The sequence below is a fragment of the Streptomyces sp. NPDC006435 genome (genome assembly GCF_040612315.1).
Classification (GTDB): Bacteria; Actinomycetota; Actinomycetes; order Streptomycetales; family Streptomycetaceae; genus Streptomyces.
The window spans coordinates 57,672-158,590 of the sequence record NZ_JBEXPY010000015.1; the positions used below are offsets into that span (position 1 = coordinate 57,672).

84 protein-coding genes and 1 riboswitch (1 of these 85 only partly in view) are annotated in these 100,919 nt (G+C 71.4%); of the genes, 22 read left to right on the top strand and 62 right to left on the bottom strand.

Annotated elements, in window-relative coordinates; translation table 11 throughout:
* Positions 1–171, bottom strand: partial view of a sensor histidine kinase KdpD gene (locus ABZZ04_RS17120; protein WP_356933018.1) — the start only. It extends 2,373 nt beyond the left edge of the window; only the first 171 of its 2,544 coding nucleotides appear in the window; its start codon is at positions 169–171; its stop codon lies beyond the left edge, outside the window.
* A gap of 241 nt (positions 172–412) precedes the next feature.
* On the bottom strand, positions 413–1,159 hold the full coding sequence (locus tag ABZZ04_RS17125) for an ABC transporter ATP-binding protein (RefSeq protein WP_356933019.1): 747 nt from the start codon (positions 1,157–1,159) through the stop codon (positions 413–415).
* A gap of 333 nt (positions 1,160–1,492) precedes the next feature.
* Here ABZZ04_RS17125 and ABZZ04_RS17130 point away from each other — a divergent pair, with 333 nt between their 5' ends.
* Both ABZZ04_RS17130 and ABZZ04_RS17135 read left to right on the top strand, forming a co-directional pair.
* Complete coding sequence (locus ABZZ04_RS17130) at positions 1,493–2,410, top strand: M20/M25/M40 family metallo-hydrolase (RefSeq protein WP_356933020.1); 918 nt, start codon at positions 1,493–1,495, stop codon at positions 2,408–2,410.
* A 31-nt stretch (positions 2,411–2,441) separates the two neighbouring features.
* On the top strand, positions 2,442–3,872 hold the full coding sequence (locus ABZZ04_RS17135) for a M1 family metallopeptidase (protein ID WP_356933021.1): 1,431 nt from the start codon (positions 2,442–2,444) through the stop codon (positions 3,870–3,872).
* Positions 3,873–3,925: 53 nt separating this feature from the next.
* Here ABZZ04_RS17135 and ABZZ04_RS17140 read toward each other — a convergent pair whose 3' ends face one another.
* From ABZZ04_RS17140 to ABZZ04_RS17170, 7 genes are all read right to left on the bottom strand, one after another.
* A complete protein-coding gene (locus ABZZ04_RS17140; RefSeq protein ID WP_356933022.1) occupies positions 3,926–4,594 on the bottom strand; it encodes a potassium-transporting ATPase subunit C in 669 nt (222 codons plus the stop codon).
* A 23-nt stretch (positions 4,595–4,617) separates the two neighbouring features.
* Complete coding sequence (gene kdpB / locus ABZZ04_RS17145; RefSeq protein ID WP_356933023.1) at positions 4,618–6,744, bottom strand: potassium-transporting ATPase subunit KdpB; 2,127 nt, start codon at positions 6,742–6,744, stop codon at positions 4,618–4,620.
* Positions 6,741–8,405: a potassium-transporting ATPase subunit KdpA gene (gene kdpA, locus ABZZ04_RS17150; RefSeq protein WP_356933024.1), complete on the bottom strand. Its 1,665-nt coding sequence runs from the start codon at positions 8,403–8,405 to the stop codon at positions 6,741–6,743. The genes kdpB and kdpA overlap by 4 nt, the downstream gene beginning before the upstream one ends.
* A 7-nt stretch (positions 8,406–8,412) precedes the next feature.
* The gene (gene kdpF / locus ABZZ04_RS17155) at positions 8,413–8,502 is read right to left on the bottom strand and encodes a K(+)-transporting ATPase subunit F (RefSeq protein ID WP_356933025.1); all 90 of its coding nucleotides are present in this window, start codon (positions 8,500–8,502) and stop codon (positions 8,413–8,415) included.
* A 347-nt stretch (positions 8,503–8,849) separates the two neighbouring features.
* A complete protein-coding gene (locus tag ABZZ04_RS17160) occupies positions 8,850–9,623 on the bottom strand; it encodes a DUF3710 domain-containing protein (protein WP_356933026.1) in 774 nt (257 codons plus the stop codon).
* Between the two features lies 1 nt (position 9,624).
* On the bottom strand, positions 9,625–10,158 hold the full coding sequence (dut, locus tag ABZZ04_RS17165) for a dUTP diphosphatase (protein WP_356933027.1): 534 nt from the start codon (positions 10,156–10,158) through the stop codon (positions 9,625–9,627).
* The gene (locus ABZZ04_RS17170; protein ID WP_356933028.1) at positions 10,158–10,742 is read right to left on the bottom strand and encodes a PaaI family thioesterase; all 585 of its coding nucleotides are present in this window, start codon (positions 10,740–10,742) and stop codon (positions 10,158–10,160) included. Before ABZZ04_RS17170 ends, dut begins: the two co-directional genes overlap by 1 nt.
* A gap of 58 nt (positions 10,743–10,800) precedes the next feature.
* On the opposite strand from ABZZ04_RS17170, the gene ABZZ04_RS17175 reads away from it, so the two are divergent.
* Positions 10,801–11,256: a DUF3093 domain-containing protein gene (locus tag ABZZ04_RS17175; RefSeq protein WP_356933029.1), complete on the top strand. Its 456-nt coding sequence runs from the start codon at positions 10,801–10,803 to the stop codon at positions 11,254–11,256.
* Positions 11,257–11,347: 91 nt separating this feature from the next.
* Here the strand turns inward: ABZZ04_RS17175 and ABZZ04_RS17180 are convergent, their stop codons facing one another.
* The 4 genes from ABZZ04_RS17180 to ABZZ04_RS17195 form a co-directional block, all read right to left on the bottom strand.
* Positions 11,348–12,310: a hypothetical protein gene (locus ABZZ04_RS17180; RefSeq protein WP_356933030.1), complete on the bottom strand. Its 963-nt coding sequence runs from the start codon at positions 12,308–12,310 to the stop codon at positions 11,348–11,350.
* 12 nt (positions 12,311–12,322) lie between these two features.
* Positions 12,323–12,619, bottom strand: a complete 297-nt coding sequence (locus tag ABZZ04_RS17185; protein ID WP_003965732.1) for a DUF4193 domain-containing protein — start codon at positions 12,617–12,619, stop codon at positions 12,323–12,325.
* Positions 12,620–13,023: 404 nt separating this feature from the next.
* Complete coding sequence (locus tag ABZZ04_RS17190) at positions 13,024–14,253, bottom strand: ATP-binding protein (RefSeq protein WP_356933031.1); 1,230 nt, start codon at positions 14,251–14,253, stop codon at positions 13,024–13,026.
* A 6-nt stretch (positions 14,254–14,259) separates the two neighbouring features.
* Positions 14,260–14,913, bottom strand: a complete 654-nt coding sequence (locus tag ABZZ04_RS17195) for a response regulator transcription factor (RefSeq protein ID WP_356933032.1) — start codon at positions 14,911–14,913, stop codon at positions 14,260–14,262.
* Between the two features lie 359 nt (positions 14,914–15,272).
* Here ABZZ04_RS17195 and ABZZ04_RS17200 point away from each other — a divergent pair, with 359 nt between their 5' ends.
* Positions 15,273–15,446, top strand: a complete 174-nt coding sequence (locus ABZZ04_RS17200; RefSeq protein ID WP_187438873.1) for a hypothetical protein — start codon at positions 15,273–15,275, stop codon at positions 15,444–15,446.
* Between the two features lie 60 nt (positions 15,447–15,506).
* Here ABZZ04_RS17200 and ABZZ04_RS17205 read toward each other — a convergent pair whose 3' ends face one another.
* Positions 15,507–16,325, bottom strand: a complete 819-nt coding sequence (locus tag ABZZ04_RS17205) for an inositol monophosphatase family protein (RefSeq protein ID WP_356933033.1) — start codon at positions 16,323–16,325, stop codon at positions 15,507–15,509.
* A gap of 85 nt (positions 16,326–16,410) precedes the next feature.
* Entirely contained in the window at positions 16,411–17,541 is a 1,131-nt protein-coding gene (locus ABZZ04_RS17210) for a ferrochelatase (protein WP_356933034.1), read from the bottom strand.
* Positions 17,542–17,732: 191 nt separating this feature from the next.
* On the opposite strand from ABZZ04_RS17210, the gene ABZZ04_RS17215 reads away from it, so the two are divergent.
* Entirely contained in the window at positions 17,733–18,980 is a 1,248-nt protein-coding gene (locus ABZZ04_RS17215) for an MFS transporter (RefSeq protein ID WP_356933035.1), read from the top strand.
* Entirely contained in the window at positions 18,934–20,259 is a 1,326-nt protein-coding gene (locus ABZZ04_RS17220; RefSeq protein WP_356933036.1) for a D-arabinono-1,4-lactone oxidase, read from the top strand. Before ABZZ04_RS17215 ends, ABZZ04_RS17220 begins: the two co-directional genes overlap by 47 nt.
* A 28-nt stretch (positions 20,260–20,287) precedes the next feature.
* Here the strand turns inward: ABZZ04_RS17220 and ABZZ04_RS17225 are convergent, their stop codons facing one another.
* Positions 20,288–21,379, bottom strand: a complete 1,092-nt coding sequence (locus tag ABZZ04_RS17225; protein ID WP_356933037.1) for a hypothetical protein — start codon at positions 21,377–21,379, stop codon at positions 20,288–20,290.
* 497 nt (positions 21,380–21,876) lie between these two features.
* Here ABZZ04_RS17225 and sepH point away from each other — a divergent pair, with 497 nt between their 5' ends.
* Complete coding sequence (gene sepH, locus ABZZ04_RS17230) at positions 21,877–22,944, top strand: septation protein SepH (RefSeq protein WP_356933038.1); 1,068 nt, start codon at positions 21,877–21,879, stop codon at positions 22,942–22,944.
* Between the two features lie 134 nt (positions 22,945–23,078).
* Here sepH and ABZZ04_RS17235 read toward each other — a convergent pair whose 3' ends face one another.
* The gene (locus ABZZ04_RS17235; protein WP_356933039.1) at positions 23,079–23,906 is read right to left on the bottom strand and encodes a sulfurtransferase; all 828 of its coding nucleotides are present in this window, start codon (positions 23,904–23,906) and stop codon (positions 23,079–23,081) included.
* Positions 23,907–24,145: 239 nt separating this feature from the next.
* Here ABZZ04_RS17235 and ABZZ04_RS17240 point away from each other — a divergent pair, with 239 nt between their 5' ends.
* Positions 24,146–24,922, top strand: a complete 777-nt coding sequence (locus tag ABZZ04_RS17240; RefSeq protein ID WP_356933040.1) for a VOC family protein — start codon at positions 24,146–24,148, stop codon at positions 24,920–24,922.
* Between the two features lie 41 nt (positions 24,923–24,963).
* Here ABZZ04_RS17240 and ABZZ04_RS17245 read toward each other — a convergent pair whose 3' ends face one another.
* The 5 genes from ABZZ04_RS17245 to ABZZ04_RS17265 form a co-directional block, all read right to left on the bottom strand.
* Positions 24,964–25,830 carry a PaaX family transcriptional regulator C-terminal domain-containing protein gene (locus ABZZ04_RS17245; protein ID WP_356933041.1) on the bottom strand — a complete coding sequence of 289 codons (867 nt, stop codon included), beginning with the start codon at positions 25,828–25,830 and terminating at the stop codon, positions 24,964–24,966.
* 43 nt (positions 25,831–25,873) lie between these two features.
* Positions 25,874–26,524: a thymidine kinase gene (locus tag ABZZ04_RS17250; protein WP_356933042.1), complete on the bottom strand. Its 651-nt coding sequence runs from the start codon at positions 26,522–26,524 to the stop codon at positions 25,874–25,876.
* A 77-nt stretch (positions 26,525–26,601) separates the two neighbouring features.
* Positions 26,602–27,789: a nucleotide pyrophosphatase/phosphodiesterase family protein gene (locus ABZZ04_RS17255; RefSeq protein ID WP_356933043.1), complete on the bottom strand. Its 1,188-nt coding sequence runs from the start codon at positions 27,787–27,789 to the stop codon at positions 26,602–26,604.
* Positions 27,789–28,385, bottom strand: a complete 597-nt coding sequence (locus ABZZ04_RS17260; protein WP_148839862.1) for a DUF5998 family protein — start codon at positions 28,383–28,385, stop codon at positions 27,789–27,791. Before ABZZ04_RS17260 ends, ABZZ04_RS17255 begins: the two co-directional genes overlap by 1 nt.
* A 139-nt stretch (positions 28,386–28,524) precedes the next feature.
* On the bottom strand, positions 28,525–31,410 hold the full coding sequence (locus tag ABZZ04_RS17265) for a GNAT family N-acetyltransferase (RefSeq protein ID WP_356933044.1): 2,886 nt from the start codon (positions 31,408–31,410) through the stop codon (positions 28,525–28,527).
* 172 nt (positions 31,411–31,582) lie between these two features.
* Between ABZZ04_RS17265 and ABZZ04_RS17270 the strand changes: the two genes are divergently transcribed.
* Positions 31,583–31,864 carry an HPr family phosphocarrier protein gene (locus ABZZ04_RS17270; RefSeq protein WP_356933045.1) on the top strand — a complete coding sequence of 94 codons (282 nt, stop codon included), beginning with the start codon at positions 31,583–31,585 and terminating at the stop codon, positions 31,862–31,864.
* Between the two features lie 221 nt (positions 31,865–32,085).
* Here the strand turns inward: ABZZ04_RS17270 and ABZZ04_RS17275 are convergent, their stop codons facing one another.
* The 4 genes from ABZZ04_RS17275 to ABZZ04_RS17290 all read right to left on the bottom strand — a co-directional run bounded on the left by ABZZ04_RS17275 (position 32,086) and on the right by ABZZ04_RS17290 (position 37,046).
* On the bottom strand, positions 32,086–32,811 hold the full coding sequence (locus tag ABZZ04_RS17275; protein WP_356933046.1) for a GntR family transcriptional regulator: 726 nt from the start codon (positions 32,809–32,811) through the stop codon (positions 32,086–32,088).
* A gap of 226 nt (positions 32,812–33,037) precedes the next feature.
* Entirely contained in the window at positions 33,038–33,859 is an 822-nt protein-coding gene (locus tag ABZZ04_RS17280; protein ID WP_356933047.1) for a M23 family metallopeptidase, read from the bottom strand.
* Positions 33,860–33,872: 13 nt separating this feature from the next.
* Positions 33,873–34,037: riboswitch (cyclic di-AMP (ydaO/yuaA leader) on the bottom strand.
* A gap of 235 nt (positions 34,038–34,272) precedes the next feature.
* Positions 34,273–35,655 (bottom strand): pitrilysin family protein, encoded by a 1,383-nt coding sequence (locus tag ABZZ04_RS17285; RefSeq protein WP_356933097.1) that lies wholly within the window; start codon positions 35,653–35,655, stop codon positions 34,273–34,275.
* Positions 35,656–35,678: 23 nt separating this feature from the next.
* Positions 35,679–37,046, bottom strand: coding sequence for a pitrilysin family protein (locus ABZZ04_RS17290; protein ID WP_356933048.1), 1,368 nt, complete (start codon positions 37,044–37,046; stop codon positions 35,679–35,681).
* Positions 37,047–37,316: 270 nt separating this feature from the next.
* Between ABZZ04_RS17290 and ABZZ04_RS17295 the strand changes: the two genes are divergently transcribed.
* The gene (locus tag ABZZ04_RS17295) at positions 37,317–39,767 is read left to right on the top strand and encodes a DNA topoisomerase IV subunit A (RefSeq protein ID WP_356933049.1); all 2,451 of its coding nucleotides are present in this window, start codon (positions 37,317–37,319) and stop codon (positions 39,765–39,767) included.
* 34 nt (positions 39,768–39,801) lie between these two features.
* Here the strand turns inward: ABZZ04_RS17295 and ABZZ04_RS17300 are convergent, their stop codons facing one another.
* Both ABZZ04_RS17300 and ABZZ04_RS17305 read right to left on the bottom strand, forming a co-directional pair.
* A complete protein-coding gene (locus ABZZ04_RS17300) occupies positions 39,802–40,935 on the bottom strand; it encodes a GTP-binding protein (RefSeq protein WP_356933050.1) in 1,134 nt (377 codons plus the stop codon).
* Positions 40,936–40,956: 21 nt separating this feature from the next.
* Entirely contained in the window at positions 40,957–42,117 is a 1,161-nt protein-coding gene (locus tag ABZZ04_RS17305; RefSeq protein ID WP_356933051.1) for a citrate synthase/methylcitrate synthase, read from the bottom strand.
* Positions 42,118–42,221: 104 nt separating this feature from the next.
* Between ABZZ04_RS17305 and ABZZ04_RS17310 the strand changes: the two genes are divergently transcribed.
* The 3 genes from ABZZ04_RS17310 to ABZZ04_RS17320 all read left to right on the top strand — a co-directional run bounded on the left by ABZZ04_RS17310 (position 42,222) and on the right by ABZZ04_RS17320 (position 46,070).
* Complete coding sequence (locus ABZZ04_RS17310; RefSeq protein WP_356933052.1) at positions 42,222–43,538, top strand: citrate synthase; 1,317 nt, start codon at positions 42,222–42,224, stop codon at positions 43,536–43,538.
* Between the two features lie 82 nt (positions 43,539–43,620).
* Positions 43,621–45,390: a sensor histidine kinase gene (locus ABZZ04_RS17315; RefSeq protein ID WP_356933053.1), complete on the top strand. Its 1,770-nt coding sequence runs from the start codon at positions 43,621–43,623 to the stop codon at positions 45,388–45,390.
* Positions 45,387–46,070, top strand: coding sequence for a response regulator (locus ABZZ04_RS17320; protein ID WP_356933054.1), 684 nt, complete (start codon positions 45,387–45,389; stop codon positions 46,068–46,070). Before ABZZ04_RS17315 ends, ABZZ04_RS17320 begins: the two co-directional genes overlap by 4 nt.
* A gap of 46 nt (positions 46,071–46,116) precedes the next feature.
* Here ABZZ04_RS17320 and ABZZ04_RS17325 read toward each other — a convergent pair whose 3' ends face one another.
* From ABZZ04_RS17325 to ABZZ04_RS17350, 6 genes are all read right to left on the bottom strand, one after another.
* The gene (locus ABZZ04_RS17325; RefSeq protein WP_356933055.1) at positions 46,117–47,709 is read right to left on the bottom strand and encodes a cation acetate symporter; all 1,593 of its coding nucleotides are present in this window, start codon (positions 47,707–47,709) and stop codon (positions 46,117–46,119) included.
* Positions 47,706–48,182, bottom strand: a complete 477-nt coding sequence (locus ABZZ04_RS17330) for a DUF485 domain-containing protein (protein WP_356933056.1) — start codon at positions 48,180–48,182, stop codon at positions 47,706–47,708. The genes ABZZ04_RS17325 and ABZZ04_RS17330 overlap by 4 nt, the downstream gene beginning before the upstream one ends.
* 98 nt (positions 48,183–48,280) lie before the next feature.
* Positions 48,281–48,958, bottom strand: a complete 678-nt coding sequence (locus tag ABZZ04_RS17335) for a response regulator transcription factor (RefSeq protein WP_356933057.1) — start codon at positions 48,956–48,958, stop codon at positions 48,281–48,283.
* Positions 48,955–50,115, bottom strand: a complete 1,161-nt coding sequence (locus ABZZ04_RS17340; RefSeq protein WP_356933058.1) for a histidine kinase — start codon at positions 50,113–50,115, stop codon at positions 48,955–48,957. The genes ABZZ04_RS17335 and ABZZ04_RS17340 overlap by 4 nt, the downstream gene beginning before the upstream one ends.
* Positions 50,115–50,357, bottom strand: coding sequence for a hypothetical protein (locus tag ABZZ04_RS17345; protein ID WP_356933059.1), 243 nt, complete (start codon positions 50,355–50,357; stop codon positions 50,115–50,117). Before ABZZ04_RS17345 ends, ABZZ04_RS17340 begins: the two co-directional genes overlap by 1 nt.
* A gap of 151 nt (positions 50,358–50,508) precedes the next feature.
* Positions 50,509–52,629 (bottom strand): DNA topoisomerase IV subunit B, encoded by a 2,121-nt coding sequence (locus tag ABZZ04_RS17350; protein ID WP_356933060.1) that lies wholly within the window; start codon positions 52,627–52,629, stop codon positions 50,509–50,511.
* Positions 52,630–53,063: 434 nt separating this feature from the next.
* Between ABZZ04_RS17350 and ABZZ04_RS17355 the strand changes: the two genes are divergently transcribed.
* Entirely contained in the window at positions 53,064–53,294 is a 231-nt protein-coding gene (locus tag ABZZ04_RS17355) for a hypothetical protein (RefSeq protein ID WP_018105354.1), read from the top strand.
* Between the two features lie 102 nt (positions 53,295–53,396).
* Here ABZZ04_RS17355 and ABZZ04_RS17360 read toward each other — a convergent pair whose 3' ends face one another.
* The 6 genes from ABZZ04_RS17360 to ABZZ04_RS17385 all read right to left on the bottom strand — a co-directional run bounded on the left by ABZZ04_RS17360 (position 53,397) and on the right by ABZZ04_RS17385 (position 61,682).
* Entirely contained in the window at positions 53,397–54,227 is an 831-nt protein-coding gene (locus ABZZ04_RS17360; RefSeq protein ID WP_356933061.1) for a serine protease, read from the bottom strand.
* A gap of 126 nt (positions 54,228–54,353) precedes the next feature.
* Positions 54,354–55,901 (bottom strand): RNA polymerase sigma factor, encoded by a 1,548-nt coding sequence (locus tag ABZZ04_RS17365; protein WP_356933062.1) that lies wholly within the window; start codon positions 55,899–55,901, stop codon positions 54,354–54,356.
* 324 nt (positions 55,902–56,225) lie between these two features.
* Positions 56,226–57,113 carry a FadR/GntR family transcriptional regulator gene (locus tag ABZZ04_RS17370; protein WP_356933063.1) on the bottom strand — a complete coding sequence of 296 codons (888 nt, stop codon included), beginning with the start codon at positions 57,111–57,113 and terminating at the stop codon, positions 56,226–56,228.
* A gap of 133 nt (positions 57,114–57,246) precedes the next feature.
* The gene (locus ABZZ04_RS17375; RefSeq protein ID WP_356933064.1) at positions 57,247–59,244 is read right to left on the bottom strand and encodes an ATP-binding cassette domain-containing protein; all 1,998 of its coding nucleotides are present in this window, start codon (positions 59,242–59,244) and stop codon (positions 57,247–57,249) included.
* A gap of 112 nt (positions 59,245–59,356) precedes the next feature.
* Positions 59,357–60,121 carry an NUDIX domain-containing protein gene (locus ABZZ04_RS17380; RefSeq protein ID WP_356933065.1) on the bottom strand — a complete coding sequence of 255 codons (765 nt, stop codon included), beginning with the start codon at positions 60,119–60,121 and terminating at the stop codon, positions 59,357–59,359.
* Between the two features lie 265 nt (positions 60,122–60,386).
* Positions 60,387–61,682: a DUF4192 domain-containing protein gene (locus ABZZ04_RS17385; RefSeq protein WP_356933066.1), complete on the bottom strand. Its 1,296-nt coding sequence runs from the start codon at positions 61,680–61,682 to the stop codon at positions 60,387–60,389.
* 110 nt (positions 61,683–61,792) lie between these two features.
* Here ABZZ04_RS17385 and ABZZ04_RS17390 point away from each other — a divergent pair, with 110 nt between their 5' ends.
* A complete protein-coding gene (locus tag ABZZ04_RS17390; RefSeq protein ID WP_356933067.1) occupies positions 61,793–63,964 on the top strand; it encodes a RecQ family ATP-dependent DNA helicase in 2,172 nt (723 codons plus the stop codon).
* 218 nt (positions 63,965–64,182) lie between these two features.
* Positions 64,183–64,812 (top strand): hypothetical protein, encoded by a 630-nt coding sequence (locus ABZZ04_RS17395; RefSeq protein ID WP_356933068.1) that lies wholly within the window; start codon positions 64,183–64,185, stop codon positions 64,810–64,812.
* Between the two features lie 66 nt (positions 64,813–64,878).
* Here ABZZ04_RS17395 and ABZZ04_RS17400 read toward each other — a convergent pair whose 3' ends face one another.
* The 6 genes from ABZZ04_RS17400 to ABZZ04_RS17425 all read right to left on the bottom strand — a co-directional run bounded on the left by ABZZ04_RS17400 (position 64,879) and on the right by ABZZ04_RS17425 (position 71,641).
* Positions 64,879–65,493: a hypothetical protein gene (locus ABZZ04_RS17400; RefSeq protein ID WP_356933069.1), complete on the bottom strand. Its 615-nt coding sequence runs from the start codon at positions 65,491–65,493 to the stop codon at positions 64,879–64,881.
* A gap of 60 nt (positions 65,494–65,553) precedes the next feature.
* Positions 65,554–66,264, bottom strand: a complete 711-nt coding sequence (locus ABZZ04_RS17405) for a ribonuclease HII (RefSeq protein ID WP_356933070.1) — start codon at positions 66,262–66,264, stop codon at positions 65,554–65,556.
* Between the two features lie 202 nt (positions 66,265–66,466).
* Positions 66,467–68,194 (bottom strand): DUF4153 domain-containing protein, encoded by a 1,728-nt coding sequence (locus ABZZ04_RS17410; protein ID WP_356933071.1) that lies wholly within the window; start codon positions 68,192–68,194, stop codon positions 66,467–66,469.
* Between the two features lie 218 nt (positions 68,195–68,412).
* A complete protein-coding gene (locus ABZZ04_RS17415; RefSeq protein ID WP_356933072.1) occupies positions 68,413–69,333 on the bottom strand; it encodes an ADP-ribosylglycohydrolase family protein in 921 nt (306 codons plus the stop codon).
* Positions 69,334–69,345: 12 nt separating this feature from the next.
* Positions 69,346–70,005, bottom strand: a complete 660-nt coding sequence (locus ABZZ04_RS17420) for a histidine phosphatase family protein (RefSeq protein ID WP_356933073.1) — start codon at positions 70,003–70,005, stop codon at positions 69,346–69,348.
* 25 nt (positions 70,006–70,030) lie between these two features.
* Entirely contained in the window at positions 70,031–71,641 is a 1,611-nt protein-coding gene (locus tag ABZZ04_RS17425) for an ABC-F family ATP-binding cassette domain-containing protein (protein ID WP_356933074.1), read from the bottom strand.
* 173 nt (positions 71,642–71,814) lie between these two features.
* Between ABZZ04_RS17425 and ABZZ04_RS17430 the strand changes: the two genes are divergently transcribed.
* Positions 71,815–72,501 carry a TetR/AcrR family transcriptional regulator gene (locus ABZZ04_RS17430; RefSeq protein ID WP_356933075.1) on the top strand — a complete coding sequence of 229 codons (687 nt, stop codon included), beginning with the start codon at positions 71,815–71,817 and terminating at the stop codon, positions 72,499–72,501.
* 70 nt (positions 72,502–72,571) lie between these two features.
* On the opposite strand, the gene ABZZ04_RS17435 is transcribed toward ABZZ04_RS17430, so the two are convergent.
* Positions 72,572–73,177 carry a YdbC family protein gene (locus ABZZ04_RS17435; RefSeq protein WP_356933076.1) on the bottom strand — a complete coding sequence of 202 codons (606 nt, stop codon included), beginning with the start codon at positions 73,175–73,177 and terminating at the stop codon, positions 72,572–72,574.
* Between the two features lie 169 nt (positions 73,178–73,346).
* Between ABZZ04_RS17435 and ABZZ04_RS17440 the strand changes: the two genes are divergently transcribed.
* Positions 73,347–73,883 (top strand): TerD family protein, encoded by a 537-nt coding sequence (locus ABZZ04_RS17440; RefSeq protein WP_356933077.1) that lies wholly within the window; start codon positions 73,347–73,349, stop codon positions 73,881–73,883.
* A 132-nt stretch (positions 73,884–74,015) separates the two neighbouring features.
* Here the strand turns inward: ABZZ04_RS17440 and ABZZ04_RS17445 are convergent, their stop codons facing one another.
* From ABZZ04_RS17445 to nrdR, 3 genes are all read right to left on the bottom strand, one after another.
* Positions 74,016–74,777 (bottom strand): GNAT family N-acetyltransferase, encoded by a 762-nt coding sequence (locus ABZZ04_RS17445; RefSeq protein WP_356933078.1) that lies wholly within the window; start codon positions 74,775–74,777, stop codon positions 74,016–74,018.
* A gap of 271 nt (positions 74,778–75,048) precedes the next feature.
* Positions 75,049–77,943: a vitamin B12-dependent ribonucleotide reductase gene (locus tag ABZZ04_RS17450; RefSeq protein ID WP_356933079.1), complete on the bottom strand. Its 2,895-nt coding sequence runs from the start codon at positions 77,941–77,943 to the stop codon at positions 75,049–75,051.
* 159 nt (positions 77,944–78,102) lie between these two features.
* Positions 78,103–78,615, bottom strand: coding sequence for a transcriptional regulator NrdR (nrdR, locus tag ABZZ04_RS17455; protein ID WP_148839803.1), 513 nt, complete (start codon positions 78,613–78,615; stop codon positions 78,103–78,105).
* Positions 78,616–79,162: 547 nt separating this feature from the next.
* Between nrdR and lexA the strand changes: the two genes are divergently transcribed.
* On the top strand, positions 79,163–79,957 hold the full coding sequence (gene lexA, locus ABZZ04_RS17460) for a transcriptional repressor LexA (protein WP_356933080.1): 795 nt from the start codon (positions 79,163–79,165) through the stop codon (positions 79,955–79,957).
* Between the two features lie 140 nt (positions 79,958–80,097).
* On the opposite strand, the gene ABZZ04_RS17465 is transcribed toward lexA, so the two are convergent.
* The 5 genes from ABZZ04_RS17465 to ABZZ04_RS17485 all read right to left on the bottom strand — a co-directional run bounded on the left by ABZZ04_RS17465 (position 80,098) and on the right by ABZZ04_RS17485 (position 88,247).
* Complete coding sequence (locus ABZZ04_RS17465; RefSeq protein WP_356933081.1) at positions 80,098–82,068, bottom strand: ATP-dependent DNA helicase; 1,971 nt, start codon at positions 82,066–82,068, stop codon at positions 80,098–80,100.
* 50 nt (positions 82,069–82,118) lie between these two features.
* On the bottom strand, positions 82,119–84,020 hold the full coding sequence (locus ABZZ04_RS17470; RefSeq protein ID WP_356933082.1) for an IucA/IucC family siderophore biosynthesis protein: 1,902 nt from the start codon (positions 84,018–84,020) through the stop codon (positions 82,119–82,121).
* 80 nt (positions 84,021–84,100) lie between these two features.
* The gene (locus tag ABZZ04_RS17475) at positions 84,101–84,892 is read right to left on the bottom strand and encodes a GNAT family N-acetyltransferase (RefSeq protein ID WP_356933083.1); all 792 of its coding nucleotides are present in this window, start codon (positions 84,890–84,892) and stop codon (positions 84,101–84,103) included.
* A 44-nt stretch (positions 84,893–84,936) separates the two neighbouring features.
* Entirely contained in the window at positions 84,937–86,838 is a 1,902-nt protein-coding gene (locus ABZZ04_RS17480; RefSeq protein WP_356933084.1) for an IucA/IucC family protein, read from the bottom strand.
* Between the two features lie 29 nt (positions 86,839–86,867).
* Positions 86,868–88,247 (bottom strand): diaminobutyrate--2-oxoglutarate transaminase family protein, encoded by a 1,380-nt coding sequence (locus tag ABZZ04_RS17485; protein WP_356933085.1) that lies wholly within the window; start codon positions 88,245–88,247, stop codon positions 86,868–86,870.
* Positions 88,248–88,578: 331 nt separating this feature from the next.
* Here ABZZ04_RS17485 and ABZZ04_RS17490 point away from each other — a divergent pair, with 331 nt between their 5' ends.
* On the top strand, positions 88,579–89,799 hold the full coding sequence (locus ABZZ04_RS17490) for a hypothetical protein (protein WP_356933086.1): 1,221 nt from the start codon (positions 88,579–88,581) through the stop codon (positions 89,797–89,799).
* Between the two features lie 239 nt (positions 89,800–90,038).
* Positions 90,039–91,211: a hypothetical protein gene (locus ABZZ04_RS17495; protein ID WP_356933087.1), complete on the top strand. Its 1,173-nt coding sequence runs from the start codon at positions 90,039–90,041 to the stop codon at positions 91,209–91,211.
* An 83-nt stretch (positions 91,212–91,294) separates the two neighbouring features.
* On the opposite strand, the gene hflX is transcribed toward ABZZ04_RS17495, so the two are convergent.
* From hflX to miaA, 6 genes are all read right to left on the bottom strand, one after another.
* Entirely contained in the window at positions 91,295–92,815 is a 1,521-nt protein-coding gene (hflX, locus tag ABZZ04_RS17500) for a GTPase HflX (protein WP_356933088.1), read from the bottom strand.
* A 152-nt stretch (positions 92,816–92,967) separates the two neighbouring features.
* Complete coding sequence (locus ABZZ04_RS17505; RefSeq protein WP_356933089.1) at positions 92,968–94,422, bottom strand: M1 family metallopeptidase; 1,455 nt, start codon at positions 94,420–94,422, stop codon at positions 92,968–92,970.
* Between the two features lie 171 nt (positions 94,423–94,593).
* A complete protein-coding gene (locus ABZZ04_RS17510) occupies positions 94,594–96,777 on the bottom strand; it encodes an HD domain-containing protein (RefSeq protein WP_356933090.1) in 2,184 nt (727 codons plus the stop codon).
* Between the two features lie 264 nt (positions 96,778–97,041).
* Positions 97,042–97,914 carry a diaminopimelate epimerase gene (gene dapF / locus ABZZ04_RS17515; protein WP_356933091.1) on the bottom strand — a complete coding sequence of 291 codons (873 nt, stop codon included), beginning with the start codon at positions 97,912–97,914 and terminating at the stop codon, positions 97,042–97,044.
* A 115-nt stretch (positions 97,915–98,029) separates the two neighbouring features.
* Entirely contained in the window at positions 98,030–98,470 is a 441-nt protein-coding gene (locus ABZZ04_RS17520; protein WP_356933098.1) for a hypothetical protein, read from the bottom strand.
* Between the two features lie 106 nt (positions 98,471–98,576).
* Complete coding sequence (miaA, locus tag ABZZ04_RS17525; RefSeq protein ID WP_356933092.1) at positions 98,577–99,515, bottom strand: tRNA (adenosine(37)-N6)-dimethylallyltransferase MiaA; 939 nt, start codon at positions 99,513–99,515, stop codon at positions 98,577–98,579.
* Between the two features lie 187 nt (positions 99,516–99,702).
* Here miaA and ABZZ04_RS17530 point away from each other — a divergent pair, with 187 nt between their 5' ends.
* Positions 99,703–99,939, top strand: a complete 237-nt coding sequence (locus ABZZ04_RS17530) for an antitoxin (protein WP_356933093.1) — start codon at positions 99,703–99,705, stop codon at positions 99,937–99,939.
* Between the two features lie 77 nt (positions 99,940–100,016).
* Here ABZZ04_RS17530 and ABZZ04_RS17535 read toward each other — a convergent pair whose 3' ends face one another.
* Positions 100,017–100,730, bottom strand: a complete 714-nt coding sequence (locus tag ABZZ04_RS17535) for a class III extradiol dioxygenase subunit B-like domain-containing protein (RefSeq protein WP_356933094.1) — start codon at positions 100,728–100,730, stop codon at positions 100,017–100,019.
* Between the last annotated feature and the right edge of the window lie 189 nt (positions 100,731–100,919).

Here is a 100,919-nt window from a genome sequence, read left to right on the forward strand (position 1 = left end):
CTCCAGGCCGTGCAGCATGACCTCGGTGCGCGGCCGGTCGTGGTGCTCCACGAAGGCGACGACGCAGTCGGTGCCCCGTTCCACCCGTCGATGGGCCTCGGAGAGCATCGCGTACGTCTTGCCGACGCCGGGTGCCGCACCCAGGTAGATCCGAAGCTTGCCGCGTCCCATGGCCCCATTGTCTTCTGCGCGAGCGACTGCGTCCGATCGGGCAGTCGCTTCGAAGCTACCCCGAGGATTCCCGGCGAATGGGACACGGGGGTGGGGCCGGGGACCGAATTGACAGGATTCTGACGCCCCGGCCCGGCGCGGCGGGGCCGCGCCGGAGGCGCCCCGCCCCCGCTCCCCGTCTCTCCGTCCCGCTCGCCGGGCCGTCCTCGCTCGTCAGGCGCGCTCGGCGACGGACCGTCGCTCAGCTCTCGACGATGTGCCCGTCGCTCAGCTCCAGCACCCGGTCCGCCAGCCCCAGCAGCTGGGCGTCGTGGGTCGCCACCAGGGCGCTGACGCCCTCGCTCCGCACCACCGCCCGCAGCAGCTCCATCACCGCGAGTCCGGTCTCCGCGTCGAGCTGGCCGGTCGGCTCGTCCGCGATCAGCAGCGCGGGCCGGTTGGCGAGTGCCCGCGCGATCGCGACGCGCTGGCGCTGGCCGCCGGAGAGCTCGCCGGGGCGCTGGGCCGCGTGGTCGGCGAGGCCGACCAGGGAGAGCAGCAGCGCCACCCGCTCCTCGCGCTCGCGCGGGTCCTCCTTGCGCAGCCGCATGGGCACGCCGACGTTCTCCGCCGCGGTCAGGATCGGGATCAGGCCGAACGACTGGAAGACGAAGCCGATCCGGTCCCGGCGCAGTTCCAGCAGTCCGTCCTCGCCGAGCTCGGCGAGGTCCGTGCCGTCGATGGTGATCCGGCCGCTGTCGGGCCGGTCGAGCCCGCCGAGCAGGTTGAGCAGGGTGGTCTTCCCGGAACCCGAGCGTCCCTTGAGCGCGACGAGTTCCCCGCGCGGCACCTCGAAGGACACCCCGCGCAGCGCGTGGACGGCCCCGGCGCCGGAGCCGTACGAGCGGTGCAGGTCCTCGACCCGGACCATGGGCCCGCCGGTCGGTTCCCCGACGACGGCGATGCCGCCCTGTCCGTCCGTACCCGTCCGGCCGTTGGTCTCGGTCATGTCTCTCCCCGTACGTGCGAGATCCCGTCGGCCGCCAGTATGTGCAATGGATGCGGGACCGACAATCGCCGGGGCGGCGACCCGGCACGGTCCGCCGCCGGTTTCCCGGCCCGCCGGGCCGGTACGGGCGGGGACCGCGCGGGACGCGGGGACCCGGACGGAGCGGCGACGAGACCTCGGCCCATTGCTGATGATCCGTCAATTCGCTTGTCCGGCAAGCCGGTACGTCTCCCTCATCGGAGCACTACCGCTTCCCGACAACTTCCTGACACCGGACGGCCAGCCTTGCCCGGGTCCACCGGGGCGCCCGCCCCGTACCCGAAAGGCTGCGTGATGCCACGAAGAATCCTGTCCCGGCCGGCCGTCGGAGCCCTCGGACTGGCTCTGGTCCTGTCGGCGGTCCCCGCCGCCGTCGCGGACACCCGGGCCCCGGCCGCCCCGACCGTCACGGCCGCCCCGACCGTCACGGAGCAGCGGGTGATGTCCCACCTCCGCGCCCTCCAGCGCATCGCCGACCGCAACGGCGGCAACCGCGCGCACGGCACGAAGGGGTACGCGGCCTCGGTGGCGTACGTGAAGAGGGCCCTGGACCGGGCCGGTTTCCGTACGGCACTGGTGCCCTTCGTCCACGACGGCGTCCCCGGTCACAACCTGGTCGCCGACTGGCCGGGCGGGGACCCGGAGCACGTACTGCTGACCGGCGCCCATCTCGACAGCGTCCCGGAGGGCCCGGGGATCAACGACAACGGCTCGGGTTCGGCCGCGGTCCTGGCCGCCGCCCTCCAGGTGGCCGAATCGGGGCTGAGGCCCCGGCGGCACCTCCGGTTCGCCTGGTGGGGCGCCGAGGAGCCGGGGCTGATCGGCTCGGCGGACTACGTGAAGAAGCTCTCCGCCACCGAGCGCCGCAGGATCGACGTCTACCTCAACTTCGACCAGACGGGCAGCAGGAACACCGACAAGTGGCTCGTGGTCCACGACGACGAGCACGGCGAGACCGAGGCCCGGCAGGCATTCGAGGAATGGTTCGCCGCGCGGGGCGTCCCCACCTTCGAGATCGGGGTCGGCGGCTCGGACCACGAGTCGTTCGGCAACGCGGGCATCCCGTCCTCCGGCTTCAGCACCGGGATCTCCGACTGCATCCACGAGGCGTGCGACGACCTCGCCAACGTGGATCCGGGGACGGAGAGGACCAGCACCGACGCCCTCGTGGGCGTGCTGTGGAAGCTCGCCGCCACCACTCCCCGGAACTGACCCCTCTCCCCCTCTCCCCCAGGAACGAGACATGCGCAGACTGCTGAACCGGCACCCCCGGGCCGCCGCCCTCGTGGCCGCGGTCATGAGCGGCGTCGTACTGACCGCACTCCCCGCCTCGGCCGCCCCCGGCGGGCCGGGCGTCGGCGACCCGTACTTCCCCGACGACGGCAACCCCGGCTACGACGTGTCCCACTACGACGTCCGGATCGCCTACGACCCGGCGCGCCCGGACCGTCTGGACGGCGTCACCACCGTCACCGCCCGCGCCCTGGACGGCCTGGACCGCTTCGGCCTGGACCTCAAGGGGTTCACCGTGGCGTCGGTCGAGGTGAACGGCACCCCGGCGAAGTCCTTCTCCCGGTCCGGTGCCCATGAACTGGTCGTCACCCCGGCCCGCCCGGTCGCGAAGGGCTCGACGTTCGCGGTACGGGTGACGTACGCGGGCAGGCCCGACCCGGAGGGCTGGCACACCCTGCGGAACGGCGGCGCGTACGTCGCCGGCGAACCGCACTCGGCGACCTCCTGGTACCCCGCCAACGACCACCCGTCCGACAAGGCCACCTTCTCCCTGACCGCGACCGTGCCCGAGGGCTGGACGGCCGTCGGCAACGGCCTGCCGGGGCCGGTCACCGCCGGCGACGGCCGAAGGACCTTCCGCTGGTCCGAGGACCGGCCGATGGCCACGTACCTGAGCACGGTCGCCGTCGACAGGTTCACCGTCCACCGCGGACGGACGGCCGCCGGGACACCGGTGATCACCGCATACAGTCCGGACGCCGTCATCGACCCGGCGGCGGAGGCCGAACAGACGGACATCCTGGACTTCCTGGCCACGAAGTTCGGCCCGTACCCCTTCTCCTCGGCGGGCGCCCTCGTCGTCGGCGCCACGAAGGAACCCACCGACGCCCCCCTCGCCCTGGAGACGCAGACCCGCCCCACGTACGGCGGCGGCATGCTCTTCGACGCCTCGGTGGTCCACGAGAACGCCCATCAGTGGTTCGGCGACAGCGTCTCGTTCAAGGACTGGCGGGACGGCTGCGTCGCGGAGTGCTTCGCCCAGTACGCCGGGCAGTTGTGGGAGGAGCACAAGGGCGCCGACCTCGACGAGGACTACTACCGGTCCGAGGTCGGGGCGAGCGCCGGCGACCCGTCGTTCTGGTCCGTCCGGCTCTACGACCCGGGCCCGGGAAGGGAGTTGGACCCCGCGCTGTACTCCAAGGGTTCGCTGATGCTGCACGCCCTGCGGCGCACGGTGGGTGACAGGGCGTTCTTCGGGACGCTCAGGACCTGGACCCGTGTCCACGCCCACGGCAACGCCTCGTTCCGGCAGTTCGAGGCGCTGGCCGCGAAGGTCTCGGGCAAGGACCTCAAGGGCTTCTTCGCGGCCTGGGTGGACGGCACGGTCGTCCCGCCGCGGAAGTACCTCTACCCCGGCTCCCTGGGCACTCCGGGGCGGTGAACGGGCGAGCGGGGCGCGGGGGTGTCCCCCCGCGCCCCGCTGCTCGCGCGTCCTCAGCCCCCGTTCACCAGCTGTTCGAGGGCGATGTTGAGCCGGAGGACGTTGACCCTCGGCTCCCCCACGAAGCCGAGGATCCGGCCGTCGGTGTGCTGCTCGACGAGCTTCTCCACCCGTTCGACGGGCAGGTGGTTGCGCTCTGCCACCCGGCGCACCTGGAGCCGTGCGTACTGCGGGGAGATGTCCGGGTCGAGGCCCGAGCCCGAGGAGGTGACGGCGTCGGCCGGCACGTCGGCGGGGCTGACCGGGTGGCCGGGTACGGAGTTGTCCTTGACGACGGCGGCCTTGGCGGCGGTGACCTGGTCGACGAGTTCCTCGCTGTCGCCGGAGCGGTTGGTCGCGCCGGAGAGGATCAGTTCGTACCGGGTGTTGACGCTGTTGGTGCCCAGGCCGTTGGAGGGGCGCGGCTGGAACCACTTGAGGTCGGGGGCCGCGGTCTCCTGTCCCTTCTTCAGCGGCAGGTCGTAACGCTGGCCGATGAGTTCGGAGCCGACGACCTCGCCGTTCGCGGTGATCTCGGAGCCGTTGGCCCTGTCGGGGAAGACGCCCTGGGCGACGCCCGTCACGGCGAGCGGGTAGAGCACGCCGCAGACGACGGTGAGGACGAGCAGGGCGCGCAGCCCGGCCCACAGCAACCGGGCGGTGTTCGCTACGGAGTTGTTCATGGCAGGTCAGCCGATTCCTCAGTTCAGTTCAGCCCGGGTACGAGCGAGATGATCATGTCGATGATCTTGATCCCGATGAACGGGGCGACCAGGCCGCCGAGTCCGTAGATCCCCAGGTTGCGCCGGAGCATCGAGTCGGCGCCGCTGGGCCGGTAGCGCACGCCCTTCAGGGCGAGCGGCACCAGGGCGACGATGATCAGCGCGTTGAAGATCACCGCCGAGAGGATCGCGGACTGGGGCGAGGACAGCTGCATGATGTTGAGCTTGTCCAGGCCCGGGTACACCACGGCGAACATCGCGGGGATGATCGCGAAGTACTTCGCGACGTCGTTGGCGATGGAGAAGGTCGTCAGCGCGCCCCGGGTGATGAGCAGTTGCTTGCCGATCTCGACGATCTCGATCAGTTTGGTGGGGTTGGAGTCCAGGTCCACCATGTTCCCGGCCTCCTTGGCGGCCGAGGTACCGGTGTTCATGGCCACCCCGACGTCCGCCTGGGCGAGCGCGGGGGCGTCGTTGGTGCCGTCGCCGGTCATGGCGACGAGCTTGCCGCCCGCCTGTTCGCGCTTGATGAGCGCCATCTTGTCCTCGGGCGTGGCCTCGGCGAGGAAGTCGTCGACACCGGCCTCCTCGGCGATGGCCTTGGCGGTCAGCGGGTTGTCACCCGTGATCATGACCGTCCTGATGCCCATCCGGCGCAGCTCGGCGAATCGTTCCCGCATGCCCTCCTTGACGACGTCCTTGAGGTGGATGACGCCGAGGACCCGGGCGCCGTGCCCGTCCTCCACGGCCACCAGCAGCGGTGTGCCGCCCGCTGCGGAGATCGTGTCGGTGAGCGCCTGTGCCTCCCGCGTGACGGTGCCGCCGCGTTCCCCGACCCAGGCGACGACCGAGCCGGTCGCCCCCTTGCGGACCCGGCGTCCCTCCACGTCGACGCCGGACATCCGGGTCTGGGCGGTGAAGGCCACCCACTCGGCGCCGGACAGTTCGCCCCGGTGGCGTTCGCGCAGCCCGTACTTCTCCTTGGCGAGCACGACGATCGAGCGCCCCTCCGGCGTCTCGTCGGCGAGCGACGACAGCTGGGCGGCGTCGGCCAGTTCGGCCGCGGTCGTGCCCTTGACGGGTACGAACTCGGCGGCCTGCCGGTTGCCGAGCGTGATGGTGCCGGTCTTGTCGAGCAGCAGCGTCGACACGTCCCCGGCGGCCTCGACGGCACGCCCCGACATGGCGAGGACGTTGCGCTGGACGAGGCGGTCCATGCCGGCGATGCCGATGGCGGAGAGCAGTGCGCCGATGGTGGTCGGGATCAGGCAGACCAGCAGCGCGGTCAGCACGATCATCGACTGTTCCTGCCCGGCGTACACCGCGAAGGGCTGGAGGGTGACGACGGCGAGCAGGAAGACGACGGTGAGGGACGCGAGAAGGATGTTCAGCGCGATCTCGTTGGGCGTCTTCTGCCGGGCGGCGCCCTCGACCAGGGCGATCATCCGGTCGATGAAGGTCTCGCCGGGCTTGGTGGTGATCTTGACGACGATGCGGTCGGAGAGCACCTTCGTGCCCCCGGTGACGGCGCTGCGGTCGCCGCCGGACTCCCGGATGACGGGGGCGGACTCGCCGGTGATCGCGGACTCGTCCACGCTCGCGACGCCCTCGACGACGTCTCCGTCGCCGGGGATGATGTCACCGGCCTCGCAGACCACCTGGTCACCGACGCGCAGCTCGGTGCCGGGCACCCGCTCCTCGTTCCCGCCGGTCAGCCGCCGTGCGACGGTGTCGGTCTTGGCCCTGCGCAGCGTGTCGGCCTGCGCCTTGCCGCGTCCCTCGGCGACCGCCTCCGCCAGGTTGGCGAAGATCGTGGTCAGCCACAGCCAGGCCGCGATCGCCCAGCCGAACCACTCCCCCGGCTCCAGGCACGCCAGCACGGTCGTGAACACCGAACCGACCAGCACCACGAACATCACCGGGGACTTGGCCATCACCCGGGGGTCGAGCTTGCGCACGGCGTCGGGCAGGGACCGGACCAGCTGCGCGGGGTCGAACAGGCCCCCGCCGACGCGTCCTTCGCCCCGCTGCTCCGCGGGCGCGTCCCGGTGCGGTGCCCGGGTGGGGGTGACGGTGGACACCGGGTCCTCCTGTTCCGTACGAGTGGTCATGACGCCAGCCCTTCGGCGAGCGGTCCCAGCGCGAGCGCCGGGAAGTAGGTGAGACCGGTGATGATCAGGATCGTGCCGGCCAGCAGACCGCTGAACAGCGGCCGGTGCGTGCCCAGGGTTCCCGTGGTGACCGGTACCGGCTTCTGCTCGGCGAGCGAGCCGGCCAGCGCGAGGACGAACACCATCGGCAGGAACCGGCCGAGCAGCATCGCGAGGCCGATCGTGGTGTTGAACCACTGCGTGTCCGCGTTCAGTCCGGCGAACGCGGAACCGTTGTTGTTCGCGCCCGAGGTGTAGGCGTAGAGCACCTCGGAGAACCCGTGCGCGCCGGAGTTCAGCATCGAGTGGGGCGGGGTGGGCAGCGCCATCGCCGCGGCTGTGAAGCAGAGCACCAGCGCCGGGGTGATCAGGATGTAGCAGGCGGCGAGCTTGATCTCGCGGGTGCCGATCTTCTTGCCGAGGTACTCGGGCGTGCGACCGACCATCAGTCCGGCGATGAACACGGCGATGACCGCCATGACGAGCATGCCGTAGAGGCCGGAGCCGACCCCGCCGGGCGCGATCTCGCCCAGCTGCATCCCGAGCATGGTGATGCCGCCGCCGAGGCCGGTGTACGAGGAGTGGAAGGAGTTCACCGCGCCGGTGGAGGTGAGCGTGGTGGCCACGGCGAAGATGGACGAGCCGGCGATTCCGAACCGGGTCTCCTTGCCCTCCATCGCCCCGCCCGCGATGTCGAACGCGGGGCCGTGGTGGGCGTATTCGGTCCACATCATCAGGGCGGTGAAGCCCAGCCAGATGGTGGCCATGGTGCCGAGGATCGCGTAGCCCTGCTTGAGCGAGCCGACCATCCGGCCGAAAGTGCGGGTCAGCGCGAAGGGGATGACCAGGATCAGGAAGATCTCGAAGAGGTTGGACAGGCCGTTGGGGTTCTCGAACGGGTGGGACGAGTTGGCGTTGAAGTAGCCGCCGCCGTTCGTGCCCAGTTCCTTGATGACCTCCTGGGAGGCCACCGCGCCGCCGTTCCACTGCTGCGGACCGCCGGTGAACTGACCGACCTCGTGGATGCCGGAGAAGTTCTGGATCACGCCGCAGGCGACGAGCACCAGGGCGCCGACCACGGCGATCGGCAGCAGGATCCGCACGGTGCCGCGCACCAGGTCGGCCCAGAAGTTGCCGAGTTCACCGGTGCGGGATCCGGCGAAGCCCCGTACCAGGGCCACCGCGACGGCTATGCCGACGGCGGCCGAGACGAAGTTCTGCACGGCCAGGCCACCGGTCTGCACGACGTGGCCCATGGCCTGTTCGCCGTAGTACGACTGCCAGTTGGTGTTCGCGACGAACGACGCCGCCGTGTTGAACGCCTGGTCCGGGTCGATCGAGACGAAGCCGAGCGAGCCGGGCAGACTGCCCTGGAGCCGCTGGAGCAGGTACAGGAAGAGGACGCTCACCACGGAGAAGGCGAGCACACCCCGCAGATACGCGGGCCAGCGCATCCGGGTGTTCGGATCGACGCCGACGACCCGGTAGATCCACTTCTCGACGCGGAGGTGCTTCTCCGAGGAGTAGACGCGGGCCATGTGGTCGCCGAGCGGGCGGTACGCCAGTCCCAGCGCCACGACGAGCGCGAGGACCTGGAGCACACCGGCGAGGACGGGGCTCATATCGTGCTCAGAACCTCTCCGGGTACAGAAGGGCGAGGACGAGGTAGCCCAGCAGGGCGACGGCCACGACGAGGCCGACGACGTTTTCGACGGTCACAGCCTGGCCACCCCCTTGGCGACCAGAGCCACCAGCGCGAACACCGCGATCGTGGTGACGACGAAGGCCACATCGGCCATCGTGTGCTCCTAGATGAGGTACGGATTTCTCGGACCTCTTGAGCAAACCTCCCGCCACAGCCGTCCTGGCCTGCGTTGATGGCTTCCTTACGGGGAACGGCGGGCCTTTGACGGCGCGCATACGTGGCCGATACGCGCCCCATACGCGCGCCTCCCGCGCGCCGCCGGACCCCGCTCCCGGACGCGAAACGGCCGGTGGGCCGCACCCCCTCGGAAGGGGATGCGGCCCACCGGCCGAAGCCGTGCCGGGCGGTTGCCCGGCCCTGCTCAGCGCACCTCGGTGATCTCGGGGCCGCGCTGGAGCCGGCCCATGTCACCGGAGAACCTGGAGTTCTCCTGGTCCTCCTGCTGGACGCCCTCGGGCACCATCTGGGCGTCGTTGGGCAGCTTGAGGACGATCGGGTCGCGCGGCGCCATCGGGCCCTCGCCACGGACGACCACGGTGTCCCGGAAGATCGTCTCCAGCAGCCCGGCGGCCTCCGGCTGGACGGCGCCCTGGCCGGAGATCACTCCGCGCAGGAACCAACGGGGTCCGTCGACGCCGACGAACCGCACCAGCTGCACGCCGTTCGTGCCGTCCGGGAGCTGCACGGGCACCTGGGCACGCAGCTCCCAGCCCAGCGGACCCTCGACCTCGTCGATGATCCCGCCCTGCTGGGTGATGCCGGTGGCGATCTCCTCACGGACCTCGCCCCAGATGCCCTCCTTCTTGGGGGCGGCGAAGGCCTGCAGCTGAATGGCGCTGTCGCGCAGCACCACGGTCGCGGCGACGATCGCGTCACCGGCCACCTCGACGCGCAGCTCCATGCCCTCGACGCCGGGCACGAAGACGCCGCCCAGGTCGACCCGGCCCTCGCCGGGCTGGGAGACCTCGGAGATGTCCCACGGCCCGTCCGGCCGCGGTGCCGGCGGGAGATTCACCCGCCGCGGGCCGCTGTCGGCCCCGTCCGCTTCATCGAGCTCGTCGACGACCTGCTCGGCCCCGCGCGCTTCGTCCGCCACGTCCTCGGCGGAACCACTCTTCTTGCGACGTCCGAACACGTCACTGTCCTTCCCGGTCGGGTACGACCGAAGCGTAGCTGTTCCCGCCCTGGGTGATCCCGTCCCCGACACCATCGACATCACCGGAAGCATGTCCTCCGGTCGATCCGAAGCCTCCGGCGCCGCGAGCCGAGCCGGGAAGCTCCGTCACCTCGTGGAAGCGCACCTTCTCGACCTGCTGGACAACCAGTTGGGCAATCCGGTCGAACCGGTCGAACCGCACGGGCTCGCGCGGGTCGAGATTGATGACGATCACCCTGATCTCTCCACGGTACCCGGCATCAACCGTCCCCGGGGCATTCACCAGGGCGACTCCGCAGCGGGCCGCGAGGCCGGAGCGCGGGTGCACGAACGCGGCGTACCCGTCGGGCAGCGCGATCGCCACGCCGGTGGGCAGCACCGCCCGCTCGCCGGGAGCGAGTTCGACGGCCTCGGTGGTCACCAGATCGACCCCGGCGTCGCCCGGATGCCCGTAGGCCGGAATCGGCACCTCCGGGTCGATCCGGCGGATCAGTACGTCCACGGGGCGGCGCATCAGGGGTTCACCTCGAACGCACGGGCGCGCTTGACCTGGTCGGGGTCGGCCATCGCGGCCCGGATCTCCGCCGGGCGGCCGTTCTCGATGAAGTGGTCGACCTTGACCTCGATGAAGAGGGCCTCGGCCCGGACCGCCACGGGCCCGTCCGGGCCGCCGATCCGGCCGGTCGCCCGCGAGTAGATCTTCCGGCCGTGCACCGCGACGACCTCGGCGTCGAGGTGCAGCACGGTGTCCACCGGGACCGGGCTCACGAAGTCGGTCTCCAGCCGTCCGGTCACGGCGATCACCCTGAGCAGCCAGTTCAGCGAGCCGAGCGTCTCGTCCAGCGCGGTGGCCAGGATGCCGCCGTGCGCCAGGCCCGGGGCGCCCTGGTGGGCGGCCTGCACGGTGAACTCGGCGGTGACGCGGACGCCGTCACCGGCCCGGGTCTGGAGGTGCAGCCCGTGCGGCTGCCCCTCCCCACAACCGAAACAGTGTTCGTAGTGCGCGCCGAGGAGTTCGCCCGGGGCCGGGGCTTCGGGGTGCCGGACCGGTTTCACCGCGTCGGCCGGGGGCTTCAGGGCCTCAGATGTTCCACTCACAGGCGCTGACCTTACCCGCGCGGCTACTCGCGGGTCGCACCGTGCCAAGCTTGGGCCCATGCAGCCTTCCACGCCGCCCTTCGACGAACGACTGACCGCGCCCCGCTCCTGGTGGCTCATCGCCTTCCTGGTCGGCATCGCCTGCGCCCTGATGCTGCTGCCGCTGGGCACCGTGCCGCTGCTGGCCGGTCTGGTGGGCGGCACGGCCCTGGCTGCGGTCGCGGTCAGCTCCTACGGCTCGGCCAGGGTCCGGGTGGTGGGGGGCGTCCTGGTGGCGGGCGACGCGCGGATCCCGGTGACGGCGCTCGGCGAGGCCGAGGTGCTGGAGGGGGAGGAGGCGCGCGCGTGGCGCTCGTACAAGGCGGACACCCGCGCGTTCATGCTGCTGCGCAGCTACATCCCGACGGCGGTCCGGATCGAGGTCACCGATCCGCAGGACCCGACTCCGTACGTCTATCTGTCCACCCGTGAGCCGCAGGCCCTGGTGGCGGCGCTCACGGCCGTACGGGCGTAGCCGCCGGGCCGGAACCCGCCGGGTCCCTCCGGGGCCCGGTCGCGGCCGCCGCACGCCCTTCCCGGCGCGCCAGGGCCGGCCCCGCGGGCCCTCAGCCCTCCAGCTCGCCCCGGATCACCTCGTGCGGGTCCTCCGGCTGCTCCAGTGGGGGCAGTGCCGGCAGCCGGTCCCAGGGGACCTGGCGCTCGCGCAGGTCCTTCCTGACCCGCTCGGCGAGCTTTCTGGTGTCGCGCCGGTTCATCATCGCGCCGACGGCGGCGCCGATCATGAAGGGCATCAGGTTGGGCAGGTCGCGCACCATGCGTTTCATGATCTGCTGGCGCAGCTCGCGCTTCATCTGACCGCCCAGCGCCGCGTTCACCGTCGTGGGGCGGCTGACGTCGATGCCGCGCTCCTCCGTCCAGGAGGTGAGGTAGGCGCCGGAACGCTGGACGAGCCCGCCCGGCGGACGCAGCCCGTAGACCTCGTGCAGCTCGGCGACGAGCTTCATCTCTATCGCGGCCACCCCGGTGATCTCCGCCGTCAGCTCGGCGAGCATGACGGGCGGTACGGGCATCATGGCCGCCGCGCCGATACCGGCGCCGACGGCAGCGGTGCCCTTGCTCGCGCCCGCGATGAGCCGGTCCGCGAGCTCCTCCGGCCCCAGGCCGGGGAACTGCCTGCGCAGGGTGGCGAGATCGCGCACGGGGACGCGGGGAGCGGTCTCGATGATCAGGTCGGCGATACGGCCGATCGCCGCCTTGGCGCTCTCCCCGCTCCTGCGCACACCCCGTTTCACCGAATTCAGACGGCCTGCCCCGGTCACGGGCTCCGTCCTGCCGATCCGTTCGACCCCTTCGGCCGGGCCGGCTCCTTCGATCGCCGGGACCGCCGGGGCCGCTTCGAGCGAGGCCGGCCGGCCTCGCCCGTCGTCCCACCCGTCCGGGGAGTGCGGCAGGGCGGACCGCTCGGCGGGCGCTGTCGCGCCCTGTGCCGGGCCTGTGCCGCCCTGATGCGTCTCCGACGACCTCTTGCGCCGCAAGCGTCGTTTCCGGAAGGGTGTGTCGCCTGCCACGGTCGGCGCGACCTAGTCGCAGTCGCGGCAGATCGGCTGGCCGTTCTTCTCGCGCGCGAGCTGGCTCCTGTGGTGCACGAGGAAGCAGCTCATGCAGGTGAACTCGTCGGCCTGCTTGGGCAGGACCCTGACGGCGAGCTCCTCGTTGGACAGGTCCGCGCCGGGCAGCTCCAGTCCTTCGGCCGCGTCGAACTCGTCTACGTCGACGGCGGAGGCGGTCTTGTCGCTCCGGCGAGCCTTGAGTTCCTCCAGGCTGTCCTGATCGACGTCGTCGTCGGTCTTGCGTGGGGTGTCGTAATCCGTTGCCATGTCGCTCTCCCCCTCTGGGTGTCTGCGGTGTCTCAGCGCTCGTAACGCGTGAGAGGCCGGACTTGTGCCCGACCCGAGGCGGAGATTTTGCCTCACATCAAGGTCTGTTACTCAATCGACACCCAAAAGGACCGCTCGGGAGCGATCGGCTTGGGTGGCGATGGGGACCGTACACGGTCCCCGTGTCGTGCTCCACGGGCGCCACCCCGTGTACTTCCCGTGACATCAAGCCCCGGAAACCCCGACTTTTACGGGTTTTCAGGCATGGTTCCTGATCACGCAGCGTTGACGGGCAGAAATTCGTTTCTGTGATCGATCACACACGGCACTCCCGGGAGCGGGTCCCGGAAATTCCGCTCAAAGCGAACAAACTGCTTCGTCCACGGATCGGTCCGACCTGCCGGTCAGACCGGCAGTGAGACACGCATCACAAGCCCGCCGCCCTCACGGGGCTCCGCGATGATACGGCCGCCGTGGGCGCGCGCCACGGACCTCGCGATCGACAGGCCGAGCCCCACCCCCTTGTCGCTGCCCGTCCGCTCCGTACGCAGCCGTCTGAAGGGCTCGAAGAGGTTGTCGATCTCGTACGCGGGCACCACGGGACCTGTGTTCGAGACCGTCAGCAGGGCCTGCCCGCTCCACAGCTCGGTGGTGACCTCCACCCAGCCGCCCTCGGGGACGTTGTAGCGCACGGCGTTCTGCACGAGGTTCAGCGCGATCCGCTCCAGCAGGACGCCGTTGCCCTGGACGACGGCCGGGGCCCGCTCGCCGCGGATCTCCACCCCCCGGTCCTCGGCCTCGCCCCGCGCCTGGTCGATCGCGCGCGAGGCCACCTCGGCGAGGTCGACCGGCTTGCGCTCGACGATCTGGTTGTCGCTGCGGGCCAGCAGCAGCAGCCCCTCCACGAGCTGCTCGCTGCGTTCGTTGGTGGCCAGCAGCGTCTTGCCCAGCTGTTTCAGCTCCGGTGGGGCCTGGGGGTCGGAGAGGTGGACCTCCAGCAGCGTGCGGTTGATCGCGAGCGGGGTGCGCAGCTCGTGCGAGGCGTTCCCGACGAACCGCTGCTGGGCCGTGAAGGCCCGCTCCAGCCGGTCGAGCATCTCGTCGAAGGTGTCGGCGAGCTCCTTCAGCTCGTCGTCCGGGCCGTCGAGCTCGATCCGGCGGGACAGATCGGTTCCGGCCACCTGGCGGGCGGTCCGGGTGATCCGACCCAGCGGGGAGAGCACCCGGCCGGCCATGGCGTAGCCGAAGGCGAAGGCGATGACGCTGAGGCCGACCAGGGCCAGCAGCGAGCGGTTCAGGAGGGTGTCCAGCGCCTGCTGGCGCTGGTGGTTGACGCACGAGTTCATCGCCGCGTTGAAGGCATCCGGGGACGCCTTCTCGGGCAGGTTGCAGATCTTGCTGGTCACCTGGCCGTTGACGATCTCGAACGGCAGCTCGCTGCCCACGTGCAGGGCCTGCGCGGCCAGCATGTAGATGATCGAGAGCAGCAGGATGCCCGCGATCAGGAACATGCCGCCGTAGAGCAGCGTGAGCCGTATCCGGATGGTCGGGCGCAGCCAGTAGGGCGGCTCCTGCGGTTTGGGCTCCCAGGTGGGCTTCGGAGGCGCCGTCGGCGGCGCGGGGACGGGGGGCACGGGCGATCAGATCCGGTAACCGGAACCGGGCACGGTGACGATCACCGGTGGCTCGCCGAGCTTGCGTCGCAGCGTCATGACCGTGACCCGGACGACGTTGGTGAACGGGTCGGTGTTCTCGTCCCAGGCCTTCTCCAGCAGCTGCTCGGCCGAGACGACGGCGCCCTCGCTGCGCATCAGGACCTCCAGCACGGCGAACTCCTTCGGCGCGAGCTGGATCTCCGCGTCGTTGCGGAAGACCTCGCGCCGGTTGGGGTCGAGCTTGATGCCGGCGCGCTCCAGGACGGGCGGCAGCGCCACCGTCGTACGCCTGCCCAGGGCCCTGACCCGGGCCGTGAGCTCGGTGAAGGCGAACGGCTTGGGCAGGTAGTCGTCGGCCCCCAGCTCCAGGCCCTCGACCCGGTCGCTGACGTCCCCGGAGGCCGTGAGCATCAGTACCCGGGTGGGGATGCCGAGCTCGACGACCCGACGGCAGACGTCGTCGCCGTGCACCAGGGGGAGGTCCCGGTCCAGCACCACGACGTCGTAGTCGTTGACCTCGATGCGCTCCAGGGCCGCGGCACCGTCGTACACGACATCGACGGCCATGGCCTCCCGGCGCAGTCCGGTGGCCACCGCATCGGCGAGCAGCTGCTCGTCCTCCACGACGAGTACGCGCACGGCGCTGTCCTTCCTAGGAAAACTCAGTGAGTGTCGAAGCGAACACGGTCCGCGACACGGACTGCGATCGGCACGGTTCCGTGCGGCTCCATCCTGCCCGCAACGCGCATAAACCGGCGGTAAGGCGACTCCGACCGGTCCGGGCCCCAGGGGAATTCACCGGATTTTCGGGCCAGTTGAGGTTTCCCTGAGCTTTGGCCCGGGGAGGACGCATTCACACCCGCGATCGCGCCTTGAATGTGGCGTGCCACAGGCCACTCCGTCCCCGGAGAGCGCGTGATCACCCGCCCTACCGCCTGCGCGCGGAGGGAAACCCGGGCACACCCCCGTGCCACCGACCCACGATGAGGGGGCGCATTATGGACGCTTTCACCGCAGGTCTGCTGCAACGCATCAGGACCACCGAGTCCGACCTCACCCGAGCCCGCGAGACGGGCGACGACTTCCTCGCGGACGTCGAGCAGAGCGAGCTGGACGACCTGCACCGCCTCGCCGCCGAACACGGCGTGGAGATCGGCGCCACGAGCGCCTGAGCAGCGCGTGAGGAGGGCCCCCGACGCCGTCGGGGGCCCTCCTCACGCGTCCGGAGCCCTTCAGTCGTGCCAGGCCCCGTACTCCTCCAGGAGGGCCTGCAGCGGCTCGAAGACGCCGGGGGACGCGGCGATCGCCAGGTCGCCGTCGGCGGGCAGCCCGGGGCGGCCCCCGGTGAGTGCCCCCGCCTCCCTGGCGATGAGGTCGCCCGCGGCCAGGTCCCAGGGGTGCAGACCGCGCTCGTAGTAGCCGTCGAGCCGGCCCGCCGCCACGTCGCAGAGGTCCACGGCGGCCGAGCCGCCGCGCCGGATGTCGCGCAGCTGCGGGATCAGCCTCCCGGCCACGTCCGCCTGGTGGGCGCGGACGTGGCCGACGTAGTTGAACCCGGTCGAGACGAGCGCCTGGTCGAGCGGCGGCGCGGGGCGGTGGCGCAGCGCGGTGTCCCCGCCGTGCGCGTCGCCGCGTACGTACGCCCCGCCGCCGAGGACCGCGTGGTAGGTCTCGCGGCGCATCGGGACCTCCACCACGCCCACGATCCGCTCGCCGTCGCGTTCGGCGGCGATGGAGACGGCCCAGGTCGGCAGCCCGTACAGGTAGTTCACGGTGCCGTCGAGCGGGTCGACGACCCAGCGGATCCCGCTGCTGCCCTCCGTGCCGCCCCCCTCCTCGCCGAGGAGGCCGTCCTGCGGGCGGTGCCCGGTGAGGAAGTCGACGATCAGCTTCTCGGCGGCGATGTCCATCTCGGTGACGACATCGATCGGGCTGGACTTGGTCGCGGCCACGCCCAGGTCGGCCGGGCGGCCGTCGCGGAGCAGCGCGCCCGCGCGGCGGGCGGCCTCCAGGGCGAGGTCGAGCAGTTCGGTCGGGTTCCGGTCGGTCACGGCGCTCCCAAGGTCGTGGGCGTACGGCGGTCTCTCGGTGCGGCGGGCGGTGGGGCGGCGTCCCGGGCCCCACCGCCGGCCGGACTCACGCGTAGGGGCTGTCCACGCCCGCCGCGGCGGGCCTGGGCGCCCTGGCCGGGCAGCAGCCGACCGGGCACAGGTCGTGTCCGGGGCCGAGCGCGCCCAGGGCGCAGCGCTCCGGTGCCTGTCCCCGCTCGGTGGCGGCCCGTTCCAGCACCAGGTCGCGCACCGCCGCGGCGAACCGGGGGTCGGCGCCCACGGTCGCGGACCGGCGCACCGGCAGGCCCAGCTCGGCGGCCTTCGCGGCGGCCTCCGTGTCGAGGTCGTAGAGCACTTCCATGTGGTCGGAGACGAAGCCGATGGGGGCCATCACCGCGGCGGGCACCCCGTCCGCGTGCAGCGTCTCCAGGTGGTCGCAGATGTCGGGTTCCAGCCACGGGATGTGCGGGGCGCCGCTGCGCGACTGGTAGACGAGCTTCCAGGGGTGATCGACGCCGGTCTCCTCGCGTACCGCGTCGACGATCAGCCGGGCGACGTCGAGATGCTCGGCCACGTAGGCGCCGCCACCCTCGCCGTGCGCGTCCGCGGGGCCGGAGGTGTCGGCCGCGGAGGTGGGGATGGAGTGCGTGGTGAAGGCGAGGTGCGCACCGGCCCGCACGTCCTCGGGGAGGTCTGCCAGGGCGGCGAGGACGCCGTCCACCATGGGGGCCACGAACCCGGGGTGGTTGAAGTAGTGCCGGAGCTTGTCGACCCGCGGCACGGGCAGTCCCTCGGTCTCCAGGGCGGCCAGTGACTCGGCGAGGTTCTCCCGGTACTGCCGGCAACCGGAGTAGGAGGCGTAGGCGCTGGTGGCGAGGACGGCGACGCGGCGGTGCCCGTCCCGGACCATCTCGCGCAGGGTGTCGGTGAGGTACGGCGCCCAGTTGCGGTTGCCCCAGTACACCGGCAGGTCCAGGCCGTGCTCGGCGAAGTCCTCGCGCAGGGCGTCCAGCAGGGCCCGGTTCTGGGCGTTGATCGGGCTGACGCCGCCGAACAGGAAGTAGTGCTTGCCGACTTCCTTCAGCCGCTCCTCGGGGATACCCCGGCCACGGGTCACGTTCGCCAGGAACGGGACCACGTCGTCCGGGCCTTCGGGGCCGCCGAAGGAGAGCAGCAGCAGGGCGTCGTAGGGAGCGGGATCGCGCAGATCGGACATGGCATCGATCCTGCCACCCGCCCCGGACCGCGCTCCCACCGACATCGTTCCCGGGCACCCGCCCACACCCCGGACCTGAAGGTTCCGGTTACCCCCCTCGCCCCGCTGCCCGCCCCGGGCGAGGCCGTAGGCTGTATCGGCCACATACCTGCATGACGGGCGCGGACGGCCGCGCTGTTCCGGAGTCCCCCTTGCCCAGTCCCTATCGCGCGATATTCGCCGCCCCCGGCACCAAGGCGTTCTCGGCGGCCGGATTCCTCGGCCGGATGCCGCTGTCCATGATGGGCATCGGGGTGGTCACCATGATCTCCCAGCTCACCGGCCGTTACGGGCTCGCGGGCGCGCTCTCCGCGACGCTGGCGATGTCCGCGGCGGTGATCGGGCCGCAGATCTCCCGGCTCGTCGACCGGCACGGCCAGCGGCGCGTCCTGCGCCCCGCCACCCTCGTCGCGCTGGCGGCGGTGGCCGGGCTCCTGGTCTGCGCGCAGCAGCGGCTGCCGGACTGGACGCTCTTCGTCTTCGCGGCGGGCGCGGGCTGCGTGCCCAGCGTGGGCTCGATGGTCCGGGCCCGCTGGGCGGAGATCCACCGGGGGTCGGCACAGTTGCACACCGCGTACGCGTGGGAGTCGATCGTCGACGAGGTGTGCTTCATCTTCGGGCCGATCATCTCGATCGGTCTGTCCACCGCCTGGTTCCCGGAGGCGGGACCGCTCCTGGCGGCCGGGTTCCTGCTGGTCGGCGTCTTCTGGCTGACCGCCCAGCAGGCCACCGAACCGGCCCCGCACCCGCGTGCCGCGCACACCGGCGGCTCCGCGATGCGTTCCCGGGGCCTCCAGGTCCTCGTGGTGACGTTCGTGGCCACCGGCGCGATCTTCGGGGCGGTCGACGTGGTCACGGTGGCCTTCGCCGAGGAGCGGGGCCACAAGGCCGCGGCGAGCCTCGTGCTGGCCGTGTACGCCCTGGGTTCATGCCTGGCCGGGGCGGTCTTCGGGCTGCTCCGGCTGAAGGGGAGCGCGTCCACCAGGTGGCTGGTGGGCGTGTGCGCGATGGCCGTGAGTATGATCCCCCTCCAACTGGCCGGGAACCTGCCGTTCCTGGCCGTGGCGCTCTTTGTCGCGGGCCTCGCCATCGCACCGACGATGGTCACCACCATGGCCCTCGTCGAGCAGCACGTACCGCGCACCGAACTGACCGAGGGCATGACCTGGACCAGCACCGGGCTCGCCGTCGGTGTGGCGCTCGGCTCCTCGGCCGCCGGCTGGGTGGTCGACGCGTCGGGTGCCGAGGCGGGGTACGTGGTGCCCGTCGTGTCGGGAGCGCTCGCGGCCGCGGTGGCGTTCCTGGGGTATCGCCGGCTCAGCGGGCCGGTCCTCACGGAAGGTCGCGCGGAACATGATCGAGACCGACGACGCACGGACGACGACGAACGCGTGGCGTAACTGGGCGGGGAACGTCAGCGCCCGGCCGTCCCGGACCGTGTCCCCCGCCTCCGTCCCCGAGCTCGCCGAGGTGCTGCGCCGGGCCTCCGAGGACGGGCTGCGGGTGAAGCCGGTCGGCACCGGGCACTCCTTCACCGCGACGGCGGCCACCGACGGCGTGCTGATCCGTCCGGACCTGCTCGGCGGCATCCGGGAGATCGACCGCGAGGCGATGACGGTGACCGTCGCGGCCGGCACCCCGCTGAAGCGGCTCAACGCCGCCCTGGCCCGCGAGGGCCTCTCGCTCACCAACATGGGCGACATCATGGAGCAGACGGTCGCCGGCGCCACCTCGACCGGTACCCACGGCACCGGCCGCGACTCGGCGTCCATATCCGCGCAGATCCGCGCGCTCGAACTGGTCACGGCCGACGGCACCGTGCTGACCTGCTCGGAGACGGAGAACGCCGACGTCTTCGCCGTCGCCCGGATCGGGCTCGGCGCCCTGGGGGTCGTCACGGCGATCACCTTCGCCGTGGAGCCGATCTTCCTGCTGACCGCCCGCGAGGAGCCGATGGGCTTCGACCGGGTCATGAGCGACTTCGACGAGCTGGTCGCCGAGAACGAGCACTTCGAGTTCTACTGGTTCCCGCACACCGGCAACTGCAACACCAAGCGCAACAACCGCAGCGCGGGCCCCGCCGCCCCGCCCGGAAAGGTCAGCGGCTGGATCGAGGACGAGCTGCTCTCCAACGGGATCTTCCAGGTGGCCTGTTCGCTCGGCCGGGCGGTGCCCGCCACCATCCCGTCGATCGCCAAGCTCTCCAGCCGCGCCCTGTCGGCCCGTACGTACACCGACATCCCGTACAAGGTCTTCACCAGCCCGCGCCGGGTGCGCTTCGTGGAGATGGAGTACGCGGTGCCGCGCGAGGCCGCCGTGGAGGCGCTGCGCGAGGTCAGGGCGATGATCGAGCGGTCGCCGCTGCGAATCAGCTTCCCGGTGGAGATCCGCACCGCCCCCGCGGACGACATCGCGCTCTCCACGGCCTCGGGCCGCGAGAGCGCGTACATCGCCGTCCACCTCTACAAGGGCACGCCCTACCAGGCGTACTTCACTGCGGTCGAGCGGATCATGACCGCCCACGAGGGCCGTCCGCACTGGGGCAAGGTCAACACCCGTGACGCCGAGTACCTGGCCGGGGTGTACCCCCGGTTCGGCGAGTTCGCCGCCGTGCGCGACCGGCTGGACCCGGGCCGCCTCTTCGGCAACGACTACCTGCGCCGGGTCCTGGGCGACTGAGCGCCCGCCGGAAGGTCTCCGGGGCCGGTCACTGACCGGCCTCCGTGCCGGCGGCGCCCCGGTCGCCCTGCGCCGGGGCGCCGTCCGTGCCCGCGGGCGCGGGGTCGGTGGGTGCCCCGCCGTCGCCGGACGCCGCCGGGGAGGGAGTGGCCTCCGGGGCCGGGCTCGTGCGGTCTCCGGTGTCGCCGGACGGTGTGGAACCGGTCGTCGGAGCGGTGGACGGGCCGCCGCCCCGGCCGGTCTCCGGGGTTCCGCTCCGGCCGTCCTGCGGGGTCGTGCCGGGCGTCGCCGTGCCGTCGCCCCGTTCCGTCGTCCGCTCCCGGCCGGGGCCGGTGTCCGTCGACGGTGCCGGGTCGTCCGTGCCGGAGCTCCGTTCCCCGCCGCGCACGACGGAGCCGACGGTCGTGCCCTTGCCGCCGCTCAGGTCTCCGCCGGAGAGCAGCTCGTAGGCGGTGATCCCGGTCATCGTCAGGGCGAAGACCACGACCGCGCCGAGTGCCGACCGCTTCCAGCCGCGGACCCTGGTGCCGTGGGTGGTGGCCTCGGAGAACTCCTCGTCCACCGCCGGGCGGCCGGTGGCGGGCGCCCCGGAACCGCCGTGCACCGGCAGCATCCGGGTGCGCTCCGCGTCCCCGGCGACGTTGCGCAGGAGCATCGTGCCGTCCGTGTCGTGCGGGGCCGCCGCACCGTCCGCACCGCGCAGCGGCATCGTCTCGTCCGCTGCGCGCGGCCCGGTCGCGGCGTCCACGGCGCGCATCACCGCGGTGGCGTCCACGGCACCGTGCGGAGCCCCGTCCGACGACCCGCGCGCCCCCTTCGGGGCACGCCCGACGACCGACTCGCGCGCATGCACGGACACTTCGCGGTCCGGATGCTTCACCTGGACGGTGACCTCGCGGATCTGCTCTCCCGTACGGCGGAAGAAGTGCTGGAAGACCGAGCCTCCGCAGGTGGCCACGACGCTCATCACGCCGGCACCGAGAACCGTTCCGTACACGCCCAGCTGAGAGGCCGCCACCGCCGCCGCGACCGCCGCCACGGCACTGCCCGCCACCTGCGGGACGCTCAGATCTATGCGCCTTTCCTTGGGTTCCGTGTCGCTTTCCGGCTTCTGCACCATTCCCAGCCCTTGATTGACATCTCTCCCACCATGCAACAAGAAGGGACATTTGAGCGAAGTCGATAGTTCCGGTTCCGGGGATTGTGTGAAGGAGGACACGCCCGGGGAGTAACCCGCGCACGGAGGGGTGACCCAACTCCCCCCTCCGGCGAGAACTTGGGCGGCGCGGCGCTCCACCCTCATGGCCCGAATGGAGTACTGTTGCGAGCCCTGGGGCAGGATTCCCTCACGGGTGTCCGGGATCTTCGGGAGGGGGCCGAAGGAGGCACTCGATCCGGCGGCGCCACGGCATCGCACGGGGACTGGCCACACGAAGTGACCGATGGTCACTTTCTGTTGCAGAATGGGTCACCGTGTCATACCGGCGATCAAGGGCTCACGCCCGACACGCCGGGTACCACGGCAATGTTGTGGCAGGCTGCAGCCGGGCAGGCCACACTCGACTAGCGGAAGCAGCGACGCACGTGACGTCGGCAGGCACCACCCGGGAGGTCCCCATGCCCGAACTGCGTGTCGTGGCCGTCTCCAACGACGGCACACGACTGGTGCTCAAGGCTGCTGACAGCACGGAGTACACGCTTCCGATCGACGAGCGGCTGCGGGCCGCCGTGCGCAACGACCGCGCGCGCCTCGGCCAGATCGAGATCGAGGTGGAGAGCCACCTCCGTCCCCGCGACATCCAGGCCCGGATACGAGCCGGCGCCTCCGCGGAGGAGGTCGCCCAGTTCGCCGGCATTCCGGTCGATCGTGTCCGCCGCTTCGAGGGCCCCGTGCTCGCGGAGCGCGCCTTCATGGCCGAGCGGGCCCGGAAGACCCCCGTGCGCCGTCCCGGCGAGAACACCGGCCCCCAGCTCGGCGAGGCGGTGCAGGAGCGGCTGCTGCTGCGCGGCGCCGACAAGGAGACCGTCCAGTGGGACTCCTGGCGCCGGGACGACGGCACCTGGGAGGTCCTCCTGGTCTACCGGGTCGCGGGCGAGCCGCACTCGGCGAGCTGGACGTACGACCCGCCCCGCCGTCTGGTCCAGGCCGTGGACGACGAGGCGCGTTCGCTGATCGGCGAGACCGACGACGTCGCCGCGCCCGAACCGAGCTTCCCGTTCGTGCCCCGGATCGCCCGGCTGCCGCGCGACCGGCCGCTGGACCGTGCCCTGGACCGCCAGATCGAACGCCCCACGGCCCCGGCGCCCGCACCCGAGCCCGAGGAACACGTCGCGGGCATCTCCGCCAGTGAACGCGATTCGCTGACCAGCCTGCTGGAGGCGGTGCCCAGCTTCCGCGGCGACATGGTGGTGCCGGAACGGCCCGCACCGCCCGAGCCGCCCGCGATCGAGCCCGCCGTGCAGGAGCCCGAGGCCGACGAGCCGCCGGCCGCCGCGGCCTCCGCAGGTGCCGGTTCCGCCTACGCCGATGTGCTGATGCCGCGGGCGGTGGCCGGTCACCGCGACCGGCTGACCGGGACGACGGACCGCCAGGCCGAGGCGGACGGTGTCCGTCCGGGCCGCCGGGCCGCCGTGCCGAGCTGGGACGAGATCGTCTTCGGCACCCGCCGGAAGAAGCAGGACTGAGCCGGGGTGACCACAGCGTGACGAGGGCCCGTACGCCGCTGCGTACGGGCCCTCGTGCCGTGCGCGTCTCCCGCGCCGTGCGATTACCGGGCCCGTTACCGGGCTCCCGGCGGCCCCGGTCGGCGCACGTTCCGTTACCGGGGCTCGGACCCCGTGGCGACCGGGCGGGACTCGTCGGCGGACCACTCGGACCAGGAGCCCGCGTACAGCGCCGCGGGGATCCCGGCGATGGCCAGGGCCAGCACCTCATGAGCGCCGGACACACCGGAACCGCAGTAGACACCGACCTCCGCCGCCCGGTCCGCGCCGAGCTCCCCGAACCGGGCGGCGAGCGCCTCCGGGGCCAGGAAACGGCCGTCGTCCCCGGTGTTCTCCGAGGTCGGGGCCGATACGGCGCCCGGGATGTGGCCGCCCACCCGGTCGATCGGCTCCACATCGCCCCGGTAGCGCTCGGCGGCCCGGGCGTCGAGCAGCAGCCCCGAGTCGGCCAGCGCCGCCGCCCCGTCCGCGTCCAGCAGCGGAAGCGCGCCGGGGACGGGCCGGAAGTCGCCCTCGGCCGGGGCCGGGGTCTCCTTCTGGAGTTCGCCCGGCCACGCGGCGAGCCCGCCGTCCAGGACCCGGACGTCGTCGTGCCCGGTCCAGCGCAGCAGCCACCAGGCCCGCGCCGCCGCCCAGCCCTGACCTCCGTCGTACACGACGACGGGGGTGTCCCCGAAGACCCCGGCCCGGCGCATCACCGCGCCGAACTCCGCCGGGTCGGGCAGCGGATGGCGGCCCCCACTGCCCGCCGGACCGGCCAGTTCCGCGTCCAGGTCGACGAAGACCGCGCCGGGGATGTGCCCGGCCTCGTAGTCGGGCCGGCCGTGCGGGCCGCCCAGCTGCCAACGTACGTCCAGGAGCACCGGCGGACGTGGCCCCGCCGACTCGCTCGCGTATTCGGATGCGGTGATGATGGGCTTCATGGAAGCCATCCTCGCTCAGGAGCCACCCCGCCCGTAGCACCTTCGAGGCGGCCGTACCGCGGCGAATCGATCCTCCTGGGCCGGGTTTCCTGGAATCCCGGTGAGTGCGGCGCGGCCGGACGCATCGCGCGCCGGGTGGTGCAACCATCTCCACGGGGCGTACACATCCCGTGCCGCATGACGGCGCGCGGGCCCCGTTCCCCCGTACGGCCACACAATGGTCCGAGGAGAGAATGACGATGACCGAGGCTGCCACCGCGCGTACGCCCGGAACGCCCTGCTGGGTGAGCCTGATCGTGCACGGGCTGAGCACGACCCGGAGCTTCTACGCCGATCTGTTCGGCTGGGAGTTCGTGCCGGGTCCGGACCAGCTGGGTCCGTACGTCCGCGCGCTGGTCGACGGGAAAGTGGTGGCGGGAATCGGGCAGTTGCCGCCGGAGCGGCACCTGCCCGTCGCCTGGACGACCTACCTGGCCACCGACGACGCGGACGCCACCGCGGAGACCATCCGGTCCTGCGGCGGCACCGTCGCCGTCGGACCGCTCGACGCGGGCGAGGCGGGCCGGATGGCCATCGCCTCCGACCCCGGCGGCGCGGTCTTCGGGATCTGGCAGGCGGCCGCGCACATCGGCACCGCACTCGCCGGGGCCCCCGGCACCCCCGTCTGGAACGAGCTGGTTACCCGCGAGACCTCGACGGTCTGCAAGTTCTACCAGACGGTCTTCGGCTACGAGGCCGAGGCGGTCGTCTCGGCCGACTTCGACTACCAGACCCTGTGCCTGGAGGGCCGCCCGGTGGCCTCGCTGCACGGCGTCGGGCACGCCCTGCCGCGCGACCGGGGGCCGCACTGGATGACGTACTTCGAGGTCCTCGACACCGACGAGGCGGCCCGGCGGGTGGTGGAGCTCGGCGGGTACGTCCTGCAGCCGCCCCGGGAGGGGGAGGGCGGACGGGTGGCGACCGTGGCGGATCCGGAGGGCGCGGCGTTCACGATCGTCCGGTCCGCCGCGGGCTGAGAGCCCGCCGGGCGGCATCCGGCCGGACGGCGGGCACGGTCTCAGCCGGTCCTGACCCGTTCGACGTGCCGGCGGGCGGGACCGGCCAGCCGGGCGTGCAGCTCGCCGAAGAGCTCGGCGGCCTCCGTCCCGCTCCATTCGGCCGGCAGCAGCTCGCGCGCGACACCGGGGTCGAGGTAGACGAGCCGGCGCCAGTCGGTGAGCACCCTGATGTACGTCGTGAACGCCTCGCGGTCCGTCACCGTCGCGCCGTTCGCGATCCGTTCGGCGAACGGGCGGTGCGCGTCGAGGAATTCGACGTACAGCCGCTGCAGCCGGGCGGTGTCCCACCAGGAACCGACCTTCTCCGCGAGCTCCTCGCCCCCGCCGGCCGGGAGGTGGTCGGCCCGGAAGAGGTCGGCGTACGAGCGCAGTCCGTGCCTGGCCAGCACGGCCTCGACCTCGTCGTGCACATGTCCCGGTGCGATCCACACCCCGGCGGAGACGGAGCCGAAACCGAGCCGGGTCAGCTGGGTGCGCAGGGTGTGCCGCCGGGCGCGTTCGGATTCGGGCACCGAGAAGACCACGAGCACCCAGCCCTCGGCCGGGGTGGCCCGCCGGGTCGCGAAGATGCGCGGATCGCCGTCGCGCAGCATCCGCTCGGTCCCGGGCGAGATCCGGTATCCGGCCGCTCCGGAGACCGTCCGGGCCTCCAGCAGTCCGACACGCTTCAGCCGGGAGACGGAGGAGCGCACGGTCGGTGCCTCGACGCCGAGGTCGGCGAGCAGCCGGATCAGCGAGGCCACCGACATCCAGCCACCGGTGTCGCGTGCGTACAGCCCGTAGACCGTCACGATCAGCTGTCTCGGCTGCACCTTGCCCGACGGGCCCGGCCCGGACTCGGCCTCTTTCCCGCTCACCGTGTTCACGGCGTCATCCTAAGCATCCGTGCCGGACGTCGGCGGGGGCGGTTCAGGCGGGGGTGACGGGCAGTACGTCCGGCGAGAGGGCGGCGGCGCGGGCGGTCGCGCTGGTGGTCCTGCGCTGGTGGTGGCGTCGGCACAGCACCTCGTAACCGACCTCGCCCGCCTGCTGGTTGACGTCCCCCACGACCACCTGGGCTCCTTCGACGACCATCTCGCCGCCGACCGTCCGCGCGTTGTGCGTGGCCCGCGCGCCGCACCAGCAGAGCGCCTCGACCTGGAGCGTCTCGACCCGGTCGGCCAGCTCGATCAGCCGCTGGGAACCGGGGAACAGCTTGGTCCGGAAGTCGGTGGTGATGCCGAACGCGAAGACGTCCAGGTCGAGGTCGTCGACGATACGGGCGAGCTGGTCGATCTGCTCGGGGGCCAGGAACTGCGCCTCGTCCACGATCACGTAGTCCGCCCGGCCGCCGCGGCTTATCCGGTCGACGAGATGGGCGAACAGGTTCATGCCCTCGTCGGCCTCGACGGCCTCGGTGACCAGCCCCAGGCGCGAGGAGAGCTTGCCCTCCCCCGCCCGGTCGTCGCGGGTGAAGATCACACCCTGCAGACCGCGTGCCGAACGGTTGTGGCCGATCTGGAGCGCCAGCGTGCTCTTTCCGCAGTCCATCGTTCCGGAGAAGAACACAAGCTCGGGCATGAGGAACTGAGCACCTTTCGGGCGGGGCGGAGCGGCGTGGGAACGACGGTGACGACGGCGGTGGAGGAAAAACGCGGTTACGAGCGTACTTCGAGGAGGGGTACGAGCTGCTCGACGGGGGTCATCGAGCCGTGCATGCCCACCATCGCGGACTCGTGCGGCTCGTTGACGGACGCGGTGATCACCACGTCGTCGCGGGCCGCCGCGACGACGTCCCCGATCCTGCCGTGGACCCGTTCGTCGATCCTCGGGCCGAACCAGCCGACCTCGATCGCCTCGTCCCGGCTCGCCACCCAGAACTGCTCGCCCAGCACTTCCCGCCAGACGGTCAGGACGTCCGCCTCGGCCCCCGGGACCGCGTAGACGTGCCGGGCCCGGCCCTCGCCGCCGAGCAGGGCCACGCCCGCGCGCAGCTCCCAGTCCTCGTCGAAGTCGATCCGGGACTGCTCGTCGAAGGGGATGTCGATCATGCCGTGGTCGGCGGTGATGTACAGCGCCGAGCGGGCCGGGAGCTGTTCGGCCAGGCGCCGGGCGAGACCGTCCACGTACATCAGCTGGCCGCGCCAGGCGTCGGAGTCGATGCCGAAGCGGTGCCCCATGCCGTCGACCTCGCTGTAGTACGTGTAGACCAGCGACCGGTCGCCCGCGGCGAGCCGTTCGGCCGCCGTGTCCATCCGCTCCTCGCCGGACAGCCTGCCCAGGAACGATCCTCCGCTCAGCGCGACCTTGGTGAGCGGGGTCTGCTCGAAGGCCGGGGCGGAGACCTGGGCGGTGCGCACGCCCGCGGCGTCGGCGAGCCCGAAGACGGTGGGGTGGGGCTGCCACGCCTTCGGCGGGGTCCAGGGCCTCCAGCGGAGCTGGTTCATCAGCTCGCCGGTCCCGGGGTCGCGCACGGTGTAGCCGGGCAGACCGTGCTCGCCGGGCGGGAGACCGGTGCCGACCGAGGCGAGCGAGGTCGCGGTGGTGGCCGGGAAGCCCGCGGTGATCGGGCGGCCGGTGCCGCCGCGCGAGGTGGGGAGCAGCGAGTGCAGGAACGGCGCCTCGTCGGGGTGGGCCCCGATCTGCTCCCAGCCGAGACCGTCGATCAGGAACACGCAGTTCCGGTCGGCGGGGGTGAGCTCGGGGATCGCCGCGGTGAAGCCGGGCACGCCCTGTCCGGCGACGAGGGTGGGCAGCAGGTCGCAGAGCGATCCGCTGCCGTACTCCGGGACGGGGGCGGTGTCGACGGGGAGCAGCACGGGCTCCTGCCAGGCCGGCTGCGCCATCAGCGGCCGGTCGCCGCGGTCGCGGCCGTGGCCTCGGAGAGCGACTGGGCGAAGGCGAGGGTCTGGCGCACGGTGTCCGGGCCGTCGCCGGCCTCGCTGACCCGCAGGCTCAGGTCGTCGGCGGTGGAGCTGCCGGTGTAGCCGTGGTCGGCCTCGCAGTTGGGGTCGCCGCAGGCGGCGGGCTCCAGGTCGATCCGGGAGACCGCGCCCCAGCCGATGGTGAGGACGACCTCGCGGGGCAGGGTGCCCGGTACGTACTTCTCGGGGTTGGCCACGACCCGGCTGACCACGACCGACGAGATCCGGTCGAGCTTGACCGACTCGGTGGAGGTGGTGGCGTACGGCGTCGGGGAGCTGGTGTCGGCGTTCTGCTCGTCGGTGTGGCTGACGATGAAACGGTTGTCCGTCAGGACCAGGACCGTGACGTGGCGGCGCACCTCGTTGGAGTCGAAGGTGGTCTCCTGGTGCACCAGGTACGAAACGACCGGCTCACCGCCCACGGCGGCCTCCACCGCCTCGGCCACGAGGGCCGGGTAGTAGCCGCTGCGCTCGATCGCCGCGCGCAGCCCCTGGGTCGTCGTACCGGTCTTAGCCATGGGCACCATCCTACGGGGGACGGATGGCTGCCGGGGACGTTGTACCGGGTGCGGGGCCGGAACCTGCAGGTACGGGCCTCCCTCCCGCGGCCGGGGCCTCCCCCGCCCCGTGGCCGGGGCGGGGCGGGCGCCGCGGGGGTCAGTAGTTGGGGAGGCGGCGGGGACCGAGGTCGGTGCGGGCCGGGGGCGGCGAGAGGCGGACGCTCGCGCCGAGCACGGTCAGCCCCTGGGTGGCCACCACGACGGGTTCCAGGGCGACGGAGACCACCTCGGGGTGGTCGTCGACGAGCCGGGAGACCCGCAGCAGCAGCTCCTCCAGCGACGCGGTGTCCACGGGCGCCGCGCCCCGCCAGCCGAAGAGCACCGGGGCCGCCCGGATGGACCGGATCAGCTCGGCGGCGTCGCGGTCGGTGGCCGGGACGAGGCGGTGGGCGGTGTCGCCGAGGAGTTCGGAGGGCGCGCCCGCGAGGCCGAAGGAGAGGACGGCGCCCGCCGCCGGGTCGATCGTGGCCCGTACCACGGTGTCGACGCCGCGCGGCGCCATGGCCTGGACGACGGGCTGGAGTTCGACCGGCTTGCCGAGCAGGTCGGTCAGCTCGCCGTACGCCCGGCGCAGCGCGTCCTCGTCGGCGAGGTCCAGCCGGACCCCGCCGAGGTCGGCGCGGTGGCGCAGATGGGGCGCGGTCGTCTTGAGCGCCACGGGGTAGCCGAGCCGGGCCGCCGCGGCGACGGCGGCGTCCGGGTCGGGCGCGGGGAGCGTCGGCCGCACGGTGATGCCGTAGCGACCCAGGAGTTCGCCCGCCTCGGCGTGCGTGAGCGATCTGCCCCGGGGGTCGGGCTCGGGGCCGAGGAAGGTGTCGATGAGGCCGGCCGCGCCCGGCCCGTCGATGGTGTCGTCGAGGAACTCGGGCACCTTGCCGGGCAGGGCCGCCTGTCGCCGCCACTGCGCGTACCGCACCGCTTCGGCCAGGGCCCGCACGGCGCGTTCGGCGGCGGGGTAGGCGGGGATCCGGCCGGGCCCGGTGCCGGGGGCGGAGTCGTCCCCGCAGTCCGGGCCCGCGGGGGCTGCGGCGGGCTCCGGGGCCGCGGCCGGTGTCGTGGTGGGCGCCGCGCCGGGGCCGGGGGGCCCGGTCCCGGTGCCCGGCTGGGTGACGGTGCTGGTGGCCGCGGAGAGGGCCTCCGCCAGCCCGCCGATCTCCACGTGCACGACGGCCACGGGCTTGGCCGGGCCCGCGGCGGCGGCCGTGTGCAGCGCGGCGGCGAGCACCTCCCCGTCGCCCGCCTCCGCCTCGCCGTCCTCGCCCACCCATGGGATCGCCGTCACGATCACCGAGTCGCAGCCCTCGTCGGCCAGCGCCCGGCTCAGGGCGTCCCTGAAGTCCTGCGGGGTGGCCGCGGTGGTCAGGTCGAGGGGTGGGCGCGGGCGCAGCCCCTCCGCGAGGCAGGCGTCGTACGTGAGGAGCCCGAGCGACTCCGAGTTGCCGAGGATCGCGACCCGGGGGCCGGCCGGGAGCGGCTGGTCGGCGAGGAGGAGCCCTGCGTCGACCATCTCCGTCACGGTGTCGACCCGGATCACGCCCGCCTGCCGCATGAGCGCCGAGACCGTCGCGTCCGGAATCCGGCTGACCGGCACCGCGTGGCCGGGTGGGGTGGAGCCGCTGTGCCGGGCGCCCTTGACCACGACCACCGGCTTCACGGCCGCGGTGCGCCGTGCGAGGCGGGTGAACTTGCGGGGGTTGCCGATCGATTCGAGGTACAGCAGGGCGACGTCGGTGTTCGGGTCCTCGTACCAGTACTGCAGGAAGTCGTTGCCCGAGATGTCGGCGCGGTTGCCCGCGGAGATGAAGGTGGACAGGCCCGCGCCGCGCCGGTACAGCCCGGAGAGCAGGGCGATGCCGATCGCTCCGGACTGGGTGAAGAGCCCGATGCGTCCGGGGGCGGGCGGCTCGGGGGCCAGGGAGGCGTTCAGCCGGACGGTTTCGGCGTTGTTGATGAGGCCGAAGGCGTTCGGGCCGATGATCCGCATGCCGTACGAGCGGGCCTGGCGGACCAGTTCCCGCTGCCGTTCCCTGCCCTCGGCGCCCCATTCGGCGTATCCGGCGGAGAGGACGACCAGGCCCTGGACGCCGTGCTCGCCGCAGTCCTCGACGGCTTCGGGGACCCGGTCGGCGGGCACGGCCACGACCGCGAGGTCGACCGGCTCCCCGATCTCGCCGATCGAGCGGTGGGCCGGGACGCCGTCGACCGTGTCCCGGCCCTCGGCGAAGGCGTGGTTCACGGCGTACGTGCGACCGGTGAAGCCGGCCCCGAGGAGGTTGCGCAGCACCGTGCGGCCGACCCCGCCGGGGGTCCGGCCGACGCCGATGACGGCGACGGAGCCCGGGGCCAGCAGGCGCTGCACGGACCGGGCCTCGGCGCGGTGCTCGCGGCCGCGCTGGACGGCGAGGGACTCGGCGGTCGGTTCGAGGTCCAGGGTGAGGTGGACGGAGCCGTCCTCGAAGCTGCGCTGCTGGGTGTACCCGGCGTCCCGGAACACCTTGATCATCTTGGTGTTGGCGGGCAGCACCTCGGCGGCGAAGCGCCGGATGCCGCGCTCGCGGGCGACGGCCGCGATGTGTTCGAGGAGGGCCGAGGCCACCCCCCGGCCCTGGTGCGCGTCCTGGACGAGGAAGGCGACCTCGGCCTCGTCGGCGGGAGCGGAGGCGGGCCTGCCCCGCTCGTCGATCCGGTCGTAGCGGACGGTCGCGATGAACTCGCCGCCGACCGTGACGGCGAGTCCCACCCGGTCGACGTAGTCGTGATGGGTGAAGCGGTGCACGTCCCGGTCGGACAGGCGGGGGTACGGGGCGAAGAACCGGTAGTACTTCGACTCGTCGGAGACGTGCTCGTAGAAGCTGACCAGCCGTTCGGCGTCATCCGTGGTGATGGGCCTGATCCGTGCGGTTCCCCCGTCGCGGAGCACCACGTCGGCTTCCCAGTGGTCGGGATAGGCGTGATGCGGACTCTGCTCCGGCGCGGGCTGCATGGGCAAAGACTACGGCGCCGCCAGCAGTCGCGTGGGGCTCGGGGCCGGGGCAGGCTGAGGGGGCCGATCGGCGCTGTCGCGGGCGTCGTGGGCACGTTCCGGCCCGGTCGGAGCACCGCGCGCCGCGTGAGAGAATGGTCTAGACAACTGTTGATCCATGAAGGGCAGAACCATGGCTGAGCGCCGCGTCAACGTCGGTTGGGCCGAGGGCCTGCACGCCCGCCCCGCTTCCATCTTCGTCCGTGCCGCCACGGCTTCCGGCGTCCCCGTGACGATCGCCAGGGCCGACGGCAACCCGGTGAACGCCGCCTCCATGCTCGCGGTGCTCGGCCTCGGCGCACAGGGGGGCGAGGAGATCGTGCTCGCGTCCGAGGCCGACAACGCCGAGGTCGCCCTGGACCGCCTGGCGAAGCTGGTCGCCGAGGGGCTCGAGGAGCTTCCGGAGACCGTCTGAAACATTTTCTGCGAGAGAGCCGCGGCACCCTGAACCGGAGCCGCGGCTCTTTTGCTTTCCTCACTCCGGCCGAAATCACGCGGAGCGACCCGAGTGGACCCGGTCCATGGAATCAAGACCTGTGGGATCGAGGCAGGTGAATTCGGGCCGACGAAATTACCACGGAAAGGGGCCCACTTTCCCCGGAATCACGCTTCACCCCTTTGTATACGGCGTGATTGTTAATACCGTGCACCCGTGGTGTTTACGGAATGTTGCGAGGTTCTCACCCGGCCGGTGCGCGGGGCGGCGGGCCGACGGGCCGTGCGGTCCCCCGGCCGGTCGGACCGGCGCAGCCGGTGCGCGGCCGCGGTCCGTTCGACGTGCTGGACGGCCAGCGCCCTGGCCCGGTCCGCGTCGCGGCGCGCCACCGCGTCCACGATGGCCCCGCGCTCGGCCCAGGAGTCCATCGGCCGGGCGGGCGGCTCGACCGTGTACATCCAGGCGATCTTGTACCGGAGCTGAGTGAGCAGGGCGGTCAGACCGGGGCTGCCCGACGCCTGCACCAGCGTCTCGTGGAACCAGCCGTCCAGCGGGCGCAGGTCCTCCCCCTCGCCCCGCCCGGCCCGGTCCCGGCCGAGCCTGACCAGGCCGCGCAGCACCTTGAGGTGCGCCTCGGTGCGGCGCCGGGCGGCGCGTGCGACACCCAGCGGCTCCAGCAGCATCCGGACCTCCAGCAGATCGGCGGCCTCCAGCTCGGTGGGTTCGGCGACGCAGGCACCCGCGTGACGGCGGGTGACCACGAAGCCCTCCGACTCCAGGGTCCGCAGGGCCTCCCTCACCGGGACCCGGGAAACTCCGTACCGGCGCGCCAGCAACTCCTCGGTGAGCCGGCTGCCCCGCTCGAAGACGCCCGAGACGATGTCGTCACGAATTGCCGTGCATACCGAATGCGCCGGAATGCGCATGTCCGAACCTCCGCCTCAATCCCCGCACACCGCGGCCGGCCGACACCTGCCCCGTGACTCTATTGCAATGCGACCGTATTTCCGATGCCGGACGGAAATTCATGAATATCTTTTGGCCGCGGGGCGGTTCGGCGGACGGGTGCCCGCGCCGGGGGCGCCGGGCGGACGCGCCGATGGCCCCGGCGGACTGCCGGGGCCATCGGAAGGGCGTGGAGGGGTGTGCGGGTCAGACGTCGACGCCGTGGGCGCGCAGGTACGCGACGGGGTTCACGTCGGAGCCGTACTCCGGGGTCGTGCGGGCCTCGAAGTGGAGGTGGGGCCCGGTGGAGTTGCCGGTCGAGCCGGAGAGGCCGATCTGCTGGCCCGCGGCGACGCTCTGGCCGACGGAGACGCCGATCGAGGAGAGGTGGCCGTACTGCGTGTACGTCCCGTCCGTCATCCGGAGCACGACGTTGTTGCCGTACGCGCCGCCCCACCCGGCCTCGACGACCGTACCGGCGCCGACGGCGACGACGGAGCTGCCGGACGCGGCGTGGAAGTCGATGCCCGAGTGGCTGCCCGAGGACCAGAGCGAGCCGCTGGACTTGTAGCCGGTGCTGACGTACGAACCGGCGACCGGCAGCCGGAAGGCGCCCAGCCGGGCACGCTCGGCGGACCGGGCGGCACGCGCCTCCTCGGCACGCTCCTCGGCCGCGCGCTTCGCCTCGGCCCTGGCCTTCGCCGCGGCCTTCTTCCTGGCTTCGGCCTTCTTCTCGGCCTCCGCCTTCTTCCTTGCCTCCGCCTTCGCCTTCGCCGCGGCGTCGGCCTGGTGCTGCTGTGCGTCGGCCTGGGCGTCGATCCGGTCGGCGAGGGTCGCGTCGATGGCGATGACCTGGTTCAGACCGGCCCCGCTCGTGGCGGGGGCGTCGGAGCCCGCGGCGAGGGCCGGGGAGGCCAGGCCGCCGATGACTCCGGTGGTGGCCAGGGTCGCGACGCCGACGGCCTTCGCGCTCCCGCGCGTCAGACGGCTCGGGGCACGGTGCTTCCCGGTGGCACGGATGAGCGCCATGAAGTGGCTGGTCCTTTCCTTCCTTCTCGCCTACCGGGTTAGCTGACGGGTTCGGAGCAGGAAGGTCTCCTACGGACGCCCCGGCCGTCACGACTCGGGCGTCCGATTCACCCCAGGGACTTCATGGGTCCCCGGCTCCCCTGGCTCGCGCCGTACGGGGACTCGGCGATGACTGCCCGGTACGTCGCGGTTGCGGCATACGAGTGGCGGACAGCCGAGCCGACGCTAAGCGGGGTCGCTTTCATTCACCAAACGGACAGGCCGTTTTGTAGCGCATCCCACAGGGCAGACAGGCAACCTCCCCCACAAGGGGGAACAAAAGGGAGGTTCACGGCGAAATCCCTCTCACCGTGAACCTCCCTTTGTCCGGTTATGCGAATATCTGGCCTTTCGCCTTCCGGCGGGGCCGCTCGTCAGCCGGAGACCACCGAGACCTCTCCGATGCCCAGGGTGCGGACCGGCTCCGCGATCCGCGCCGCGTCACCGACGAGGATCGTGACCAGCCGGTCCTCCGGGAACGCGTTGACGACCGCCGCGGTCGCCTCGACCGTGCCGGTCTCCGCGAGCCTGGCGTACAGCTGTGCCTGGTAGTCGTCGGCGAGGTGCTGCTCGACCTGGTCGGCGAGGGTGCTCGCGACGGAGGCCGCCGTCTCGAACTTCAGGGGCGCCACGCCCACGAGGTTCTGCACGGCCGTCTCGCGCTCCTCGTCGGTCAGGCCCTCCGCCGCCAGGGTCCGCAGGACCGTCCACAGGTCCTTGAGCGCCGGCTCGGTGGACTCCGTGTCCACGGAACCGCTGATGGCGATCATCGAGGCACCGGTCGCGCCCGACTCGGAGTCCGGGGCCGACGACCGCAGCACCTGGGCGAAGGCCCGCACACCGTAGGTGTAGCCCTTCTCCTCGCGCAGCACCCGGTCCAGCCGGGAGGTGAGCGTGCCGCCCAGGCAGTACGTGCCGAGCGTCTGGGCCGGCCACACGCTGTCGTGCCGGTCGGCGCCGATCCGGCCGATCAGCAGCTGCGTCTGCACCGCGCCCGGACGGTCGACGATCACCACCCGTCCGGTGTCGTCGGCGGTGATCGGCGGGGCGGTCCGGCGCACGGCGGGCTCGCCCGACCAGTCGCCGAGCGTGTCGGCGAGCAGGGCGTCCAGGTCGATGCCGGTGAGGTCGCCGACGACCACGGCGGTCGCGGCGGACGGCCTGATGTGGGCGTCGAAGAACGCGCGCACCGCCGCCGAGTCGATCCGCTCCACCGTCTCCTCGGTGCCCTGGCGCGGGCGCGACATCCGCGCCGTGGCCGGGAACAGTTCCTTGGAGAGCTGCTTGGCCGCGCGCCTGGCCGGGTTGGCCTGCTCGTGCGGGATCTCGTCGAGCCGGTTGCGCACCAGCCGCTCGATCTCGCCGTCCGGGAAGGCGGGCGCCCGGAGAGCCTCGGCGACCAGTGACAGGGCCTTGGCGAGCCGGGAGGCCGGGACCTCCAGGGAGACCCGGACGCCGGGGTGGTCGGCATGGGTGTCGAGAGTGGCGCCGCAGCGCTCCAGCTCAGCGGCGAACTCCTCCGCGGTGTGCTTGTCCGTGCCCTCGGAGAGCGCCCTCGACATGATCGTGGCCACGCCGTCGAAGCCCTCGGGCTCGGCGTCCAGCGGGGCGTCGATGAAGACCTCCACCGCGACGACCTGCTGGCCGGGGCGGTGGCAGCGCAGCACCGTCAGACCGTTGGGCAGGGAACCCCGCTCCGGGGCGGGGAAGGCCCAGGGCCGGGCCGCACCGGGGGCCGGCTGCGGGTGGTACTGCATCGAAACTCCAGTCGCGGCGTCGGTCACTTGCCCGCTCCTTCGTGCGCGTCGGTGTCGTCGGCGTCGGTCTCGTCGGCGGGCTCGGCCGACTCGACCGGCTCGTAGACCAGCACCGCCCGGTTGTCGGGGCGCAGCTGGGCCCTGGCCGCGGCCCGGACCTCCTCCGCGGTCACGTCGAGCACCCGCTGCACGGCGGTCAGGGCGAGCTGCGGGTCGCCGAACAGCACGGCGAAGCGGCACAGTTCGTCCGCGCGGCCCGCGACCGTGCCGAGCCGGTCCAGCCACTCGCGCTCCAACTGGGCCTGCGCCCGCTCCATTTCCTCGGGCGTGGGGCCCTCGGCGGCGAACCGGGCGAGCTCCTCGTCGACCGCGGTCTCGACCTCCGGCACCTCGACCCCGCCGGACATCTTGACGTCCAGCCAGCCGAGCGAGGGCGCTCCGGCCAGTCGCAGCAGCCCGAACCCGGCCGCCACGGCCGTGCGGTCGCGGCGGACGAGGCGGTTGTACAGCCGCGACGACTCGCCGCCGCCGAGCACGGTCAGCGCGAGGTCCGCAGCGTCGCACTCCCGGGTGCCGTCGTGCGGCAGCCGGTAGGCGGCCATCAGCGCGCGCGCCGGAACCTCCTCGCGCACTTCCTCGCGCAGCTGCTCACCGATGATCCCGGGGAGCGTGCCGTCGCGCGGCGGCTGCTTGCCGTCGTGGGACGGGATGGAACCGAAGTACTTCTCGATCCAGGCGAGGGTCTGCTCGGGGTCGATGTCGCCGACGACCGAGAGCACCGCGTTGTTGGGCGCGTAGTACGTACGGAAGAAGGTGCGCGCGTCCTCCAGGGTCGCGGCGTCCAGGTCGGCCATCGAGCCGATCGGCGTGTGGTGGTACGGGTGGCCCTCGGGGTAGGCCAGGGCGGTCAGCTTCTCGAACGCCGTGCCGTAGGGGACGTTGTCGTAACGCTGGCGGCGCTCGTTCTTGACGACGTCCCGCTGGTTCTCCATCGACTCCTCGTCGAGCGCGGCGAGCAGCGAGCCCATGCGGTCGGCTTCGAGCCAGAGGGCCAGCTCCAGCTGGTGGGCGGGCATGGTCTCGAAGTAGTTGGTGCGCTCGAAGCTGGTGGTCCCGTTGAGCGAACCGCCGGCCCCCTGCACCAGCTCGAAGTGACCGTTCCCCTTGACCTGGCCGGAGCCCTGGAACATCAGGTGCTCGAAGAGGTGAGCCAGGCCGGTGCGTCCCTTGACCTCGTGGCGCGAGCCGACGTCGTACCAGAGGCAGACTGCGGCGACCGGGGTCAGATGGTCCTCGGAGAGCACCACGCGCAGGCCGTTGGCCAGGCGGTGCTCGGTCGCTGTCAAGCCGCCGGAGCCGGCCTGAGCTGTGGCCGTGTGACCCATGGGCATGTACGTCCCTTCGATCGCGATACTGGATTTCCTGCAAGACCTGCCACTGTAAGCAAGCGCACACGTGCCTGGCGAAGTTCCCGTACCGCGGAAGTTCGCGTGAAAGGGGGGCGCACCCCCCGCGCGAAGGGGCGGGAAACCCCGTCGGCGGGCGCCCCGAACGCCCTTTGGGCCGGGTCGAGGTCGGGGATGTCAGTGCGGCGGTCCACAATGGTCCGCGTCAGAACCTGAGGTTGCCCGAACAGAATCCGTGAAGGAGTCGCAGCAGCGATGGCCCGCCGCAGCACGAAGACCCCGCCGCCGGACGACTTCGAGGAGAAGATCCTCGACATCGACGTCGTCGACGAAATGCAGGGCTCCTTCCTCGAGTACGCGTACTCGGTGATCTACTCCCGGGCCCTGCCCGACGCCCGGGACGGCATGAAGCCGGTGCACCGCCGCATCGTCTACCAGATGAACGAGATGGGCCTGCGCCCCGACCGCGGCTTCGTGAAGTGCGCCCGCGTGGTCGGCGAGGTCATGGGCAAGCTGCACCCGCACGGCGACGCGTCGATCTACGACGCGCTGGTCCGTCTGGCTCAGCCGTTCTCCATGCGGCTCCCCCTGGTCGACGGCCACGGAAACTTCGGCTCTCTCGGGAACGACGACCCGCCGGCCGCCATGCGGTACACCGAGTGCCGGATGGCCGACGCGACGTCGCTGATGACGGAGTCGATCGACGAGGACACCGTCGCGTTCCAGTCGAACTACGACGGTCAGGAGACGGAGCCGACCGTTCTCCCCGCCGCGTACCCGAACCTGCTGGTCAACGGCTCTTCCGGGATCGCGGTCGGCATGGCGACCAACATGCCGCCGCACAACCTGGGCGAGGTCGTCGCCGCCGCCCGGCACCTGATCAAGCACCCGGGCGCGGACCTGGAGACCCTGATGCGGTTCGTGCCCGGTCCCGACCTGCCCACGGGCGGCCGGATCGTGGGCCTGGGCGGCATCAAGGACGCGTACGCCCGGGGACGCGGCACGTTCAAGATCCGCGCGACCGCCTCCGTGGAGAACGTGACGGCCCGTCGCAAGGGCCTGGTCGTCACGGAACTCCCCTTCACCGTCGGCCCGGAGAAGGTGATCGCCAAGATCAAGGACCTGGTCTCGGCGAAGAAGCTCCAGGGCATCGCGGACGTGAAGGACCTGACCGACCGCGAGCACGGCCTGCGCCTGGTCATCGAGGTGAAGAACGGCTTCGTGCCGGAGGCCGTGCTGGAGCAGCTCTACAAGCTGACGCCGATGGAGGACTCCTTCGGCATCAACAACGTGGCGCTGGTCGACGGGCAGCCGCTCACGCTGGGCCTCAAGGAGCTGCTGGAGGTCTACCTCGACCACCGCTTCGACGTGGTGCGCCGGCGCAGCGAGTTCCGCCGGGGCAAGCGCCGCGACCGGCTGCACCTGGTCGAGGGCCTGCTCGTCGCGCTGGTCGACATCGACGAGGTCATCCGGCTCATCCGTTCCAGCGACAACTCGGCGCAGGCGAAGGAGCGGCTCATCGAGCGGTTCTCGCTGAGCGAGGTCCAGACGCAGTACATCCTGGACACCCCGCTGCGCCGGCTGACCCGGTTCGACCGGATCGAGCTGGAGAGCGAGCGGGACCGGCTCAACGACGAGATCGCCGAGCTGACGGCCATCCTCGAATCGGACACCGAGCTGCGCAAGCTCGTCTCCACGGAACTGGCCGCGGTCGCCAAGAAGTTCGGCACCGCCCGGCGCACGGTGCTGCTGGAGTCGGCCGGTACGCAGGTCGCCGCGGTGCCGCTGGAGGTCGCGGACGACCCGTGCCGGGTGCTGCTCTCCTCGACCGGTCTGCTGGCCCGTACCGCCAATGACGAGCCGATCGTCCTCACCGAGGACGCCAGGCGTGCCAAGCACGACGTGATCGTGTCGGCCGTGCCGGCGACGGCGCGGGGCGATGTGGGCGTGGTGACGTCGACGGGCCGGCTGCTGCGGCTCCCGGTGATCGACCTGCCCCAGCTGCCGGACACCCACGCGGCGCCCAACCTGTCGGGCGGGGCGATGGTCTCCGAGTTCCTCACACTGGAGAGCGACGAGACGGTCGTCTGTCTGACGACGCTCGACGAGGCGTCCCCCGGTCTGGCGATCGGCACCCTTCAGGGCGTCGTCAAGCGAGTGGTGCCGGACTATCCGGCCAACAAGGAAGAGCTGGAGGTCATCGCCCTCAAGTCCGGTGACCGGATCGTCGGTGCCGCCGAGCTGCGGACCGGCGAGGAGGACCTGGTGTTCATCACCTCCGACGCGCAGCTGCTGCGCTACCCGGCGGCGCAGGTGCGGCCGCAGGGCCGGCCCGCCGGGGGCATGGCGGGGGTCAAGCTGGCGGCGGACGCCGAGGTGATCTCCTTCACCGCGGTGGATCCGGCGGTGGACGCGATGGTGTTCACCGTCGCGGGCTCGCACGGCACGCTGGACGACTCGGCGCAGACGTGCAAGCTCACCCCGTTCGACCAGTACCCGCGCAAGGGCCGGGCCACCGGCGGGGTGCGCTGTCAGCGGTTCCTCAAGGGCGAGGACGTCCTGGTGTTCGCCTGGGCGGGTGCGGTGCCCGCCCGTGCCGCACAGTCCAACGGCGCACCGGCCGAGCTGCCGGAGCCGGACCCGCGGCGCGACGGTTCGGGGACGCCGCTGGTCAAGCCGGTCTCGGTGATCGCGGGCCCGGTGTAGCCGACCGGTCCGACGGCGCGGGGCCGGGCACGGCCTACGCGTCGTCGGGCCGCCGCACGTACCGCAGGACGCCCCACATGCTCCGTTCGTGTGCGGCGTCCTGCGTTGTGTCCGGGTCCGGCGCGGCGCTCTCGCGGCAGCCGTCCAGCTCCTTGCCCAGGGCCTCCGGGTCGATGCCGGAACCGATCAGCACCAGCTGGGTGAGGCGCGGCTCGTCGCGCGTCCACGGCCGCGGGTCGAACCGCAGGAACCTGCCGACCGTGTGCAGGGCGTACTTGTTGGTCCGGTCGCCCACGCCGAAGTCGACGAATCCCTTGATCCGGTAGAGGCCCTGCGGGCGGGAGTCGAGGAAGTCCATCAGGCGGCGGGGGTTCATGGGCACGTCCGCGGTGAAGGACACGCTCTCGTAGGCGGCGTGGAGGTGGTGCCCGTGCCCGTCGCCGCGACCCTCCTCCTCGTCCCGCTCCGCCAGGAGCAGGTCCTCGAAGGTGAGCTGGTGCGCCTTCTCCGCGCCGTCGGGTCGCAGCGCCGGGTCGAAGAGGAGTTCCGGATCGATGCGTCCGTAGGTGGCGCGGATGACCGCGGGCCCGCCGATGGCCGGCCGCCCGTCGGCAGCCGGGGCACCGATCCCGGTGACGGCCTTCCCGATCCGGTCCAGCTCCTCGCTCCCGACCAGGTCGGTCTTGTTCAGCACGACGAGATCGGCGACGGCGAGATGGCGGTCGATCTCCGGGTGGCGCTCCCGGGTGGCGTCGAACCCTGCGGCGTCGACGACCTCCACCAGTCCCCCGTAGACGATGTCCGGGTTGTCGCTGGCCAGCAGCATCCGTACGAGTTCCTGCGGCTCGGCCAGTCCGCTGGCCTCGATGACGATCACGTCGAGGCGGGCGGAGGGCCTGGTCAGCATGTCGAGGAAGGTGTCGAGTTCGCTCGCGTCGACCGCGCAGCACAGGCACCCGTTGCCCAGCGAGACGGTGGAGCCGACCTGCCCCGAGACGGTCATGGCGTCGATCTCGATGGAACCGAAATCGTTGACGATCACGCCGATCCGGTTTCCCGCGCGGTTGGCGAGGAGGTGGTTGAGCAGTGTCGTCTTGCCCGATCCCAGGAACCCCGCGAGGACGATGACCGGAATCTGCTGCTTGCGGGGCGGGGACGACGGGTTCAACGGAAACCTTCCTCGATGGCCTCAGGGCGCCGGGACCGGCTGCGGCGGGGGCGTGCCCACGTAACGGGCCGCCGGACGGATGATCTTCGAGTCCTCCGCCTGCTCCAGGATATTGGCGCTCCAGCCGACCACCCTCGCCGCGCAGAAGGTCGGTGTGAACATCTCGCGCGGCAGTCCGCACAGCTCCATGACGACCCCGGCGTAGAACTCCACGTTGGTGTGCAGTTCGCGGCCCGGCTTGAGTTCGGCGAGGATCGCCTCGACCTGGCGTTCCACCTCGACGGCGAAGTCGACGAGCGGGCCGCCGAAGCCCTGGGCGATGTCTCGCAGCATGCGTGAGCGGGGGTCCTCGGTGCGGTAGACGGGGTGTCCGAAGCCCATGATCCGCCCGCCCGAGAGCACCTGCTCGCGGATCCAGCCGTCGATGCGGTCGGGGGTGCCGATGGCGTCCAGGGTGTCGAGGGCGCGGCTGGGCGCCCCGCCGTGCAGCGGTCCGGAGAGTGCTCCGACGGCGGCCACCAGGCAGGCCGCGACATCGGCGCCGGTGGAGGCGACCACCCGGCCGGTGAAGGTCGAGGCGTTGAAGCCGTGGTCGATGGTGGAGATCAGGTACTGCTCGACGGCCCTGACGCGTGCGGCGTCCGGTACGGAGCCGGTGAGCATGTAGAGGTAGTTGGCGGCGTGGGGCAGGTCGTCGCGCGGCTCGACCGGTTCGAGGCCCCGGCCGAGCCGGTGCAGGGCGGTGAGCACGGTGGGGACGGCCGCGCAGACGGCCAGGGCGTCGTCGCGGCGCCGGCCGGCGTCGATGTCGTACACCGGCCGGAATCCGGCCGCCGCGCCGAGGAGCGAGAGTGCGGTGCGCAGCCCGGCCAGGGGGTTGGAGGCGGCTCCCGCACGCGCTATGGCGGGCAGCGCCTCGCGCACCTGTGCGGGGAGCCTGCGCAGGGCGGCGGTGCGGGCGGCGAACCCGGCGCGGGCCCCGGCGTCGGGCAGCGTGCCCTCGGACATCAGGTACCAGACGTCCTCAAAGCTGCGGGTCCTTGCCAGTTCGATCGCCGAGTACTGCCGGTAGTGGTAGAAGCCCTCGCGTCCGCGGACGTCGCCGAGGGCCGTGTCGGTGACGACGACGCCCGCCAGTCCTCGGGGTACGTCGAGCGGGGTGCCGCTGGTCGTGGTCGGCATCGGTTCCTCCGTGGGTCCGGGGCTCATCAACATTGATTCGACCATCTAAGATTGACTCAATCTCTGTCAATATTGATTGAATCAATGTGTATACGGTTGGCGACATGACGGATCGAGCAGCACCCGACGACAATTCCGGGGCGACGGCGCCACGACGGCTCAGCACCCGGGAGACCGCCGAGCGTCTCGGGGTGAAGCCGGAGACGGTGTACGCCTACGTCAGCCGGGGCCAGCTGAGCAGCACCCGCGTCCCCGGCGGGCGCGGCAGCACGTTCGACGCGGCGGAGGTCGACGCGCTGGCCCGGCGCACGAGCCGTCGGGAGCCCCCGCCCGCCCCCGGCGACCTGGTCTTCCGCACCGGCGTCACCCTGATCGAGAACGACCGCTACTACTTCCGCGGCGTCGACGCGACCGAACTGGCCCGGGAGTACGCCTACGAGGAGGTCGCCGAGTGGCTCTGGACCGGTGAGCTGCATCCCGGCGTCCGCTTCACGGCGCCCGACGAGGCGCTGGCCGCGGCGCGCGTGGCGGTCGACGCGCTGCCCGCGCACAGCAGCCCGACGGACCGGCTGCGGGTCGCGGTGATCGCCGCGGCGAGCGCCGATCCGTTCCGCTTCGACCTCTCGCGCGAGACCGTGCTCGCCGGTGCGCGAAGCCTCGTGCCGACCCTGGTCGGCGCCCTGCCCCCGGCGGCCGGAGGAACCGGGGAGCGGTCGGAGGAGCCGGAGGGGAGGGAAGCCGGGCTGGCCCGGCAGCTGTGGTCGAAGCTCACCGCCCGGCCCGCCGACGAGCCGTTCGTCACCGCGCTGGACGGCGCCCTCGCCCTGCTGATCGACCACGACCTCGCGGCGTCGACATTGGCCGCCCGGGTCGCCGCGTCCGCCCACGCCCATCCGTACGCGGTGGTCTCCGCGGGTCTCGGAGTGCTGGAGGGCCCGCTGCACGGGGCGGCGAGCGGGTTGGCCCACCGGATGCTGGCCGAGGTCCTGGAGCGGGGCAGCGCGGTCCCGGTGGTCGCCGACCACCTCCGTGCCGGACGCAGGGTTCCCGGGCTCGGCCACCGGCTCTACAGGACCGGGGATCCCCGGGCGCAGGCGCTGTTCGCCCTGCTCGCGAGGGTGCCGCAGGCCGCCGGGGCGCTCGCCGCGGCGCACGACGTGATCGCCACGACCGCCCGGCACGTGCCCCTGCCCGCCAATGTGGACCTGGCGCTCGCCGTGCTCTCGGTCTCCTCCGGCATGGCCGCGGAGGCCGGCGAGACGGTGTTCGCGGTGTCCCGCACGGCCGGATGGATCGCGCACGCACTGGAGGAGTACGAGGAGCGCCCCCTGCGCATGCGCCCCAGCGGCCAGTACTGCGGCCCCCGTCCCCCTCAGCCGCTGCCCGCCGCGGACGGCCTGTCGCGACGGTCCGCGCCGTGAACACGGTGGCCGCGGGAAGGCGGCAGGGGAAGAAGCGGGAAAAATTTCGGAAAGGGCCATAACGCCGCTTACCGTTCATACGATGAGCGCCCCACCACCCGTTTCCAGAAGAGCACGCCGTTTCGGCTGGCCGCAGCGGGTCTTCTCCCAGGTCCTGCTGATGCAGCTGGCCATCGTCACCGGTGTGACCGCGCTGGCCACCGGCCTCTTCCTGGCACCGCTCAGCGCCCAGCTCGACGACCAGGCGATGCGCCGCGCCCTGGCCATCGCGCAGAGCACGGCGGCCCAGCCGCAGATCACCGAGTCACTGCTCGCCACGGCCCCGTCCCCCACCGGGCCCGTGCAGTCGGCGGCCGAACGGGTCCGGCGGGCCACCGGCGCCGAGTACGTCGTCGTCATGGACCGGCGCGGGGTGCGCTGGTCGCACCCCGACACCGGCAAGATCGGCAAGGTCGTCTCCACCGACCCGAGCGACGCACTCGCGGGCCGGGACGTCATGGAGATCGACAGCGGGACGCTCGGCCGTTCGGCCCGGGGGAAGGTGCCGCTCCTCGACGGGTCGAGCCGCGTCGTGGGCGCCGTCTCCGTCGGTATCGCGTACGACAGTGTCCGCGCCCGGCTGCTCGCGGCGATCCCGGGGCTGATCGCCTACGCGGGCGGCGCGCTCGCCGTGGGGGCGCTGGCCGCGTACCTGATCTCCCGACGGCTCCAGCGGCAGACCCACGACCTCGCGTTCTCCGACATCTCCGCGCTGCTGACGGAGCGCGAGGCGATGCTGCACGGCATCAGGGAGGGCGTCGTCGCACTGGACCGGACCGGGCGGGTGCGGCTCCTGAACGACGAGGCGCAGCGGCTGCTCGGGCTCGGCCCCGACGCCGCCGGCCGCCCGCTGGACTCCGTGCTCGACGCCGGACGGACCGCCGACGTGCTGGCCGGACGGGTACTGGGCGACGATCTGCTGACGGTGCAGGGCACCCGGGTCCTGCTGGTCAACCGGATGCCGACCGACGACGGCGGCGCCGTCGCCACCCTCCGCGACCGCACCGAACTGGAACATCTCGGCCGCGAACTCGACTCCACCCGTGGCCTGATCGACGCGCTGCGGGCACAGGACCACGAACACGCCAACCGGATGCACACACTCCTGGGGCTGCTGGAACTGGACATGCACGAGGACGCCATGGAGTACGTCACCGAGGTCGTCGGGGTCCACCGCGCCACGGCCGAGCAGGTCACCGAGAAGGTGCGCGACCCGTTGCTGGCCGCACTCCTGGTCGGCAAGGCCACGGTCGCGGCGGAGCGCGGCGTCGCACTGCGCATGGCGCCCGGAACCCTGCTCCCCGACCGGCTGGTGGACCCGCGCGGGCTGGTCACCGTCGTCGGCAACCTCGTGGACAACGCGCTGGACGCGACGACCGGCACGGACGGCGCCCTGGTCGAGGTGGGGCTGCGCACCGAGGGCCGTACCGTGGTGCTGCGGGTCCGTGACAGCGGCCCCGGCATCCCTCCCGGACAGCGCGAAGCGATCTTCACGGAGGGCTGGTCGACCAAGGAGGTCCCGGCGCACGGCAAGCGCGGCCTCGGTCTCGCTCTGGTGCGACGGCTGGCGGAACGGCAGGGTGGCGGTGTCACCGTCGACGGGGCCGTGGACGGCGGCGCCGAGTTCACCGTCGTACTGCCGGAGGCCCTGACCGACGCGGACATGGCGGAACAGGGCAGAACCGGTCCCCCGCCCGCGAACGGCCCCGGGACGGCCGGGCCTGAGATGACAGAACTTGGGACGACCGGACCCGGGGCGACCGGACCCGGGACGACCGCACCGACAACCGGAACCGTGGGAGAAGCTCAGTGATCGAGGTCCTGGTCGTGGACGACGACGTCCGCGTCGCGAAGGTCAACGCGGCCTACGTCTCCAGAGTGCCGGGATTCCGGGTGGTCGATGAGGTCCACTCCGCCGCCGAGGCCCTCGCCGCGATCGAGAGCCGACGCGTGGACCTGGTCCTGCTGGACCACTACATGCCCGGCGACAACGGCCTGGCCATGGTGCGCGAACTACGCAGGCGCGGTCACCACACCGACGTGATCATGGTGACGGCCGCACGCGATGTCGCCACCGTGCAGGAGGCCATGCGGCACGGCGCGCTGCAGTACCTGGTGAAGCCGTTCACGTACGCGGGATTGCGCACCAAGCTGGAGGGTTACGCGGCGCTGCGCCACACCCTCGAACGCGGCGGCGAGGCCGAACAGGGCGAGGTGGACCGGCTCTTCGGCGCGCTGTGGGCCGCGGGCGGGACCGACCTGCCCAAGGGGCACTCGCCGACCACGGCGGAGCTGGTCAGGCAGGCGCTCCGCAGCGCCGACGGGCCGCTCTCCGCACAGGAGATCGCGGAGAGCGCCGGCATGAGCCGTCAGACCGCCCAGCGCTATCTGAAGCTGCTGGAGAAATCCGGCCGGGTACGGCTGACCCTGCGGTACGGCGAGACGGGCCGCCCGGAGCACCGCTACACCTGGTCCCCCGGCGGGCAGACCTGACCGCCCCGGCCTCGGTGCGCGCCCCCGACGGCCCGCCGCGCGGTGCCTACACCGCTCCCGCTCCGGTCAGCGCACGGACCTCGGTCTCCGCGTGCTTGGCCTCGTCGGGCGGCTCGGGGGACGTGACCGTCCCGATCCAGCCGGCCAGGAAGCCCAGGGGGATGGAGACAAGTCCGGGGTTCTCCAGCGGGAAGAGCTGGAAGTCCACGCCGGGGAACAGCGAGGCGGGACTGCCGGAGACGACCGGTGAGAGCAGTACGAGCAGCACAGCGGGAATCAGTCCGCCGTAGACGGACCAGACCGCTCCCCGGGTGGTGAAGTTCCGCCAGAACAGGGAGTACAGGAGCACGGGGAGGTTGGCCGAGGCTGCGACGGCGAAGGCGAGCCCCACCAGGAACGCCACATTCAGGTTCTGGGCGATCAGGCCGAGCCCGATGGCGGCGAGCCCGATCCCGGCCGCCGCCACCCTGGCGACGGCGACCTCGCTGTACTGCTTGGCACCCGGCCGCCTGAGCGAGGCGTAGAGGTCGTGGGCCACGGAGGCGGACGAGGCGAGGGTGATGCCCGCGACGACCGCGAGGATGGTCGCGAAGGCGACGGCGCCGACCACAGCGAACAGGATCGCGCCCCCGGTGGATCCCTCACCGCCGCCGAGCTCCATGGCCAGCAGCGGGATCGCCGTGTTGCCCGCGGCGTTGGACGCCCGCACCTCGGCCGAGCCGACCAGGGCGGCCGCCCCGAATCCGAGCACGATCGTCATCAGGTAGAAGCCGCCGATGAGCCCGATCGACCAGACGACGGAACGGCGGGCCGCGCGGGCGGTGGGCACGGTGTAGAACCGCGACAGGATGTGCGGCAGCCCCGCCGTGCCGAGCACCAGGGCCAGGCCCAGGCTGATGAAGTCGATGCGCGCGGTCCAGCTCCCGCCGTACCGGAGGCCGGGCAGGAGGAACCTGCTGCCGTGCCCGCTCCGTTCGGCGGCGGAGTTGAGCAGGGTGTTGAAGTTGCCGTGGAAGTGGATCAGGACGAGCACGGTCAGCGCGACCGCCCCCACCATCAGCAGCACGGCCTTGACGATCTGGATCCAGGTGGTGCCGCGCATCCCGCCGAACGACACGTAGACGATCATGAGCGCGCCGACGCCGATGACGGTCCAGGAGCGGGCCGCACCGCTCGTACCGCCGAGCAGCAGGGCGACCAGGCTGCCCGCACCCACCATCTGCGCCACGAGGTAGAGCACGGACACGGTGACCGAGGAGGTGCCCGCCGCGATCCTGACCGGGCGTTCCGCCATCCGCGCGGCCACCACGTCGGCCAGCGTGAACCGGCCGCAGTTGCGGACCAGTTCGGCGATCAGGAACAGGACCACGAGCCAGGCGACGAGGAAGCCGACCGAGTAGAGCATGCCGTCGTAGCCGAAGAGGGCGATGAGGCCGGAGATGCCGAGGAAGGACGCGGCCGACATGTAGTCGCCCGCGATGGCGAACCCGTTCTCCATCGGGGAGAACAGCCTGCCGCCCGCGTAGAACTCCTCGGCCGAGCCGTGGCGGTTGCGGCTCACCCAGGCGGTGATGGCGAGCGTCACCGCGATGAAGGTGCTGAACAGCAGGAGCGCCAGCGTCTGATGGTTCCCGTTCAACGCTCGACCCCCCGTGTCATCTCCTGGGTCTCCCAGCGCAGTTCGAGCGCGGCCCGGTCCCGGCGCAGGCGCGCGTGCCGCGCGTACACCCCGGTGAGCAGGAAGGTCGTGAGGAACTGTCCGAGCCCCGCGACCATCGCGACGTTGACCGCTCCGGCCACCGGCCTGGCCATCAGCCCGGGAGCGGTGATCGCCGCGACGACATAGACCAGGTACCAGACGAGGAAGGCGAGGGTGGCGGGAACGACGAACCGTCGGTACCTGCGGCGCACCTCCTGGAAGGCCCCGCTGCGCTGTACCTCCAGGTAGATGTCGGCCGCGCTGTGACCGCGCCGCGGCTCCGCGGGCGCGGATCGCCCGGCGGGGACGAAAACCCCCGCACCGCCCGGCCCACCCGGCCCGGAGGTCGGCTCGTCGTGCCACGGGTCGTCGAGCCGCACCGTTGCGGCCTCACGCCCTGCTTCCTTCTCCACGGAACAACTCCCCTTGTCCACGGACCACTTCGGCCGTGTACCCAAGAATGGGCAGATCAGGAAGACCCCGGGCGTGCCATTCGCCGGTCTTCACCTCTTCAGGTGAAGACCGATCCGGGCGGCTGTGCGAGGCCCCGAACGTACGCATAGCGAACGGCCTGGGCCCGGTCGCGCACCCCGGCCTTGGCGAAGAGGTTGTTGATGTGGCTTTTCACGGTGGCCTGCGAAATGTGCAGCTGCCGGGCGATCTCCGTATTGGACAACCCCTCCGCGATCAGGACCAGCACCTCCAGCTCACGCGGCGTCAGGCCGTCGGGCAACTCCGGCTCGGGCGGCGGGACCGGCGGCAGGGGGCTCGTGGCGACCCGCTCCAGCAGACGGCGCTGCACGCTCGGCGAGAGCCCGGCCTCGCCCGACAGCACCGCCTGGACGGCCCGCACGATCTCGTCGCCCCCGGCGTCCTTGGTGAGATAGCCGCGGGCCCCCGCCCTCAGCGCGGGGAAGAGCGAGTCGTCGTCCGCGAACGTCGTGAGCACCACCACCTGGGTGCCGGGATGGTCCTTGCGGATCCGCCGCGTCGCCTCGACCCCGTCGCACCGGGGCATCCGCAGGTCCATCAGGACCACGTCGGGGGCCAGTTCGGCCACGAGCGCGACGGCCTCATCGCCGTCCTTCGCCGATCCGACCACCTCGATTCCGGGCAGCAGTCCCAGCAGCATCACGATTCCTTCGCGCACCACCGACTGGTCGTCGGCGACCACGACCCGCGCGTTCACACGGGCACCCGCAGACTCACCACGAATCCCTCCTCGGCGGGGCCCGCCTCCAGCGTCCCGCCCATCAGCTCGGCCCGTTCCCTCATCCCCAGCAGACCGTATCCGGATCCGCTGCCCGCGAGTTCGCTCCCGGGTGCGCTGCCGCCCGAGTCCCTGACCTCCAGGGCGACTTCGTCCGGCAGGTACTCCAGCCGGACGAGCACCCTGGCCCCCGGTGCGTGTTTGCGCACATTGGTCAGGGCCTCCTGCGCCACTCTCCGGACCGTCTGCGACGTCTCGGCCGTCAGCACCCGTCGTTCCCCCTCCACACTGACCTCCGCGGGATCGGCGGCCACCAGTTGTCTCAGGAAGTCCTCCACCGGGGACACCTCTCCCCTGAGCGCGGAGAGTGCCTGCCGGGTCTCCGCGAGTCCCTCACGCGCCATGGAACGTGCCGCCACGACCCGCTCCAGCACCCCGTCCCGGAACTCCCCCGCGGGCTCCCGCTCGATCAGCAGCCGTGCCGCCTCCAGATGTACCAGCTGCGCCGAGAGGCTGTGGGCGAGCACATCGTGGATCTCCCTGGCGATCCTGGCCCGCTCCCCCAGGGCCGCCGTCTCGGCTTCCGCCGCGCGGGCCGCCCGCTCCTGCACGAGCAGTCTCTGGGCGTTGCCGCGGGCCTCGGCGTCCAGCCTGAGCACATAACCTGCCAGCGAGAGGCCGACGATGGTCGTGGCCGTGGAGAACCAGCCGTCGGTGTTGAAGACGGCGTACACGCCGAGCGTGAGGGCCGTCACGGGAAGTGCCGCTGCGAGAGGCAGCCGCTCCAGCGCGGTGACCGCACAACCGCACCACAGGATCGTCGCCAGCAGAATGGCATCGGCCTCGCGCGCTCCGAAGGCTGCCAGCAGCAGCAACGTCATCAGACCGAGTGACGGCCAGAGCCGGTGTTCCAGGCTGGTCCGGAAGAACGCCCACGCGACCGCCGCGCAGCCCATCACTCCCGCCAGTCCGGCCGCGATCGCCCAGGGGCCGAACCGTCCGCCGCCGAACGTCCCCCACAGCATGGCGGCGATCAGTATCCCCCGGACCGACCAGGTGATCACCTTCCGCGAACGGGTGCGGTTCGCCTCCGAGAGCGCCTCCCGGGAGGGCCAGCTCGTCCAGGTCGCACGCATCACACTCGGTCCTTCCACGCCGGCTGCGGTGCCGTCCCGACGGCGAGGACCGCGTATGTCTGACCCACTCGCCCGCCCCGCCTCACCAGCACGCCCCCGCGCATCCCGGGCATCGCCGCGTGAAGGACTCTCGGCAGACCCCACCGGTGCCGGTCGCCCATGATCTGCCATGCCCGGAACCGGCGGACCACCACGGCGACGGCGACCGCACCGATCACCAGGACATCGACGAGCCCCGACATGGCTGCCTCCGATTCGCGGGAAGGTTCAACGCCTTCGACGCTACGGAAACGACCGGGCCGGGGGATCGGCTCAGGGGTTGATCGTGGGTGGAGTCGCCGTCTCCACCCACGGGTGGAGACGGCGATGCTCAAACATCGGTGCGCGAGGTGCTCAGACGTCGATGCGCGAGCGGTCCAGGGTGGCGGCGGAGCTGGTGATGAACTCCTTGCGCGGAGCCACCTCATTGCCCATCAGCAGATCGAAGACCTGCTCGGCCGACTCCAGATCGCCGATGTTGATCCGCCGCAGGGTGCGGTGGCGGGGGTCCATCGTGGTCTCCGCCAGCTGGTCCGCGTCCATCTCGCCCAGGCCCTTGTACCGCTGGATCGAGTCCTTGTACCGGATGTTCTTCCGCTGGAGCTCCAGCAGCCGCTGACGCAGCTCGTTGTCGGAGTACGTGTAGATGTACTTGTCCTGGCCCTTCTTCGGCTGGACCAGCTCGATGCGGTGGAGCGGGGGCACCGCGGCGAAGACCCGCCCCGCCTCGACCATGGGCCGCATGTACCGCTGGAAGAGCGTCAGCAGCAGGATGCGGATGTGCGCACCGTCGACATCGGCGTCCACCAGCAGGACGATCTTCCCGTAGCGCGCGGCGTCGATGTCGAAGGTCCGGCCGGACCCGGCTCCTATGACCTGGATGATCGCACCGCACTCGGCGTTCTTCAGCATGTCCGAGACGGATGCCTTCTGGACATTGAGGATCTTGCCCCGGATCGGCAGCAACGCCTGGAACTCGCTGTTCCGGGCGAGCTTGGCCGTGCCGAGTGCGGAGTCCCCCTCGACGATGAACAGCTCGCTGCGGTCGACGTCGTCGCTGCGGCAGTCGGCGAGCTTCGCCGGCAGCGAGGAGGACTCCAGCGCCGTCTTGCGACGCTGCGCGTCCTTGTGCTGACGGGCCGCGATGCGGGTCCGGGCAGCTGCCACGGCCTTGTCCAGGACCGCCCTGGCCTGGGCCTTCGCGTCTCGCTTCGTCGAGGTCAGGAACGCCTTGAGTTCCTTCGCCACGACGTTGGCGACGATCCGGTTCGCCGCAGAGGTGCCGAGCACCTCCTTGGTCTGGCCCTCGAACTGCGGCTCCGCCAGGCGCACGGTGACGACCGCGGTCAGCCCCTCCAGCGCGTCGTCCTTGACGATGTCGTCCTCGGCGACGCGGAGCAGCTTGGCGGAGCGAAGCACCTCGTTGACCGTCTTGGTCACGGAGCGTTCGAATCCGGTCACGTGCGTGCCGCCCTTGGGGGTGGCGATGATGTTGACGAAGGACTTGAGGGTGGTGTCGTAGCCGGTGCCCCAGCGCAGGGCGATGTCCACCGCGAGTTCCCGGGTGACTTCGGTCGCCGTCATGTGGCCGCGCTCGTCCAGCACCGGCACGGTCTCCTTGAACGTGCCCTGCCCGCTCAGACGCAGGACGTCGCAGACCGCCTTGTCCTGCGCGAGGTACTCGCAGAATTCGCTGATGCCGCCGTCGAAGTGGAAGGTCTCCTCGGTCTTGCCCGCACCGTCGAGACCGCGTTCGTCGCGGACGACGATCGTGAGGCCCGGGACGAGGAAGGCTGTCTGCCGCGCCCGCTGGTGGAGCGTCTCCAGGCTGAGCTTGGCGTCCTTGAGGAAGATCTGCCGGTCCGCCCAGTAACGGACCCGGGTGCCGGTGCGCGTCTTCGGCACCCGCTTGCCCTTGAGCAGGCCGTTGGCCGGATCGAACGGGCTGTCCGGCCCCTGCTCGGTGAAGATTCCCGGGACTCCGCGGCGGAAGCTGATCGAGTGGGTCGCGCTGTTGCGGTCGACCTCGACGTCGAGCCGGGCGGAGAGCGCGTTGACCACGGAGGCACCGACACCGTGCAGACCGCCCGACGCGGCGTACGAGCCACCGCCGAACTTTCCGCCGGCATGGAGCTTGGTCATCACGACCTCGACGCCGGACAGGCCGGTCTTGGGCTCGACGTCGACGGGAATGCCCCGCCCGTTGTCCCGGACCTCCACGGAGTTGTCGTCGTGGAGGATGACCTCGATGTGGTCGCAGAAGCCGCCCAGGGCCTCGTCGACGGAGTTGTCGATGATCTCCCAGAGGCAGTGCATGAGGCCGCGGCTGTCGGTGGACCCGATGTACATGCCGGGGCGCTTGCGAACCGCTTCGAGCCCCTCGAGTACGAGCAGATGCCGCGCGGTGTAGTTGGAACCGTCTCGGTCTGCTCCGGTCAGCAGCGCAGTGGACGGCACGGACGTATCGGCGGTCACGCGGTTCGCTCCTCGCTGAATTTCATTTGGGGCCCAGTGGGTACGGGGCTCGGCTTCGGTAGCCGCTGAGAGCGTACCGAGGCCTGGTAGAGCGGTTGTAACGCCACCCTCCGACAACCCTCACATCAATCCATCCTCGCACATACGTTCGGTCACCCGCAGGAGTGACGCGCACATCACGTTCCCTTCCAGGCATGAACCATTTAGGCTCCGGGCACGTCCTCATGAACGAACCGGCAAGCCAGCCGGGAGGATCCACCAAGACAAGCAACGCGAAACCGTAGCGCTACGCAATACGGCACATTCGCCGCCAACCGTCAACAAACAGCCATCTCGAGAAGAAGTTTCGAAGAAAAGCCACGAGCGGGAACGTTTTCGGCCTGGTTGGATGTTGACCCTGGTACGACAGCTCGTCGAGCTAGAGAAGAGGCGACGTGACTACTGTTCTGACCCCCGCGAGCCCGCTGACCGCAGCAGACCGCTGTGACCGTTGCGGCGCCCAGGCATATCTGCGCGTCGTCCTGATCAGCGGCGGTGAACTGCTCTTCTGCGCCCACCACGGTCGCAAGTTCGAGCCGGAACTCAAGAAGATCGCCGCGGAAATACAGGATGAGACGGACCGGCTCACGGCTGTACAGGCCCAAGCCGCCGAAGAGGAACACTGACACCTCGCATTCACGACGAGCTCGGGCCAGGTCCCGGACCTGCCGACGGGCGGCTCCCCGCGAGGGGAGCCGCCCGTTCTCGTACGCACGTGGCGCGACCGCTCAGCCGCCTTCCGGCATCCAGTCGATCGCTGCGGAGATCCGCGTGTACACGCCGGGATTTCCAGCCCTCGCGCAGCCGTTCCCCCAGGACACCAGTCCGATGAGCCTTCCACGGGCCACCAGCGGCCCTCCGCTGTCCCCCTGGCACGCGTCGTACCCGCCCAGCAGTTCGCCCGCACAGAGCATCGCTGAGGGGTCGTACGTGCCGTTCCTGCCACCCGGGTACGCCTGTGCGCACGCGCTGTCCGGCAGGACGCTCACTTTCGCGGAGCGGAGCGACGACGCGTAGTCGCCGTTGCCGCTCGTGTCACCCCACCCGTAGACGACGGCCCCGGTGCCCGGCGCGTACGCCGCGTCCCCCGACCCGGCCATCTGGATCACGCTCTTCTCCGGCAGCGCGTCGGCCAGCGTGAGTACCGCCAGGTCCCCCGCGTTCGTGACGGGGTCGAACGCGGGATTGGTCCACGTCGACCGCACCGGTATCTCCTGCCCCCCGGTCTCGCGCAGGTCGTCGCGGCCTGTGATGACCCTCAGGTCCCGCACCGCCCCGACCTCGACGCCGAGCGCCTCGCGGCTCAAGCAGTGCGCGGCGGTAAGCACCTTCTTCGGTGCCACCACGACACCGCCGCAGAACTGTCCGGCACGGGCCGCTCCGAACCGGTCGCGACTGGACAGTGCCACCACCCAGGGGCTGTCCTTGACATGTGCGGGCTGGCCGCCGACGACTATGCCGTCCTCGGCCGCCCGGGCGGGGGACGCGAGAGGTATCGCAGCTGCGGCGGCAACCAGGGCGAACGCCCCGGTCAGGGCACGGAAGACGGTACGGGACATGCGTACTCCTGACTCTGTGTCGAACCGTTCCCACCCAGAGTCGTCCCGCCGCTCGCCCGACGCACCCATTGATAGGCCGAGGGCCCGGAACCCCATGGGGTTCCGGGCCCTAGCGCGCTGTTGCTACTAGTCGAGGTAGTCGCGCAGTACCTGCGAACGCGATGGGTGACGCAGCTTCGACATGGTCTTCGACTCGATCTGACGGATGCGCTCACGCGTCACGCCGTAGACCTTGCCGATCTCGTCCAGCGTCTTCGGCTGACCGTCAGTGAGACCGAAGCGCATCGAGACCACGCCCGCCTCACGCTCGGAGAGCGTGTCGAGCACCGAGTGCAGCTGCTCCTGGAGGAGCGTGAAGCTGACCGCATCGGCCGGCACGACCGCCTCGGAGTCCTCGATGAGGTCACCGAACTCGCTGTCCCCGTCCTCACCCAGCGGGGTGTGGAGGGAGATCGGCTCACGACCGTACTTCTGGACCTCGATGACCTTCTCGGGGGTCATGTCGAGTTCCTTGGCCAGCTCCTCCGGCGTGGGCTCGCGGCCCAGGTCCTGGAGCATCTGGCGCTGCACACGGGCGAGCTTGTTGATGACCTCGACCATGTGAACCGGGATACGGATGGTGCGGGCCTGGTCGGCCATGGCGCGGGTGATCGCCTGACGGATCCACCAGGTGGCGTACGTGGAGAACTTGTAGCCCTTGGTGTAGTCGAACTTCTCGACCGCGCGGATCAGACCGAGGTTGCCCTCCTGGATGAGGTCCAGGAAGAGCATGCCGCGGCCGGTGTACCGCTTGGCCAGCGACACCACGAGACGGAGGTTGGCCTCCAGCAGGTGGTTCTTGGCGCGGCGACCGTCCTCGGCGATGATCTCCAGTTCGCGCTTGAGCTTCGGGGCGAGCTTGTCGGAGTTCGCCAGCTTGTCCTCGGCGAACAGGCCGGCCTCGATGCGCTTGGCGAGCTCGACCTCCTGCTCGGCGTTGAGGAGGGGAACCTTGCCGATCTGCTTCAGGTAGTCCTTGACCGGGTCGGCGGTGGCACCGGCGACGGCGACCTGCTGCGCGGGCGCGTCGTCCTCGTCGTCGTCGGAGAGGACGAAGCCCTTGTTCTCGCCCTCGCCCTCCTCTTCCTCGCCGCCCTTGCCGACCTTTACTTCCTCGATCGCCTCGTCGCCGTCGAGAAGCTCGTCGTCCTGCTTTCCGGACTTCTTCGCTGTTGTCTTCTTGGCCGCCGTCTTCTTCACGGCGGTCTTCTTGGCAGCCGTCTTCTTGGCTGCCGCCTTCTTCGCAGGGCCGGCCGCGGCGGCGCCGGCCGCCGTGTCCACGGTCTCTGCCGACGGGGCGGCGGTGGCCGCGACAGTCCTCGTCACGGTCGTCTTGGCCGCGACGGTCTTGGTGGCGGTGCGCTTGACCGGGCTCTTCGCTGCGACGCTCTTGCGGGCACGTTTGGACGGCTCCGCGGCACTGACCATCAGCGTCACACCCTCTTCCTCGAGGATCTGATTGAGGCTGCGCAGAACATTCTTCCACTGGGTTGGCGGAATCTGGTCAGCCTCGAAGGCCCGACGCACGTCATCGCCGGCGATCTGCCCATCAGCCTTTCCCCGCTCGATGAGCGCCATCACAGACTCGGACTCGGCGATCTCCGGCGGGAGCGTACGGGATGTGCTGGCCGACACGAACAACCTCTCGGAACGATGGAAACGGCTTCCGGCCCGGCCCCCGTGAGGGCTGGAGCCGACGACCGCCGGGCTGGGAAGTACCGGCGGCGCGGGGTTTGGCCTCAGAACTGCACAGCGCACTTAACGGCTGCTGTATTCCTTCCGTGGCGGTCACCTCTTAAGTCATCGCACTGCTTCGAGGAGTGTTACGCCCAATCCACGTGGCCCGAGTCACACCTCATTTGCGACGAACGAGACCAAGAGTGCATTCCTCCCCACAATTGTGCCGCCGGACCATGACAGGCCCGGCGACACGTGGTTCGCACCCCGGCCGTACCGCGCTCAGTGCTCGCGGGGCGCGGGCACCACCCGCTCCACCTCGGGGTGGACGACGAGCAGTTGACGCATGGCCGTTTCGGCACCTGCCGCGTCGCCGGACGCCAGGGCGTCGACGATCCGGGCGTGATGACCGAGAGAGGCATCGGTGGGACGGTCACAGCCCGTGACCGGGCCGCCCGAGACCTGCAGTGCCGCAACGACGATGCCGGAGAGGTGCTCGAGCATCCGGTTGCCCGCTGCCTGGATGAGCAGGGAGTGGAACTCCGCATCCGCCCGGGAACAGGTGATCGCGTCACCCTGCCCGACCGCGTGCCTCATGATCTCGACCATGTCACCGAGACGCTGCTGAATGTCCTCACGACCGTGCCCTGCGGCAAGACGCGCAGCGAGCGGCTCGATCGTCCAACGGAGCTCCCCCAGCTCACGGCGCTGGTCCTCGCGCTGGGGGCCAAAGGCGCGCCACTCGATGATGTCGGGGTCCAGCAGGTTCCAGTCGCTGACGGGACGGACCCTGGTGCCCACGTTGGGCCGGGCGCTGACCAGCCCCTTGGCCTCGAGGACACGCAGCGATTCGCGCACGACGGTACGGGAGACCTCGAAACGCTGACCGATCTCCTCCGGAACGAGGGGACGGTCGGCACCCAGGTCACCGGAAACGATCATCTGACCCAGCTGCTGAACGAGTTGGCCATGGAGGCCGCGGCCCCGGCTGGCCGAGCCCCGCCGGCCCACCCGACCGAGCTCGGTTTCGGGCCCGTCCCAGGTGCGAAGAGCGGCGCGCTCGCCGGCCGGCGCCTCCGCATACGGGTAGCGATCGAGTTCACCCGGGCCGGCGAGGCCGGAATCGGCGGAGCGGGCGGCGGTCATCATGGTGTGCGCAAGGGTACTCACGCATCCTTTGTCGGCGCAGCTCACTCAGCTCTTGAGGTCTTTGGTGAAAAGCACACGAAAGGGTGATCGGCACCCACCCCCCAATTGACGTCTAACCGGTATAAACCGGTCGCCCTCTTGGGAGTTACGGGCCCTAACTCGGCCCGACACCGCTCTGCGACCGCCAACGAACCCTGCCGTGAAGGCCGGTGAACAGGTACGCGCAGACCAGGACCGACAACGACAACGACAACGCGGCTCCCACCGGATGGGCCACGAGCTGCACGACCGCCGCCACCCATCGGTCCGTCTCATGGGGCCAGCTCGGCCACATCAGTTCGCGAAGCCTGCCCGGCAGCCCGACGGCCGGGCGGGAACCCGGCCCCGGCGACAGCGCCTTCCGGACGAGCGGAGCCACAAGCACCGGCACGGCCAGCACCGCGGCGACACCGGCCGTGGTCACCCGGAAGAGCCCGGCGGCCAGAAGCCCCGCCCACGCGCAGCCCACGGTCAACCCCGCCCAACCGACGCACAGCGAAACCGAGTTCGGCGGAATATCGATCAGATCGGGGCCGTACACGACCCGCAGGGCTCCAGCGGAAACCAGGACGACGGCCAGGGCCAGCGTCACGGCGACGCCCGCGGACACCGCCAGCTTGGCGAGGAGCAGTCCCGGTCGACGGGAAATCGCGCCTCGTCCCGCGGCGAGCGCGGGATAGCGGAATTCGTCGCCGAACGACAGCGCACCGAGAATCCCGGCACCGACCGCCGCGGGCGGCAGGGGCAGCAGCGACGGCCAGGCCACCAGCGTCTTCGGCAGCGGCGCATGACCGATACGGGCCAACAGCACGGAGAGCCCGACCGAGAGCAGCGTGGCAACGACCATGATCAAGGGCGCTGTCCTGACTCCGAACATGCGGCGCAGCTCGTACCGCAGCGGATGGAGCGGACCGCGGGCCGGACGGCGCCGGATGGAAGGCGGCAGCTTGGGGTTCGATGACCGCACGGCCGAACGGAAAAGGCCCGGCCCCTCGCCCTCGACAGGCACCGCAGGAACTGCCGGGCCCGCTGGGGGCACGGCAGCCGCAGGGCGCACGGGGCCCACGGCACCCCCGCGACCCGTCGGATTCGCACGAGCCATGAGGTCCTCGTGGCCCGCGAGGTCCGCGTGGCTGGTGGAGTGCGCGGGGGCGATGAGGCGCCCCCGCCCCGCCTCCCCCACGCACTCCACCGACGCTGCGGGCTTCACCGCTCCCGTCGGCTCCATCGGTGCGGTGGGATCGGTGCCACCGATCTCGTCGGCGAGTCGGTGCACCGGCAGCCCGTGCCGGAACGCCGTGTCGCCGATCTCCGCGCATGTGGAGCCGTACACCGAGAGCCGACCGCCCGCTTCGGTGACCACCTCGACCGAACGCCGGGCCACCCGGGCCTCCCGGCTGACGACCGCGGCGAGGCGGGCCGCGTGCGGGGTCCGGACCGCGACCCTGGGGCGCAGCCGGGTTCGGGAGAAGTCGTCGGCGCCCTGGTCGGAGACGAGACGGCCACCGTCGATGACGATCACACGGTGGGCGTTGCGCGCGGCCTCCCTGAAGTCGGTCGTGGTGTACAGAACGGTTCCGCCCCGCGCCGCGTGGGCCCGCAACAGCTCGTGCAGCCAGTCGGCCTCGCGCGGAGAAAGGCCCTCCGCCGGATCGTCGAGAACGAGCGCGTGCGGGTCACCGAGCAGCGCCGAGGCAAGTGCGAGCCGACGGTCCATGCCAAGCGAGAGTGCACCGATGCGCCGGTCCCCGAGCCCGGCCAGCCCCACGGCATCGAGCACCTCGTCGGCCCGCGCCACCGGCACCCCCGCGGCGGCACAGAGCATCCGGAGCTGCCCGCGGGCGGTACGGGCGGGGTGCCCCGGCACGTCCCCGAGGAGCACCCCCACCTCGCGTGCCGGATGCGGGATCCGGTGCAGCGGTCTGCCCCGGAAGTAGGTGATGCCCCGCCCCGGGTCGAGTTCGAGCATGAGGCGGAGGGCTGTGGTCTTCCCGGAGCCGGAGGTGCCCAGAAGTGCGGTGACACGGCCGGGCCGGGCTTCGAAGGTGAGGTCGTTCACGGCGGCCGGAAGGCCGCGGCGGGGGGTGCTGGTGAGTCCGATGGCCTGGAGCATCGCTTCTCTCGCGGAAAGTGAGACCGCTCGGCGGCAGAGTGGGTACCGCAGCAAGATAACGCGACAAATCAGGCTTTTTGCGCAGCTTCGACATCGCGGGCGTTCCGCGGGCTCAGACCTCCGGCCTCAACATCGGGGGGTTGAGCACCGTGGCCGCGCCGGCCCGGAACAGCTGGGCCGGGCGCCCGCCCTGACGGGTGGTCGTACCGCCCGAGGGCACCAGGAAGCCGGGGGTGCCGGTCACCTTGCGGTGGAAGTTCCGCGGGTCGAGGACCACACCCCATACCGCCTCGTACACCCTCCTGAGCTCGCCGACCGTGAACTCCGGAGGACAGAAGGCGGTGGCCAGGGAGGAGTACTCGATCTTGGATCGGGCCCGCTCGACGCCGTCGGCGAGGATCCGTGCATGGTCGAAGGCCAGCGGGGCCTGGCTCTCGCCCTCCGGGCCGAAGCCCCCTTCCGGCCCGAGCAGATCCTCGACTGGTGCCCACCTCGCGCTGTTCGCGTCACCGCCCGCCCGCGGGGCCGGCAGGTCGGGGGCCAGCGCGAGATGGGCGACGCTGACGACCCTCATCCGCGGGTCGCGACCCGGGTCGCCGTAGGTGGCGAGCTGTTCGAGATGGGCGCCGTTGCCGTCTGCCGGAGCCGCCGGGTCCTGGGCGCACAGGCCGGTCTCCTCCACGAGCTCTCGTGCCGCCGCCGCACCGAGGTCCTCATCGGCTCTCACGAAGCCACCGGGCAACGCCCACCGCCCCTGGAAAGGCGGCTCACCACGGCGTACGACCAGTGCGCAGAGCGCATGGCGGCGCACCGTGAGCACGACCAGGTCGACAGTGACGGCGAAGGGCGGGAAAGTCGACGGGTCGTAGGGCGGCATGCCGTGATCATAGTCGTCTTCCTGACGATAAACACTCCCTTCGAAGATCTCTTCTCGATCCCACGCGTATCCCCCTTCCTCGGCTCCGTGCTCCACCCCGCCCCCGCGCCGGGGCACCATCTGCCCACGGACCACGCTTCCCCGGCACCGGTTTCTCCCCCGTGGGCCGCTACCTGCCCGAGTCGATGCCATACGGGGCTTCGCGGTCCGTGCCCCTCTCCCCATGCCTCAGCGGCAGGGGCTGTTCAGTGACGAGGCCCCCGGGTCATCCATCGTTCCTGTGGGTGCGTCGGCTCGGAGCGGTTCGTCCGGGCCTGCGCCGGGCAGCCGTTTCGGGGCGGGAGGGACCGGACGGCGCCTTCCGTCGATGTGTGGTGGCCGGGCGTGTGGTGCGAGGCCGAGCCCCCGGAGCCCCTCGATGGCTCCGCCGTCCCGTCCGGGTGCTGCGCTCCCCGCGCAGGCAACGACGCAGCGTCTCCGGGTCGAGGCCCTGGTTGCACGCTTCGTGGAGAAGCTGGGCGAAGGTGTAATCGGGATCCATCCGCAGGGCGAGTCCCAACGCGACCCGTGCGGCCGGTTCGTCTCCCGTCGACCAGGAAACCCAGCCGGCCAGGGCCAGTGGGGCCGCGGCGTGTTCCTCGTACGGTGAGACACAACGGCGGGACAGCGCCCGCCAGAGCCGGAGCGCGGAATCGGCCTCCGGACCCTCCATCCATTCCGCCGCCCTGTCGCGGGTCTCCCGGTCCTGCAGGCCGAGGATCACCGAGGCCGCCTCGTCGTGGCTGATCAGCCGGTCGTCGCTGATGTCCGCGAGGGAGGGAGTCGCCGGTGGTGCCTCCCCGAGCCGCTTCATGAGCCTCCGGGCGAGCTCCAGGGTCTCCCGGCAAACGGCCTTGCGGCCCACTTCGTCGAGGAGCCTGGGCACCATTTCGACCCCTGCCGAATCGAGCGCGCGCTGCTGATCCGCCTCGGCGGCGGTGCCCAGGGGCATGAGCCTGGACTCCATCTCCCGCAATGATCCACGCACTTGGATGCCCGCGTACGCGGCGGCGGCCGCCATCACCGAGGTGCCGGGCATGGCCATCCGATTGCCCTCCGCCGGGCAGCAACGCCCGTCCGGGCAGCAGTAGGACCAGTACCGGCCGTCGGAGATGCAGAGTGCTTCGAGCACCGGCACGTCGAGCGCGCCACAGGCCGTACGCAGACTCTGGGCCAGAGGTCGCAGCCGCTCCATGACCAGGCCGGCGGGCTCGCCCTCGGCGGGATCCTGGCAGAGGAAGATCACGATCGCGTCGGGACGGCTGCCGCGCCGCTCGCTCCCCTTGATCAAGCACTCGGCGAGCTGCTCCGCGACGGACGGCCATTCCTCGGGCGTCTGCGGGATACCGAGCCTGAGCCGCCCGCCGAAGCGGCCCCTGCCGCCGTGCAGGGCGACCATGACCACGCTGTCGTTCGGGTGGAATCCCATGAGGTAGGGGAGTGCGTCTGCGAGCTCTGCGGGACCCCGCAGAGTGATCTGCTGCTCGTCGATCGGACCGTTGGATTCGTGGCGCTGGTTCATGGCATGACCGTCCCGCGAACGGAAAAATTCCGCGACCCCTGTGGATAACTTTTTCCACAGGCCGGGGCGACCGTTCGCGGTTTGTCGTAGCCATCGGGTTGCATGGGGGCATGACCCAAGCAACCCGTGCAGACCTCAGGGCCTCGGCCGATTCCGTACTCGCCCGACTCGTCGGTGACCCCACAGGCACTGCACGGCTGCGGGAGGACCAGTGGCTGGCCATCGAGGCACTCGTCGCCGACAAGCGCCGGGCCCTGGTCGTCCAGCGGACCGGTTGGGGCAAGTCCGCCGTGTACTTCGTCGCGACATCGCTGATCCGCGCGCAGGGTGGCGGACCGACCGTGATCGTCTCGCCACTGCTCGCGCTGATGCGCAACCAGGTCGCGGCGGCGGCCCGGGCCGGAATCAGCGCCCGCACGATCAACTCCTCCAACACCGAGGAGTGGGAGACCGTGCAGGCCGAGGTGGCGGCCGGTGAAGTGGACGTGCTGCTGGTCAGCCCCGAGCGGCTCAACAATCCCGACTTCCGGGACCAGGTCCTGCCCCGGCTCGCCGCCGCAACCGGGCTGCTCGTGGTCGACGAGGCGCACTGCATTTCCGACTGGGGGCACGACTTCCGGCCCGACTACCGGCGGCTGCGGACCATGCTGGCCGACCTGCCCGCCGGTGTGCCCGTCCTGGCGACCACCGCGACGGCGAACGCCCGGGTGACCGCTGATGTCGCGGAACAACTGGGCACCGGTGCGGGTACCGACGCACTCGTGCTCCGCGGCTCCCTGGACCGGGAGAGCCTCAGCCTCAATGTTCTGCAACTTCCGAACGCCGCGCACCGTTTGGCCTGGCTGGGCGACCACCTCAAGGAGCTCCCCGGCTCGGGAATCATCTACACCCTGACGGTCGCCGCCGCCGAGGAGGTCACCGCGTATCTGCGCCAGTGCGGGCACACGGTGGCGTCCTACACCGGTCGCACCGAGAACGCCGACCGCCAGCAGGCGGAGGACGACCTCCTCGCCAACCGGGTCAAGGCCCTCGTGGCGACGTCCGCGCTGGGCATGGGGTTCGACAAGCCCGACCTCGGATTCGTCGTCCATCTCGGCTCACCCTCCTCCCCCATCGCCTACTACCAGCAGGTGGGGCGTGCGGGGCGTGGTGTCGAACACGCGGAGGTGCTGCTCCTGCCGGGCAAGGAGGACGAAGCGATCTGGGAGTACTTCGCTTCGGTCGCCTTTCCGCCCGAGGAACAGGTGCGGCGGACGATCGACGCGCTCGCCCACGCCGGCCGACCGCTATCGCTGCCCGCCCTGGAGCCGCTGGTGGACCTGCGGCGCACCCGGCTGGAGACCATGCTCAAGGTGCTGGACGTCGACGGCGCCGTCAGACGCGTCAAGGGCGGCTGGATCGCCACCGGTGAGCCCTGGGTGTACGACTCGGAGCGTTACGCGTGGGTGGCCCGCCAGCGGACTGCCGAGCAGCAGGCGATGCGCGAGTACGCGACGACGACGGGCTGCCGGATGGAGTTCCTGCGACGTCGGCTGGACGACGAGGAGGCAACCGCCTGCGGACGCTGCGACAACTGCGCGGGAGCCCGCTTCGACGACCAGGTGTCCAGCGTGGCCCTCGACGGTGCGCGGGGCGAACTGAGCAGACCGGGTGTGGAGATGGAGCCCCGCAAGATGTGGCCGACCGGGCTCTCGGCCGTGGGCGTCGACCTCAAGGGCCGCATCCCCGCGGGAGAGGTGTCGTTCACCGGTCGCGCCCTGGGGCGGCTCTCCGACATCGGCTGGGGCAACCGGCTGCGCCCGATGCTGGCACCCCAGGCCCCGGACGCCCCCGTGCCGGACGATGTGGCGAACGCCGTGGTGAGCGTGCTGGCCGACTGGGCCAAGGGGCCCGGGGGCTGGGCGTCGGGGGCCGAGGACGCCGCGCCCAGACCGGTCGGGGTGGTCACTGTCGCCTCGCAGAGCAAGCCCCGGCTCATCCAGTCCCTGGGCGGCCGTATCGCCGAGATCGGCCGGATGCCGCTGCTCGGCAGTGTCACCTACGCGCCGGGCGCGACGGACCTGCGGATCTCGCGGACCAACAGCGCACAGCGGGTCCGGGCCCTGCACGAAGCGCTGACGGTGGAGCCCGGCCTGGCCGACGCGCTGGCCTCGGCGGGCGGTCCCGTACTGCTCGTGGACGATCTCGCGGACACCGGATGGACTCTGGCGGTGGCGGCGCGGCTGCTCCGGCGGGCCGGGACCCAGGGTGTGTTTCCGCTGGTCCTCGCTGTTCAGGCGTGACGGGAGGCATCGTTCGGGCAGGGCGTGGGCAGGGATATCAGAGTCATTCCGGCTGATTACCGTCACCTGCGCCGATTGCTCGTTGCCGCCCGCCGATACGCCAGGAAGAATTGGACTCGCTCCCCGCGCAGTCCCTTTCGCGGCCCGGAAGGGTTGTGCCGCGGTGCGCCCTCACTCGACCCTGCCCGCACCATGGGCGCGTATGCGAAGGGAGGACCGTGACCTTCGGATTCGCTCCGTCCGCAGCCACTTCGACGTCGGCATCCGCCGACTCCGCCAACCGTCTTGCCAGGATGCTCGAACCGGCCGAGTGGGCCGAAGCGGGGATACCGTTGCTGCGCAGCCCCCGCGAGGTTGTCAGCGGCTTGCACGCCCGGCACAGTCCGACCCCGACGACCGCCGTCGTGGCCGTGCTCGACCATGAGGAACGTCTCACGGCCAGCGCCTCGTTCACCCGCCGCCCCACGGCCGCGGACGGCTGGGAGTTCCGCAACGCGCTGCTGGCACATCTGCGCCGGGTGATCCCGCACGACCTCCGCCGCCGCACGCCCGTCCGGACCGCGGTACTGCTCTACTGCCGGGAGGGCGACGAGCGCTGGACGGAGGAAGACGGCGCCTGGATGTGGGGTCTGCGCGACGCCTGCACCCTGCACGGTCTGCGCTGCGGCGCGTACATCACACTGACCAGCGGCGGTTGGCAGGTACTGGGCGAGGGTCGGGGCGGTCGTCGTCCCAACTCCGCGTCCAGGCCGTCCGCGCTCGCCGACATGTCGCCCGGGTCGGACTCGGCCCCGCTGCGCACCGGTGGTGGCGCGGCGCAGGCCCTGCGGCACACCGCCGCCCGCTGACCACGGACGCGGGCCCGACCACCCTGTCGGGCGGCCGGGCCGTCATGGTTCCGGGTGCCCTGCGGATCAGACCCCAGCGCCGAGCACCGCGTTGATCCGCTGCGGGTCCCCGCACACGATCAGCAGTGCTCCGGCACGTTCCCGTGCGTCGGTCAGCGCAGGCGCGACCTCGCCGTCCCCGTTAACGGCGACGATCACCACGGGACGGGACTTCACCCGGTCCGCAGCCGCGACACCGGCGAAGAAGACATCGTCGCCGGCCTCGTGCTGCGCCCAGTAGGCGGCCTCGCCGAAGGAGAGCTCGTGCGCGGCCCACGGGTGCTGCTCACCGGTGGTGAGCACCAGGATCTCGCCCGGCGCGCGGCCGGATTCGAGCAGCAGGTCCACCGCTTCGTCGGCGGCGTCGAGAGCACCGCCCACCGAGGCGGGGATCAGCTGGAGCTGCGGTGCGGAACGATTTTCCTGCCGACCCGACTGGGGCCGACCGGGAGTGGGGTGCGGGCGCTGCGCCGGGGGCGCGGGCTTCGCGGGGCCGGGTCCGGGACGACCGGGGCGCGGCGTGGCCGCTGAACGCGGGCCGGGTACGGGACGGGGGGTCGACGCGGTACGGCCTGAGGCCGGAGTGGCGCGGGGACCCTGGGCGCTCTCGTGAATCTGAGGCTCCTCGGGGATGAGAGGCATGAGTGGTTGTCTATCAAACGCCGTCGCTCGGGGCGTCGGCGGGTGGGTACAGATGTGCGATCAGAAGTCGAAGCCGAGCTGGCCCCCGCTTTCCAGTGCAGCCGCCTCGGCGGAGATACGGACTTTCTTGAGGTGCTGCCACCTGGGCAACGCGTCGAGGTAGGACCACGAGAGGCGGTGGTGGGGCGTGGGCCCCTGCTCCTCCAGCGCGGCCCTGTGTGCGGGCGACGGGTAACCGGCGTTGGCGTCGAAGGCGAAGTCGGCGTACTCGCCGGATTCCGCGCCCAGTTCGGCCATCATCGTGTCCCGGCGGACCTTCGCGATCACCGAAGCGGCCGCGACCGCGATGCAGGACTGGTCGCCCTTGATCACGGTGCGGACCTGCCAGGGCGCCCCCAGGTAGTCGTGCTTGCCGTCGAGGATCACCGCGTCCGGCCGGACCGGCAGGGCATCGAGGGCACGTACAGCGGCCAGGCGCAGTGCGGCGGTCATCCCGAGCTCGTCGATCTCTTGGGGGGAGGCGTCACCGAGACCGAAGGCGGTGACCCAGCTCTCCAGCAACGGCGCCAGCTCCGCACGGCGCTTGGGACTGATCAACTTGGAGTCGGTGAGCCCGGCGGGAGGTCTGCGGAGGCCGGTGACGGCCGCACAGACAGTGACCGGTCCCGCCCACGCTCCGCGTCCGACCTCATCGACACCGGCAACGATCTTGGCACCGGTGGTGGCGCGCAGCGAGCGCTCGACGGTGTGCGTGGGTGGTTCGTACGGCATGGCGCCTGTCAGCGTACGCCGATGGCGACGCCGACAAAACCCCGGGGCTCCCGTCGGTCGCCGGAACCTCTCGGCGGATCACGGAGCGGGTGGCGGCACGTCCGCGGGAGCACGGCCCGCGCGTCGGGCCGTACCCGTACGGTGCAGTGCCGCCACCTCGGAAAACTCGGCCGGTACGGCCCGAACGCGTGGGCGGGGCCGATCAGTACGGGTCGTAGGGGTCGTACTGGTCGACGCCCGTTTCACCGTCGCCGCCCGTGCGTGAGGCCATGCAGGACCGCATCGGATCGCGGGAGATCGGATTCTTCCGCAGGATGTCCCGGGCCCGCGCCTCGCCCAGGTCGGTGGCGTACCAGGACGCGTCGTCGGAGCGCAGTGACCGCTCGATGTCCATGAGGGCGCAGGAGCGCAGCGGTTCGGGCAGTGCGTCCAGGGCCGGTACGGCGTCGGCCGACAGGCCCCGGAGGTAGGAGATGTCGATGGATCGGTCGTCGCGGTAGCGCTGGACGTTCTGCTCCGCGATCAGCACGTCCGGCGAGACGAGGCCGAACGTGAGGACGGCGACGGCGGCGCTGACCGCGACGGCTCGCGGCAGCAGGCGGGCGCCGAACACTCCCGCGACCAGGATCAGGACGATCACCACGCCGAGCCAGAGCTCGACCGCGGCCACGGATATTCGCAGCCGTGTCAGTCCGTACTCGTCGACGTACAGATCCATCCTTCTCAGCGCGGAGGCCACGACGGTGAGGGTGAGCAGGCACAGCACACCGAGCACGCCCCGGACGAGCGTGCGATCGCCTTCCCGCCCGCGCGGGGCCCAGCGCAGGGCGAGCGCGATGACCAGCAGGGTGAGCAGTGTCGCCCAGAGGAGCTGCCAGAAACCCTGGCGGGCGTACTGGGCGTGGCTGAGGCTCGTCTCGGCCATCACCTTGTCGTATCCGCCGAGCAGCACGGTGAGCTGGATGGCGATGAAGACGGCGAACAGCAGATTCAGCACGATGAGGGGCAGGGCCCATTCCAGCCGCCCGCGTGCCTTGCCCCGACGGATGGTGATGCCGTCCCAGCGCACCGGGGCGGCCGCGGTGTACGCGGCGGCGAGTGCACCGATCAGGCCGGTGACGAAGAGGAGGACCTGCCAGGGGCTGTTCTTCATCGACGTGTCGGGCATCAGGCCGCCGAGCACGTCGGCGAAGGCGGCGTCCGCACTGGCGAACAGCGCCCCGAACACGACGAGCAGGACGAGCGCCACCCCGGTGCTGCGCAGGATGACACCCAGGCGGCCCCGGGAATCCGCGACCCGGACGTACACGCCCCGGCCGCCCCAGGCCAGCCCGTCGGCAATGGAGGTGAACAGCCCCAGTGAACCGAGGAACACCCCGAGCCAGCTGCGGCTTCCGTGCAGGGCGAGCGAGCCGAGCGCAATGGCCGAGACGACGGCGAGGAACACGGGCCATCCGGCGGACCTGAGAGCGGGCACCGCGAGGAGCGCCAGGCCGCCGACCGCCCAGCAGGTGGTCCACGGGCGGAGGCGGCGGCCGGCCGCCCGCGCGGCGTAGAAGGCCCCGAGCGAGGCGGGAACAGCGACGATCAGCAGATTCGGCCCGAGGCCGTCTTCCAGCAGCAGGGAGCTCAGCAGCGCCGTGACGAGGACGCAGCAGAGCGTCGCGCCGCGGATGGCGGCCGGCGCGGCCGGGCGCAGTCGCGCCAGCGCGGGCTCCTGGGGTCTCTGCGGCTGCCAATGGCTGGGCGGTGGTTGCCGTCTGCCCTGCTGTTGTGCGTACTTCGGTGTCCTCGGCGGCTCGGGGATGCCGTCGCCGGGCTCCGGTGCCTTCACCGATGCGGCCTGCTCGGACGCTCCGCCCCGTTCCGTTCGTCCGGACGGCTCGGGGGCTTCTTCCGGCCCGGTGGTTCCTGGCGTGTGATCGGACATGGGACCCCTCCCCTGCCGAGGCCCGCGCGCACCACCCGCAGGGCAGCTGCTGGGGCACCCCGGCGTCTCGATTCGGCGCACACGCGTCAAAATGATCATCGACGGCGGCGTGGCCGAAAGAGTAGCCCCTCCTCTTGCCGCTTCCGGCAGGGAGGGAGGGGCTGTGGCAGTACCGTGACAGACGGACGGCACCGGGCGGCGCCTCACGCGTCGGTGATTCAGGTGGCGTCGCCGTTCCGGCGCGGGAGCCAGTCCGGCAGTTCCTCCGTCTGTGCCGACCAGTCGGCCGGCGGCGCACCGTTCCTGCCCGCCGCGACGATCCCGCCGACGATCGCGCAGGTGGTGTCGACGTCTCCGCCCGCCTGGGCCGTCACCCAGAAAGCCTGCTCGAAGTCGCCGAGGCCCCGTGCCGCCGACCAGAGGGCGAACGGGACGGTGTCGTGCGCGCTGGTGCGCCGGCCGTTGCCGAGGACCGCCGCGACGGTACCGGCGTCGTCGTAGTCGAGCATGTCGCGCGCCCGGCGCAGTCCGGCACCCACCGCGCTGCGCGGTACGAGGGCGATCACGCCGTCGAGCAGGTCCGCCGGGGTGGGCGGGCCGGTGTCCGCCGCCGCCAGGGAGGCCGCGGCCGCGACCGCCATGGCGCCCACGACCGCCTCGCGGTGCTGGTGCGTGGTGTAGGAGGAGATCTCGGCCTGGTGGGTGGCCTGCTCCGGGTCGTCCGCGTACCAGGCGCCGAGCGGCGCGATGCGCATCGCCGAGCCGTTGCCCCAGGAGCCCTGGCCCTGGAACAGCGCGGACGCCAGCTCCCGCCAGTCGCCGCCTTCGCGGACCAGCCTGAGCATGCGGTTCACCGCGGGGCCGTATCCCCGGTCGAAGTCGTGGTGCTCGGCGAAGGAACGGGCCAGTGTGTCCTGGTCGATCCGCTGGTGCTCCCCCAGCACGGCCAGCACCGAGACGGCCATTTCGGTGTCGTCCGTCCATTGCCAGGGGCCCGGCGGGATTTCGCGCCGCTTCAGCAGCGGATAGTTGACGGGAACAAAGAACTGGGAGCCCAGTGCGTCTCCCACGGACAGTCCGTGCAGGCTGGCGAGGGCTCGTGCGAAACGTTGGTCGGAAGCAGAGTCAGCGGTTGTCATCGCTCATCCACTCTATCCGGTGATGCCGTAGGGCTCAGGGGTTCTCCAGCGTTCGAAGGGCCGGTCCAGGGTGTACCGCCCGTCCTCGCCGAGTATCAGCGTCCGGGTCTCCCCGTTGCCCGGGTTGGACAGCGACTCGAACTCGGCCACCGACCAGTGGAACCAGCGCATGCAGAACAAACGCATGGTCAGCCCGTGTGTGACGAGCAGGACGTTCTCCGGGTGGTCGGGGGCTTCGAAGCTGCGGTACAGGCTCTCCAGGAAAGCCCCGACCCGGTCGTACACATCGGCTCCGGACTCCCCCTGCGCGAAGCGGTAGAAGAAGTGGCCGTACGCGTCGCGGTAGGCCTTCTGCAGGCGCACGTCGTCCCGGTCCTGCCAGTTCCCCCAGTCCTGTTCCCGCAGGCGCGGTTCCTCCCGGACCCGCACCCGTTCGAGATCGAGGCCGAAGGACCGGAAGGTGTCGTGGGTGCGGCGATAGGGCGAGATGTACACGCTGACGCGCTCGTGCCCGAACATCTCCCGCAGCCGCAGGCCCGTCTCCCTGGCCTGCCTCAGCCCTGTCGCGGTGAGCCTCAGCGCGTGGTCCGGCACGCGCTCGTACACCGTGTCGTCTGCGTTGCCCTCGGACTCCCCGTGCCGGACGAGGACGATGCGTTGCGGTCGTGCCATGTACCGACCCTAGATCGAGCACGGCTCATTCGAGCAGTTGTCCGGACTCCATCCGACGAATGTCACCGGTGAAGCGACGGCGCAGCAGCCGGTCGTGGGAGACGACGACCAGCGCGCCCCGCCAGTGGGCCAGCGCCTCCTCCAGCTCCTGCACGAGGCCGAGCGCCAGATGGTTCGCGGGCTCGTCGAGCAGCAGCAGGTCCGCGGGCCGGGCCAGCAGGCGGGCGAGGGCGAGCCGTCTGCGCTGCCCGGCGGAGAGCGACCCGACCGGCACCCGGAGGTCCCGGGGGCGGAACAGTCCGTACGAGAGCAGCAGTTCCTCCTGCTCGTCCTCGGTGAGGGGCAGTCCTCGGCCGAATGTCGCGAGCACGCTCTCCGTCGGACGGTTCACCGGCACCTCCTGCGCGAGGTAGCCGATCCGGCCCCGCCGGATCACACACCCCGCGTCCGGTTCGAGCACGCCCGCCATGACGCGGAGCAGAGTGGACTTCCCGGCGCCGTTGCCACCGTGGATCAGGATCCGGTCGGTCGCCGCCACGGAGAGCCGGCCGATCTCGAGCCGGTCACCGACGCGTACGTCCGTCAGCGAGACGAGCTCGCCCCCGGTCGTACCGGCGGCAGGCAGGGCGGCGAAGCGCAGTGGATCGGGCGGCCTGGGGACCGGCTGCTCCCTCAGCCGGTCCAGGCGCTTCTCGGCGTTGCGGATCCGGCCGGACACCGATGCCTGGACCCGGCCACCGGCCCGGTCGTAGGCCATCTTGTTGTTGTCCTTGATGGCACGGCCGGCCGCGACGCCGTGGGCGGTGGTCGTCGTGTACTCCTCCAGCCGCGCGGTCTCCTCGCACCACTGGGCGTAGGACTGTTCCCAGCGTCGCCGTGCGGCGTCCTGCTCGGCCCGGAATCCCGAGTAGCCGCCCCCGTGGCGCACGACCGTGCGCCGGTCGGCATCGACCTCCAGCACCGCCGTGGCCACCCGTTCCAGGAAGACCCGGTCGTGGGAGACCGCGACCACCGTGCCGGTGTGTGCCAGCAGGGCGCTCTCCAGCCAGTCGAGAGCCGCCCCGTCCAAGTGGTTGGTGGGTTCGTCGAGCAGCATCACCTCGGGACTCGCCGCGATCAGGCAGGCGATGCCGAGCCGTGCCTGCTCGCCGCCGGAGAGGCTGCCCAGTCTCCTGTCCGGTCCTATGTGGGCGAGACCGAGACCGTGCATCGCCTTGTCCACGCGCGCGTCCGCCTCGTATCCGCCGCGTGCCTCGAACTCGGTGAGCAGGTCCCCGTAGGAGGCGAGCACGACCCGGTCGGCCGTACCGAGGTCCGCCTCGGCCTCGCGCAACCGCCTTTCCATCGTGCGCAGTTCGGCGAGCGCGTCGTCGATCACGTCCTGGACCGTGCTGTCGGGCGGCAGCCGCGGGGTCTGGGCCAGCAGGCCCGTACCGCCGTCCGCGGCCGTGAACGCGCTTCCGGAATCGGGCCTTTCGAGGCCTGCGAGCAGGCGGAGCAGGGTCGTCTTCCCCGCGCCGTTCTCCCCCACGACGCCGATCCGTTCGCCGGGGCGCACGGTCAACGAGACATCGTCGAGCAACAGCCTTTCACCTCGGGACACGGACACATCGCGCAATGAGATCTGCGTGGGCAAGAGCGCCTCCTGATTCGGTCGTTCGGGAAACAAGTCGATCTGGGGACAAGCAGCGACAGCGGGCGCCGACCGGGCCGCCCGGGGCGGAGCCGGCGAGTACAGACAAACACAACCGTTGTCGCATTAAGGCGAGTGTGGCACACTGAAATCCACTAACGCAACTGGAGTAGCAATTGAATGAGCAAGGAAACGCCTCGCTGGCCGGGACACCGACGGCTCCGCTCGCGCCCGGCACCCGCCGCCCCGGCGGTCGCACCGCCCGGACCCGGGCAGCGGTCCGGGACGCCGTTCTCACCGGACTGGTGGAACACGGCTACCCGGGCCTCACCGTCGAATACGTCGCGGAGCACGCCGGCATCCACAAGACGACCCTCTACCGGCGCTGGGAGAACATCGAAGGACTGGTCGCGGACGCCCTCGACCTGGCCGGAGAGGACAGTTGGGCGCCGCCCGACACCGGAAGCCTGGAAGGGGATCTGCGTGCGCTGGCGCACACGACGGCCGAGTCCTTCACCACTCCCGCCACGGCGGCCGCGCCGACCGCCTTCATCGCCGCGGCGTTCCAGTCCAAACGCGCCGCGGAGGCTCTGAACGCCTTCTACGCAGGGCGGTTCGCGCGCTGCGAGGCCATCGTCTCGCGCGCCGTGGCCCGGCACGAGCTCGACCGGAGAACGGATGCGGGGGCGCTTGTCAGAGCCGTCGTGTCACCGCTGTTCCTCAGATTGTTCATCACCCGCGAGCCCGTCGACGGGGAGTTGGCCGACCGGAGTGCCGCCGCCGCCCTGGCCGCCGCCCGGGCCGGGGTCTTCGACACCGCGACCGCCCCGGAAGACACCGACGCCCCGGCCGGACCCGCCTGACCGGCGGCTCGTGGCAGCTGCGACAGGCCACCCCGACCACCGGCGCGGCCGGATCCGCCGCACCGACCCGTCATACCGTCCAGGAGGGTTCCAGTTGCACGACGTCTCCCGCCAGCGCCGCCACGTCGTCCTCGATCTGTGCCCGTTGCGACAGCCGCTCGATGCTCCCCGCCCGGTACTTGCCCCGCTCGGCGCTCGACTGCCACATGGACAGCACCAGGAACTCGTGCCCCGGCGCCTCGCCGAACACCCCTCGCAGCATGCCGGGCGATCCGGCCATCGCCGGGTTCCACACCCGTTCCTGCATCAACGCGAAGTGCTCCACCCGGTCTTCACGAACCTTGCTGTGCGCCACCCTGACGACGTCCGCGTCGGTGAAGCGTGGCTCAAAACCGGTCTTCACGTCGAAGCGGTACTCGAACAGCTTGACCTGAATGCCGCTGTACGTACCGGACTGCGCGGCTGCCAGATCGTCGTGCGCCCGCGCCATGAAGGAGTCGTAGAAGACACGGTTCTCCCAGAAGGCGAAGACGTGCGCCACGTCCGGGCGTTCCCGGCTCCACCCACCGCCCCGCCCCCTGAATCCGGGCTCGCCCAGCAGTTCCGCCCACTTCCGCTGCCCCCGTTCAAAGCCTCGACGGTCCACCACGGTGCAACGAATCCACTTGACCAGCACTGCGCCATCGTACGGCGCCGGACGTGGCGCGGGTCACCCTCCGACGGAGCGGCAGTGGCCCGATTCCGCCATCGAGGGCCAAGTCGGTTGGCTCCACGGTCCGTTACGGACATGATCGGGTGGAACGAACGGCCCGACGGCCCGGCGGCAAGCCAGGGAGGCAAGTCCGATGAGCACGCCCAACAAGGACATCGAGAAGGTCGAAGTCAGGCTCAAATGGGATCCCAGTCCTTCGGGCACCCCCGACCATGACCTCGACATCATCGCGGCGACGTACCTCGCGGACGCGCCGTACGGCAGCCCCGCGTATCTGGTGCACTTCGACAGCCGTTCGCCCGACGGCACCATCAGCCTCAATCGCGACAGCAGGACCGGTCAGGGCTTCGGTTTCGACGAGGTGATGACGCTGGAACTGAGCCGGCTGGCACCCACGTACGCCCGGGTCGTCGTCGGGGTCGCCATCCAGCAGCGCGACGGTCGCAAGGCCTTCGCCGACATACCGAGCACCGGAGTCCAGATCAGGGAGGGCTACACGAACCTGGCGGAGGACGACTTCTCCGCAGTCGGTGCCGCCACCGCGGCGACCGTCGCCGAGTTCGTCCGCGGCGCCTCCGGGGCATGGGAGTTCCGCAGCATGGTTCGCGGCTTCGACGGGGACCCCGACTCGTTCGCCGGTGAGATGGGAAGCCGTACGCCCGGAGCGTGACGCGTCACGGCACGCCGAGGAGGCCGGCGGGCAAGGCACCGACCGGCACGCCGAGGAGGCCGGTCGCCGAACGGCCTCCTTCCTTATCGCGGACCGCCGTTCGGCCGCTCCCCCGCTTGGACCGTCCCGCGTTCAGCCGCGTTCGAAGCAGTGCGTGCGGCCGATGACGGAGAAGCCGCAGCGCTCGTACCAGTGGCGCGGCCAGTCCTCCTCGTCGGCCGACAGGAAGCGGGTGCCGCAGCCCTCGGCGGCGGCCGAGCACAGGGCGGTGGTCAGGACGGCGTCGGCGTGGCCGCGCCCGAGGTGGGCCTTCGAGGTGACCAGGTCCTCGATCTGGGCCGTGCCGGTCGCCGGGTCCAGATAGAGGTCGGCCCATGAGGCGACCTCACCCTCCTCCGTGCGGGCGCCGATGAAGCGCACGACGTCGGCCCCGCGCCGACGGACCTCGCGCCGGTCGACGAGGTGACGCACGACCTCGTCGTCCACGTCCGGGAGGAATTCCCGCCACTGCCGGGCGAGCGGAGCGCGCAGCGCGTCGAGGTCCACCTCCTCCGCGGGCCCGCCGGTCGGCACCGGCCCCGCGTGCAGCATGAGCAGATAGGTGGAGTGGGTGTATCCGGCCCGGGTCAGCGGCTCCGCGCACGCCGTCGCGACACCGTCGTCGAGCACGGAGATCATCCGGTGGTTCAGATGCCCCAGAGTCTTCTCCGCGACGGCGGGCAGCGCCTCCGGATCCACGGCCGTGTCGATGAAGATCTGGTTGTTCGCGCGGGAACGGGCGAATGTGTCGTCAAGTGCGGCGAACCCACCCGGCAGTTCGACGACTCGCTCGGCCTGGCGGCGGGCGAAGTCGGTCAAGAAGGCAGTGATCCGCTGGAGTTCCGGGCTCGGCATGGGGGGACTCTACGCAGCCGTGCGCCGCGGGCGCCTTCGAATTGTTCCGCGGGGAGCACGACTCCCCGGCGTCCCGGGGTGCTTCACCGCCGGAGGACGGTGAAGCACCCCGTACGGCTTCGACGTGCAAAGGGCACGGCATCTGCGGACCTTCGCGGGGCCGGGACGCCGGAAAGGGTGCCGGCACATGGCCGGCACCCTTCCTCATGCGTGGTTCGGTGTCCTCAGCGACGGACGCTCAACGCCGCGTCGGACACGGTCGAACCCGGTATCAGCTGCAACCGCTGGTCGAGCCGCAGCCCTCGCAGATGTAGCAGGATCCGGCGCGCTGCATCTTCGTGCCGCAGGAGAAGCAGAGCGGCGCGTCCGCGCTGATGCCCAGCTGCATCTCGACGAGTTCCGCCGAGGTGTGCGCGGTCTTCGGCGCGGGCTTCTCGGCTTCCTGCACCGCGGCCACCGCCTTCAGCGGCTCCGTCCGCAGCGGCGCGGACTGGGCCAGGCTCTCGACGTCCAGGTCCTCGTCCTCCAGGGAGGGTTCGTACGAACCGGTGTCGAGGTGGCGCTGACGCTCCTCGGCCGAGTGGATGCCCAGGGCGGAGCGGGTCTCGAAGGGCAGGAAGTCCAGCGCGAGGCGGCGGAAGATGTAGTCGACGATCGACTGCGCCATCCGCACGTCCGGGTCGTCCGTCATGCCGGCCGGCTCGAAGCGCATGTTGGTGAACTTCGAGACGTACGTCTCCAGCGGGACGCCGTACTGCAGACCGACCGAGACGGCGATGGAGAAGGCGTCCATCATGCCCGCGAGAGTCGAACCCTGCTTGGACATCTTCAGGAAGACCTCGCCGAGACCGTCGTCCGGGTAGGAGTTGGCGGTCATGTAGCCCTCGGCGCCGCCCACCGTGAAGGAGGTGGTGATGCCGGGGCGGCCCTTGGGGAGGCGCTTGCGGACCGGGCGGTACTCGACGACCTTCTCGACCGCGGTGCGGATGGTCTCCTCGGCCTTGGCCGTGACCTCCGCCTTCTCCTTCTCCTTGGTCTTCGCGGAGAGGGGCTGGCCGACCTTGCAGTTGTCGCGGTAGATGGCGAGCGCCTTGACGCCCATCTTCCACGCCTCGAAGTAGACCTCCTCGACGTCCTCGACGGTGGCCGTCTCCGGCAGGTTCACCGTCTTGGACAGGGCGCCGGAGATCCACGGCTGGATCGCGGCCATCATGCGGACGTGGCCCATCGCGGAGATGGAGCGCTCGCCCATGGCGCAGTCGAAGACCTCGTAGTGCTCGGGCTTCAGACCGGGGGCGTCGATCACATTGCCGTGCTCGGCGATGTGGGCGACGATCGCCTCGATCTGCTCCTCCTGGTAGCCCAGGCGGCGCAGGGCCTGCGGGACGGTGCCGTTCACGATCTGCATCGAGCCGCCGCCGACCAGCTTCTTGAACTTGACCAGGGCGAGGTCGGGTTCGAGGCCGGTGGTGTCGCAGGACATCGCGAGACCGATGGTGCCGGTGGGCGCGATGACCGAGGCCTGCGAGTTGCGGAAACCGTTCTTCGCGCCGAGGCGGATCACGTCCTGCCAGGCCTCCGTGGCGGCGGCCCAGATCGGGTTGTCCAGGTCGTCCATGCGGACGGCCGCGGCGTTGGCGTCGGCGTGCTGCTTCATGACGCGCTGGTGCGGCTCGGCGTTGCGGGCGTAGCCGTCGTACGCGCCGACGACCGCGGCGAGTTCGGCGGAGCGCTTGTACGAGGTGCCGGTCATCAGCGAGGTGATGGCACCGGCGAGGGCGCGGCCGCCGTCGCTGTCGTAGGCGTGGCCGGTCGCCATCAGCAGGGCGCCGAGGTTGGCGTAACCGATGCCCAGCTGGCGGAAGGCGCGGGTGTTCTCGCCGATCTTCTGGGTCGGGAAGTCCGCGAAGCAGATGGAGATGTCCATCGCGGTGATGACCAGCTCGACGACCTTGGCGAAGCGCTCGGACTCGAAGGACTGGTTGCCCTTGCCGTCGTCCTTGAGGAACTTCATCAGGTTCAGCGAGGCGAGGTTGCACGAGGTGTTGTCCAGGTGCATGTACTCGCTGCAGGGGTTCGAGCCGTTGATCCGGCCGGACTCCGGGCAGGTGTGCCACTGGTTGATCGTGTCGTCGTACTGGATACCCGGGTCGGCGCACGCCCAGGCCGCCTCCGCCATCTTGCGGAAGAGGGACTTGGCCTCGACCTCCTCGATGACCTCGCCGGTCATCCGGGCGCGCAGCCCGAACTTGCCGCCGGACTCCACGGCCTTCATGAACTCGTCGTTCACCCGGACCGAGTTGTTGGCGTTCTGGTACTGGACCGACGTGATGTCGTCGCCGCCCAGGTCCATGTCGAAGCCCGCGTCGCGCAGGGCGCGGATCTTCTCCTCCTCCTTGACCTTGGTCTCGATGAAGTTCTCGATGTCGGGGTGGTCGACGTCGAGGATGACCATCTTGGCCGCGCGTCGGGTGGCGCCGCCGGACTTGATCGTTCCGGCGGAGGCGTCGGCGCCGCGCATGAAGGAGACCGGGCCGGAGGCGTTGCCGCCGGAGGACAGCAGCTCCTTGGAGGAGCGGATGCGGGAGAGGTTCAGGCCGGCGCCGGAGCCGCCCTTGAAGATCATGCCCTCTTCCTTGTACCAGTCGAGGATCGACTCCATGGAGTCGTCGACGGACAGGATGAAGCAGGCGGAGACCTGCTGCGGCTGGGGCGTGCCGACGTTGAACCAGACCGGCGAGTTGAAGCTGAAGATCTGGTGCAGGAGGGCGTACGCCAGCTCGTGCTCGAAGATCTCGGCGTCCGCGGGAGAGGCGAAGTAGCCGTGGTCCTCGCCGGCCTTGCGGTACGTCTTCACGATCCGGTCGATGAGCTGCTTCAGACCGGTCTCGCGCTGCGGGGTGCCGACGGCCCCGCGGAAGTACTTGCTGGTGACGATGTTGACCGCGTTCACCGACCAGAAGTCGGGGAACTCGACGCCACGCTGCTCGAAGTTGATCGAGCCGTCGCGCCAGTTGGTCATGACGACGTCACGGCGCTCCCACGTCACCTCGTCGTACGGATGCACGCCGGGGGTGGTGTGGATGCGCTCGATGCGCAGACCCTTGCTCGCCTTGGATCCCTTGGTACGGGAACCTCGTGCCGGGCCGCTCGCCGTCTCTGTCATGCCGCCTCCCATATGTGGGCAAAAACGCCCTGAAGTGCCCAGAACTTCCCGGGGCACAGTCTGTCTCTGATGCTTCGGGCACCGCACAGTGCCCGAAGCAGGTTCATGAAGCCGTCCCGCCGCCGGTCCACGGACCCGTGCCGGCAGGCCGGTGCCGCTCTAGTCGGCGGCGACGGCGGGAACGGGGACCGCGGGGGTCTCGCCCTTCCCGCGCTCTTTCGCGGGAGGCCGCTGCTCACGGAGTTCCGCGATGGCGGCCTCGAAGTCTTCGAGTGTGTCGAACGCCCGGTACACGGACGCGAAGCGCAGGTACGCGACGAGGTCGAGTTCCTGCAGGGGGCCGAGGATGGCCAGGCCCACGTCGTGCGTGGTCAGCTCGGCACTGCCGGTGGCGCGCACCGCCTCCTCGACACGCTGGCCGAGCTTGGCGAGGGCGTCCTCGGTGACCGGCCGGCCCTGGCACGCCTTGCGCACGCCGGAGATGACCTTGGTGCGACTGAAGGGCTCGGTCACGCCGCTGCGCTTCACCACCATCAGCGAGCAGGTCTCCACCGTGGTGAAACGGCGGGAGCAGTCGGGACACTGGCGGCGGCGCCGGATGGACGTGCCGTCATCGGTGGTGCGACTGTCGACGACCCGGCTGTCGGGGTGCCTGCAGAAGGGGCAGTGCATGGCTCCCAACCCTCCTTCACAGCACGACTGAATAGCCTCTGCAGGGCCCGCAGGGGCCCCTCGAAGCAGTGACAAGCATAGGCGATGGCCACACCCCCGGCAGACCGGGGACCACAACTTCTGGGCGGCCGAGGCAATCCAACCACTAGATCTTGGGTTTGGTTGCACATCCAGCCCTACCGCGTGTCGCGCATCACGAGCGATCGGCAGGCAGCGTACGGCCGTGGAAGAGGGTACGGGAACGGCGGGGCGGCCAGGATCGCGGGGCTCCCGCTGTCGGACCCCGACAACGGCCCGAGCCCCTCCCGTGCGACCACCCCGGCCCGACCGCCCCGCGCGACGGCGGCACCCCGGCGGCCGCTACCGTGAACCGCCCGGATCACCGGTCGGCCCGGCGGTGGATCATGACACCCGGCCACCGCTCATACACCCAGCGGTCAGCACTGGACAGACTTTTATTCGTTTTTCACTCGAACGTGTGTTTGGCGCAACCTTTCGAAAGCTACTACCGTTGTCCAGCCAGGGAGACCATTCGAGAGGGGCCGACGTGACCACCACCGCAGACAGCGCCACCATCACCGTCCAGGACCGCTCCCAGAGCCGATTCGAGCCGGTGCATGCCATGAATGACTCAGTCACGAACATGGAGGGGCCAGAACCCACGCGTCCAGCGCGCTCCTTGCCCGGTCGACCTCCCGGCATCCGGGCGGACAGCTCGGGGCTCACGGACCGGCAGCGGCGGGTGATCGAGGTGATCCGGGACTCCGTGCAGCGGCGCGGGTACCCGCCCTCGATGCGGGAGATCGGCCAGGCGGTGGGCCTGTCCAGCACGTCCTCCGTCGCCCATCAGCTGATGGCCCTGGAGCGCAAGGGGTTCCTGCGCCGCGACCCGCACCGCCCGAGGGCGTACGAGGTCCGCGGCTCGGACCAGCCCAGCTCGCAGCCCACCGACACGACCGGCAAGCCCGCGGCGTCGTACGTACCGCTGGTCGGCCGGATCGCGGCCGGTGGCCCGATCCTCGCGGAGGAATCGGTCGAGGACGTCTTCCCCCTCCCCCGCCAGCTGGTCGGTGACGGAGAGCTGTTCGTCCTCAAAGTCGTCGGCGACTCGATGATCGAGGCGGCGATCTGCGACGGCGACTGGGTCACCGTGCGCCGCCAGCCCGTCGCGGAGAACGGTGACATCGTGGCTGCCATGCTGGACGGCGAGGCCACGGTCAAGCGCTTCAAGCGGGAGGACGGCCATGTGTGGCTGCTCCCGCACAACTCCGCGTACCAGCCGATCCCCGGCGACGAGGCGACGATCCTCGGCAAGGTGGTGGCGGTACTGCGGCGGGTGTGACGACCCGCCCACTCAGACCGGGCCCCGGGATCCACTGCGCCGATCCCGGGGCCCTGCCCATGCCCCGATCCCTTGCACGCGGACACCCCTGGCACGGGCACCCGTGCTTGGGTGCCCGTGCTCGAACGTCCCGGTCCGGCCTACTTTCCGTCGGCCTTGGCCGCAGCGTCGATCGCCGCGAGCGAGCGGCGCGCCTGATTGCGGTCGGTGGTGTACCAGAAGTCGGGCAACGAGGCGCGCAGATAGCTCCCGTACCGGGCGTTGGCCAGGCGCGGGTCGAGTACCGCGACCACTCCCTTGTCCCCCGTGGCCCGTACGAGTCGACCGGCGCCCTGGGCCATCAACAGCGCCGCGTGTGTCGCCGCGACCGCCATGAACCCGTTGCCCCCTGCCTCCTCGACCGCCTTCTGGCGGGCGCTCATCAGCGGATCGTCGGGGCGCGGGAACGGGATCCGGTCCATGACCACCAGCTGGCAGCCGGCCCCCGGCACATCGACGCCCTGCCAGAGCGACAGTGTGCCGAAGAGACAGGTCTCCGGGTCGGCCGCGAAATTCTTGATCAGCTCGCCGAGCGTCTCCTCGCCCTGCAGCAGGATCGGCTTGTCGAGCCGGCCCCGCAGCTCCTCGGCGGCGGCCTGGGCCGCCCGCATGGAGGAGAACAGCCCGAGGGTGCGCCCGCCGGCCGCCTCCATCAGCTCGGCGAGCTCGTCCAGCATGTCGGTGCGGGACGCCTCCCGCCCCGGCGTGGCCAGGTGCCGGGCGACGTACAGGATGCCCTGCTTCGGGTAGTCGAACGGGGAGCCGACGTCCAGCCCCTTCCACTGCGGGAGGTCGTCGCCCGCGGTGCCCTCGGGGGCGAGCCCCAACGAGGCCCCCACCCCGTTGAAATCCCCGCCGAGCTTGAGCGTGGCCGAGGTGAGGACGACGGACCGCTCGCTGAAGAGCTTCTCGCGCAGCAGCCCCGAGACGGAGAGCGGGGCGACCCGCAGGGAAGCGCCGAAGCGGTCGTGGCGCTCGTACCAGACGACGTCGTACTCCGAGCCCTGGGTGATGCGCTCGGCTACGCCGTGGATCGTCTCCACCGACGCCAGGGCCTGCTTGCGGACGGCGTCCTCGTCCTGGACGGACTTGTCCCGGGTGGCCCCCAACGCCGAGATCACCGTGCGCGCGGCGTCGCGGAGTGCCAGCAGTGCGTAGTTGAGGTCCTCGGGGACCTCCTCCAGGCGGCCGGGGAGCGCCAGCTCCATCACCCGCTCGAACCCCTCCGACGCGGTCTGCAGGGCGTCGGCCGCCTTCTCGTTGACCAGCTTCGCCGCCCGGCGCACGGCGCGGTTGACCTGGCCCGGGGTGAGCTCGCCGGTGGCCACTCCGGTGACCCGGGAGACCAGCTCGTGTGCCTCGTCGACGATCAGCACCTCGTGCTGCGGGAGGACCGGGGCGCCCTCGATGGCGTCGATGGCGAGCAGGGCGTGGTTGGTGACGACGACATCGGCGAGCTTGGCCCGCTCCCGGGCCATCTCGGCGAAGCACTCCGCACCGTACGCGCATTTGCTCGCGCCGAGACACTCGCGGGAGGAGACCGAGACCTGCGCCCAGGCGCGGTCGGAGACGCCGGGGGTCAGGTCGTCGCGGTCGCCGGACTCGGTCTCGTCGGACCAGTCACGCAGTCGCAGCAGGTCCTGGCCGAGCTTGCTCGACGGGGCCGCGGCCTCGAACTGGTCGAAGAGCCCCTCCTCCTCGTCCTGCGGCACCCCTTCGTGGAGCCTGTGCAGACAGAGGTAGTTCGAACGGCCCTTGAGCATGGCGAACTGCGGACGCCGGCGCAGCAGTGGGTGCAGGGCGTCGACCGTACGCGGAAGATCCCGCTCCACGAGCTGCCGCTGCAGCGCCAGGGTCGCCGTGGCCACCACGACGCGCTCCCCGTGCGCCAGCGCGGGCACCAGGTAGCCGAGGGACTTGCCGGTGCCGGTGCCGGCCTGGACGAGCAGATGGGAATTGTCGTCGACGGCATCGGCGACGGCCTCGGCCATGGCGGCCTGGCCCGGCCTTTCCGTACCGCCGACGGCGGTCACGGCGGCGTGCAGGAGATCAGGGAGGGATGGCTTCGTCATAGCCCGACCACCCTACGGGGCGCCACTGACAACGGCGATCACTCCCGGCCTCAGGAGGAGGGGTGCAGCGGATTGGGGACAGTCCCGTGGATGGCTGCGTGCGGGCGTTCGGGGCGGTCCCGGTATCCGTCGACGTGCAGGCGGTTGCGGTTGAGACAGAGCCGCTCGATCCGGGGTGCGAGCAGGTCGAACGTCTCGAACCGCTCCTTCAGCTCGGGGAAGCGGGCGTGGTACCGCAGGATCTCGGCACGGACGAGTGACCAGAAATCGGCCTCCGGGACCCCCAGCTGCTCCTCGCACAGCGGGGACAGGAAGCGGAACACCCCGACGAACAGTCCGGCCTGGATGAACTGGGTGAGGAAGGAGGGCTCCTCGGTGAGCAGGACGCGGCGCACGTCCTCGGGCATCGGCTCGTGCTCCGGCAGCGGCCGGGCGCTGACGTTCACGTCGTCCACGAAGTCCTTGATCGCCAGGCGCACCGGCACGTCCCGCTCGTCGAAGACGACGATGGCGTTCTCGCCGTGCGGGGAGAAGACCGTGCCGTAGCGGTAGAGGAAGTGCAGCAGCGGAGGGAGCAGCGCGGCGAACAGCCGGGTCAGCCAGGCGGTGGGGGTGAGTCCGGAGCGGGCGACGAGCTCGGCGGTGAAGGCACGTCCCTGCGGGTCGGTGTGGAGCAGCGAGGCGAGGGTCCGGGCCCGCTCGCCCGGTGCGAGCCGGGGCTGGAGGGGTTCGCGCCAGATCGCGCCGAGGATCTCCTTGAACTGGTACGGGACCTCGGGCAGGCGGTCGTAGAGCGGGTGCTCGACCGTGACCGAGGCGACCTCGCCGAGCAGGATGACCCCGCAGGTGTCGCGGAGGAAGGCGTCCTGGTCGCGCAGGCCCTGGACCCAGGCGGTGACGGCGGGGGCCGCGAGGGTGCGCTCGGTAGGCAGTCCCCGCCAGACCAGCGTGTTGAGGATCGACAGGGGCAGCTTGACCGTGTGCCGGTCGGTGCGGGTCACGTTGGAGAAGGTGCGGATGGACTGCTGCGGGAGCCGGAGGTCCGGGTCGGCGGGGAGCGGCACGATGTCGTCGGCGGCGATGGCGGGGGCGAAGACCGGGACGATCCACTCGTCCCACTGCCAGGGGTGCACGGGGAGGAAGAGGTAGCCGTCCGGATCGAGGCCGCGGCCCCGGAGCTCGGTGGCGAAGGAGTCGCGTACCGCCGGGTCGAGTTCCCGGGTGTACAGCCGCTCGGGGTCGGCCAGGCCGCCCGCCCCGCGGTAGGCGGCGATCTTCGTGGAGACCGCGATCCACGGCAGCCTGGCCGGGGTGCGGGCCTCGGGGGTGTGGCACGAGGCGTCGGTGGCGGAGAGGCCGAGGCGGCCCTTGTTGGCGACGAGCCAGGGGTGGCCGGTCTGGTGTCCTTCCAGCTCGGCGTAGTCGAGTTCGGCCAGCCGGGCCGCGGGGAGCGCGGTGTGGTCGAGCCGGGCGTCGGCGGCGAGGGTGGTGGTGATCTCGCGGATGAGGTGGCCGAGGGTGGCGCCGTCGATGTCCAGGAGGTGGCGGGCCCGTACGAGGAACCGCAGCGGGTCCCGGAACGGGACGGGGCCGGTCCCCCCGGCACCGGAGGGTGTGCCGGGCGTGTCCGGGGCGCGGTCCGCGCCCGCCGGGTCCTCCGGGGCGCTCCCCCGCGTCTCGACGATCGAGTCGGGCTCGACCCGCCAGCTGTCGTACGCACCCCGGCGGGCCCTGAAGCCGAGGACGGCGCCGTCGTCGAGCCCGAGGGTGTAGGTGTCGCCGTCCCCGCCCTCCTGGGCGACCGGCTCGACGAGTTCCTCGTAGGCGAATTCGGCCAGCATCTTCGCGAGCAGTCGGGCGGCGGCCCTGTCCCAGACCGTCCGGTTCAGTTCCGGCGTGCTGAGCAGCTCGACGGGCTCCGTCGAATCATGGCTCGTGGGATATTTCGGCACGGTGACTCCTCGGGACGGAACCGATGGGGTTCGGGCGGTATGAGTTGCGCGGCGGTTCGTTCACAGGTGGGCACGGTCGTTCACAGGTGGGCACGGTGGGCACGGTCGCGGACCATCAGGGCGGCTCGCTTGTCGGGAAGTTCGAGTTCGGCGGAGAAGCGGAATCCTGCGCTCAGGAAGGCGGAGACCGACGGGGTGTTGCGGAGGTCGGGTTCGGCGACGACCCGTGCGCACCGCGGGCGGTTGTCGAGCACGAGGTCGGAGACGGCCCGCAGCAGGGTGGTGCCGATGCCGTGTCCGCGGTTGTTCACGCCGCCGATGAGCAGGTGGATCCCGGTGTCGTGCGGTCGGGCGGGGTAGTGGCGCGCCAGCGGGTCGAGATCCGCGCGGTAGATCTCCCAGTAGCTCATGGGGACGCCCGCCAGTACGCCCAGGCACGGGACGCTGCGCCCGTCGCCCTCGATCTGGGGGCGCAGGTGGTCGGCCGTGACGGTCTCCGGTCCGGCGAGTTCCCAGAAGGCCGCGACGGCGGGGTCGTTCATCCAGCGGCTCAGTACGGCGAGGTCGCGCTCCAGTCGCACCGGGACGAGCTGGAACACTCCGGCCGGGGTGGTGACCGGTCGCCAGTCGGCCGGGTGGTCGAGCAGGTCGGACGGGGCCGCCCCGCCCGTGGCCGGCCGGGAAGCGGCCGCGCCCGCGCCGTCCGTTCGGGACGACGCGGGCGCGGGCGGTGCCGGGGTGGCCGCCGGGTCCTCCCCGAACAGGGCGAGGAGTTCTCCGGAGAGCGGCAGGTCCAGGGTGTCCTCGGCGCCCGTGTCGGCCTGTGCGGCGGAAACGGGGCCCGCGTCGGCGTGCGCATCGGCGGGAGCCATGGTGTCGCTCTCCTCTCGGCGGTTCAGGCGGTGGTCATGTTCCCTCAGACACACAAGGGGTTGGCAATGGTGACGTAGACGGACTGGGTGTCCACCGGGCCGACGAGTTCGTCGAGGCCGTGCAGCCGGGTCAGCAGGTTGGCCTTGCACCTCAGCCGGGTCTTCTCCAGCAGCTGCGCGGGCAGCGGGGAGCCCAGGGCGGCGGCCGAGCCGAGGAACCTGCGGAACGCCGCGACGAGTACCCGCTCGTCGGCGAGCTGCTGGGCGCCGAACGCCCCGATCAGGCCGAACACGTTGTTGATGCCGAGGTAGTAGGCGAAACGCTCGTCGGTGACCTCGTCGGAGACGAAGGTGTCGCTGTCCGATCCGATGCCGGGGAGCCGGTGCTCCAGCACCGTGCGGTGGGACTCGCGGAAGTAGTAGCCCTGGTTGTCGCGGTAGCGGCCGCCGACCGGCCAGCCCTCCGGGTCGAGCAGCACCAGGGTGTTCTGCTGGTGGGCCTCGAGGGCCACGCCCGCGTGCGCGTCGAGCCAGAGCACCGGGCGCACGACGCGGTCCAGGTAGCGCAGGAACCACTCGGCCGCGACCTCCGGCACGGCCCTCCCGGTGGCGGCGGCCAGGGAGCGGACGGTCTCGGCGAGGCGCGAGCGCATCCCCGTCCTGCCCGGCCAGGGGCGGGGGGCGGTCAGCGCGGCGATGCAGACCGCGTCGTCGTGCCGTCCGAAGGGGTTGTGGCGGATCATCACGTCGAACCCGGCGATGGGGGTGCCGTCCAGGTCGTCGACGGCGATCCAGGCGGGGTCGCGGACGATGTCGAAGCCCGGGTGGACCGCGTGCCACTGGGTGGCAAGGCCGCTGCGGAGCAGTCGGTGCACTTCCACGCCGCGGTGGAGTTCCTTGCGGAGGTTCTCGCGTCGGGAGTTGGTGATGCGTACGCCGAGGGAGAGCTTGAGCATGAACTCGGCGCCGGGGCGGTGCACGGTGCGGACGGAGGATGTGGGGTGCCAGCGCTGCCCGTGGGGCCCCAGGTCGTGGAGGATTCCGGCGTCGAGCAGGGCGGCCACTTCGGGGCGGTGGCGGAGCTCCCGGGCCTGCCAGGGGTGCAGCGGGATCGGCTCGGTGGCGACGGGGAGGCGCAGTCCCTCGGCATACGGGGCGATCAGCTCCATGGCCTGTACGGGACGTCCTCCGTCGGTCCAGGCGGAGTCGTCGTCCAGCACGGACCGGTCGGCGGCCATCCAGTGCAGTTGGAAGGAGCCGTGCGACTCGGGCGAGTAGCGGCGGGATTCGGAGTCGGAGAGTCCCTCGCGGCTCTTGGGGGTGGGGTGGAGCGGGTGGCCGAGGAGCAGCGACTGCTCGGCGGTGAGGAAGAGGTCCGCTCCGGCGGGGGCCTCGGGGGCCCGGCGCCGTTCCTCGATGAAGCCGGCGGTCCGCCGTACCGAGTCGGCCACCCGGGCCACCATGTCGGCGCCCTCGTCCCGGTCGGCCTCGCGGCCCAGGAGCGCGGCGATCGTGACGGCGTCGGCGGTCGGGGCTCCTTCGGGCGCCCCTTCCAGGGCCGGTGCCCCGAAGCGGTGCCAGCCGGTGGCCGACCAGTAGTGGACGGGGACGAGCAGGGCCGTTCCGCTGGCGGGGAGGGGGATGCGGAGGGTGTCCCCGTCCGGTCGGGACAGGTCGCACTCCCGGGCCCAGCAGCGCAGCAGGTTCTCGACGCCCGCGGCATCGGCGGCCCGTCGCGGGTCGGGGTGGTCGAGGAGGTCGGTCGGCACCGAGCCGTCGGCCGTCGCGTCGAGGAGGTACCACTCGTCGTACGGTGCCGCTTTCTGGCACGGCACGACGGACGGTTCGATGGACGGCTCGATGACGAGGTTCCCGGCGGGGCCGGCCGGCCCTCGTTGCTGGGTGGGGGAAGGGCCGTCGGTGTGGGGGGCGGAGGTGGGGTTCACGGCGGTCTTTCTCGTGAGGGTGTCCGGGGTCAGCGGACCGGCCCGGTCGTGGTCCGGCGGAACGACAGCCGCTCGGCGGCTGCCAGGGCGTCGGCGAGGCGGTCCACGACCGCTGTTGCCTGTTCGTCGGTGAGGGTGAGGGGTGGCAGGAGGCGTACGACGGAGTTGTGGCGTCCGCCGAGTTCGACGATGAGTCCCCGGTGCAGGCACTCCTGCTGGACGGCTGCGGCGAGGACCGGGGCGGGCGGGGGTTCGGGGCCGTCGCCGGGCGCGGCGGCCTCGGGGTCGACCAGTTCGACCCCGAGCATCAGGCCTCGCCCCCGTACGTCGCCGACGGTGGGGTGGTCGGCGGCCAGCGCCCGGAGGCGGGCGAGCATACGGGCCCCGAGCACGGCGGCCCGTTCGTCCAGGCGGTTCTCCCGCACGTAGGCCAGGGTGGCCGTGCCTGCCGCCATCGCGAGCTGGTTGCCCCGGAAGGTGCCGGCGTGGGCGCCCGGCTGCCAGGTGTCGAGCTCGGAGCGGTAGACGATCACGGCGAGCGGGAGGGAACCGCCGATGGCCTTGGAGAGCACCATCACGTCGGGCACGATCCCGCTGTGCTCGACGGCCCAGAAGGCGCCGGTGCGGCCGACGCCCGTCTGGACCTCGTCGACGACGAGCGGGACGGACCGGGCCGCGGTGATCTCCCGCATCCGGCGCATCCAGTTGTCGGGGGCCGGGTTCACTCCCCCTTCGCCCTGTACCGGTTCGAGGATCATTCCGGCCGACGGGGGCGTGCCCCCCTTGGGGTCGTCCAGGAGGTTCTCGGTCCACCGGGCGGCGATCTCCGCGCCGCGCTCGCCGCCGATGCCGAAGGGGCAGCGGTAGTCCCGCGGGAAGGGCAGCCGGGTGACCCGTACGTCCTCGGCGCCGCCCGAGGCGGCGAGGGCGCCCGCCGTCATCCCGTGGTAGGCGCCGGTGAAGGCGAGGAGTCCGTTGCGGCCGGTCGCCCCGCGGACCAGTTTGAACGCCGCCTCGACCGCGTCCGTCCCGGCCGGCCCGCAGAACTGGATGCGGGCGTCGTCGGCGAACTCCTTCGGCAGCGTGGCGAAGAGTTCCGTGGTGAAGGCGTCCTTGACCGGGGTGGCCAGGTCGAGCACGTGCAGCGGGGCGCCGGAGTCGAGGACCTTCTTGATCGCCTCCAGGACGACCGGGTGGTTGTGCCCCAGCGCCAGGGTGCCCGCTCCGGAGAGACAGTCGAGGTAACGCCGTCCGTCCGCGCCCTCGATGGTCAGTCCCCGCGCCCTCACCGGCACGATCGGCAGTGAGCGCGCATACGTACGGGCGGCGGATTCGCGCAGCGACTGGCGGCGCAGGATCCCCTCGTGCACCGCCGGTGCTGCCACCGGAGCTGGTTCGGTCACGGCCACTGCTGTCGGTCCTCCCGCGGTAACGGTTGCGTTGCACATCCGCGCGTCGGCGCACGGACGGACTGCGGGGGTGAACACCGTCCCGGGCTCCCCCGCCCGTACCAACGACGCCGGGCACGCCGGATCACGGGTAAATCGGAAGATCCTTGTGGCGGCGGAACCACGGCCCTGCCGCACGCCGTCCCCATCGGCACCGGCATAGTGGGGGCCGCACAGGATCCCGAACACCTTTCCGACCACCCGTCGGACGTTCGGAGCAGGCGGCTCGGAGCAGCACCGCAGTGCAGTACAGAAGTGTTGAGTTACGAAGAAGTCCCAGGGGGATCACCACATGCGACTCATACGACCGACCCGCGCCGCACGCCGGGGAACGGCACTCCGCCGGTCCTCCTCGGTGCTCGCCGCGGCCGCGGCCGCCACCGTCCTCGCGCTGACCGCCACCGCCTGCGGGCCGGAGGAGGACAACGCGGGCGGCGAGCCGAGCGCCTCCACCGGCCAGTCCTCGGACGGCAAGATCACCATCCCGGACGACCTCAAGGACCGGCTCAAGAAGCACGGGATCGATCCGGACAAGTGGCGGAACGGCGAGTGGAAGAACTGGGACAAGGACAAGTGGCTGCGCGAGGCCAAGGACTTCGTCAACCCGATCATCGAGGACCTCTGGGACCCGGACCGGATGCGGGACGCGGACAAGGCGCCGCAGAAGCCGGTCGACAACGACATCTCGGGTGACAGGGGCGTCACCGACCCGACGCCCGTCCCGGTCCGGGCCGCCGGGGTGGAGACCCCGTACCACACCAGCGCCGCGGAGTCCGGGAAGCTGCTCTTCGACGGCCCCAAGGGCTCCATGGTCTGTTCCGCGACCGTGGTGAAGGACCCGGCGCACCCGGGGAAGTCCAACATGGTGTGGACCGCCGGGCACTGCGTGCACGCGGGCAAGCAGGGCGGCTGGTACCGCAACATCGCCTTCGTTCCCTCGTACAACAACGACGGCCTCTCGCTGGCCGAGCTGAAGAAGGCGACCAAGCAGCAGATCGCGCCCTACGGCGTGTGGTGGGGCGTCTGGGCCCAGACCTCCGAGCAGTGGATCTCGCAGGGCGCTTCGACCGGCGGGCTGGGTGCTCCGTACGACTTCGCCGTGCTGCAGGTCGCGCCGGAGAAGGGATCGACGGGCAAGTCCCTGGAGGAGACGGTCGGCTCCGCGCTGCCCGTCGAGTTCAACGCCCCGGCCGTGCCGAAGATCGAGAGCATGACGGCGACCGGCTACCCGGCCGCCCCGCCGTACGACGGCCAGAAGGCGTTCCAGTGCGCGGACAAGCCCGGCCGGCTCTCGCTGGTCGAGCAGGATCCCACGATGTACCGCATCGGCTGCAGCATGACCGGCGGCTCCTCCGGCGGCGGCTGGGTGGCCGCGGGCCAGGACGGCAAGCCCGCGCTGGTGTCCAACACCTCCATCGGCCCGGTCACGGCCGGCTGGCTCGCCGGGCCGCGGCTCGGCAAGGAGGCCGAGGGAATCTACGAGGCGGTCAGCAAGAAGTACGCGGGACAGTGACGACGGACCGTCGCCCGGACCGGTCCGGGCGACGGTGACGGCATCTCGGGGCCCCGGCGCGGCAGTTGTGCGCCGGGGCCCCGGCACGTGCGCGGCCCCTCCTCGCCGGTTCCGGTGGCGAAAAGCGCCTCCCGAACCGTCATAGGGTGGGGCTGCGTCCTGGGCGGCCAGCGGGTCCGGCCGCCCTTTCGCGTGACAAGTTCATGGCAATTTCAGTTATTTCAGGGGGAATTCCTTCCATGCGATCCATACGTTCGCTGCTCGCCGCGACCGGCATGGCCGCCGCGCTCGCGCTGACGGCCACGGCCTGCGGGCCGGAGGAGGACAACGCGGCCGACAAGCCGGCCGCCGCCGAATCCGCAGGCGGCGAGAACAGCGGCGGTTCCCTCTCCGACGAACTGGCCGATCAGCTGAAGAAGCACGGCGTCGATCCGGACAAGTGGCGGAACGGCGAGTGGAAGAACTGGGACAAGGACAAGTGGCTGCGCGAGGCCAAGGACTTCGTCAACCCGGTCATCGAGGGGCTGTGGAAGCCCGAGCGGATGAAGTCCGCCAAGGACCCGGCGAAGACCATGGCGACCGGTGACGTCTCCGGCGGCCAGGGCGTCAGCGACCCGGAGCCCGCCCCGGTGACGGCCGTGCGCGAGAAGACCCCGTACCACAACTACGCGGCCCCGGTCGGCAAGGTGTTCTTCGACTCCCCCGAGGGTTCGATGGTCTGCTCCGGCACGGTCGTCAAGGACCCGGAGAACCCGGGGAAGTCCAACATGGTGTGGACCGCCGGGCACTGCGTGCACGCCGGTTCGAAGGGCGGCTGGTACCGCAACATCGTCTTCGTGCCCGCCTACAACGACGAGGGCAAGTCCGCCGCCGCGCTGAAGAACGCGCAGCCGCAGGAGGTCGCCCCGTACGGCGCGTACTGGGCGGACTGGGCCACCACGTCCGGTGAGTGGATCACCGGCGGCGGTCCCACCGGGGGCGAGGGCGCTCCCTACGACTACGCGGTGCTGCACGTGAAGCCGGAACGCGGCACCAAGTCGTTGGAGGAGACCGTGGGCAACGCCCTGGAGGTCGAGTTCGACGCCCCCGAGATCTCGCAGATCAGCGGCATGGGCGCCTGGGGGTACCCGGCCGCTCCCCCGTACGACGGCCTGATCATGCACAAGTGCGTCGACCGTCCGGGCCGGCTCTCCATCAGCCCGAGCACTCCGGCGATGTACCGCATCGGCTGCACCATGACCGGTGGCTCCTCCGGCGGCGGCTGGTTCGTGAAGGGCCGTGACGGAAAGTCCGTGCTGGTCTCCAACACCTCCATCGGCCCGGTGACCTCGGGCTGGCTGGCCGGTCCCCAGCTGGGAGCGGGTGCCGAGGAGGTCTTCACCACGATGACCGACAAGTTCGCCGGCCGGTAACGGAACGGCTGCCGTACGCCCGAAGGCCCGCCCCCTCAAAGGGGGCGGGCCTTCGGTCTCTGCGGAGCGGTGCGGTCGTGCGGTCAGTGCGCCACGGGGACGAACGAGGAGAGCTCCGCGGCAAGCTCCTCGTGAACCCGCGCCTTGATCAGGGTGCCGTCCGAGGTGTGCTCCTCGGAGAGGATCTCGCCCTCGGCGTGCACCCGGGAGACGAGTCCGCCCTGGATGTACGGCACGAGCGCCTCGACCTCGACCGACGGCCGGGGCAGTTCGGTGTCGATGAGCTCCAGCAGCTCCTCGATACCGGCACCGGTGCGCGCCGAGACGGCGATCGCGTGCTTCTCGATGCGCAGCAGCCGCTGCAGCACCAGCGGATCAGCCGCGTCCGCCTTGTTGATCACCACGATCTCGGGCACGTCGATCGCGCCCACTTCGCGGATCACCTCGCGCACCGCGGCGAGCTGCTCCTCCGGCGCCGGGTGGGCGCCGTCCACCACGTGCAGGATCAGGTCGGACTCGCCGACCTCCTCCATCGTGGAGCGGAACGCCTCGACGAGGTGGTGCGGCAGATGCCGTACGAACCCGACGGTGTCGGCCAGGGTGTAGACCCGGCCGCTCGGCGTCTCGGCCCGGCGGACGGTCGGGTCCAGGGTGGCGAACAGTGCGTTCTCCACCAGGACGCCCGCACCGGTCAGCCGGTTGAGCAGCGAGGACTTGCCCGCGTTGGTGTAGCCGGCGATGGCGACCGACGGCACCTTGTTGCGCTTGCGCTCCTGGCGCTTGATCTCGCGGCCGGTCTTCATCTCCGCGATCTCCCGGCGCATCTTCGCCATCTTCTCGCGGATCCGACGCCGGTCGGTCTCGATCTTGGTCTCACCGGGACCACGGGTGGCCATGCCGCCACCGCCGCTGGAACCGCCGCCGCCCATCTGACGGGACAGCGACTGACCCCAGCCGCGCAGGCGCGGCAGCATGTACTGCATCTGGGCCAGCGAGACCTGCGCCTTGCCCTCTCGGGACTTGGCGTGCTGGGCGAAGATGTCGAGGATCAGGGCGGTCCGGTCGACCACCTTCACCTTGACGACGTCTTCCAGGTGGATCAGCTGGCCGGGGCTGAGCTCACCGTCGCACACGACGGTGTCGGCCCCGGACTCGAGGACGATGTCGCGCAGCTCCAGCGCCTTGCCCGAACCGATGTAGGTGGCCGGGTCCGGCTTGTCGCGGCGCTGGAAGACGGCGTCGAGCACCTGGGCGCCCGCCGTCTCCGCGAGCGCGGCCAGCTCCGCGAGGGAATTCTCCGCGTCGTGCACGGTCCCCGAGGTCCAGACGCCGACCAGCACCACGCGCTCCAGGCGCAGCTGCCGGTACTCGACCTCGGTGACGTCCTCGAGCTCGGTGGAGAGGCCGGCCACCCGCCGCAGCGCGGCGCGCTCCGAGCGGTCGAACTGCTCGCCGTCCCGCTCTCCGTCGATCTCGTGGCTCCAGGCGACGTCCTCTTCCATCAGGGCGTCGGCCCGAAGGCTCTCGGTGAGGCTTTCGGTGACATTCTCCGTAGCGCTCTGCGCGTTCTGCGCGTCCTGGGGAAGGGAAGAAGAGGAGGTCATTGGATCCTTACGTCGTTGGAAATCCGGGGGAGTCCGGTACATCAGTCACAACGCGTGACCTCTCCCGATGATTCCCGCTGTGGGGAATCTCCGTTCCGGTCACCGCGGCGACTCGTCGATAGTGGCACGCACCGCCTCGCGCGTCACTGGATTTATCGCTGTGCGACGGGCTCGTCACTGCGCCAGTCGGGGTGCCCCGGCATCGGCGGCGTCTTCTCCCCGTACAGCCAGCCGTCGAGGAACGGGGCCAGGTCACGCCCCGCGGTCCGTGACGCCAGCCGGACGAAGTCCTCGGTGGTGGCGTTGGAGTCCCGGTGCTTCTGCACCCAGCTCCGCTCCAGCCGGTCGAACGCGTCCTTGCCGATCTCCTGGCGCAGCGCGTACAGGATCAGCGCGCTGCCGTCGTACACGACCGGCCGGAACAGGCTGATCTTCTGTCCGGGCGCCGGGGGGTACGGACGGGCCGGCGGACCGCCCGCGGCGCGCCAGCCGTCGGACCTGGTGTACGCCGCGCGCATCCGGTCCTGCAGCGGCCGGTCGGCGTGCTCCTCGGCGTAGCGGGCCTCGTACCAGGTGGCGTGCCCCTCGTTGAGCCACAGGTCGGACCATGTCTGCGGGGAGACGCTGTCGCCGAACCACTGGTGGGCGAGCTCGTGCACCATCACCGAGTCGACGTACCACTCCGGATAGCCGGTCCCGGTGAACAGGGAGCGCTCGAAGAGCGAGAGCGTCTGGGTCTCCAGCTCGAAGCCGGTCTCGGTGTCGGCGATCAGCAGCCCGTACGTCTCGAAGGGGTAGCGGCCGACCTGCCGCTCCATCCATTCCAGGTGGGCGGGCGTCTTGCGGAGCCAGGGTTCGAGCCGCTCGCGGTCGGCGCTCGGCACCACGTCGCGCACCGGCAGTCCGTTCGGTCCGGTCCGGTGCAGGACGGTGGAACGCCCGATCGTGACCTGGGCCAGTTCGGTGGCCATGGGGTGTTCGGTGCGGTAGGTCCAGGTGGTGTCGTCGCCGTGCCGGACCGTGCCGGCGGGCAGTCCGTTGGCCACCGCGGTGAGGCCGTCGGGGGCGGTGACCCGGAAGGTGAAGTAGGCCTTGTCGGAGGGGTGGTCGTTGCTCGGGAAGACCCGGTGCCCGGCGTCGGCCTGGTTCGCCATGGCCAGGCCGTCGGCGGTGCGCACCCAGCCCCCGGCGCCCTTGTCGTCGTCGGGGGCGCTGGTGTGCCGGACGGTGATGCGCAGCGGCGCCCCGGCCGGGAGCCGGCCCAGGGGCTGGATGACCAGGTCCTCGTCCGCGACGGCGAAGTCGGCGCGCAGACCGTTCACTTCGACCTCGCGGACGGTTCCCCTGGCGAAGTCGAGGTTGATCCGGTCCAGTTGCTCGGTGGTCCGTGCGTCGATCCTGGTGACGGCGTCCAACGGCTTCTTGTTGTCGCCGTGGTAGGTCAGTCCGATGTCGTAGGCGAGGACGTCGTACCCGGGGTTGCCCAGGTTCGGGAAGAGCGGGTCCCCGATGCCGAGCGGCCGGGGCGAGGGAAGGGTGGCGGCGACGAGGGCGGCCGATGCGGTGACCAGCAGGGCGGCCCGCAGGCGGCGGGAGATGAACGGCATGGACTACCGCTACCAGCGACTTCCTCCCGGGCAGGCGCGGCGCGCGCCGCGCCACCCGAACGGGGCCCCGGGCCGGTCCCCCGCACTGCCGTCTGCCGCACGGGAGCGGTCCGCACGGGGGGAGCAGGCCGGACGGGCGGGCCCGGTGGCGGACGGCGCCGCACCGCGGGATCAGACGGTGGCCGCGGGCTGCTGGGCGCGGCTCACGTCGTACACCCCCGGGACGTCGCGCATCGCGCGCATCAGGGCCGGCAGTCCGGCGGCGTCGGGGAGTTGCAGGGTGTAGGTGTGCCGGACGCGCTGTTCGCTGGGGGGTTCGACGGTGGCCGAGACGATCGCGGCGTCCGCCGTGGCGATCGCCTCGGTGAGGTCGGCGAGCAGCCGGGGGCGGCCGAAGGACTCGGCGACCAGCGTGACCCGGCATTCGGCGGCGTCGCCCCAGCTCACGCCGACCGGCACCCGGCCGACGGACCGCATCCGGACCGCGACGGGGCACTCCAGCCGGTGCACGGTGACGGCGCCGCCGCGCACGACGAAGCCGGTGACGGCGTCGGGGGGCACGGGGGTGCAGCAGCCCGCGAGGCGCACGGTGGCGTCCGGCCGGTCCACCACGGCGTTCGCCGTGCGGCCGTCGGCCTCCCGGGGCCGGGGGCCGTGCCCGGGATCCTCGAGTCCGCCGGGGTGCGCGGCCCGGGTGCGCGGCCCGGGGCCGGAGCGTGCGGGCCGGTCGTGGTGCGGGTCCTCGGCGCTCTCGGGGTGGGTGTCGAACCAGCCGGTGATCGCGATGCGGGCGGCGGGGGTCCTGGCGTGGTCGAGCCAGTCGGGCGAGGGGCCGGAGGCGGCGTCCTCGGCGAGCAGCAGCTGCACGGTGTCGCCGTCGCTCAGCACGGTGCCCAGGGTGGCCAGTCTGCCGTTGACCCGGGCGCCGATGCAGTCGTGCGCGTCGTCCCCGTACTGCGCGTAGGCGGCGTCGACGCAGCTGGCCCCGGCGGGCAGTCCGAGCGTGCCGCCGTCGGTCCGGAAGACCGTGATCTCCCGGTCCTGGGCCAGGTCGGCGCGGAGCGTGGTCCAGAAGGTGTCGGGGTCCGGGGCGGACTGCTGCCATTCGAGGAGCCGGGAGAGCCAGCCGGGGCGGGTGGGGTCGGCGCGCTCCCCGTCCGCGGGTTCGGCGGTCTGGGGTCCGGTGCCGTTCTCCGCGGCGTACGGATTGCCGAGGGCGATGACTCCGGCCTCGGCGACCTTGTGCATCCGGTGGGTGCGGATGAGGACTTCGGCGACCGCACCGTCCGGACCCACGACGGCGGTGTGCAGCGACTGGTACAGGTTGAACTTGGGGGCGGCGATGAAGTCCTTGAACTCGGAGATCACGGGGGTGAAGCAGGTGTGCAGTTCGCCGAGCACGGCGTAGCAGTCGGCGTCCTCGCCGACGAGCACCAGCAGCCGGCCGAAGTCGGTTCCGCGCAGTTCGCCGCGTTTGATGCCGACCCGGTGCACAGAGACGAAGTGGCGCGGCCTGATGAGGACTTCCGCGGTGATGTCCGCTTCCCTCAGCACCGTCGAGACGTTCTCCGCGATGGCCGCGAGCGGGTCCTGGGGGGACGTTCCGTCGGTGCCGGCCGCCCGCTCGGAGGCGGCGGCGATCAGTGCGCGGGTGTGCTCGTACTCCTCGGGGTGGAGGATCGCGAAGACGAGGTCCTCCAGCTCGGTCTTGAGCGCCTGCACGCCGAGCCGTTCGGCGAGCGGGATCAGTACGTCGCGGGTGACCCTGGCGGTCCTGGCCTGTTTCTCGGGGCGCATCACGCCGAGGGTGCGCATGTTGTGCAGCCTGTCGGCGAGTTTGATCGACATGACCCGGACGTCGTCGCCGGTGGCGACCAGCATCTTGCGGAAGGTCTCGGGTTCGGCGGCCGCCCCGTAGTCGACCTTCTCGAGTTTGGTGACGCCGTCGACGAGATAGCAGACCTCCTTGCCGAACTGCTCCCGGACCTGATCGAGGGTCACATCGGTGTCCTCGACGGTGTCGTGGAGCAGCGAGGCGGTGAGGGTCGTGGTCTCGGCGCCGAGCTGGGCGAGGATCAGCGTGACGGCGAGCGGGTGCGTGATGTACGGCTCGCCGCTCTTGCGTGTCTGTCCGCGGTGCGAGGACTCCGCGAGCACGTAGGCCCGGTGCAGGATGGAGAGGTCCGCGTCCGGGTGGTGGGCTCGGTGGGCCTCCGCAACGTGACTGATCGCGTCGGGCAGCCGGTCGCGGGACGTGGGGCCGAGCAGCGCGACCCGGCCGAGCCTGCGCAGGTCGATCCGGGGACGGCCCCGTCTGCGGATGGGAGCATCTGGGCTGGTGGCCTCTGCGCTCATGGGGCACCTCCGGCGACGTCGACCGGCGGTGGGGAGGCGCGGTCGTGCCTCCGGGCCGGTGCTTGATGCTACCGAGCCCACCACGTGGCGGAGACCCGCTCTCGCCCAGCGTGAAACGGATCACCCATTCGAGCGAAGCTCCGAGGGCTTCCGTTTGGGTCCCGGAGTGCTTTTGACCGCGTTCGGCCAATACTTCGGGTCCTTCGTCCGGGGGCGGGCCGGGCCGGTTCCATCAGGTTCGGCCCGCCCCGGGCGGGGCAACGACTAGCCGAGCGCCGCTTCGAGCCAGGCGGGGTCGATGAAGCCCTCGGCGACGATCGTGGCCGGTCCGGTCATCTCGACCTCGCCGTCCGGCCGTTCGGTGATCACCAGGGTGCCGCCGGGCAGGTCGACCGTGTACGTGACGGGGGTGCCGGTCTCCGCGGGGTCCGTGCCGTCCCGGCGGGCGGTGGCGACGGCCACGGCGCAGGCGCCGGTGCCGCAGGAGCGGGTCTCGCCCGAGCCGCGCTCGTGGACCCGCATCGCGACGTGGCGCGGGCCGCGGTCCACGACGAACTCGATGTTGACGCCGTCGGGGTAGACGGCGGCGGGGCTGTAGGGCGGCACCGAGAACAGCGGGCCGGCGTGTGCCAGGTCCTCGACGAAGGCGACCGCGTGCGGGTTGCCCATGTTCACGTTGCGGGCCGGCCAGCTGCGGCCGTCCAGGCTGACCGTCACCCCTTCCTCCGGCAGGCGGGCGCGCCCCATGGAGACCGTGACGTCGCCGTTCTTGGCGATGTGCACCCGCTTCACGCCGCCCCGGGTCGCGATGGCGAGGTCGCCCTCCTCGACATGTCCGGCACGCTGCAGGAAACGGGCGAAGACCCGCGACCCGTTGCCGCACATCTCGGCGACCGAACCGTCGGCGTTGCGGTAGTCCATGAACCACTCGGCCTCGGCCGCCATGGCCCGTGCCTCGGGGTGCGCGGAGGACCGTACGACGTGCAGCAGGCCGTCGCCGCCGATGCCGGCCCGGCGGTCGCAGAGGCGGGCGACGAGGTCCGGGGACAGGTCGATGGCGTTGTCCGGGTCGGGAACGATCACGAAGTCGTTCTCGGTGCCGTGGCCCTTGAGGAAGGCGATCTGGGAGGTGCTCACGGATCAACTGTACGAAACGGGCCGGGCGGCCGCCGGGACCGTCCGGCCCCCGGACGACCCGGTCGCGGGGGCCGGTGCCCCGGTGAGGCCCGGGGTCCGGCCCGTGTCCCGGAGCTCAGTGGCGGAGCCGCGCCACGCGCCAGACGGCCAGGGCGACCAGCGAGACGCCCACGAGCACGTACAGCACGATCATCCGCCAGTCGGCCCGCTCGCCGGAGCCCTTCTTGGGCAGGCCGGGCCAGGTGTACCCCACCCGGCGGGCGGCCATCATGCCCCAGCCCGCGGCGCAGCAGCTGATCAGCAGGCCGAGCATGGCCACCACCGCACCGCCGTCACCGAACTCGAAGGCCAGCGGGAAGGCGAACATCAACGATCCCACCGCGGCGAGCGTGACGATCGGTGCGAGCTGCCAGATCCGCATTCGACGCACGGGGCGCAGCTCGACCTCGACCTCGGGGGTCGCTTCGAGCTCGTCGGGCCCGTCGGGGCTCAGTCCCGGTGCCCCGTGCAGGGTGTCCGGTGCGTCCTGTTCAGTGTCACGAGGGCCGGCCTCCATCGCCACGCGCCCTCCCAACTCGGACCTCACTGTCGATCGATGCTCGATGATGGCACGCTCCGGGGCACCGAAATGACGGGCGGGGCTTCCCGATGCCATCACGTGATCAGGCTGTAACCGCTCGTTCGATCAACGCCAGCGCCAGGTGCGGGAGTTCCCCGCGGTCCTGGACGGCGCCGCTCAGCCACCGGACCCGCGGGTCCCGACGGAACCACGAGTCCTGGCGACGGGCGAACCGCTTGGTGGCGCGGACGGTCTCGGCGCGCGCCTCGTCCTCGGTGCATTCCCCGGCCAGCGCGGCGAGCACCTGCTGGTAGCCCAGCGCCCGGGCCGCGGTCCGGCCCTCGCGCAGCCCCCGCGCCTCCAGTGCGCGCACCTCGTCCACGAGCCCGGCCTCCCACATCCGGTCGACCCGCCGGGCGATGCGTTCGTCGAGTTCGGGGCGGGCCACGTCGACGCCGATCTGGACGGTGTCGTACACCGCGTCGTCGCCGGGGAGGTTGGCGGTGAAGGGCTTGCCCGTGATCTCGATGACTTCGAGCGCCCGGACGATCCGGCGGCCGTTGCTCGGCAGGATGGCCCGGCCCGCTTCGGGGTCGGCGGCGGCGAGCCGGGCGTGCAGGGCCCCGGAGCCGCGCTCCACCAGCTCCTCCTCCAGCCTGGCCCGCACCTCGGGGTCGGTGCCGGGGAACTCCAGGGCGTCGATGGCACCCTTCACGTAGAGCCCGGAGCCGCCCACCAGGACGGGGGTGCGGCCCGCGGCGAGCAGCCGGTCGATCTCGGCGCGGGCCAGCCGCTGGTACTCGGCCACGCTCGCGGTCTCGGTGACGTCCCAGATGTCCAGCAGGTGGTGCGGGACGGACCCGCGTTCCGGGAGCGTCAGCTTCGCGGTGCCGATGTCCATCCCCCGGTAGAGCTGCATGGAGTCGGCGTTGACCACCTCGCCGTCGAGCTGCTGGGCAAGGAATACACCCAGATCGGACTTTCCGGCCGCGGTGGGGCCGACGACGGTGATGACCCGCGGTGCGGGAGCTGAACTACTCACCGCCCCAGTCTCGCAAACCCCGGCGCCTGCTCCCAACGAGTGAGGGAGGAGCGACGCCGTGCGACGCCCCGACCCCCACCGGACGAAACGCTTCCATTTCCGCCCCAGTAGAATTCGAAGTGAATGTGGGCGTTTCTCCCTTTTGGGGAAGCGTCCGACCCCAGTCCCCCAGCAGGGAAGGTGCCCGATGGGCTTCCTGAACAATCTGAAGGCCAAGCTGAGCCCCGCCAAGGAAAAGGTCGGCGAACTCGCGCATCAGCACGGGGGCAAGATCGACCAAGGGCTCGACAAGGCCGCACGGGCGGTCGATCAAAAGACCAAGGGCAAGTACAGCGACAAGATCGAGTCCGGCACGCGGAAGGCCAAGGACGCGGTCGAGCGCCTGTCCCACAAGGACGAGGGTGGTACGCCGCCCGCTTCCTGACCATGCGCTGAATCAAGTCCGGGGACGGCCGCACGGCGATGCCGTGCGGCCGTCCCCGGCCGTTCGGAGCCGTCGGCTCAGGACCACGCGGCGACGAGGTACCCCACGCCGTACGGGGCGTCGTCGTACAGCAGCCGCCCGTCCAGGCCCGCACCTCGCGCCGCCCCCGCGAGCACCTGCCAGGGGGCCCGGCCCGCCGCCTTCAGCTCGTACGCCAGCGCCTCGTCCAGCGCGAGCAGCGCGTCGGGATCCGCCGCGCCCAGTGCGCGGGCCGCGGCCGCGTCGAACGCCTCGGCCCGTTCGTCCAGGTAGCCCGGGGCCTTGAGCGTGCGGCAGGCGCTGCCGTCGCCCAGCACGAGCAGCGCCACCCGCTCCGCCCGGTCGGCCAGCATCCGCCCGGTGTCCGCGCAGCGGCCGGTTTCGAGCGGTTCCCCCACTCCCAGCCCCTCGACCGGCACACCGGCCCATTCCGCGCGGGCGAGCAGCCAGGCACCGACGGAGAGGGACGGCGGGAGCGGGGCCGCCCCGGCCGGTGCGAGGTCGCGCCCGAGCCGTACGCCGAGGTCGACGCCGAAATCCCCGAAGGTGCCGGTGGCGCCCTCGGGGTGCGGGCCGCGGCCCGCCCGGTCCGCCGGGCCGATCACGACCAGCAGCTCGGGGCGCGCCGCGGCGAGCACGCCGAGGGCCTCGGCGCAGGCGTCCCGCAGGGCGTCGAGCTCGGGGGCGGCACCGGCGGCGACCTCGGGCACCAGCAGGGGCGGGCAGGGGCAGACAGCGGCGGCGACAAGCATGGTGGGCAGCGTACTGCTTGGGCCCGGTACGCCGGTCGGCCGCCGTCGTCCGCCGGACGGCCGACCGGTCCGGGGTCAGTCGCAGCCGCAGCCGCTGCCCGCCGCGGCGGGCAGCGGCGGGGGGGGCCCCCGGCCGCGCGCCGCCCCCACCACCCCCCCCCCCGCGGGGGCGGCGGGCCCCCGGGGGCG

Bases quoted from the DNA above. Each gene is read 5' to 3' on its own strand.
- ABZZ04_RS17125 (WP_356933019.1), bottom strand. From the start codon at position 1,159: ATGACCGAGACCAACGGCCGGACGGGTACGGACGGACAGGGCGGCATC.
- ABZZ04_RS17130 (WP_356933020.1), top strand. From the start codon at position 1,493: ATGCCACGAAGAATCCTGTCCCGGCCGGCCGTCGGAGCCCTCGGACTG.
- ABZZ04_RS17135 (WP_356933021.1), top strand. From the start codon at position 2,442: ATGCGCAGACTGCTGAACCGGCACCCCCGGGCCGCCGCCCTCGTGGCC.
- ABZZ04_RS17140 (WP_356933022.1), bottom strand. From the start codon at position 4,594: ATGAACAACTCCGTAGCGAACACCGCCCGGTTGCTGTGGGCCGGGCTG.
- kdpB (WP_356933023.1), bottom strand. From the start codon at position 6,744: ATGACCACTCGTACGGAACAGGAGGACCCGGTGTCCACCGTCACCCCC.
- kdpA (WP_356933024.1), bottom strand. From the start codon at position 8,405: ATGAGCCCCGTCCTCGCCGGTGTGCTCCAGGTCCTCGCGCTCGTCGTG.
- dut (WP_356933027.1), bottom strand. From the start codon at position 10,158: ATGCGCCGCCCCGTGGACGTACTGATCCGCCGGATCGACCCGGAGGTG.
- ABZZ04_RS17175 (WP_356933029.1), top strand. From the start codon at position 10,801: ATGCAGCCTTCCACGCCGCCCTTCGACGAACGACTGACCGCGCCCCGC.
- ABZZ04_RS17185 (WP_003965732.1), bottom strand. From the start codon at position 12,619: ATGGCAACGGATTACGACACCCCACGCAAGACCGACGACGACGTCGAT.
- ABZZ04_RS17200 (WP_187438873.1), top strand. From the start codon at position 15,273: ATGGACGCTTTCACCGCAGGTCTGCTGCAACGCATCAGGACCACCGAG.
- ABZZ04_RS17210 (WP_356933034.1), bottom strand. From the start codon at position 17,541: ATGTCCGATCTGCGCGATCCCGCTCCCTACGACGCCCTGCTGCTGCTC.
- ABZZ04_RS17220 (WP_356933036.1), top strand. From the start codon at position 18,934: ATGATCGAGACCGACGACGCACGGACGACGACGAACGCGTGGCGTAAC.
- ABZZ04_RS17225 (WP_356933037.1), bottom strand. From the start codon at position 21,379: ATGGTGCAGAAGCCGGAAAGCGACACGGAACCCAAGGAAAGGCGCATA.
- sepH (WP_356933038.1), top strand. From the start codon at position 21,877: ATGCCCGAACTGCGTGTCGTGGCCGTCTCCAACGACGGCACACGACTG.
- ABZZ04_RS17235 (WP_356933039.1), bottom strand. From the start codon at position 23,906: ATGAAGCCCATCATCACCGCATCCGAATACGCGAGCGAGTCGGCGGGG.
- ABZZ04_RS17240 (WP_356933040.1), top strand. From the start codon at position 24,146: ATGACCGAGGCTGCCACCGCGCGTACGCCCGGAACGCCCTGCTGGGTG.
- ABZZ04_RS17250 (WP_356933042.1), bottom strand. From the start codon at position 26,524: ATGCCCGAGCTTGTGTTCTTCTCCGGAACGATGGACTGCGGAAAGAGC.
- ABZZ04_RS17255 (WP_356933043.1), bottom strand. From the start codon at position 27,789: ATGGCGCAGCCGGCCTGGCAGGAGCCCGTGCTGCTCCCCGTCGACACC.
- ABZZ04_RS17260 (WP_148839862.1), bottom strand. From the start codon at position 28,385: ATGGCTAAGACCGGTACGACGACCCAGGGGCTGCGCGCGGCGATCGAG.
- ABZZ04_RS17265 (WP_356933044.1), bottom strand. From the start codon at position 31,410: ATGCAGCCCGCGCCGGAGCAGAGTCCGCATCACGCCTATCCCGACCAC.
- ABZZ04_RS17270 (WP_356933045.1), top strand. From the start codon at position 31,583: ATGGCTGAGCGCCGCGTCAACGTCGGTTGGGCCGAGGGCCTGCACGCC.
- ABZZ04_RS17275 (WP_356933046.1), bottom strand. From the start codon at position 32,811: ATGCGCATTCCGGCGCATTCGGTATGCACGGCAATTCGTGACGACATC.
- ABZZ04_RS17280 (WP_356933047.1), bottom strand. From the start codon at position 33,859: ATGGCGCTCATCCGTGCCACCGGGAAGCACCGTGCCCCGAGCCGTCTG.
- ABZZ04_RS17285 (WP_356933097.1), bottom strand. From the start codon at position 35,655: ATGCAGTACCACCCGCAGCCGGCCCCCGGTGCGGCCCGGCCCTGGGCC.
- ABZZ04_RS17290 (WP_356933048.1), bottom strand. From the start codon at position 37,046: ATGCCCATGGGTCACACGGCCACAGCTCAGGCCGGCTCCGGCGGCTTG.
- ABZZ04_RS17295 (WP_356933049.1), top strand. From the start codon at position 37,317: ATGGCCCGCCGCAGCACGAAGACCCCGCCGCCGGACGACTTCGAGGAG.
- ABZZ04_RS17305 (WP_356933051.1), bottom strand. From the start codon at position 42,117: ATGCCGACCACGACCAGCGGCACCCCGCTCGACGTACCCCGAGGACTG.
- ABZZ04_RS17310 (WP_356933052.1), top strand. From the start codon at position 42,222: ATGACGGATCGAGCAGCACCCGACGACAATTCCGGGGCGACGGCGCCA.
- ABZZ04_RS17315 (WP_356933053.1), top strand. From the start codon at position 43,621: ATGAGCGCCCCACCACCCGTTTCCAGAAGAGCACGCCGTTTCGGCTGG.
- ABZZ04_RS17340 (WP_356933058.1), bottom strand. From the start codon at position 50,115: ATGCGTGCGACCTGGACGAGCTGGCCCTCCCGGGAGGCGCTCTCGGAG.
- ABZZ04_RS17345 (WP_356933059.1), bottom strand. From the start codon at position 50,357: ATGTCGGGGCTCGTCGATGTCCTGGTGATCGGTGCGGTCGCCGTCGCC.
- ABZZ04_RS17360 (WP_356933061.1), bottom strand. From the start codon at position 54,227: ATGTCCCGTACCGTCTTCCGTGCCCTGACCGGGGCGTTCGCCCTGGTT.
- ABZZ04_RS17375 (WP_356933064.1), bottom strand. From the start codon at position 59,244: ATGCTCCAGGCCATCGGACTCACCAGCACCCCCCGCCGCGGCCTTCCG.
- ABZZ04_RS17380 (WP_356933065.1), bottom strand. From the start codon at position 60,121: ATGCCGCCCTACGACCCGTCGACTTTCCCGCCCTTCGCCGTCACTGTC.
- ABZZ04_RS17385 (WP_356933066.1), bottom strand. From the start codon at position 61,682: ATGAACCAGCGCCACGAATCCAACGGTCCGATCGACGAGCAGCAGATC.
- ABZZ04_RS17390 (WP_356933067.1), top strand. From the start codon at position 61,793: ATGACCCAAGCAACCCGTGCAGACCTCAGGGCCTCGGCCGATTCCGTA.
- ABZZ04_RS17400 (WP_356933069.1), bottom strand. From the start codon at position 65,493: ATGCCTCTCATCCCCGAGGAGCCTCAGATTCACGAGAGCGCCCAGGGT.
- ABZZ04_RS17405 (WP_356933070.1), bottom strand. From the start codon at position 66,264: ATGCCGTACGAACCACCCACGCACACCGTCGAGCGCTCGCTGCGCGCC.
- ABZZ04_RS17410 (WP_356933071.1), bottom strand. From the start codon at position 68,194: ATGTCCGATCACACGCCAGGAACCACCGGGCCGGAAGAAGCCCCCGAG.
- ABZZ04_RS17415 (WP_356933072.1), bottom strand. From the start codon at position 69,333: ATGACAACCGCTGACTCTGCTTCCGACCAACGTTTCGCACGAGCCCTC.
- ABZZ04_RS17420 (WP_356933073.1), bottom strand. From the start codon at position 70,005: ATGGCACGACCGCAACGCATCGTCCTCGTCCGGCACGGGGAGTCCGAG.
- ABZZ04_RS17440 (WP_356933077.1), top strand. From the start codon at position 73,347: ATGAGCACGCCCAACAAGGACATCGAGAAGGTCGAAGTCAGGCTCAAA.
- ABZZ04_RS17445 (WP_356933078.1), bottom strand. From the start codon at position 74,777: ATGCCGAGCCCGGAACTCCAGCGGATCACTGCCTTCTTGACCGACTTC.
- ABZZ04_RS17450 (WP_356933079.1), bottom strand. From the start codon at position 77,943: ATGACAGAGACGGCGAGCGGCCCGGCACGAGGTTCCCGTACCAAGGGA.
- nrdR (WP_148839803.1), bottom strand. From the start codon at position 78,615: ATGCACTGCCCCTTCTGCAGGCACCCCGACAGCCGGGTCGTCGACAGT.
- ABZZ04_RS17465 (WP_356933081.1), bottom strand. From the start codon at position 82,068: ATGACGAAGCCATCCCTCCCTGATCTCCTGCACGCCGCCGTGACCGCC.
- ABZZ04_RS17475 (WP_356933083.1), bottom strand. From the start codon at position 84,892: ATGGCTCCCGCCGATGCGCACGCCGACGCGGGCCCCGTTTCCGCCGCA.
- ABZZ04_RS17490 (WP_356933086.1), top strand. From the start codon at position 88,579: ATGCGACTCATACGACCGACCCGCGCCGCACGCCGGGGAACGGCACTC.
- ABZZ04_RS17495 (WP_356933087.1), top strand. From the start codon at position 90,039: ATGCGATCCATACGTTCGCTGCTCGCCGCGACCGGCATGGCCGCCGCG.
- hflX (WP_356933088.1), bottom strand. From the start codon at position 92,815: ATGACCTCCTCTTCTTCCCTTCCCCAGGACGCGCAGAACGCGCAGAGC.
- ABZZ04_RS17505 (WP_356933089.1), bottom strand. From the start codon at position 94,422: ATGCCGTTCATCTCCCGCCGCCTGCGGGCCGCCCTGCTGGTCACCGCA.
- ABZZ04_RS17510 (WP_356933090.1), bottom strand. From the start codon at position 96,777: ATGAGCGCAGAGGCCACCAGCCCAGATGCTCCCATCCGCAGACGGGGC.
- ABZZ04_RS17520 (WP_356933098.1), bottom strand. From the start codon at position 98,470: ATGGAGGCCGGCCCTCGTGACACTGAACAGGACGCACCGGACACCCTG.
- ABZZ04_RS17530 (WP_356933093.1), top strand. From the start codon at position 99,703: ATGGGCTTCCTGAACAATCTGAAGGCCAAGCTGAGCCCCGCCAAGGAA.
- ABZZ04_RS17535 (WP_356933094.1), bottom strand. From the start codon at position 100,730: ATGCTTGTCGCCGCCGCTGTCTGCCCCTGCCCGCCCCTGCTGGTGCCC.